This window comes from Stenotrophomonas sp. 82F1, from assembly GCF_056861525.1.
This window is the reverse complement of record NZ_JBSPUD010000007.1, coordinates 56,593-161,757: the sequence shown is the minus strand read 5'-3', so window position 1 is coordinate 161,757 and position 105,165 is coordinate 56,593. Positions and strand designations below refer to the sequence as shown.

The window sequence follows — 105,165 nt, the reverse complement described above, 5'->3', positions numbered from 1 at the left end:
GTCCAAGCGTGGCAACGCCAGCCTGCGCCAGATCCTCTACATGGCTGCCATGGGCCTGACCCGATCGAAAGGCGGCAAACCCCTTTACACGGCCATCCGCGAACGCGGCCACAGCAGTACCGCCAGCTTCAACATCCTGGCCAGAAAGCTGGCCAAGATCGCCTGGGGCGTCTTCAAGAGCGGTCGGGACTTTGATCCAGCCATGCTGAAAGTGGGTCAAGCCTGCTTCCAGCAGGCTTGACCACAAACATAGGATCTCGGCTCTACACAACCGCATCCACGCCATGCGTGGATGATTGCCTCCCGGCGCCGACGCTGGATCAGCCGCCCGAGGCGCTCACCCGTATCGCCAGCAACTCCCCGCCGCCCTGCAGTGCATGCCGCTGACGCGCGCCGGCCGCCAACCACGCGGTATCGCCGCCCTGCATCGCAGGCAATCCACTGTCCGCACCAAACGTGGCCTGCCCACCCAACAGGTGCAGGGCCCACGCCACACCCGGCTCGCAGAAGAAGAACATCGGCCCGACCAGCGGCCGGTGCAGCAGCTCGGCCTGCAGCTGCTCGCGCTTCCACATCAGGTTGAAATCGTGAGTGGTGCCGTCGACCAGTTCGCCATGCAGCGCGGCTTCGCCGGCAAAACGCACGCGCCCATGCGGTGGCAGCACCTCGGCGACGCGGCCGTCCTCGAAACGCAGGCGCACGCCATTGCCCTGCAACAACACCAGTTCGCGCTCGACACCGGGGAACGCGGAAAACGCGGCGTCCTGTTCGATTTCGGCCACTGACAGGCGCAATGCCCAGTCATCGCCCTGCGCTGGCAACCGCAGGATCTCGCGGGTCCAGCCGAAGCCGTTGCGCCAGCGTTCGCGGCGGTAGTCCAGGCTGGAAATCACCTGGCTCGGGGTCTGCAGCAGGGAGTCGATGTTCATGCGCGCATTGCATCATGCCGCGCGCCACAGCGCATCACCGCGTTGCAAGACCCGCGGACGTACCGCAATCGCCACCCAGCAGCTGCGAGTGCTTGAGCCAGTCCTGGTCGGGGTAGTACGCGAACACCATCGTGCCGCCTCGCAGCGCGTCGATCAGCGGCTTGGCCACCGACAACCGCACCGCCGGGCAGCCGAGACTGCGCCCCAACCGCCCCTGCAACTGTGCGGTGGAGGGATTCACATACGGCGCACCGTGGATGACGATGGCGCGCTCGCGTGCACGATCGTTGAAACCCGGCTCCAACCCTGCCAGGCGCAGCGAATAGCCGTTGCCGCCCATGTAGGTTTCCTGCGCGGTGAACGCGCCGAGACTGGACATGAAGCTGCCATCGCGGTTGGAAAAATGCTCGGTGCGGTTTTCGCCGCTGTTGCGGCCGTGCGCCACCCATTCCTCGAACAACAACCGCTGGCGAGCCAGGTCGAACACCCACATCCGCGGCTCGGTGGACGGCCGCGAGTAGTCGATCACGCTCAGGCGCTCACCGCTGACACCCAGTTCCGGCCGCTGCAGCGCGCAGCGCATGGCGTGGGCGGCCAACTGCAGCACCCGGCGGTCAGCCTTGGGCGCGCTGCGGGCCAGCTGCGCAGCGAGATCATCGGCGCTGATCGCGGCAACAGGCGTCTGTGCCCCGGCCGGGGCGCTGGCAGTGGTCGCCAGCAGGCCAAGGGCGGCCAGCCGGCACAGGCGGAAAGCAGACATGGGCACGTAGGGAGGGCTCAGGATCCCTTGAGGGTGGACGCTGGCGGCTCCGATTCCAAGACCGGCTGCATTCCCGATTCAGCCGCGCTTGGGCGCACCGCCGGCAGCGAGGTCACCAGCAGGGTCGTGCCCGGCACCAGCACCTGGTACAGCTGGCGGGCGAAATCGGCCGGCAGGGCCATCGGCAACGACGGCGTGGCCAGCAGGTCCGGCGTGGCCTGGGCGCGGTCCTGGCCCAGCAGCGGATAGGCCGTCCACTGGTGCAGGCGCTGCTGCGCATCAAGCGGGCTGGGGGTATCGCTGTAGCCCTGGCCCATCACGAACAGGGTGGTGCCCTGGAACGCCGGCAGCGCGTCGGCCTTCAACGGCGACTCACCGATCATCACGCCATCGCGCAGTACGTACAGGCGCTGGTCGTGCAGGCTGACCAGGATGCCGACCTGCCCGCTGGGGGCGGCCGCATCATCCCACCACGCCTTGTCCGGGGCGCCGGCCTCGCCTTCCGGCAGGGCCTGTCCGCGCGCATTCACCGGCGCCAGCACCGCCGGATAGGCCAGCGTCATCGGCGCGCTCTTGGCATCGGCCACGACCACCGTATCGCCGCGCTTGGTTTCGCTGAACAGCTTCTGCGCGAAGGCCTGCGGCAGGCGCACGCAGCCATGCGAGGCCGGGTGCCCGGGCAGGCTGCCGCCGTGAAGGGCGATGCCGTCCCAGGTCAGCCGCTGCATGTACGGCATGGGTGCGCTGTTGTAGAGGTTGGAGCGGTGGTCCTTGTCCTTCTGCAGGATGGTGAACACACCGGTCGGCGTCTCATGGCCGGTCTTGCCCGAGCTGATCGTGGTCAGGCCGATGGCGATGCCGTTGCGGTACACGTAGGCGCGTTGCTCATCCAGGCTCACCACCAGCACGATCGGCCCGGCCGGCGAAACTTCCGGATGCCACAGGTACTCGCCGGGCTTGAGGTCGGTCGGCCCGCGCACTTCGGACGTCGTCGCCGCGACCGGCTTGGAGGGTGCGGCCGCGTGCGCGGCGCAGGGCAGTGCCAGCGCGGCGGCGAGCATCAGGGTCAAACGGTGCAGGTGCATCCAGCCGATTCCATTCCATGCGAAGGCCTCACCGTACACCATACTCGCGTGGTGGCTGCGCCAAAAGAAATTGCCCGGCGACACAGCCATGTGTCGTACCGGGCAATCGTCACGTCCCTGTCGGCCTGCTGCCACCCCCTCGCATCCTGCGAAGCGGGGGCGGCGTTGCATCCTGCACGCGGCCGCGTCTGTCCTGTTTGTATCTCAGCCCCTTCCACAGGTCTGTGATGCCACCATCCTGGTGATTGGTGCCGCATCCCTGCGACGGTCGGTGGTTACGGGCATCCTGTCCGTAGCCAATGGACCTGCATCCTGCCGGTCCCGACGTTTCCTGTTGTCAGCGCCTGGGTACGGTTCGCACCGGTACCGATCCGGGTACCGGATCCGCAGGCAACATCGTGTTGCCAACGGTGATCCGCCGTCGATTCCGTTCGACGATCGATGTCCCTATCCCCTTCACCTGCGTCAGGTCCTCGACGCGGTGAAACGGGCCGTGTCTGCGCCGGTGCTCGACGATTGCCGCGGCCTTGGTGGCCCCGACCATCGTCAATCCCTGCTGCAGCGCCTGGGCATCGGCCCGGTTGATGTCGATCGGCTCGGCAGCTTGCGCCGCCGCGATCCACATTCCCAGTACCAGCGCCCTAAACACGACAAACCAAGGCACGACGTGTATCTCCTTGTGGTTCTGACCGTCCCGACCGGCAATCCCGTCGGTCGAAACAGTGTCCGTCACCACATGCACACAGCGTATCGGGTTCACGGATTTCTAAAAGCCAGCCAAATACCCGACGTGATGTAGGGAAAACCCTACCCTTGGCCGAGGCGTAGAATGGGCGGATCAGCCATGCAACCGGAGTTTCAGATGGACAGCGCCAAGCTCGGCCAATTCGTCAATGACAAGTGGGACAGCGAAATCGTCCCGCAGTTGGTCGACTACATCCGCATCCCCAACAAGTCGCCGATGTTCGACGCCAACTGGGTGCAGAACGGCTACATGGAGCAGGCGGTCACCCTGATGGAAACCTGGGCCAAGGCGCAGGAACTGCCCGGCCTGAAGGTCGAAGTGGTCCGTCTGGAAGGCCGTACCCCGCTGATTCTGCTGGAAATTCCGGCGACCGGCGCCGAAACCGGCGACGACACCATCCTGCTCTACGGCCACCTGGACAAGCAGCCGGAGATGACCGGCTGGGACGACGACCTCGGCCCGTGGACCCCGGTCCTGCGCGGCGACAAGCTGTATGGCCGTGGTGGTGCCGATGATGGTTACGCCATCTTCGGCTCGCTGGCCGCCGTGCTGGCGCTGCAGGCCCAAGGCCTGCCGCACGCCCGCTGCGTGGTGTTGATCGAAGCCTGTGAAGAATCGGGCAGCTACGACCTGCCGGCCTACGTCGACCACCTGGCAGATCGCATCGGCAAGCCGTCGCTGGTGGTCTGCCTGGATTCGGGCTGCGCCAACTACGACCAGCTGTGGTGCACCACCTCGCTGCGCGGCCTGACCGGCGGCAACTTCTCGGTGAAGGTGCTCAACGAAGGCGTGCACTCCGGTGATGCCTCCGGCGTGGTGCCGTCGAGCTTCCGCCTGCTGCGCCAGCTGCTGTCGCGCATCGAGGACCAGGACACCGGCCGCATCCTGATCGAGGGCATGAACGTGGAGATCCCGGCCGAGCGCCTGGAGCAGGCCAAGCGCGCCGCCGATGTGGTCGATACCGCGATCTTCGAGAAATTCCCGCTGGTCGACGGCCTCAAGCCGATGAACGACGACCTGACCGAGCTGGTGCTCAACCGTACCTGGCGCCCTGCCCTGTCGGTGACCGGCATCGGCGGCATGCCGCCGCTGGAATCGGCCGGCAACGTGCTGCGCCCGCATACCGCGGTGAAGCTGTCGCTGCGCCTGCCGCCGACCGCCGATGGCAAGACCTGCGGCGAACTGCTGAAGGAAGCCCTGCTGCGCGATCCGCCGAACGGCGCGCAGGTCACCCTGGACCTGGAAAAGGCCTCCACCGGCTGGAACGCGCCGGCGATGGCACCGTGGCTGACCAAGGCCATCGACGATGCCAGCCTGACCTTCTTCGGCAAGCCGGCGATGTACATGGGCGAAGGCGGCTCGATCCCGTTCATGGGCATGCTGGGCGAGAAGTTCCCGGGCGCCCAGTTCATGATCACCGGCGTGCTCGGCCCGCACTCCAACGCCCACGGCCCGAACGAGTTCCTGCACATTCCGATGGGCAAGAAGGTCACCTCGTGCGTGTCCAAGGTGATCAGCGAGCACTACGCGGCCAGCCTGCGTGGCGAGACCAGCGGTTCGCCGGTGGCCGCCGACAGTGGCACCCGCCACGGCGACCACGGCTGCTGCTGATCCAGACACACCGTGACGGACGCAGCCCGGCCTTGCTAGGCTGCGTCCACCCTTGGCGGAAATCGCGCGCATGAACGGTCTGTTTGGCAGCACCAGCTGGCTCTACATCATCCTGGTCGGCTTCTTCGTCGGCCTGCTGGGACGCTTCTTCATGCCCGGCAACAACCGCATGGGCTGCCTGCTGACCATCGTGCTGGGCATCATCGGTGCGCTGCTGGCCGGCTGGTTCGGCCAGTACATGGGCTGGTACGCGCCCGGTGAACCGGCTGGCTTCCTCGGCGCGGTCGTCGGCGCAGTTGTCGTGCTGGCGATCCTGCGCCTGTTCAGCGGCCGCCGCTGAGTCGCCACCTCCTCTTCATTCTGCCCCGACGTTGGCGCGCCCGGCGCGCCCGGATATGCCTGCATGACCGAACCCGCCTCTGATCCCCAGCGCAGCGCGCAGCGCCTGCAGTGGGCCCGTACCCAGCTCGAGGACGGCAACGCCGTGGTCGAACGCGCCTCGGTCGACGCCGGCATGCGCAGCTACTGGCGCACCACCAGCCAGCGCGGCAGCCACATCGTGATGGACGCCCCGCCAGGGCTGGAAGACCCCACGCCGTGGCTGCGCATGCGCGGCCTGCTGCACGATCACGGCCTGCGCGTACCCGCGCTGCTTGCCCAGGATCTCGACGCCGGCTTCCTGCTGCTGGAAGACCTGGGCGGCCCGACACTGGCGAAGATCCTCGACGAACGCAATGCCGACGCGTGGTTCAGCCGCTCCATCGAACAGCTGTTGCGCCTACAGGCCATCCCGGTGCCTGCCGATTTCGGTCAGTTCGGCGAAGCGCTGCTGCAGCGTGACGCCGGCCTGTTCGATGAGTGGTTCCTGCAACGTCATCTTGGCCTTGAACTGGACTGCGGCGAGATCGAAGGCCTGCAGCTGGTCCACCGCCGGCTGATGGACAACGCGCTGGGCCAGGCCCAGCTGATGACCCACCGCGACTACATGCCGCGCAACCTGATGCCGGTGGACGGCGGCCCGGCCGTGCTGGATTTCCAGGACCTGGTGCGTGGCCCGATCGCCTACGACGCGGTGAGTCTGTTCAAGGATGCCTTCCTGAGCTGGCCGCTGCAGCGCGTGGACGAATGGCTGTCGCAGTATCACCAGCGCGCGCGCGATGCCGGCCTGCCGGTGCCCGACCGTGCCACCTTCCTGCGCGATGCCGACTGGATGGGCATCCAGCGCCACGTGAAGATCCTCGGCCTGTTCTGCCGCCTGCGCTACCGCGACAACAAGGGCCACTACCTGGACGACGCGCCACGCTTCATCGCCTACCTGGATGAGGTGCTGCCGCGCTACCGCGAACTGGCACCGTTGCAGCAGCTGCTGGACTTGCGTATCAAGCCGGCACTGGCCGAGCTGGCCGCGCCGATGCGCGTGCTGCGCTGAAGGCCGCGTCGATGAAGGCACTGATTTTCGCCGCCGGCCTGGGCGAGCGCATGCGTCCACTGACCCTGCACACGCCCAAGCCGCTGCTGGCAGTGGCCGGCAAACCGCTGATCGTGTGGCACCTGGAACGGTTGGCTGCGTTCGGCATCCGCGACGTGGTGATCAACACCGCATGGCTCGCCGCGCAGTTTCCGGCCACATTGGGCGATGGCCGCCAATGGGGCCTGCGCCTGCATTTCATGCACGAAGGCGATACCCCGCTGGAAACCGGTGGCGGCATCCTCAATGCATTGCCAGCGCTGGGGGACGATCCGTTCCTGGTGGTGAACGGCGATATCTGGACCGATTTCGATTTCGCCACGCTGCCGCGTGAACCGGCCGGCGAAGCGCATCTGGTGCTGGTCGACAACCCCGCGCAGCACCCCAACGGTGACTACCGGCTGGACGCGCACGGCGTGCTGCACCACGACCGCGAAGGTCCGTGCCTGACCTATGCGGGCATCGGCGTCTATCGTCCGTCGATCGTGGCCGATTGGCGCGCGGTGATCGGCGAGGCACCTGGCAGCGAGCGCGTGCCACCGAAGTTCTCGGTGGTGCCGTTGCAGAAGCATTTCATGGCGCAGGGGCGGATCAGCGGTCAGCATCATCGCGGTCGCTGGACGGATGTCGGGACCGTTGATCGCCTGCGTGCGCTGGACGTTGAGTTGGCGGCGAACGGCTGAGCCCCTCGTGGTTGGTCGCGCACCGCAGGCCCTGGGCTTGGCCGGGCGGGTGGGCCATGCAGGGGACGCTGCAAGTACGTCCCTGTAAGCTCGATGGCGCCATCCATGGCGCCAACGCCCCTGCATGGCCCACCCGCCCGGCCTCTGACAGTTTCCGTGTGCGTCCAACCACGGAAAAAGAAAAAGAAAAGCAAAAGCGGGTCGCTTCGCTCACGAAGCGAAAAGCGCATCCACGCATGGCGTGGATCTACGTGTCGACCAAGGTCGACACCCACCGACAGCAGTGCAGAACGCCGTCCCGACAGATCGCAGGAACCTGTCGAAGGCGGGGTGGCTCAGGTTGCGGGGGCGTGAGCGCCATGGGCCCGAGGCATGCCTCGGGCGGGTTGGGCAGGACGCCCAACCCCGGTCTTGCCGTGTGCGCAGGACAGCGCACACGAGCAAGGCGCGACCGAGGCTACATGGACGTACTTGCGCCGTCCCCCGCAACCTGAGCCACCCCGCCATCCCACGGATAGCCCGCTTTTGACGTTGACGTTGACGTTGCTTCGGCTTCGGCGGGTGCAGGGCGCAGCCCTGCCGAACAACATCCCTCAGTAACGAGGACGGCCTTCTTCCAGTACCTGGCGCAGGAACGGCACGGTGATCCGCCGCTTCGCCGCCAGCGATTCGCGATCCAGCCAGTCCAGCAGCGTGATCAGTCCACCCAGCTCGCGGCCGGTGTGCGACAGCAGCCACTCGATGGCGGCCTCGTCGATCGCCAGCCCACGGCGTAGCGCGCGCTCGCGCAACACCGCCGCGCGGCCTTCCTCGTCCAGCGGCTGCAGCAGCACGCGCACGCATTGGCCCAGGCGCGAACGCAGGTCCGGCAGCACCAGGCCCAGTTCGCCGGGCGCCTTCTGCGCGGTGTACAGCACCGTCACGTCGGCAGCGCGCGCGCGGTTGTGGAAATCGAACAGCGCGATCTCGTCCTCGCGGTTGCCCGCCACCGCATCCAGGCCATCCAGCGCCACCAGCTCGCGCTGCTCCAGTCCTTCCAGCGCCACCCGCACCCGGCCAACCACACTGGCCAGCGGCACGTACGTCGGCAGGCGCCCGGCCTGCTCGGCGCTGGAACACATCGCCAGCGCCTGATGGGTCTTGCCGGTGCCGGCCGCGCCTTCCAGGTAGATCCAATCGTGGCTGGCCCCTACCGCGATGGCATGCAGCTGCGCCAGCGCGCCGTCCGGCGCACCGATGAAGCTCTCCAGGCGCTGGTCCCGCGGGTAATGCAGGGCCAGCGGAAGTTGCGGCACACCAATCACTTCAGTTCCGGACCCTTGTCATTGCCAGGCACGATGATATGGGGCTGGTCGATCACGCCATCAAGCACGATCGCGGGCTTCTCGCCGGCATACAGCTCACTCTGCCGGTAGCGCTGGTGCGCATAGCGCAACAGCACATTGCTCACCGCCGCCACCGGCAGTGCCAGCAGCATGCCGAGGAAGCCGAACAGCTGGCCACCGGCCATCACCGCGAAGATCACCGCCACCGGGTGCAGGCCGATCTTGTCGCCGACGATGCGCGGGGTCAGCACGTAGCTCTCCAGCAGCTGGCCGACGGTGAACACCACGCCGACCAGGATCAGCAGCTTCAGGTCGAACCCCTGCGCCTGTACCAGCGCAGCCACGATCGCCATCAGGATGCCGGTGGTCGCGCCCAGGTAGGGAATGAAGCTGATCAGGCCGGCGATCAGGCCGATCAACAGGCCCAGCTTGAGCCCAACCAGCGACAGGCCACCGGCGTAGATCACGCCCAGCGCCAGCATCACCAGGAACTGCCCGCGGATGAACGCACCGAGCACTTCGTTGGATTCCCGCGCCAGCGAGGTGATCGTGCCGATCTGGTTGCGCGGAATCACCGATGCCACGCGCTCGACCAGCTTGTCCCAGTCACGCAGGAAGTAGAACGCCAGGATCGGCAGCAGCAACAGGTTGACCACCCAGGTGACCACCGTGAAGCCCGAGCGCGATACGTAGCCCATGAAGGTCGTTGCGAACCCGCCGGCCTGCTGCCAGTGGCTGCGCACCCACTCGATCAGGCGGTCCGGGTCCATCCACTGCATCACTTCCAGCCCGGTCTTCTGCTCGAACCAGGGGATGCCCTTCTCCATCAACCAGGCCTGCGCCTGCGGCGCCGCTGCGATCAAGGTCGTGATCTGGCGCTCGATCATCGGCACCAACACCAGCAGCAGCGCCACGATCACCAGCACCATCGCCACGAACACCAGCACCACACCGGTCATGCGCGAGCGGCCAGTGGCCTCGATGCGGTCCACCAGCGGGTCGCCCAGCCAGGCCAGCGCCAGCGCCAGCACGAACGGGGTCAGGATCGGTGCCAGCAGCCAGACGATCCAGCCGATCAGGCCCGCCAGCAGGATGTACTTCAGCCGACGCAGGAACTGCGCGATTTCCGCTTCCGGGGACAGGATCATCGCAGGCGGTACTCGTTGCTGACCGGCGCCGGTGCCGGTGCACCGGTCGTGTCGTCGATCGGCGTCGGCAGGGCCGGCAGGGTCGCCGACGGCACCAGCACGCCGTTGTCGCCGAGCATGCGGTTGAAGCCGGCCAGGCCGGTGGTCATTTCCAGATTCAGCTCCAGATGGTCGGCGGTCGCGCGCAGCGGGGTGACGTTGCGCACCACCGCCACTTCACGCAGGCCGGCAGCCAGGCGCAGGTATTCGTCGGCGCTGTTGATGCCGGTCACCACCACGCGGTAGGTGCCCGCCTGGCCGGTGGCCGCACCGGCCTTGGCATAACGCTTGACCAGCGCGTCGGCGGCGCCATCGGCACCGGCGGCCATCGCGCGCATCGCGTTGGCGTCCTTGCTGGTCCACTTGTTCAGTTCACGGCCGTTGTCGACGAACACCCAGTCCGCCTGCCAGCCGCCATTGGCGCGGTAGAGCTTGCCGATCAGCTGCATCGGCGGCGAGTAGCGCGACGAGGCCCGGGCGACCGCGGCGCTGTCCTGGCGCCAGATGGCACCGGCCAGGGCCTGCTCGGCGGCACCACCACTGGGCAGGCCGAGCTTGTAGCCGCGCTCGATGGCCCGGCTCAGCAGCGGCCGCGCGGCATTGGCCTGCTGCACGCTGACCAGGCGCGGACCGCTGCCGTCATCGACGGCCAGCCACAGCACCGGCTTCGGTCGTGGCTGCGGCCACAGCGGCAGGCCCAGGGCCGACACCAACCCGTCCACGTCATCCTCGCGGAAGCGCGCGACCAGCAGGGTACGGAAGCTTGGCGCACCACTGGCGCCCACGCTCTGGTCCTGCTTGTAGTCGTAGCTGGCCACGTAGTCCTTGGCATTGCGCAACGCCTGGACCACGCCGGGGCGGGACATGACGCTGCGATCACCGGACAATTTGCCCAGTACCACGCTCAACGCGCGGGCAAGTGCACCGTTGCGGTCAGCCTCGGCTTGGCTGTTGACGGGCACTTCGGCCTCGTACGCACCACTGGCAGTGGCAACATCCCCCTCGGTTCGCATGCCGCTCTGGGCCATCGTGGCCACCGGCAGGCACAGCGCAAGGAGCAGGGTCAAAAACAGGCTGCGGCGCATCAGGACATCCATTGGCTCGACGTATCCGGGGGGAATTGTTGCCCGAATACGGCCTTTGCGCCAATGCGGCCTGTTAAAATCGGCGATTCAACCCCTGCCAGCGCCGACGCCCGTGACCAACAGCCCGTCTTCCGCCCCTTCTCCCCTCACCTACCGTGACGCGGGTGTCGACATCGACGCCGGCAACGAGCTGGTCGAGCGGATCAAGCCCCTGGTCAAGCGCAGCTTCCGTCCGGAGGTGATGGGCGGCCTGGGTGGCTTCGGCGCCCTGTTCGACCTGTCCAACAAGTACCGCGAGCCGGTGCTGGTGTCGGGCACCGACGGCGTGGGCACCAAGCTTAAGCTGGCCCACCAGCTGAACCGCCACGATACGATCGGCATCGACCTGGTCGCCATGTGCGTGAACGACGTGCTGGTGCAGGGCGCCGAGCCGCTGTTCTTCCTGGACTACTTCGCCACCGGCAAGCTGGACATCGATACCGCCGCCGCGGTGGTGGGCGGCATCGCCAATGGCTGCACCGAGGCCGGCTGCGCGCTGATCGGCGGCGAAACCGCCGAGATGCCCGACATGTACGCGCCGGGTGAGTACGACCTGGCCGGCTTCACCGTTGCTGCCGTCGAAAAGAGCGAGCTGAAGGACGGCGCCCATGTCGCCGAAGGCGACGTGCTGATCGGCATCGCCTCGTCCGGCCCGCACTCCAACGGCTACTCGCTGGTCCGTCGCATCTACGACCGCGCCGGCCGCCCGGCCGAGCTGGAGCTGGAAGGCGGGGTCAAGCTGGTCGATGCGCTGATGGCCCCCACCCGCCTGTACGTCAAGCCGATCCTGTCACTGCTGAAGTCGCACGGCGATGCCATCCATGGCATGGCCCACATCACCGGCGGCGGCCTGACCGAGAACATCATCCGCGTGGTGCCCGAGGGCCTCGGCCTGGACATCCAGGCCTCGTCGTGGACCCTGCCGCCGGTGTTCCAGTGGCTGCAGAAGGAAGGCGCGGTGGCCGACAGTGAAATGTGGCGCACCTTCAACTGCGGCATCGGCTTCGTGCTGATCGTCGCCCCGGACCAGCTGGAGGCCGTGTCCGCTGCGGTCAAGGCGCAGGGCCTGGAGCACTGGACGATTGGCCAGGTGGTCACCGCCCAGGGCGGCGAACGCGTCCACATCGCCTGATCCACCGGACAAAGGAACCCGCATGGACGCACCCCCTCCCTCGTCGACGCCGGTGCTGCCGCCGAACCCGGCCGTGCCGGTGTTCGGCCCGCAGGACGCCACCCAGCTGCGCCAGCTGGCGATCGGCCACTACGTGGTCGCCGGCCTGATGGCGGTGTTCTCGCTGATCTTCATCCTGCACATCGTGCTGGGCATCGCCATGCTGTCCGGCTCGCTGCCGATGAAGTCCGGCGGTGAACCGTCTTCGCCGGAAGAACAGCAGTTCGTCGGCTGGCTGTTCACCGTGATGGGCGTCTGCATCGTGCTCGGCGGGCTGACCCTGGCCGGCTTTGTCGCCTATGCCGGCCGCTGCCTGTCGCAGCAGCGCCGCTACCTGCTGTGCATGATCGTGGCCGGGCTGTCGTGCCTGTTCACCCCCATCGGCACCATCCTCGGCGTGTTCACCCTGGTCGTGCTGCTGCGCCCGCAGGTGAAGGCCGCCTTCGCTGGCCAGGCGGGTATGGCATGAACGATGGACTGAACCCACCGCCGCTGCCACGGCAGACCCTGGCGGACCTGCAGACCGCCAGCCACCTGCACAACCTGAAGATCCTGTTCTACGCACTGGCAGGCTTCCATTGGCTGGCAGCGCTGGTGTTCCTCGGTTTTGTCGGCATCGTCGCCTTCGAACGCGGCATGGATGACGGTGCCGTGCTGGCGACGGTGTACGGCGCGGTATCGCTGCTGGCCATCGGGCTGGGCGTCCTGCAGCTGCGCACCGCGCGGCTGCTTGGCCAGCGCAGCAATCTGGCCTGGTGTCGCGGCGCGGCCTGGGCCGCGGTGATGGCCGGCCCGCTGGGCATGGCGCTGACCGCCTACGCGGTGTATTTCCTGCGCAAGCCGGAGATCGCCGCACTGTTCGACCGCGGCGACCACGTCAGCGTCTGAGCTGGCAGGCGCATGTTCCATCCCTCTGCTGATCGCCCCGACATGTCCACGCCCGCTGCCCCCACGCTCGCCAGCAACCGCGCCACCCACTCCCTGTCAGGACCGAAAAAGGTCGCGCTGGCCACGGTGTTGTGCATATTCGCGGCAACCTGGATCCATCCGCTGTGGCCGCTCGAGCAGACCCTGCACAGCTCGCTGACCGTGATCGGCCTGTTCGCCCTGTGGTGGGTGGACCGGCGCTGGCAGCTGGGCAACGGTGCCTTCATCGCGATCTGCGGCTTCATCGCCATCCACTGCGTGGCCGCGCGCTGGCTGTATTCCAACGTGCCCTATGACGCCTGGCTGCAGTCGCTGCTGGGATGGTCGCCGGATGCCGCCTTTGGCTGGCAGCGCAACCACTTTGATCGCCTGATCCACTTCCTCTATGGCGTCTGCTTCACCCCGGCGTTGCTGCAGTTGGCGCGACAGTCCTGGCCTGCACTGCGGATCGGCCAGGCCTTCACCCTGGCGGTGATGGCAGTGATGTGTTCCAGCCTGGTGTATGAGTGGCTGGAATGGGGCATCGCCCTTGCCCTGTCGCCGGAAGCGGCCGAGGCCTACAACGGCCAGCAGGGCGACATGTGGGACGCGCATGCAGACATGCTGCTGGCGACCCTGGGCAGCCTGCTGCTGTGGCCGCTGGTGCGCCGGAGCGCGGGACGATGAGCATCTGCCGAATCGCCGTGCTGGCCTCCGGACGCGGCAGCAACCTGCAGGCCATTGTTGATGCCATCGCGGCAGGGCGACTGCAGGCCGAGATTGTCGGCGTGTTCTCCGACCGCCCCGATGCGACCGCACTGGAGCGGGTGCCAGCGGATCGACGCTGGGGGCATGCGCCGAAGGAGTTCAGCGATCGCGCCGCCTACGAGCAGGCGCTGGGTGATGCGCTGGCTGCATCCGCCCCGGACTGGATCGTCTGCGCCGGCTACATGCGTATCCTCGGTGCCGATTTCGTACAGCGGTTCAACGGCCGCCTGGTCAATATCCATCCCTCGCTGCTGCCGCTGCACAAGGGCCTGCACACCCATGCGCGGGCGCTTGAGGCCGGCGATAGCGAGCACGGCGCCAGCGTGCACCTGGTGGTGCCGGAACTGGATGCCGGCGCGGTGCTGGCGCAGGCCCGGGTTCCGGTGCTTGCCGGCGATGACGCGCAGACCCTGGCCGAACGCGTGCTCGCGGTGGAGCATCCGCTGCTGATCGCCACCCTGGAACTGCTGTGTGCAGGCCGCCTGGCTGAACGGGAAGGCCAGCCGACATTCGACGGTCACCCCCTGTTTAGCCCCTTGGCTCTAGATTCCGCCGGGAACCTGAACCGGTAACGCCCGTGCACACGCCCCGCTGACTGCGGGGCTGGCATCCTGCTCCCCTCCTGCGGTTCCTGTTGGCCATGAAGACCACGACCCTGCTGCGTACAACCCTGCTGCTGCCGCTTGCCGTCCTCGCCTGTGCGGGCTGGGGCCAGGCAACAGCGCCTGCTGCGCCGGCACCTGCCGAGGTGGCGCCGCCCGTGCTGCCGGCGCTGGCCTGGGAGCCGCCGCCGCTGCAGCCGTTCAGCGCGACCTACCAGGCCTTCTACAAGAGCAAGGAAGCGGGCGACGCGACCATGCAGGTCACCCACACCGGTGGCAACCAGTGGCGGGTGGACATGCAGGTGGTCGGCCGTCGCGGCTTTGCCAGCGTGCTCGGCCTGAACATCGAGCAGAGCACCGTGTTCGAGGAGCGCAATGGTGTGTACGCGCCGCTCAGCCAGAGCACGGTGCGCAAGGGCCTGTTCCTCGGCAAGAAGGCCGTCGGCACCTACAACTGGCAGGCCGGCACCGCGCAGTGGAGTGGCGACGTGGAAAAGAAGCGCGCACAGCCGATTCCACTGCAGGCCGGCGATCAGAGCGCCCTGCTGATCAACCTGGCGATCATGCGCGATGCCCGCCCTGGCGCGGCCATGCACTATCGCTACGTCGACATGGGCAAGGTGCGCCAGCACGATTACCAGGCCGCGCCACAGACCGAGAACGTCGAGGTCGGCGACCTGTCCTACAACGCGCTGCGGGTCTATCGGACCAACGGCGGCAACAACGAAACCATTCTCTGGATCGCCAACGGTGTCCCCACCCCGGTGCGCATCCTGCAACGCGAAGACGGCGAAGATCGCGTCGATCTGCGCCTGATCGAATACCAAGGAGTCTGAGCATGAACACCCTGACCCGCCCCCTGACCTGGATCGCTGCTGCCGCATTTTCGGTGGCCAGCCTGCCGGCCATGGCCCTGCAGCCGTTCAAGGCCGACTACCTGGCCAGCTACATGGGCATGCAGGCCAACGGCAGCATGACCCTGACCAGCGAAGGCAGCAACAAGTGGCGCTACAGCCTGCAGGTCAAGAACCAGCTGGCCGACCTGAGCCAGACCACCGTGTTCGAGGAGGTGCGCGGGCAGCTGCGCCCGCTCAGCAGCCAGGACCGCTCGGCGTTGCTGGTGAAGAAGCGCAATGTGCAGGCCAACTACAACTGGACCAGCAACCAGGCCACCTGGACCGGCGACATCAAGCCGGACCGCGCCGGACCGATCGCCCTGAAGGCCGGCGATATGGACGCCCTGCTGATCAACCTGGCCATTGCCCGCGACCTGGCTGCCGGCAAGCCGCTGACCTATCGCATGGTCGACGAAGGCCGGGTCAAGAACATGACCTACCGCGTGGTGGGCAAGGAATCGGTGACCGTGGGCGGCAAGAGCTACGAGGCCACCAAGGTCTCGCGCACCGACGGCAACAAGGAGCTGATCGCCTGGATCGTACCGGAGTTCCCGGTGCCGGCGCGCATGCTGCAGCGTGAAAGCGGTCGTGACGCGCTGGACCTGACCATCAAGGCGATGAACTGACCGGCGATCCGCGTCATCCACGCATGGCGTGGATCTACTTCACGTCCCAGTAGATCCACGCCATGCGTGGATGAATGTCCCAAAAAAACGCCCGCTTCCGCGGGCGTTTTTTTATTTCTTCGGCGTTTCCGCCGGCGCGAACTCGGTGCGGCAGTCCACCCGGATCTGCTCGTCCGTCGATCGGCGCACGAAGGTGCGGCAATGGCGGTTGCCGTCCTGGCTGTCGTTCACCGCCACCGCATAGAACGACTGGATGATCTCGTCACGGGTCACCGTGCCGTCGCCATTCCAGTCCATGTCCTTCTGCTCGATGCCCTTGGTGATGGCGATGTTGGCGTACCAGGCGTAGCCCAGCCACGCCAGCACGATCAGCACCAGCACCAGGAGCGCCTTGCGGCGACGGCTGAACTTGCCGCGCAGGATCATGCGGCCACGCGCCGGATGGTGGCGCCGAGCGAAGACAGCTTCTCTTCGATGTTCTCGTAGCCGCGATCAAGGTGGTAGATGCGATCGATGGTGGTATCGCCATCGGCCATCAGGCCGGCCAGGATCAGCGATGCCGATGCGCGCAGGTCGGTCGCCATCACCGGCGCACCGCTCAGGCGTTCGTGACCGCGCACGATCGCGGTGTGGCCTTCCACCTGCACGTCCGCGCCGAGGCGCAGCAGTTCGTTGACGTGCATGAAACGGTTCTCGAAGATCGTTTCGTTGATCACGCCCACGCCATCGGCCACGCAGTTGAGCGCCATGAACTGCGCCTGCATGTCGGTCGGGAACGCCGGGTACGGCGCGGTGGTCAGGTTGACCGCCTTCGGCCGCTTGCCGTGCATGTCCAGGGTGATGCTGTCTTCGCTGGTCTCGATGGTCGCGCCGGCTTCCACCAGCTTGGCCAGCACCGCGTCCATGGTGTTCGGGCGGGCGCGGTTGACGGTGACCTTGCCACCGGTCATCGCGGCGGCCACCAGGAAGGTGCCGGTTTCAATGCGGTCGGGCAGCACTTCATGGCGGCCACCGGACAGGCGCTCGACACCTTCGATGACCAGGCGGGCGGTGCCCAGGCCTTCGATCTTCGCGCCGAGTGCGATCAGGCAGTGCGCCAGATCGGTGACTTCCGGTTCCATCGCCGCGTTGTCGAGGATGGTGGTGCCTTCGGCCAGTACGGCAGCCATCAGCACGTTCTCGGTACCGGTCACGCTGACCATGTCGAAGGTGAAGTGACCCCCCTTCAGGCGCTTGGCGGTGGCCTTGATGAAGCCGTTCTCGACCACGATCTCGGCACCCAGTGCCTGCAGGCCCTTGATGTGCTGGTCGACCGGGCGCGAGCCGATCGCGCAGCCGCCGGGCAGCGACACTTCGGCCGCGCCGAAGCGGGCCAGCAGCGGGCCCAGCACCAGGATCGAGGCGCGCATGGTCCTGACCAGCTCATACGGCGCCACATGCTGGTTGACCGGACGCGGGTCGACCACGATCGCGCTGCCGCGCGACAGCGTGCCCTGGTCGATGGTCACTTTCGCGCCCAGTTCGCCCAGCAGCTTCACCGTGGTCACCACGTCATGCAGATGCGGCACGTTGGTGATCTCCACCGGCGCGTCGGCCAGCAGGGTCGCACACAGGATGGGGAGGACGGCGTTCTTGGCGCCGGAGATGCTTACTTCACCGTGCAGCGCAGCGCCGCCGGTCACAACGATCTTGGCCATGTATTGGGGATCTTCTGCGGTTCAGCCGGCTTCGGCCGGGGTCACGGTTTTCAATGCGAGCGCGTGGATCGCGCCGCCCATCAGGTCGCCCAGAGTGGCATACACCATCCGGTGGCGGGCCAGCGGCATCTTGCCGGCAAAGGCCTCGCTGACCACGGTCGCTTCGAAATGCACGCCATCGTCACCCTGCACGTCGGCGCGGGCGCCGGGCAGGCCGGTTTCGATCAGATTGCGGATGGTGTCGGCGTCCAACGGGCTTTCCTAATAAAATGTGCGTCCATTCTACTTCCGCTGCGTGGCGTCCGCATGGCCGAATCCCTGTTGCCCCCCCGTTCCGCCGACCCTGCTGCCCTGGTCGCCAGTGGCCGGCGCGTGTTCGAGATCGAACGGCAGGCGCTGGACGCCGTGGCCGACCGCCTCGGCGACGCCTTCCAGCAGGCCTGCCGGGCGATCCTGGGCAGCCGCGGCCGGGTGGTCGCCACCGGCATGGGCAAGTCCGGCCATGTCGCGCGCAAGATCGCCGCCACCCTGGCCTCCACCGGCACCCCGGCGTTCTACGTGCACCCGGGCGAGGCCGGCCACGGCGACCTGGGTATGATCACCGAGGACGACGTGGTGCTGGCCCTGTCCTATTCGGGTGAATCGGATGAGCTGCTGATGCTGCTGCCGGTGCTCAAGCGCCAGGGCAATGTGCTGATCGCCATGACCGGCCGGCCGCAGTCGAGCCTGGCCAGCGCCGCCGATTTCCACCTGGATGTGAGCGTGCCGGCCGAAGCCTGCCCGCTGGCGCTGGCGCCCACCTCCAGCACCACCGCCTCGCTGGCGATGGGCGACGCCCTGGCAGTGGCCCTGCTGGACGCGCGCGGCTTCACCGCCGACGATTTCGCCCGCTCGCACCCGGCCGGCAGCCTCGGCCGCCGATTGCTGCTGCACATCACCGACGTCATGCACACCGGCGAGGACCTGCCCAAGGTCGATGTCGGCGCCAGCCTCAGCGAGGCGCTGATGGAGATGAGCCGCAAGCGCCTGGGCATGACCGCCGTGGTCGACGACCAGGGCGTGCTGATCGGCCTGTTCACCGACGGCGACCTGCGCCGCGCGCTGGATACCGACCTGGACGTGCGCACCGCGAAGATTGCCGATGTGATGACCCGGCAACCGCGCACCATCAGCGCCGACAAGCTGGCGGTGGAGGCTGCGCGGCTGATGGAAACCCACAAGATCACCGGTCTGATCGTGGTCGACAGCCAGGGTCGCGCGGTCGGCGCCCTGAACATTCATGACCTGTTGCGGGCCCGGGTGGTTTAACCGACAGTCCGTAGACCCCATTCAGTCTGTACCAACGAGCCCGCAACCACCGAGTCCGATGCCCTGATGCCCTGGTCCCCCCTGCCCGCCTTCCCCGCCCACCTGCATGCCACTGCGGCCGGTATCCGCCTGGCCTGTTTCGACGTGGACGGCACCCTCACCGACGGTCGGCTGTACTACGACAAGGATGGCAACGAGAGCAAGGCGTACTTCGTGCAGGATGGCCTGGGCCTGAAACTGCTGCAGCAGCACGGTATCCACCCCGTGCTGATCACCGCGCGCAACAGCCAGTCCGCGCTCAAGCGCGGCGCCGACCTGGGCATCGACACCCAGATCGCCGTCGGCGACAAGCTGGCCAGCGTGCAGGCGCTGTGCGCGCAGCACGGCATCGGCCTGGAGCAGGTGGCCTTCATGGGTGACGACCTGCCGGACCTGGCGCCGCTGGGCGCGGTCGGCCTGGCCGTGGCCCCGGCCAATGCGCATCCGTGGATCGCCGAGCGCGTGCACTGGATCACCCGCGCCGACGGCGGCCGTGGTGCCGCGCGCGAGCTGTGCGATGTGCTGCTGGCCGCGCAGGGCCGCCTGGATGCCGTGCTGGCGAGGTTCGGCGCATGAATGCCCCCACCTTGAACTGGCGGATGATCCTCGGCGTGGGCCTGCTGCTGGCGGCCCTGCTGAGCAGCTGGGCCGCACTGCGCAACCGTGAAAAGGCACCTGTCGTTGAAGGCCAGGACGCCGGTGTGGACTACATCCTGCACGACTTCCAGATCGTCGCCCTGGACGAACACGGCAAGGAATCGACCACCCTGCGCGCGCCCCTGCTGGAACGCCAGCGTGGCGACCAGACGCTCAACATCACCACCCCGCTGTTCGAAATGCCCGACAAGGACGGCAAGCACTGGACGCTGCGCGCCGAGACCGGCTGGCTCAGTGCCAAGGGTGACGAGATGAAGCTGCGCGGCAACGTCGCCGGCGACAGCCCGGCCGATCCCGGCGTGGTCCCGACCACCTTCCGCACCGACCACCTGGACGTGTTCCCGAAGGACAACCGCGCCCGCACCGATGCCCTGGTGACCATGACCCGGCCGGGCATGGAGCAGTCCGGCGTCGGGTTCGAGGTGGATTCGAAGAACAACACGTATCATTTCCTCAGCCAGTCCAAGGGCCGTTACACGCCCAAGCGCTGATTCCGCCGCCCGCCCGCGACGTCTTCCCGACAGGCGCGAAGCAGGCAGCCCCCACCCGCAGCCCCCGGTCCCGCCGGAGGGCCACCACCGGTAGAACGGACCCCGATGAAGATTCCCTTTGCAGCCGTGCTCGCACTCAGTCTTCTTGTCCCCGCTGTCGCCTTTGCCAAGTCGACCGACCGCAATGAAGCGATGAACATTGATTCCGGCGCGCAGTCCGGCACCCTCACCGGTGACGGCAAGACCGTGCTGTCGGGCGGCGTGATCATCACCCAGGGCACGCTGGACCTGCGTTCGTCCGAGGCCGAGATCTACCTCAAGGGCGGCGAAGCCGTGCGTGCGGTGTTCACCGGCAAGCAGGCCAAGATGAAGCAGCAGCTCGACGATGGCAGCTGGATGGATGCGGTGGCCGACCGGATCGACTACGACATCACCACCGAGATCATCACCCTGACCGGCAACTACAAGGTCACCAGCGCGCGCGGCACCAATGCCGGCCAGCGCATGGTCTACAACACCCGCAGCGGTGAGATGAACTCCGGCGGCGACGGCAGCCGCGTGCGCACCGTGATTCCGCCGAAGAACAAGACGCCTGCGGCCGCCCCGGCTGCGGCGCCGGCGGGAGGCAAGAAGTAATGCTCGTCGCAACTGGCCTGCGCAAACGCTACAAGCAGCGCGAAGTCGTCAAGGACTTCGGGCTGACCCTGGACGCCGGCGAAGTGGTTGGCCTGCTGGGTCCCAACGGTGCCGGCAAGACCACCTGCTTCTACATGATCGTCGGCCTGGTCGGTGCCGATGCCGGCAGCATCGTGCTGGACGGCAAGGACATCACCGGCGACCCGATGTATACCCGCGCCAAGCAGGGTGTGGGTTACCTGCCGCAGGAACCGTCGGTGTTCCGCAAGCTGACCGTGGCAGACAACCTGCGCCTGGTGCTGGAACTGCGCGAGGACCTGGATTCGGCTGGCCGCGAGCGCGAACTGAACAGCCTGCTCGACGAACTGCAGCTGGGGCACGTGTCCGAACAGCTGGGCGCCAGCCTGTCCGGTGGTGAGCGCCGTCGTTGCGAGATCGCGCGTGCGCTGGCGGCGAAGCCGCGGCTGATCCTGCTCGACGAACCCTTCGCCGGTGTGGACCCGATCTCGGTCGGCGAAATCCAGCGCATCGTCACCCATCTCAAGCAGCGCGGCATCGGTGTGCTGATCACCGACCACAACGTGCGCGAGACCTTGGGAATCTGCGACCGCGCGTATATCCTCGCAGAGGGCACCGTACTGGCCCAGGGCTCGCCCGAGGCGATCCTGGACAACGCCGACGTGCGCCGCGTCTACCTTGGGGATTCCTTCAAGCTGTAACCGCGGCCGCCGGGCCCTCTCCCTTCCGTTCGGCACAGGCATGAAGACTCGGCTGCAGACATCGTTGGGACAGCAGCTGGTGCTTACGCCCCAGCTGCAGCAGGCGATCAAGCTGCTGCAGATGTCCACGACCGAGCTGGAGCTGGAAATCGCCCAGGCAGTGGAGAGCAATCCGCTGCTGGACTGGTCCGACAGCAACGACGAAGGCGCCGGTGTCGACAAGGAGGCCAGCAGCGACGACGCGGGCGCAGACAATGACGCCCCGCCCGACAATGCTGAAAGCAGTGGCGACGACTGGGCGCCCGCCGAGCTGGACTGGAGCAGTGGCGGCAGCGGCGGAAGTTTCGATGATGACGACGACAACGGCAGTGCTGCCGAACGCGTCGCCGAAACCGAAACCCTGGCCGACCACCTGCTGTGGCAGCTGCACCTGACCCACCTGTCCAACCGCGACCGCAGCATCGGCGCCGCGCTGATCGATTCGCTGGAAGACGATGGCTATCTGCGCGAGCCGCTCTCGGCCATCGCCGAAGCGCTGCTGCCGGCGATCCATGCCGGTGAAGACGAAATCCTGACCGTGCTGCACCAGATCCAGCGCTTCGACCCCGTTGGCGTGGCTGCACGCAGCCTCGGCGAATGCCTGCAGCTGCAGCTGGACGTGCTGCCTGCCGACACCCCGTGCCTGGCCCTGGCCCGGCAGGTCGCCGCAGGCCCACTGGAACAGCTGCCGCGCAGCGGCGTGACCGGCCTGGCCCAGCAGCTGAAGCAGCCGTTGGCCGAGGTCGAGACCGCCGTGGCCCTGCTGCGCTCGCTGGACCCTCGCCCCGGCACGCAGATCGCTCCGCTCGCCCAGGACACCTACGTGGTGCCGGACGTGGTCGTGTGGCGGCAGAACGGCATCTGGCGCGCCGCGCTGGCCGCCCATGCCGGCCCCAGGCTGGTGATCCACCGCGGGTACGAGCAGATGATCCGTCGCTGCGGTGACGCCGATGCCGGTTATCTGCGCGGCCAATTGCAGGAAGCGCGCTGGCTGCTGAAGGGCCTGCAGGCGCGTGGCGAGACGCTGCTGCGGGTGGTGCGCAGCCTGATCCAGCAGCAGGCGGGCTTCCTTGAATTCGGCGAACAGGCTCTGCGCCCGCTGACCCTGCGCGAGATCGCCGGCGAACTGGGCCTGCACGAATCCACCGTGTCGCGCGCGATCGCCCGCAAGCATGTGCGTACGCCACGCGGCACCCTGCCGCTGCGTGCCTTCTTCGCCTCGGGCATCGACACCGACGGCGGTGGCGAAGCGTCCAGCACCGCCATCCAGGCCATGATCCGGCGCCTGATCGATGACGAGAACCCACGCAAGCCGCTTTCTGACGCCAAGCTGGCTGACCTGCTCAAAACATCGGGAATCCCAGTAGCGCGGCGCACCGTGGCGAAGTATCGTGAGGCCATGAACATCTCCGCCTCGCACGAAAGAGTCAGAATCGTTTGACGCGCCGCCGCGCCCGGCGGAGAGGTTCATTGGCACATCCGATCAAAGGAGAAACCCGATGCGCATCGAAACGTTTGGCAAAGATGTCGAAGTCACCCCGGCCCTGCAGTCCTATGTGGAGGAGAAGCTGGCCCGGATCGGCAAACACTTCGACCAGCACTGCGAAGCGCGGGTGACCCTCAAGCTGCAGAAGACCGAGCACCACGTCGATGCCAGCCTCAATATTCCGGGTCAGACCCTGCACGCTGAAGCCAATGCGCAGACCATGTATGCCGCGATCGACCTGCTGGCGGACAAGCTTGACCGCCTGGTGATCAAGCACAAGGAGAAAAAACAGCAGCACGCACCGCTGCCGGTGGGCGACAATGGTGGCTGATCGCCACCGCTCCCCGCAGACATGCCCCTGACTGACCTCCTGGCGGCCGTGCAGACCCAGCTCTGCACGGCCACCGACCGCGACAGCGTCCTGCAGGCCGCGGCCGGATTGCTGGCCTGCCGCCAGGCCAATGCCGAACAGATCTATCTCAACCTGTGCCAGCGCGAAGCGCTGGGCAGTACCGCGATCGGTTACGGCATCGCCATCCCGCATGGTCGTGCGCCGACCATGGATCGACCCCGTGGCGCGCTGCTGCGTCTGCAGACTCCGGTCGATTTCGGTGGCGACGAGCCGGTGGACCTGGTGTTCGCCATGGCCGTTCCCGCCCACTACACCCATCAACACCTGATGCTGCTGTCCGAGCTGGCCGAGCTGTTTTCCGCGCCCTGCATCCGCCAGGCGCTGCGTGAGGCCGGTGATGCACGGGAGCTGCGCCAGGCCCTGGACCTGACCCCACCGGCGAGCGCCGCATGAATACCAGCATCACTGCCCGCGAACTGTTCGAACAGCAGCGTGAGCGGCTTGGCCTGCGTTGGGCAGCGGGAAAATCCGGTGAGAAGCGCGAGCTGGAGGCCGGCAACACGGTCTCGCGGCGCCCTTCGCTGGCCGGCTATCTCAATGCGATCTATCCCAACAAGGTGCAGATCCTCGGTACCGAGGAACTGTCCTGGCTGGACGCGCTGGAACCACGCCAGCGCTGGGAGACCATCGAAAAGATCATGCAGTCGCATCCGCTGGCGCTGGTGCTGACCCGCAACCAGCCCTGCCCGGAAGACCTGCGCGCGGCCGCCGATGAATCCGGCACGCCGCTGTGGCTCTCGCCCAAGCGCGGCCACGAGCTGCTCAACCACCTGTCCTACCACCTGGCCCGGACACTGGCGCCGCGGGTGATCCTGCACGGCGTGTTCATGGAAATCTACTCCATCGGCGTGCTGATCACCGGTGAAGCGGGATCGGGCAAGAGCGAGCTGGCCCTGGAACTGCTCAGCCGCGGTCACCGCTTGGTGGCCGACGACGCCCCCGAGTTCACCCAGATCGCCCCGGACGTGCTCGATGGCACCTGCCCGGAGCTGCTGCAGGACCTGCTGGAAGTGCGCGGCCTGGGTGTGCTCAACGTGCGCGAGATGTTCGGCGACACCGCTGTAAAGAAGAACAAGTACCTTCGGCTGATCGTCCACCTGACCAAGCCGATGACCGAACCCACCCCCCATGGTTACGAGCGCCTGACCGGCGACTCGGGTACGCGCCACGTGCTGGACCTGGACGTGCCGCTGATCACCCTGCCGGTGATGCCCGGCCGCAACCTGGCCGTTCTGACCGAGGCGGCCACCCGCCTGCACATTCTGCGTACCAAGGGTATCGACCCGGCGGCGATGTTCATCGCCCGCCACAGCAACCTGCTGGAACGGCGAACGCCCTGACCCCCTGTCCTTCGAAGAGCCCGTCCATGAGCACCGTCATTCCCACCGCCCCGACCCTGATCATCGTCAGTGGCCTGTCCGGCTCGGGTAAATCCGTCGCCCTGAAGACCTTCGAGGACCAGGACTATTACTGCACGGACAACCTGCCGATCCAGCTGCTGCCGGACTTCGTGCGCAATGTCCTGAGCCATCACGACGGTGCGGCAGTACGCCGGCTGGCGGTGGGCATCGATGTGCGCGGGCAGAGCGACCTGACCCAGCTGTCCAACTGGCGGCAGCTGGCCACCGATGCCGGGGTGGACGCCAAGGTGCTGTTTTTCGAAGCCAGCGATGAAACGGTGCTCAAGCGCTATGCCGATACCCGTCGCCGGCACCCGCTGAGTCAGCTCGGTCTGTCGCTGCCGGAAGCGATCGCCCGCGAGCGCGAGCTGATCGCGCCGCTGCGTCGCGAAGCCGATGCGGTGATCGATACCAGCGCGTTGAACGTGCATCAGCTGCGCCGCCGGATCATCACCGAATTCGCGATGGGCCATGCCACCCGCCTGTCGCTGCTGTTCGAATCGTTTGCCTACAAGCGTGGCGTGCCGGCCGAGGCCGACTTCGTGTTCGACGCGCGCGTGCTGCCCAACCCGCACTGGGATCCGGAACTGCGGGCGCTGAGCGGTCGCGAACCGGGTGTGCGCGATTACCTGGAAGCGCAGCCGGATGTGCAGCGCTACCTGGCGCAGCTGATGGATTTCCTGGATACGTGGCTGCCGAAGCTGGGGGATGGCACCCGCAGCTATGTGACGGTGGCCTTCGGTTGTACGGGGGGCAAGCACCGCTCGGTATTCCTGGCCGAACGCCTGGCGCGCCATGCGCGGGAGATGGGCTGGGAAGACGTGGCGACCTATCACCGCGAACAGGATTGAGGGGTGGATCGGCCGGGCTGCGCCCGGCCCCCGCAGAAACCACGGCAACGTCAACGGCAAGCGCCTGCATTTCGTGGGATGCGGGGCAGGTCAGCAAGCGGGGGACGCTGCAAGTACGTCCATGTAAGCTCGGTCGCCGCATCCATGCGGCTCACGCCCCCGCTTGCTGACCCGCCCCGCCTTCGACAGGTTCCCGCGATCTGTCGGGACGGCGTTCTCTGCTGCTGTTGGTGGGTGTCGACCTTGGTCGACACAGTAGATCCACGCCATGCGTGGATGAATCTCTGTCACGCACCGAAAAACGGATGCGGTCGGATCCCTTTTTCAACGAAAAAGGGCTCCGACCCGAGTAACGCTGAATACGGGACACAGTGCCCCTCTCCTGCTGCTATCGCCAATTCACCTTGACCTGTTAACGTGCAGTAATGACCTGTGGCATTCTCCTCGTAACACATCCTGGGGTCGGGATCGCCCTGCTTGAGGTGGCGACCCGGCTTCTGCGGCAGTTGCCGCTGAAAACCGAAGCTTTCGAAGTACCGTTCGACGCAGACCTGGATGCTCTGCTCCCGCTCGCCTCGGCCGCTCTGCGGCGGGTCGATGGGGGTGAGGGCGTGCTGATCCTGACCGACCTGTACGGCGCCAGCCCCGCCAACCTTGCCGGGCAGCTGGCCCGGTTGGGGACCCCGGTTCGCCGGGTGTCGGCGCTGAGCCTGCCGATGTTGCTGCGGGTGATGAATTATCCGGAACAGGGACTGGATCAACTGCCTGCCACTGCGGCGGCGGGCACCCGTAATGGAGCGATAGTCGACGATGCTTGAACGAGAACTCACTGTGAGCAACCGCCTAGGCCTGCATGCCCGGGCCACCGCCAAGCTGGTGCAGACCCTGGCGCCGTTCCGCTGCAACGTGACCATGGCCGCCAAAGGCCGTGAGATCAACGCCAAGAGCATCATGGGCGTGATGCTGCTGGCGGCTGGGCAAGGCACGCCGGTCACCATCCGCATCAACGGCGAAGACGAAGTGGCCGCGATGGACGCGGTGGTCGACCTGTTCGAGCGTCGCTTCGACGAGGACAACTGAGCGTGCCGCGCGCACGCGCCGGCCAAGCCCCCACCGGCCAACGGCCGGTACAGCTGCTGGCCGGACACGGCGCCGCCCGCGGTACGGCGATGGGCCGCGCCCGCGTGCGCCTGCCGCATGCACTGGAAGTAGCCGAACAGCGCGTCACCCCTTCCCAGGTTGAATCCGAGCTGGCACGCCTGCACCGCGCCGTGGACGCGGCGCGCACGGAAATGCACGAGCTGCGCCAGCGCCTGCATGGTGCGCTGAACCAGGAAGTGGGTGAATTCCTCGACCTGCATGCACTGCTGCTGGACGATCCCGAACTGCTGTTCGGCCTGGACGAACTGATCCGCAGTGGCCCCTACAGCGCCGGCTACGCATTGCGCCTGCAGCGCGACCGCCTGGCCAAAGTCTTCGATGGCATGGACGATGCCTATCTTAAGAGCCGCATGGATGACCTCGACCATGTGATCGGGCGCATCCATGCCTTCCTGCAGCCCGAGCGCCCGGCAGCGGTAAAGGGCCTGGCCGGTGAAATCCTGGTCTGCGACAACATCGCCCCTTCCGAGCTGGCCCAGCTGCAGTCGCACGGTGTCGTCGGCATCGTCACCAGCGCGGGCAGCGCGCTTTCGCACAGTGCGATCCTCGCCCGCAGCCTGCACCTGCCGTTGATCGTCAGCGTGCCGCAGCTGCTGAGCAAGGTGATCGACGGCGACGTGCTGATCATCGATGGCGCCGACGGCAGCATCACCGTCAACCCGCAGGCCGACAACCTGCGTGACTACCGCGCACGCCTGAAGGAGCACGCGCGCGAGCAGCGCGAGCTCGGCCGCCTGCGCAGCAAACCCAGCCGTACCCGCGACCAGGTCGACATCGCCCTGCTGGCCAATGCCGAATCGCTGGAAGATGTGACCCAGGCGCATGCGCTGGGCGCCCACGGCCTGGGCCTGTACCGCACCGAATTCCTGTTCCTGCAGCGCAACGAACTGCCGGACGAAGAAGAACAATTCCAGACCTACCGCGATGCGGCACTGGGCATGAGTGGCCGCCCGGTGACCATCCGTACCTTGGACCTGGGTGCAGACAAGGCCGACCGCACCGGCCTGACCCTGAGCAACGAGGAAAACCCGGCGCTGGGCCTGCGCGGCGTGCGCCTGTCGCTGGCCCGGCCCAAGGTGGCCGACACCCAGATGCGCGCGATCCTGCGCGCCTCGGCCTACGGCAAGCTGCGCGTACTGGTGCCCATGGTCAGCACCCGCGACGAACTGCTGGCGGTACGCCGGCGCATGCTGAAACTGGGCGAGCAGCTGCGCGCCGAGGGCCACATGGTGGCCGAGCATGTGCCACTGGGCGCGATGATCGAAGTGCCCGCCGCCGCGCTGGCGCTGGAGAGTTTCATCGACCTGGTCGACTTCCTGTCGATCGGCACCAACGATCTGGTGCAGTACCTGCTGGCCGCCGACCGCAACAACGAAGCACTGGGCGAACTGTATTCGCCACTGCACCCGGCCGTGCTGCGCCTGCTGCAGATGGTGATCGAGACCGGCGCGCGCCATCGCATTCCGGTGGCGGTATGTGGCGAGATCGCCGGCGACGCACGGATGACCCCGCTGCTGCTGGCGCTGGGCCTGACCGAGTTCAGCCTGCACCCGGGCACCTTGCTGGAAGTACGCCGGGCTGTCCGTGATGCCGACCTCGGTGCCCTGCGCGCCCGCGCACCGAAGCTGCTGGGCATGCGTGACCGCCGCGGCATCGAGCGCTGGCTGTCGTTGGTGGCGGACGCGTCCTGATTCCCGCGCTACGCGCTCGCCGGGCATGGCCCGGCGCTACCGCCGCGTGCCACCCTTGGTAGCGCCGGGCCATGCCCGGCGGAATGTGTGGGCCCCGGTGGCCGCAGGCCAGCGGGGTATGCGCTGAAACATCCCCTTGCGATAATGACGCGCTGAACACCCCTGTTGCCGCATCCTTGCCAGGATCGCGGCTTTTCTTATCCCCGCGGGAGCTGCGATGGCTGAGGCTGTACGCCACGACAAGACTGCGCGCCAGTTGCGGATGCTGTCCGACGCACTGGACAGCGGTCGGCTGGGCCCGGTACGCCGTCTGGTCAATACCCTGGCGCCGGCCGAGATCGGCAACCTGCTCGAATCGCTGCCACCGGGCAAACGCGAGATCGTCTGGGGTCTGGTCGATCCGGAAGACGACGGCGAGGTGCTGGTCCACGTCGGCGACGACGTGCGCGAGAGCCTGCTCGCGGACATGGACCCGGACGAGATCATCGCCGCGGTCGAAGACCTCGACATCGACGATCTGGCCGACCTGGTCGAAGACCTGCCGGACACGGTCATCGACGAAGTTCTCAAGTCGATGGACCGCGAGAACCGCGAGCGCCTGGAACAGGTGCTGTCCTACCCCGAGGACAGCGCCGGCCGCCTGATGAACCCGGACGTGGTGACGGTGCGCGCCGACGTCAATGTCGACGTGGTGCTGCGCTACCTGCGCCTGCGCGGCGAACTGCCCGACCATACCGATCACCTGTTCGTGGTCAGCCGCCGTCACCAGTATCTCGGCCGCGTGTCGCTGGCCTCGCTGGTGACCCATGAAGACACCACGCCGATCAACCGCCTGATCGACGATGAGCAGCCTGCCATCGATGTCGGCGAAAGCGACCAGGAAGTGGCACGGCAGTTCTCCGACCATGACTGGATCTCCGCGCCGGTAGTGGATGACAACAACATCCTGATCGGCCGCATCACCATCGATGACGTGGTCGACATCATCCGGGGCCAGGCCGAGCACCAGGCGCTGGGCGCCGCCGGCCTGGACGAGGACGAGGATCTGTTCAGCCCGGTCTGGCGCGCGATGCGGCGCCGCCTGATGTGGCTGTCGGTGAACCTGTGCACCGCGTTCCTGGCCTCCAGCGTGGTCGGCCACTTTGAAGGCACCATCGACAAGCTGGTCGCGCTGGCCGTGCTGATGCCGATCGTCGCCGGGCTCGGCGGCAATGCCGGCACCCAGGTGCTGGCGCTGATGGTGCGCGGCCTGGCGCTGGGCCAGGTCGGCAGTTCCAACGCACGCACGCTGCTGTGGAAGGAAGTGCGGGTCGCCCTGCTCAATGGCGTGGTGCTCGGCTCGGTACTGGGCCTGATCGTGCTCGCCTGGTTCCACTCGCCCGGACTCTCGGCGGTGATCGCCATCGCGCTGACCTGCAACCTGTTGTTCGCGGCACTGGCCGGCGTGCTGGTGCCCCTGGGCCTGAAGCGCTTCGGCTTCGATCCGGCTTTGGCCAGCGGCATCTTCCTGACCGCGGTGACCGATTCGATGGGCTTCTTCACCTTCCTCGGCCTGGCCACCATGGTCCTGCTGCACTGACTGGAACTGCCATGGCAACGACGATCGAAAACTATTTTGCGCCGGGTTGGCGCGACCAGCTGCATACCTGTGCGGCCTGCGAATGGAAAGGCAGTTCGCGGGCAATGGTGATGGAGCTGGACGAGGACGCCACCGAGTACGTGTGCCCGGTGTGCGAGAACCCGCTGCTGGTGGTGCTGCATCCGGACATGGCGCAGGTGCAGGCCGCAGCCGCAGGCGGCAATGCCGAGGCGCAGGAGCAGCTGCAGATCATCGCCAGCTTCCCGCGCCCGCAGTGATGCGGCGCACGATGCCGGGCTGGCCGCAGCGCACTACCATCGAAGCGACCTCGCCCTCATGGGAATCGCCATGCTTCGATCGTTCTCGCGCTGGCTGCCACTGCTGGCCCTGCTGATGATGACCGGGTGTGCCAGTACGCCGCCCGGTGCGCGCGGCCACTTCGAGGCACGCGCGGTGAAGGTGGACGGCGAGACTGCCTACTACCAGGTGTTCATTCCAGCCGAAACCGCGCGCGCGTCTGGGCCGCTGCCGGTGGTGCTGTTCCTGCACGGTTCCGGCGAGCGCGGCGGCGATGGCGTGAAGCAGACCCACGCAGGCCTGGGCCCGTACCTGCGTCGGCACGCCGCCGATTTCCCCGCACTGGCGGTGTTTCCGCAGGCACCCGGCCGAGAAGAATGGAGCGGCCGCAACAACCGTGTGGCGATCGCGGCACTGGACGCCACGATTGCAGAATTCGGCGCCGATCCGGCACGGCAGTACCTGACCGGGATGTCGATGGGCGGCTACGGCAGCTGGAACATCGCCCTGGACGATCCGCAGCGCTTTGCCGCGATCGTGCCGGTCTGCGGCGCGGTGCTGGCGCCGCGCGCGGTCCGCCCCACCCTGTTCGTCGAACAGGTGGCGCGTGAGACCGATCCCTACACGGTGATCGCCCAGCGCCTGCAGCGCACCCCGATCTGGATCTTCCACGGCGCGCTGGATGATGTGGTGCCGCCGGAGGATGATCGCCGGCTGCATGCCGCCTTCCAGACCGCAGGCGCGCGTGATGTGCGCTATACCGAGTACCCGGACGGCAACCACAACGCCTGGGATGCCACCTACGCCGATGCGGCGATGTGGGCGTGGTTGTTCCAGCAGAAGCGCTGAACTACAGCTCCTGCTTGAAAACCTCCGCGGTGGGTGCCGACCGTTGGTCGGCACTATCTCTCCGATCCCATATGTTCAATTGACTGGAACCTCCCTTCAACTTCCCATCGACACCACGCATGGGGATATTCACCAAGCTGCGCGGTCAGCCCTGCCCTGATCGGATTTCCCAACACGTACATTGCATGACGGAACAGAGATTCATCGGAGCGGATCGCGTGATCGTGATAGCTCGATTGCCAGAATCGTCCTGACCGGCCGGACATGCGGTTGATCCGCAATGCACTGCTCGATTTGAAGCGTTGCATGATGTAGTCCAGCGAGAACGCGCGGAGCTCCAAAAGCCAATGGATGTGGTCCGGCATGACCACATAGGCAAGTGAGTGCGTCAGACCTTCAGCATCAATGCGGCGGACCACGTCCATCACCACCTGCGCCGCAGTGGCATCGTCGAAGTAGCGTCGACGCCCTTGAGTGACGGTGGTCAGGATGTAGGATTGCCCGATCCGGGAATGGCGGCCAAGGCATAGGCGTGCACGGTTCATGGGCCCAAGCGTGTGCCTACCGGCAGTCCCCTTCTATCGGGCAACCCCTCCGATGCAGGTAGGGCTGTGGCCAATCAATGGTTGCGCCCAGCACCACGGGACTGATTGCTCTGCGCCGACCAACGGTCGGCCCTCACCGAGGCAGTTCAAGGTGCCCCCCCTTTGTGCCGACCAACGGTCGGCACCCACCCAATCGGGACGCGGGGGCTCAACCCAGCAGGGTTTCCAGCACGGCCATGCGTACGGCGACGCCGTTGGCGACCTGGCGCAGCACCCACGACTGCGGGCCGTCGGCCACGTCGTCGGTCACTTCCACGCCGCGGTTGATCGGGCCCGGATGCAGCACGGCTGCGTCCTTGCCGGCGCGGGCCAGGCGTGCGGTGTTCAGCCCGTACTGTGCGTGATACTGCTCCAGCGACGGCACCAGCCCTTCTTCCATGCGCTCACGCTGCAGGCGCAGCATCATCAGCGCGTCGACGCCTTCCAGCATCGCGTCGAAATCATCACCGACCACGCAGCCCTTCAGGGTGTCGTCGTCCGGCAGCAGCGACTGCGGGCCACACACGCGGATCTCGCCCACGCCCAGCGTACGCAGCGCATGCAGGTCGGTGCGGGCCACGCGCGAGTGCTTGACGTCGCCGACGATCACCACCTTCATCTTCGAGAAGTCCGGGCCCTTGGCCTGGCGCAGGGTCAGCATGTCCAGCAGGCCCTGGGTCGGGTGCGAGCTGCGGCCGTCGCCGGCATTGATCAGCGCGGTGCCCTCGCCCGCCACAGCGGCCAGCGCGGCCACGGCGCCGTCATCCGGGTGGCGTACGACGAAACCACGCACGCCCATCGCTTCCAGGTTCTTCAGCGTGTCGCACGCGGTTTCGCCCTTGCGCGTGGACGAGGTGGAGGCGTCGAAGTTGAGCACGTCCGCACCCAACCGCTGCGCCGCCAGATGGAACGAACTGCGGGTACGGGTGGAGGGTTCGAAGAACAAGGTGCACACCGCCGATCCGCCCAGCACGTGGCGCTTGTTGCCGACACGGCCGACCGCGGCATCGCGGATCTGGCCGGCGCGGTCGAGCAGTTGCACCAGGGTGTCGCGGGGCAGACCTTCAAGCGTCAACAGGTGGCGCAGGCGGCCGGAGTCATCGAGTTGCTGGGCGGTCATGGCGGGGTTCGTATCGTCAGGGAATGGGAATGGCGTCGTCCGGCGACGACAACCAGCGGTCGATGATCACCGCCGCAGCCACGGCATCGAGGGCGGCCGCATCGCGGCGGCGCTTGCGCCCTTCGGCGCGCTCGACGGCGAAGCGGCGGGCGGCCTCGACCGAGCTGGAACGCTCGTCGATCATCACCACCGGCAGTTTGAAACGTTCCCGCAGCTGGCGGGCAAAGCCCTGCGCGCGCTTGCGGTTGGGCTGGTCCTGGCCGTCCAGGGTCAGCGGATCGCCAACCACCAGGCCATCGGGCTTCCATTCCTTGAGCAGGCGTTCGATCGCCGCCCAGTCGGGACCATTGCCGTGCACATCGACCACGGCCACCGCGCGCGCATGCGCGGCGAACGCACTGCCGATCGCCACACCGATCCGGCGCGAGCCGACATCGAAGCCGAGCACGGTGCCATCGCGGCGGATGAGGGCCGGCTCAGACATGGCCGCTGTAATCGGTCAGCCGGAACAGATCGACGCCAATGCGCGAAGCGGCACCCTGCCAGCGCTGTTCCAGCGGCAGCTGGAACACCAGCTCGGCGTCGGCCGGCACGGTCAGCCAGCTGTTTTCGGACAGTTCGCTTTCCAGCTGGCCGGCACTCCAGCCCGCGCAGCCCAGGGTGACCACGGCATTGGCCGGGCCTTCGCCGCGCGCCATCGCCTCGAGGATGTCACGCGAGGTGGTCAGGTACAGGCCGTCACCGACGACGAGGCTGGAATCCCACGCGCGCGCATCGTCATGGATGACGAAGCCACGTTCGGGATGCACCGGCCCGCCATTGAGCACCGGACGCGCCTGCAGGACGCCATCGACGGTGGCGATGTCCATCTGCGCCAGCACTTCGCCCAGGGTGTACTCGGACGGCTGGTTGACCAGCACCCCCATTGCCCCGTTCTCGTCGTGCTGGCAGATCAGCGCAACGGTGCGGGCGAAGGTGGCGTCGATCAGCGACGGCAGCGCCACGAGCAGGTGATTGGCGAGGGAAGTCGGCGTTACTGGCATGGGCGTCATTCTAACCGCTGCGGCCGGATGCGGGCGCGAAGGGATGGGCTAGGATGGTGCTCTTGCAAGGAGGACGACCCGATGCAGCAGGACGCAACGCTGTCATGGCCCACCCGCAGCATGATCGTGTTGATCGCATTGCTGCAGGGGCTGATGCTTTTCGCCGCCCAGGAACTGGCCGATCAATGGCCGTTCCGGGACATTGGCTGGCGCTACTGCTGGTATGCCTGGGTATTGACCGTGCCCACCGCGGTGGCCTTGACGCTGGTTGATATGAAGACCTGGCGCCTGTGGCTGCACGCCGGCCTGGCCTCGGTGCTCGTCCTCGCGCTGGCCGCCTGGGCCGCCTGGAACCTGAGCGGAGAAACCGCGCTGTATGCCGCCGTGCTGCAGGTTCCGCTCTCGGTCTGCCTGGCCGTTGCCACGTTCATTGCGCTGCCGTGGTGGCAGTTCCGCCTGCATGCCGGACATTGGCGGGCCGACTACGGCGCACTGTTCGAACGTGCCTGGCAGAACGGACTCACGCTGGTGCTGGCGGCGGTGTTCACCGGCTTGACCTGGCTGCTGCTGTGGTTGTGGGCAGCGCTGTTCCGGATGGTCAAGGTCGACTTCTTCCACGAGCTGTTCGGCAGCGATGCCTTCATCGCCTTGGCCACCGGCATGCTGGCGGGCTTCGGCGTGCTGATCGGGCGCACCCAGCATCGCGCGATGCAGATCACCCGTCAGGTGCTGTTCGCCATCTGCCGCGGCCTGCTGCCGTTGCTGTCGTTCATCGCGGTGCTGTTCGTGCTGTCGCTGCCGTTCACCGGGCTGGCGCCGCTGTGGGCCACGCGCTCGGCCGCCAGCCTGCTGCTGGTACTGGCGGTGCTGCTGATCAGCCTCGCCAATGCGGTCTACCAGCACGACGACGGCACCCCGCCCTACCCGGCATGGCTGCGCCGGCTGGTCGAGGCCAGCCTGCTGGCATTGCCGATCTACGCCGGCCTGGCGCTGTACGCAATGACGCTGCGGGTCAGCCAGTACGGCTGGACCCTCTCGCGCTTCTGGGGCTTTGCGGTTGCGGTGCTGATCGCCGGCTATGCCATCGGCTACGCCTTCGCCGCGCTGCGCCGGCAGGGGCGTTGGCTGCATCGGCTTGAGCCGGTCAACCGCTGGATGTGCTGGACCGTGCTGGCCACGGCACTGCTGGCCATCTCGCCGGTGATCGACCCGGTGCGCATCACCCTGGCCAGCCAGATGAAGCGCCTGCGCGCCGATCCGGCATTGATGACCGCAGACGCGGCAAACCAGCTGCGTTTCGAGTTGGGCCGCCGTGGTGTGCAGGCGCTGCGCACGCTCCAGAAGGCACCGTCCTTGGCGGCCGACACCCGCGCCTCCAGCATCATCGTGCAGGCACTGGCCCGGCAGAAGCGCGAGTCGCGCTGGGACAACGACATCGACGATGGCGTGCGCGACTTGGCCGGCCTGAAGGCACGGATCGTGCAGGCCAAGGGCACCGCATCGCCAGCCGATGACTGGTGGCAGGCAGTACTGGACCGCCGCCTGAACGCGGGCGATTGCCTGGACGACGACAAGACCGGCAACAACCGCTGCGTCACCCTTCGCCGTGACCTGGACGGCGATGGCCAAGACGACGTGCTGCTGTGCATGACCAGTCTGTACAGCGGTCCGCGCTGCCAGCTGCACGTGCGTGAATCGGCTGGCTGGAGAAAGGAGGGTGATGTTTCCTTCCAGGACGTTGACCAGCGCACTTCGGACGAGGCCCCACAGGCCCTGCGCGATGGCCGCCTGACCGTGCAGCCGCCACGCTGGCCGACGCTGCTGCTTGACGGCGCGGCGGGCCAGCTGGAGATTGATCGCAGCAACGACCGCGCGGAGGCGGCCACACCATGAGCGGATACTGCCGCATCGCCCCGGGCCACCCGGTGCACGAGTACTACCACGCCAACGAATATGGTTTCCCGCAGCGCGATGAGCGCGAGCTGTTCGAGCGCCTGCTGCTGGAGATCAATCAGGCTGGCCTGAGCTGGGAAACCATCCTGAAGAAGCGCGAGGGGTTCCGCGCGGCCTATGACGCCTTCGACGTCGATCGCGTCGCCGCCTATGCCGAGCAGGACATCGAGCGCCTGCTGTCGGACCCCGGCATCATCCGCAACCGCTTGAAGGTGCTGGCGGCGATCCACAACGCGCAGGTGATCCAGCAGCTGCGCCAGAGCCACGGCAGCTTCGCCGCGTGGCTGGACGCGCATCACCCTCGCAGCAAGGCCGACTGGGTGAAGCTGTTCAAGAAGACGTTCCGCTTCACCGGCGGCGAGATCACCGGCGAGTTCCTGATGAGCCTGGGCTACCTGCCGGGCGCGCATGCCGAGGACTGCCCGGTGCATGCCACGCTGCTGAAGCTGGCGCCACCGTGGGTGCAGTCATCGCCCCGCTAATGCCGGCGACTGGCCGGCATTGCCCTTGAGCCGTCAGACGCCCATGTAGCGGCCCGGGCGGTGGTTGAACATCAGCACCAGGCTGAGCACCACCGCACCGATGGCCGAGTACATCACCTTCGACGGCGACAGCACGAAGAATGCGGCCACCATCAGGCATGCATCGAAGGACATCTGCACCTTGCCGGCACTCCAGCCGCGGGTGCGCTGCAGGTACACCGCCAGGATGCCGATGCCGCCGAGGCTGGCGCGATGGCGGATGAAGAACAGGATGCCCAGGCCGGACAGCGCGCCACCGACCAGCGCCGAGTACAACGGCGCGATATGCGAGAAGTCGGCCCAGCGCGGCAGGATGTCGGTCAGCAGGCCGCAGGCGGTGACCGCCGCGAACGTCTTCAGGGTGAATTCCCATCCCATGCGGCGCACGGCCACCCAGTAGAACGGCAGGTTGACCAGCACGAACACCAGGCCGAAGTTCCAGCCCATGGCGTAGTGCAGCAGGAAGGCCATGCCGGCCATGCCGCCGATCATCAGCCCGCCCTTGGCGAAGATGGCCAGGCCCAGCGAGGCCACCAGCATCGCCAGCACCATGCCCTGCACGTCCTCGGCGACCGAGTGGCGCAGTGCCTTCTCGTCGGCGGGGGTGCCGGCAACATCGGGCGGCGGGGTCAGCGGACCAGCGGTGACCAGGTGGCCGTCAGCGTCGTCGCACGGCGCCGGGCCATGGGATTGGAGGGACATACAGGTGGGGGCACTACGGGTGGGGAGCGGTATTAGACACGATCTGCATGACAGTTGCAGATGAAATCGTTCAGTTGGGAGTTCCGGCGAACGGCGCAGCCCCTCGTGGCTGGGCGGCATACTGCCTCCAAATCTGGCAGTGGGCCGGGCGGGTGGGCTGTGCAGGGGGCGCTGCAAGTACGTCCATGTAAGCTCGGTCGCCGCATCCATGCGGCTCACGCCCCTGCACAGCCCACCCGCCCGGCCTTGGACAATTTCCGTGCGCGTCCAGCCACGTAATGAGAAAAGAAGAGCAGAAGCGCGTCGCTGCGCTCGGTGGAGCGGTTGTCTCAGCGCTGGGTGGCCAGGTGGTGGGCGACCAGGGCATTTGCGTGGCCATGGCCCAGCCCATGCTCGGATTTCAGGAAGCTGACCAGCTCCATGTGCCTCAGCCCTGGCCGTTTGGCCAGCAGCCCCAGCCAAAGCGCCACCGGCTGCCCGTAGGTCTTCTCGATGGAAGGAAAGTAGGACGCCGGGCCCTTGGGTTTGCTGTCGCTGCTCATGTGCTGCTCCCTGTTGTTTGGAAAGTACCCATTCGACGAACCACGGAACCACAAATCGACATGGCGGATTTACAAACCAGTACCGGCACAACCCGGCACCTATCCACGCATGGCGTGGATCTACGTGTCGACCAAGGTCGACACCTACCAACCGCCTCGGGAACCTGTCGACGGCGGGCGCCGGGCGCAGCCCGGCCGTATCATCCCCCTCATGCCGCGTGAAAACCTCAACGACCTGCAAGCCTTCGTCCACGTCGCCCGCGAAGGCAGCTTCACCAAGGCCGCCGCCCAGTTGGGCGTGTCCCAGTCCGCCCTCAGCCATGCCATGCGTGGGCTGGAAGAACGGCTGGGCGTGCGCCTGCTGACCCGCACCACCCGCAGCGTCGCCACCACCGAGGCCGGTGCCCGTCTGCTGGAGACCCTGGCCCCGCGCCTGGCCGAGATCGAAGACGAACTGGCCGCACTGGCCGAATACCGCGAGCGACCCGCAGGTACCATCCGCATCAATGCCACCGGCCACGCCGCCGAATACCTGGCCTGGCCAAGGCTGCAGCCGCTGCTGCAGCAGTACCCGGACCTGAAGGTCGAGCTGACCACCGATTACGGCCTGGCCGACATCGTCGCCGAGCGCTATGACATCGGCATCCGTCTCGGTGAGCGCCTGGCACGCGACATGGTGGCGCTGCCGATCAGCCCGCCGCTGCGCATGCGCGTGGTGGGCGCGCCGTCGTACTTCCGCCAGCACGTGGCGCCGGTGCATCCGCACGATCTGGCCGGGCACAACTGCATCACCCTGCGCCTGCCCACCCATGGCGGCCTGATGCCGTGGGATTTCGGCCAGGACGGCAACGAGCTGAGCATCCGCGTCTCTGGCCAGTGGACCTTCAACACCATGGGCATGACGCGGGCAGCAGCGCTGGCTGGCAGTGGCCTGGCCTGGCTGCCCGAGGACCAGGTGCAGGTGGCCCTGCAGGAGGGCCAGCTGCAATCAACACTGGATGACTGGTGCCCGCACTTCGACGGCTACTACGCGTACTACCCGTCGCGCCGGCATGTCACCGTGGCGATGCGCACGGTGCTTGATGCGCTGCGTGGGCCGATGATGGATTGAGGAGTGCGGACCAACGGTCCGCACCCACCACAGGCCGAGAGTCCGCACCCACCACAGAACGCACCCACTGCGATCAGCCCTTGGCCTGTGCCGCACGCTGCGCGTTATAGCGCTCGCCAACGATGGCGATCTCCTGCAGCGTCTGCGCGATGCGCTCCAGCTCGGCCGGCGACAGCTGCAGTTCGGCGGCGGCCAGGTTCTCTTCCAGCCGATGGATCTTGGTCGTACCCGGAATCGGCACGATCCACGGTGCCTGCGCCAGCAGCCAGGCCAGCGCGACCTGTGCCGGGGTGGCACCCCGCGCCGCCGCGATCGTGGTGATGCGATCAACCAGCGCTTGATTGGCGCGGCGTGCTTCCACTTCGAAGCGGGGCACGGTGTTGCGGAAATCGTTGTCGGCGAAAGTGGTGTCGGCGTTGATCGCGCCGGTCAGGAAGCCGCGACCCAGCGGACTGAACGGGACGAAGCCGATGCCCAGTTCCTGCAGCGCCGGCAGCAGTTCGCGTTCCGGCTCACGCCACCACAGCGAGTACTCGCTCTGCACTGCAGCCACCGGCTGCACGGCATGGGCGCGACGCACCGTGGCGGCACTGGCTTCGGACAAACCGAAGTGGCGCACTTTGCCCTCGGCGATCAGGTCACGCACGGTACCGGCGACGTCCTCGATCGGCACGTTCGGATCAACGCGGTGCTGGTAGAACAGGTCGATATGGTCCGTGCGCAGACGCTTGAGGCTGGCTTCGGCCACTGCGCGGATGTTCTCCGGGCGACTGTCCAGGCCGGTGTCGACCTGTGCGTCCTTGAAGCCGAACTTGGTGGCGATCACCAGCTTGTCGCGGTGCGGTGCCAGCGCTTTGCCGAGCAGATCTTCGTTGGTATACGGCCCATAGACTTCGGCCGTGTCGAAGAAGGTCACCCCGCGTTCGACCGCCGCATGCAGCAGGGCGATGCCCTGGCTCTGCTCGACGGCGGGACCATAGCCGTGGCTCAGGCCCATGCAGCCCAGGCCCAGGGCGGAGACTTTCAGGCCGCTGCGGCCGAGTTCACGTGTCTGCATCGTCGTGCTCCAGTAGGGGAGCGATGACGATACGCCTGCAGGGCCGGCGGATTGAACGACATGGATGGCAGTCGGTCATGACTGGATTTCATGAATGCCGTCGTGCCACACACAATCCGGCATCCGCTGGTCGAGGTACCTACGCGACCTTGGACGGCAGCTGATAACGCACTTTGGTGCCCTCCAGCGTGATCCATTTCTTCTGCTGGAGTTGCTGAATGAGCGCAGTGACATCCTTTGCCGGCAGTGCTTTCTGAAACAGGCTGTGGATCGCACAGGTGAGCGACTTCATTGAAGCCGGCCGCGCCTTGCCCTGCTTCACCAACACCGCATGTACGCGCTGCAGACGCGCATCGACGCCCAGTGCTGGCGGCTTGGGCTTCGATACGATCGGCGCCGGAGCCTTGGCCGGAGCCCGCTGCGTGCCACGGAGCATCGGCAGATCGGCCACGGAAGCGCACCGCAAGACGTTGAGATGACGCGATTGCAGGTGCGCAACCAGCGGATCGAAGCCGGTGTCCCTCGAAACGATCTGGAAGAAGGCGCTGGGATCGGCTGCCGCCATTTCGCCAATGTAGAAGGCTATATGGAAATCCAGCGCGTTGGACCCGCTCCCATTGCAACGCACATAGCGGCCGTTGCTGCCCAATGCCTGGACTGCCTCGGCGACATCCATGCTGATCCGCGACTGCGATGCGCCAACAAAAATCAGCACGGTGAAACCAGGGGCAACCAACTCCCTGAGAGACGGAGGCTGCACATTCTCGTAATCGATGAGGACAACATTGCGAGCAAGCGGCATATCCATATGCACCCCATTTACGAGAGTCAACCAGCGGCAGCGGCCCCTCACCGGACCTCTGAAATCTCCACCCCATCCAGCCCCTGCGACAGGGTACGGGCATCGCCGCCCTGGCTGAGCTTGATGCGCAGGCGCACTTCGTTCTGCGAATCGGCGTAGCGCAGTGCGTCCTCGTAGCTGATCTCACCGGCCTGGTACAGCTCGAACAGGCTCTGGTCGAAGGTCTTCATGCCGAGCTGGACCGAATCTTTCATCAGCTCCTTCAACTTGTGGATCTCGCCGTCGCGGATGTAATCCTGCACCAGCGGCGTGCCCAGCAGGATCTCCATCGCGACCTTGCGCGAGCGGCCATCCGGCGACGGAATCAACTGCTGCGCGACCACGCCCTTGAGGTTCAGCGACAGATCCATCAGCAGCTGGTTGCGGCGATCTTCCGGGAAGAAGTTGACGATGCGGTCCATCGCCTGGTTGGCGTTGTTGGCGTGCAGTGTGCACAGCACCAGGTGGCCGGTTTCGGCGAAGGCGATGGCGTGGTCCATGCCCTCGCGGGTACGCACCTCGCCGATCATGATCACGTCCGGGGCCTGGCGCAGGGTGTTCTTCAGCGCGGCTTCCCAGCTGTCGGTATCGATGCCGACTTCGCGCTGGGTGATGATGCAGCCCTCGTGCTTGTGCACGAATTCGATCGGGTCTTCGATGGTGATGATGTGCCCGGTCGAATTCTGGTTGCGGTAGCCGATCATCGCGGCCAGCGACGTGGATTTACCGGTACCGGTAGCGCCGACGAACAGGATGATGCCGCGCTTGGTCATCGCCAGCGTCTTGATGATCGGCGGCAGACTCAGCTCTTCCACGGTCGGGATGCGCGTCTCGATGCGACGCAGCACCATGCCGACCTGGTTGCGCTGGTAGAAGCAGCTCACACGGAAGCGGCCGACACCGGACAGGCCGATGGCGAAGTTGCATTCGTGGGTCTTTTCGAATTCCTCGCGCTGCGCCGGCGTCATCACGTTCAGCACCAGGTCGCGGCTCTGCTGCGGGGTCAGCGGAGTCTGGGTGATCGGCGAGATCTTGCCGTTGACCTTGATCGCCGGCGGCATGCCAGCGGTGATGAACAGGTCCGAGGCGCGCTGGTGCGCCATCAGCTTGAGGAACGAGGTGAAATCGATGGTGGTCGCGGTGGTGTTCACGGCGGGCTCCCAATGGGGCATGTACCAGGAATCGGTCGGTGGAGGAAACAGCGCGGGGCCGATGGCGTAGTGCTGCGCCCTGCCCCGCCATTGCCTCGCCTTACTCGAACAGACGCTTGTCCTTGGCGTATTCGCGGGCCTGGTTGCGGGTGATCAGGCTGCGCTTGACCAGGTCCTGCAGGTGCTGGTCAAGGGTCATCATGCCGTACTGCTGACCGGTCTGGATGGCCGAATACATCTGCGCTACCTTGTCTTCGCGGATCAGGTTGCGGATGGCCGGGGTGCCGACCATGATTTCCCACGCGGCGGTACGACCGCCACCGACCTTCTTCAGCAGCGCCTGCGAAATGACCGCGCGCAGTGATTCGGACAGCATCGAGCGCACCATCGGCTTTTCGCCGGCCGGGAACACGTCGATGATGCGGTCGATGGTCTTGGCCGCCGAACTGGTGTGCAGGGTGCCGAACACCAGGTGGCCGGTTTCCGCCGCGGTGAGCGCCAGGCGGATGGTTTCCAGGTCGCGCAGTTCGCCGACCAGGATGATGTCCGGGTCTTCGCGCAGTGCCGAGCGCAGCGCCTCGTTGAAGCCGTGCGTATCGCGATGCACTTCGCGCTGGTTGATCAGGCACTTCTGCGAGGTGTGCACGAATTCGATCGGATCCTCGACAGTGAGGATGTGGCCGTATTCGTTCTTGTTGATGTAGTCGATCATCGCCGCCAGCGTGGTCGACTTGCCCGAACCGGTCGGGCCGGTCACCAGGATCAGACCCTGCGGCTGCTGGATCACCTCGCGGAACAGCGGCGGGCAGGCCAGGTCTTCCAAGGTCAGCACTTCGGACGGAATGGTACGGAACACCGCACCGGCGCCACGGTTCTGGTTGAACGCATTGACACGGAAGCGCGCCAGCGACGGGATCTCGAAGGAGAAGTCGACTTCGAGGAATTCCTCGTAATCGCGGCGCTGCTTGTCGGACATGATGTCGTACACCAGCGCATGGACCTGCTTGTGGTCCAGGGCTGGAATGTTGATCCGGCGAACATCGCCGTCCACGCGGATCATCGGCGGCAGGCCTGCAGACAGATGCAGGTCGGACGCTTTGTTCTTTACGGAAAACGCCAACAGCTCGGCGATATCCATGAGCGGCTACTCCCCAATAACGGCTTCGACTGGAAGGATCTTTCCCCGGGCGGCAGTATAGCCTCCTGATTGAACGGAACGCGTTACGTGGCCACTCCCCTGCCCCAGATCCTGAGCAACCTGCACAACGCCGCCGATGCCGCCGGGCGGCCACCGCCGCGCCTGGTGGCGGTGTCCAAGACCCAGCCGGCCGAGGCTGTCGCGGCCCTTGCCGCGCAGGGCCAGACCGCCTTCGGCGAGAACTACGTGCAGGAAGCGCTGGCCAAGATGCAGGAACTGCAGCAGCTGGGCCTGGAATGGCATCTGATCGGCCACCTGCAGTCGAACAAGGCCGAGCCGGTGGCCACGCACTTCGACTGGGTGCAGAGCGTGGACCGGCCCAAGCTGGTCACCGCCCTGGCCCGCTACCGCCCCGCTGAACGTGGCCCGCTGAACGTGCTCATCCAGGTCAACATCGATGACGAATCGAGCAAGCACGGCTGCGTGCCGGAGGACGTGGAGGCACTGGCCGCAGCCATCGCCGCCGAACCCAAGCTGCGCTTGCGTGGCCTGATGGCGATTCCTGCGCCGTGGCCCGAAGCCGAGCGCCGACGCGATGCGTTCGTGCGCATGCGCACACTTTTCGAGGCGCTGGCGGCCCGTCATCCGCAGGTGGACACCCTGTCGATGGGCATGAGCAGCGACTACGCTGACGCCATTGCCGAAGGTGCCACCCTGGTGCGCATCGGCACCGCCCTGTTCGGCGCGCGTCCGCGCCCGGCCTGATTCCAAGGAGATTCCCATGGCAGCTGATTCCATCACCTTCATCGGCGGCGGCAACATGGCCCGCAGCCTGATCGCTGGCCTGATCCGGCAGGGCGTGCCGGCCACGCACATCCACGTGGCCGAACCGGTGGCCGGACTGCGGGAAGCACTGGCTGCCGACTTCGGCGTGCAGACCCATGACAACGCGGCCGACGCGGCGGCACACGGCGACACCTGGCTGCTGGCAGTGAAACCGCAGGTGCTGCGCGATGTCTGCCAGTCACTGCAGGGGCTGGCGCAGGCGAAGAAGCCCTTGCTGATCTCGATCGCCGCCGGCATCACCAGCGCGCAGCTGCAGCGCTGGTTGGGAGGCTCGCTGCCGGTGGTGCGCGCGATGCCCAACACCCCCGCCCTGCTCGGTGCCGGTGTCACCGGCCTGTATGCAACGTCGTCGGTGGATGCGCAGCAGCACGCGCAGGCCGAACGTGTGCTGGCCAGCGCGGGACGCACGGTGTGGATCGACGACGAAGCGCAGATGGATTCGGTCACCGCCGTATCCGGTAGTGGCCCGGCCTATGTGTTCCTGCTGGCCGAAGCGATGGAAGCGGCGGGGATCGCACAGGGCCTGCCTGCAGAGGCGGCGCGCACGCTGGTGGTGCAGACGCTGCTGGGCGCCTCGCGCATGCTGGACGAAGCGGGTGAAAGCCCGGCCGAACTGCGTCGCCGGGTGACCTCGCCCAATGGCACCACGCAGGCGGCAATCGAGAGCTTCCAGGCAGGCGGGTTTGAAGCGCTGGTGGAAAAGGCACTGCGTGCGGCGCAGGTGCGCGGGCAGGAACTGTCAGCGGCCAATGATTGAAACAGGTGTGCCGAGCAACGGTCGGCACCCACCGCCATCCACGCATGGCGTGGATCTACTGACACCTGTCGCCGCTGGAATGCATGGTGCTCTTCAGTAGATCCACGCCATGCGTGGATGCTCATTGCCCCAATGTGGCCATGACGAAATCGACGAAACACTGCAACCGCGGTCGAGGTCGACGATCGGGCAGATAGATCAGGTGCATCGGCCGTGGCTCGGGCAGATGATCGCGCAATAGTGGCTTCAATCGTCCTGCCGCGATTTCACCGGCAAGCAGCGCGGTCGGCTGCAGCACCAGGCCCGCACCCGCCACGGCTGCTTCACGCAGCGCGTAACCGTCATTGCTGGTCAGCCGCGCTTCCCAGTCCACCTGTTCGCCGTTGGCCAACTGCCAACCGTGACCACCGCGCCAGGCCAGGTGGCTCAGGCAATCATGTCCTTCAAGATCGGCAGGCGTGCGCGGCGTGCCGCGGCGGCGCAGGTACGACGGTGATGCGCACAGGCTCATCGCGTACGGCGGCAGCGGCCGCGCCACCAGTTCCTGCGACGGCAGTGGACCGACGCGGATCGCTGCATCGAAGCCATCCTCGATCAGGTCGATGCGGCGATTGCTCAGGTCCAGTTCGAGGTTCAGCAGCGGCTGTGCCCGCAGCAGTTCGGCCAGCAGCGGTGCGAGTACACAGCTGCCCCAGGTGGTCGGCGCACTGACCCGCAACAGTCCGCGTGGCTGCACCTGCAGCCCGGCCACGTCCGCCTCGGCCTGCTGCACCTGTTCCAGCACCTGCCGGCACCCGGCCAGATAGGCGTTGCCGGCCTCGGTCAGGCGTTGGCGCCGGGTGTTCCGCTGCAGCAGCGCGGTGCCCAGGTGCGTTTCCAGCTGCTGGATGTACTTGCCGACCATCACCGCCGAGACCTGCAGCTGGCTGGCGGCGGCGGAAAAACTGCCGTGTTCGGCCACGGCGACGAAGGCCTGCATGCAGCGCAAGGTATCCATTGCAAACCCATGGTTAGGAATATGCGAATCATACGCCCCTTACCAAACTACCCAGTGACGGCGCAGACTGCGTCCATTCCCTCTCGCAAGGAGCTGTCATGAAGATTCTTCTCGTCGGTGCCAGCGGCACCCTCGGCCAGGCCGTTGCCCGCCACCTGGGCCAGCAGCACGACATCCTCGCTGCCGGCCGCCGCAGCGGCAGCCTGCGCGTGGACCTCACCGACGACGCCAGCGTGCGCGAGCTGTTCGCGCAGACCGGCCCGGTCGATGCAGTGATCTCCACCACCGGCAAGCTGCATTTCGGCCCGCTGCAGCAGATGACACCCGAACAGTTCAACGTCGGCCTGCAGGACAAACTGCTCGGTCAGGTGCGCCTTGCACTGGCCGCGCAGCACCATCTCAACGTGGGCGGTTCGATCACCCTGACCAGTGGCATCGTCAGCGCGCAGCCGATCCGCGATGGTGCCAACGCCACCGCCGTCAACCATGCGCTGGAAGGTTTCGTGCGCGCGGCGGCGCTGGAACTACTGCCGCGCGGGCTGCGCATCAACGTGGTCAGCCCGAACGTGCTGGTGGAATCGATGGAAGCCTACGCTCCGTACTTCCCCGGCTTTGAAGCAGTCACCGCACAGCGCGCGGCGCTGGCCTTCCAGCGCGCGGTGGAAGGCATCCAGAGCGGCGAAACGATCACGGTCTGGTGACGGGCGTGCCGACCAGGGTCGGCACCCACCAGCACGGTCAGCCCCAGCGCATCGGGCCGTCGCCGCGCTCGCCGAGCACATCATCCGGGTTGGCCAGGCGGCAACGCTTCAGTGACAGGCAGCCGCAGCCGATGCAGCCGGTCAGCTCGTCGCGCAGCAGCTGCAGCGTGTGGATGCGTTCCTCCAGTTCCACCTGCCAACGTGCCGACAGCTTGGCCCAGTCGGCCTTGGTCGGCGCCCGTCCCTGCGGCAGGCTCTCGAACGCACGCGCCACCGCTTCCAGCGGCATGCCCACGCGTTGCGCCACGCGGATCACCGCCAGCCGCCGCAGCACGTCGCGGGCGTAGCGGCGCTGGTTGCCCGATGTGCGCAGGCTGCTGATCAACCCCTTGCGCTCGTAGAAATGCAGCGCAGAGACCGCCACGCCACTGCGGCGGGCGACATCGCCGACGCTCATGTCCTGTGCCAGCATCGATTGACCTCAACTTTGGTTGAGGTGGCATGCTGCTACCATCGCCGCCAGATGACAAGCGCGGCCCGTCCGCCACCCGCAGGAACCCGATGCCCTCCCCCGCTGCCACGGCCCATCCGGTCGACTCCTCCATCCTGTCCGCGCGCTACCGCGCCACCACCGCGGGCATGGTCGCCCTGGTCTGCCTGCATGCCTTCGAGGCGCTGGCGGTAGCCGCCGCGATGCCCACCGTGGCCGAGGCACTGGACGGCCTGCGCCTGTATGCGCTTGCCTTCGGTGGCACCTTGGCCACCAGCGTGATCGGCATGACCCTGGCCGGCCGCTGGGCCGACCGCCACGGGCCGGCACGGCCGCTGTGGTGGGGCCTGGCCTGCTTCGTGCTGGGCCTGCTGCTGGCCGGCTTCGCGATGCGCATGGGCATGCTGGTGGCCGGCCGTCTGCTGCAGGGCCTCGGCGCCGGTGCCATCTCGGTCTCGCTGTATGTGATGGTCGGCCGCACCTATCCCGAGCATCTGCGGCCGAAGGTATTCGCCGCGTTCTCTGCCGGTTGGGTGGTGCCCTCGATGATCGGCCCAGCACTGAGCGGGGTAATCGTGCAGCACCTGGGCTGGCGCTGGGTGTTTCTGGCGGTGCCGCTGCTGGCGATACCGGCCGGTCTGCTGCTGCGACCGGCGCTGGCGCGCATGCAGGCTGCAGCGACCGGTGTTGCCGATGATGGCCGCGGCAGCATCGTGCGCTGGGCCACCGGCGCGTCCCTTGCTGCCCTGCTGCTGTATCTGGGTGGGCAGCAACAGGGCGTGCCGGCGCTGCTGTGCATCGGCGTGGCGATGCTGGCGCTGTTGTTCTGCGTACATCGCCTGTTGCCCGCCGGCACCCTGCGCCTGCGCCGCGGCCTGCCCAGCGTGATCGCATTGCGCGGTGTGGCCGCTGCTGCATTCTTCGCCTGCGAGGCCTACCTGCCCCTGCTGCTGCAGCGCGAGCGCGGGCTGTCGCCCAGCTGGGCCGGTGCGGTGCTGAGCCTGGGTGCACTGGGCTGGTTCACCGGCTCGTGGCTGCAGGGTCACCAACAGCGCGGCTGGTCGCGCCAGCAACTGCTGCGCGTGGGCACGCCGCTGATGACCGTGGGCATCGCCGCGACGCTGGCGGTGCTGTTCACTGCGGTGCCACTGCCGGTCGCCCTGGTCGGCTGGACGCTGACCGGTTTCGGCATGGGCATGATCTACGCCAGCCTGTCGGTGCTTACGTTGTCACTGTCACCGCCGCACGAACAGGGCGCGAATACCTCGGCCCTGCAGTTGAGCGAAGCGCTGTCGGTGACCACCGCACTGGCGGTATCCGGCGCGCTGTTCGCCTTGTTCGTGGAACGCGCTCCGCATACCGGTTACATCCTGTGCCTGGCCATCACCCTGGGCCTGGCCGCGTTCGCCACGGTGATCGCCAGGCGGGTGTAGGCGCCGCGGAGAGCATCCCGTTATGGCCGCGCCACCGTGCCCACTTCATCGATGTCCTGGTGCAGGATGCGGCGTACTTCCAGCACCGCCTGCGGGGTTTCCTGCACGCTGTGGCCGGAGATGATCACCTTCTCCGACAGCGCGCCGGGCAGGTGCGAACTCCAGTACGGCACCAGCCCATCGTCGGACTTCTCCACCGGCAGTTCCGGTTTGCGCTGGGCGATGATCGAGTGGTACTTCAGGCCCGGCGTGATCGGCAGCTGTGCAGCGGCTTTCACGAACGGGTCGCTGGCCTTGAGGTTGTCGATGCTGTTGGGGATCTTCGGCTTGGCCGTGCCGTCCACCTGCTGCTCGGCCTGCGCCAGCGCCAGGAACACATCCTCGAACTTGCCGAGAATGGTCAGCGGCAGGCGAACGAGGCGGCCGATCAGGCGGCCGACCTTGTTGCCGGCGATGTCCGTGCCCTGGTGCGGGGCAGCGATGAAGATCGCACGCTCCACGTTCGGTTCGGCCTTGAAGTGCAGCAGCGGCCCCAGCTTGGACTGCACCCGCTTCAGGCGTTCGCCCTTCAGGTTGTAGTTGGCCAGCAGATCGTTCCACAGCACGTCGCCGGAGTCGCTGACCAGCAGCCGCGCCAGCACGCCGCCCATGCTGTGGCCGATGTAGACCATGTCCCTGGAGGCACGCGTGCTGCCGTTCGGGTCGAAATGCTTCAGCGTGTCGTTGAATGCGTTGGCGATCTCATAGCGGTTCAGCGCGATCGGCGCATTGGTCGGGTAGTACACCTGCCACACCTGGAACTGCTGGCGCAGTTCGGGGTCACCCATGATCTCGTTGGCCAGGTTCACCCACGCTTCCGGGCTGCTGCCCAGGCCATGCAGCATGAAGATGATGCGGCGGTTCGGATCCCACGGCTGCATGAGGTAGATGTGCGGCTCTCCGATGCCCTCGCTCATGCCGAACAGGGTACGCAGCGACTGCGTGGCGAACCCGCTCTGCGCCAGCCACAGGCCGTAGGCGGCAGTGAAGTTGCCCGCCAGCGGCACCTCTTCGCCATGCAGGCTGATGCGCTCGGTCGCCTCAGGCGAATAGCCATCCAGCAGCACCTGGCGGGTGCGCATCACGTCTTCCAGCGTGTTGCCTTCAAAACGCAGCAATGCGGTGACGTTGATCGAGGACATCTCGCTGTACTCGGGCACCGAATCGTCGTGCTGGTGGCGGCGTCCGCGACGGACGCCCTCCTCCTGCTCGTCCTTGATGGCCTGCGCCTGTGCCGTTTCGGCCTTGGCCCCCTCCGCGGCGACTGCCGGCACCACCAGTTTCGGCGGGTCCATCACCATCACCAGCTCGGCACCGAAACCATCGCGGCGATAGGTGCTGCGCATGCCGACGAAGCTGACGGTACCGGCCGGCACCAGCTGCTTGGGAATGCTCTTCAGCGACAGCCGCTGGAAATCGGACGCCAGCGTCCAGCTGCCTGCCGACACCGGCTTGGTGTAGTCCTCGCCGGCCAATGCGGCGGCGCGGGCGCGCGCGAACAGCACCACGGCGGCCTTCTCCGCAGCGTAGTTGTAGTAATCGCGCACCTGCGTCTGCCGGTCCTCGAACGCGCGATCGGAGGGCGAGCGTCCGCTGTAGAACAGATAGGCGTAGCCATAGCGCGCCGCCTCCAGCCACGCATCCAGCGCCGCATCGCTCATCGGTGGTTCGTTGGCTGCCTGCTTCTTCGGCGTCAGTGCCAGCGCCGCCTTCACCCACAGCTCGGACAACGTCGACAAGCGCTGCTCGACGTTGAGGTCATCGGTCATCAACAGCGTGCTGCGGCAGACCAGGAAGTCCTTCTCGCACTGCGATTCGTCCAGCCCGGCCGCACTCAGCGTCTCGCGCGAGGCGGGGCTGAGCTTGCCGGTGTTGAGCACGTCGGCACGCTTGTTGACCAGGTAATCGCTGGACGCCACCTGCTTGACGGTGACCATCGCGCAGCCGCTGCCACCCAGCAGCAGGAAGGCAGCAAACAGCGCCGGCAGCACGCGCTGCCAGCGGAACAGGATCATCGGGGTCATTGCTGCGGGTCCTGCTCGGTGCCCGGGATGCCCTGGCGGATCACGGTGGAGAAATCATCGTCGGATGCCATCTTCAGCGCGCGCTCAGTGATGCGGCCCTTGGCATGCAGTTCGGCGTACGCCACGCCAGGCGTGAGCGCGCCCACCTCCTGCGCGTACTCGGCCAGGTAGCCCGAAGCCAGCAACCGGTAGTCCAGCGGCAGGCGCGGAGCGATATGCCGTGCCAGATCGAAGACGATCGTGGTGCAGTTGCTGGTCAGCGTGTTGTAGAAACCGGGCGCGGCATCGAGCTGCCGCGCCTGGTCGATGTAGGCAGCGAACAGGGTCTTGAGCTGGTTGCGGTCCATGCCGTGCAGGCGGTACAGGTAGACATCCTCGCCGCGCGCGTTGGTGCGGGTGCGGATGATGTCGGTTTCTTCAGAGGCGACCAGCGTCATCTCGAACTTGCGGAAGAAGCCGCCCAGCGCCGAGAACGATTCACCGCGCTCCTTGCGGATTTCCAGCGAGAACACCAGGTGGCGCCCGTCCTCGAATCCGAACGAGACCAGGGTGTGGGCGATCGCCGGCCCCATCCAGTACGACAGCACCAGATCGGCCGAACGCAGCTGGTCCAGGTCGTAGCTGCGGCGCACCCAGCGCGCGTCGTAGTCGGTCTCGGTGCGCCAGGTGAAATCGCGCACGTTGTCCAGCACCACGTGGCGGCCATCGAAGGATTGCACGTGCAGGCGCTGCGCCACGTCATCGGCCCAGTCGCGGTCCTGGCGCGGGGTCAGCAGCAGCCACCACAGCCCCGCCAGCGCCAGAGCGCCGGCAAAGGCCGCCCACAGCCGGCGCGTGCCACGGCCGCGCGCCACCTGCCAGGCCGCCCAACCGGCCCCCAGCAACCACAGCAACGCCACAGCACCGCCCAGCCAGCCCGGCCCGGGCATCTGGTAGGTCAACAGACCGGCCACCCACAGCGCCAGCAGCACCATCACACATCCTGTCATCCATCGTCCTGCGGCTTTCACTGGCGTCCTGTCGGGGTCCCGGGGCGGCATAGTTAGCCACAAGCCGCCTCACGGCGACATCTACAATCGGTTCAGGCTGGCGCCGCCGGGGGCATACTGGCACCCACCAAGGGCGCGCAGGGAGCAGAGATGGGCATCACCACCGTGGCCGGCGTCGCCGTGCAGGCGCAGCATCGGGCCAGCTGTCATTGCGGCACGGTCGAGCTGCTGCTGGACCTGCCCGAGGGCATCGTCGACCCGCGCCGCTGCGATTGTTCGATGTGCCGGCGCCGCGGCGCCATCGCCGCCAGCGTGGCGCGGCACGGGCTGCAGATCGTGCGCGGGCAGGACCATCTGCGCCTGTACCAGTTCAACACCCACGTCGCCGAGCACTACTTCTGCGGGATCTGTGGCATCTACACGCACCACCGCCGCCGCTCCAACCCGGACCAGTACGGCTACAACGTGGCCTGCCTGGAAGGCATCGATCCGTTCGCGCTGGGAACGATTCCGGTCAATGACGGAGTGAACCACCCCGCCGACCGTACCGGTTAGTGCCGGCTGCGCCGGGGCGGCGGCGCGATCTTCTGCCACGGCGCCATGCTGGCCCGGCCGACGCGCAACGGGCGCTTCAGCGGCGTTCGACGCAAGGGCGCGTCCGCCGCAGGCGGCAGCGTCTCAGCAGGCAGCGCAGGGCGCGAGGGCCAGAGTCGGTCGAGCAACCACATGGCAGGTCTCCGTGGGGGACGGGGACGCTCTACCCTACCGACGCCCAGGCCAAGACCGGGTGACGGCGCTGCGGCAGGCAGGTGACCGCCAGACACATTGTCCATGTGGCGGCCGCGCACCTCACCGTCACTGCGGCTTTCACGCGCAACGAAGCTGAAGTCAGCGCAGCAACATTGGAAGTGGGCGAACACCTGAATGACGAGCTGCCACACCTTGCCGCGCCTTCGGCGATTGTTTCGCCGGCTCCCCCCGTGCGGTCACCGCCACCATCAGCTACCGGCTCCTGGCACGGCAACGGCCGTTGAGCGCCGCAGCAGCACATGCAGCAGCAGGGCGCTGCCGGCGGTCAGCGCTGACAGCATGTGCAGCAGTTGCGCCAGCGCCTCGCCGCTGGCGCGCTGCAACTGCAGGGCCGTTGCTCCGGGCAGCAGCGGTTGGGCCGAATGCAACGCACCGGTAGCCAGATAGGCCGCCGCCCTGCCCAGTGCTGGAGCAGATGTGCCCTGCAGGCGGTGGCCGATGAGCGTCGCCAGCACTGCGGTCACTGCCGCCAGTGCGATGCCCTCGCCCGCTACCCGCACCGTGCCGAAGATCCCCGCTGCCATGCCCGCGCGTTGCACCGGCACCACACTGACCGACAACCCGTCCATCAGCCCCCAGGGCAATGCGGTGCCTGCACCGATCAGCAGCAGCGGCGGTATCCATTGCGCAGGCAGCGGATGTACCGCCTGCCGCGACAGCAGATACAGCCCCAACGCGCAGAGCAGCAACCCAGCCACGCACAGGCGCGTGCTTCCCATCCGGCCGGCCCAGCGCGCGGCCAGCAGTGGCAGCACCAGCATCGGCGCGGACAGCGCCAGCATCTGCACGCCGACGGTGGCGACGCCCTGGCCATGCACGCCCAGCAGCTGCAGCGGCAGCAGCACCAGCAGCACCACGTAGCCGAAGCAGGTTGCCACCGGCAGCAGCTGCACACCGACGAATGCCCGCTGCGCGAACAGCGAAAGATCCAGCAACGGCGCCGGCTGCCTGCGCTCGATCAGTACGAACGATGCCGCCAGCAGCACGGTCGCCAGCGACGCCCACCGTACCCGCGCTGCGGGCAGGCCGAATTCGCCCAACCACAACAGCGCCAGGGTCAGCATGCTCAGCATCAGGCTGAAAGCCAGCATGCCCGGCACGTCCAGCCGCCCGGCCTGCCCGCGGCTCTCTGGCAGCACGCGCACTGCCAGCATGCATGCCAGCAGAGCCAGCACACCACCGGCGGCAAACACGCTTCGCCAACCCATCGCCTCAAGCAGCGCGCCCGCAAGCAGCGGCCCCAGCGCCAGGCCGGCGCCAAAGGTGGTGCCCAGCAGGGCAAACACACGCATACGGGCCTGGCCGTGCCACGCCTGAGCCAGCGCCGCGCTGCCCGATGCCAATGCCGCGGCAGCGCCCACGCCTTGCAGACCGCGCGCCAGGTCCAGCCAGAACAGATCCGGCGCCATGCAGACGAAGAACGTCGCCAACGCGAAACCGCCGCTGCCCAGCAGGAACAGCCGGCGTCGCCCATAGCGGTCCGCCAGTCCCCCTGCCGCCAGCAGCAGGCTGCCGAAGCTGAGCATGAAGGCGTTGGTCACCCAGGCCAACGAAGCGGGCGAGCTGGCCAACTGGATGGCCAGCACCGGCACCGCTACCGCGCCGGCCGAGAACGACAACGGCAACGCGAGCGCCGCCAGGCACACCGACACCAGGGCCCAACGCCCTTGCACGGGCTGGGAATCCATCAAGAAACGGGCCATCGTGGACTCCTGCAATCGGGGCATTGATGATGAACAGGCCGCGATCGGGTAAAAACCGGCTCACATGCGTTTGATTACGGCCAGATGTTCCGCAATCATCCCGCCATGGATTCCATTTCCGCACTACTGGCTTTCGTCCGCACCGCCGAGGCCGGCAGCATTGTCGGCGCCGCGCGCGTGCTGGGCCTGTCCGCTTCGGCGGTGGGCAAGCGGATCGCCCGCCTGGAACAGGACCTGGGTACGCGACTGTTCCACCGCACCACGCGCCGCATGCACCTCACCGACGAAGGCGACCTGCTGCTGCAGCGCTGCCGCCGTGCATTGGATGAACTGTCCGAGGCCCAGGCCGACCTTGCGCAGCGTCAACTCGCTCCCCGCGGGCTGCTGCGGATTGGCCTGCCCACCATCGGCTACCGTTTTCTGCTGCCGGTGCTGCCCGGCTTCCAGCAGCGCTATCCGCAGGTGCAGTTGGAACTTGATTTCAATGACCGCCTGGTCGATGTCGTCAGCGAAGGACTGGATGCGGTGATACGCAGCGGTGAACTGGCCGATTCCAGCCTGATGTCGCGGCGCCTCGGCAGCTTCCACTTCGTGCTGTGCGCAGCGCCGGTGTACCTGCGAACACACGGCTGGCCACAGTCGCTGCCGGAACTGCGTACGCTGCAGGCGGTGCGTTTCCGCTTCCCGACCACCGGCATGCTGCAACCCTGGAGCCTGCCCGGCGTCGATGGCGACGCCGGCGCCGCTCTGGCTACAGCAATGACCTGCAACAACATGGAAGCGCTGCTGGCCGCTGCAATCGGCGCCATGGGCGTCGCCTGGATGCCCGACTTCCTGGCGGCCGAAGCACTGGCCGATGGCCGGTTGCAGCAGATGTTGCCGATGATGGAGCAGCAGCGCGGGCAATTCTCACTGCTCTGGCCCGGCAATCGTCATCCCAGCGCGCGCCTGCGGGTGTTCATCGATTACATGGCCGACCATCTGTTCGCCCGTCCTTGTTGAGCACACAGATGCACCGCCCGCCGCCGCTCCCCATGCACGACGCGCATTGCCACCCCCGAGGCAAGCGCGATCAACGCATTCGTGGCTGACCACGCACAGGCGGCGGGCGATGCGGGTTGGCGTACCGGACAACTCTGGGACTGACCGGCGGATCATGGTGATCCCCACACATCGCCAACCACGGACAGCGGATCACGTGATCCGAAAGCGCCATCCGTGCGCCTACCGATCACGTGCCAGAGTTGATTGTGGGACGCCAATCCCAGCCGACCGATGATGGCCGACGGGACATGCTGGTCGTTGCCGCCGAGGCGATATGTAGGGCTTCCCCGCGCCTGTGCCTCAGGCTTGCTGCAGGCGCGATTCCCCAGCACTGAACTGCGAGCCGAATCACATTCCAGAGGCGCGCACGACGCGGGCCAACTCCCTTCCCGCGCCTGCAGCACGGATACTCAACCGGCAATCACGACACTGCCGGTTGTGCAGCCATCGCCAGGAAATTCTGCAGCACCGGCGTAGGCGATTCCGGGCGCATGCAGAACTGCAGTTCGAACGCCGCATTGCCGCCGTCCAATGGCCGATAGACGATTTCTTCGGGACGGAACCCGCTCATGCTGGCCGGCACGATTGCCACGCCCGCTTCCACGGCCACCAGCGACAACACCGCGTGCATGCCCTGCGCTTCCTGCACGACCCGTGGCGTGAAGCCGGCGGCCGTACACAGGCCCAGTACCTGCGCATGGAAGCCGACACCTTCCGCCGATGGCCATGAAACGAAGGGCTCGTCCATCAGGTCTGCGACGTCCAGCCGTTGCCATGCGACCAGCCGATGCGCGCGTGGCAGGGCAATGGCCAGTCGATCATGGTCGAACGCCTGCAGATGCAGTTCTGCGGAAATGATCGGTGGAATCAGGATGCCCAGGTCGATGCGCCCCTCGCGCAGCCACTGTTGCTGCTGCCGCGAGGTGGCTTCGTGCAGATGCAGCTGCACCTGCGCAAACGCATGGCGGAACTGGCGGATCAGTGCCGGCAGCCGCCCATACAGTGCGCTGCCGACGTAGCCTACGCGCAGGCTGCCGGTCTGCCCTGCCGCCGATTCGCGCGTGCGCTGCAGCGCCTGCTCGGCCTGCTGCAGCGTCGCGCGCGCCTCCACCAGCAGCGTCTGCCCCGCCGCGGTCAGGCCCAGCGTACGGTTGCCACGCACGATCAAGCCCGTGCCCACTTCGTCTTCCAGGCGCCGCATCGCCGCCGTCAATGGCGGCTGCGACATGTGCAGGCGCGCAGCGGCGCGATGGAAGTGCAGTTCTTCGGCCACCGCCACGAACTGGCGGAGCAGGCGCAGATCGATCATTTCATCGCAGGCAGGTGGAGACCCGCCTAGGGTACGCGCTCAGCCGCGCGCGTCGACACTCGGCCGTGCAATGACCGGCCACTGCAGGGCCACCGATTCGATGCTGTCGGCGGCCACGGCGCGCAGGTCGCGTGGATAGTCCACGTTCTCTGCTTCCTGCAGCCGCAGTGCATGGAACTGGCCATTGCTGGCGCGCAGAATCCATCCCCCCTGCCGGCAGCGCGTGGAAACCAGGAAAGCCACCCCGGTAGCCACGGCATCGGGATGCAGTTCATCCGGCTCTCCGTCGATGCCCCACATGCGGGTCTTGGCCACCGGCGATACCGCGTTGACCACGATGCCGTGCTCGGCGCCTTCCAACGCCAGCACATTGACCAGCCCCTGCGCGGCCAGCTTGGCCATCGCGTAGCCGCACAGGCCGCGCTGCGCATACTGCGGGTACAGCGCGCGATCGGAGGTGGTCAGCACGATGCGGCCGCCGCCGGCAGCACGCATCGCCGGCCATGCCGCCTGTGCCAGCCACAGCGGTGTCTTCGCGGCCAGGCACAACATCTGCTCCAGCGCATCATCCTCCACCGCTTCGATAGCGGCGTAGGCCACCCAGCCGGCGTTGTGGATGATGAAGTCCAGGCGACCATGGCGCTGCAGGATGTCCTGCACGAGCGCATGGCAACCGCGGCGCTGGTTGATGGGGCCGCTGGCGGCCTCGACCGGCAGGCTCTGGGCACGCAGTGCCGCCACCGCCGTGGCGATGCGCTGCGGATCGGCGCCCGTGCCATCCGTTGCAGCGCCCACGTCATGCATCACTACATGCGCGCCACGCTGGGCCAGCAGGCGGCTGTAGGCCAGGCCCAGGCCACCGGCGGCACCGGTCACCAGGCCCACCTGGCCTTCGAACGAGATACTGGAATTGGGTTTCATCCGGCCAGCATCGGCGAGCGCCATCGTCCTCGGCCAATACTGTTTGCACACCCGCGTGATACGCCAACGGTATCGCGCGGCGATGGCCCTGCGCGGTCAGCGGCTGAAGCGACGGGCTCCGGCCACGCAGATCACCGCCGCCACGGTCACCAGCAGCATGCCCGCGCTGACGGTCTCGTGCAGCAGCATCGCCGCCAGTGCCAGGCCGAAGAACGGTTGCAGCAACTGCAGCTGGCCGACCGCGGCAATGCCGCCCTGGGCCAGGCCGCGATACCAGAACAGGAACCCGATCAGCATGCTGAACACCGCTACATACCCCAGCGCCCACCATGCGGAAGCAGCGACCGCCGTGAACGAGACCGGGCGCATCGCCACCATCAGCGGCAGCATCAGCGGCAAGGCCAGCAGCAATGCCCAGCTGATCACCTGCCAGCCACCCAGGTGCCGGGCCAGGCGGCCGCCTTCGGCGTAGCCGAGCCCGCACACCACGATTGCCGCCAGCATCAGCAGGTCGGCCTGCAGGGAAGCCTCGATGCCGTTGCGTGCGGCGTAGCCGACCACACAGGCGCTGCCCAGCAGCGAGAACACCCAGAATGCCGGCCGTGGCCGGTCGCCGCCGCGCAGGACGCCGAACACCGCCGTGCTCAGCGGCAGCAGGCCGAGGAACACGATGGTGTGTGCCGACGAGGCGTGGCGCAGGGCGAGCGCGGTCAGCAACGGAAAGCCCACCACCACACCCAGGCTGACCAGCGCCAGGCCTGGCAGATCGCTTCTGACCGGGCGCGGCTGGCGCAATGCCAGCAGCAGCACCAGCCCCAGCAACGCGGCGATGCTGGCGCGTGCGGCGGTCACGAAGCTGGCGTCCAGCTCCATCACCGCCAGACGGGTGGCCGGCAATGAGCCGGCGAAGATCACCACACCGATGAAGCCATTGATCCACCCGCTTGCCGACCGTTCCACACCCTGCTCCAGAAGTGCCGGGCGATGGCCGGCTATGCCCGTCATTGGGCCATCGGGCATCGGCGATACACAGCTACAATCCAGTACAGTCACAAGTAACTGTACTGCCCACAATCCCCTTACAGTCACGCGCATGTCCCGACCGCCCAGCCGCATCGACAGCGTCATCCACGCCGTCCGCACCCGCATCAGCTCGCGCCTTGATGGCCCGGGCAGCCGCCTGCCTTCGGTGCGCGCGCAGGCGGCGGCGATGGGCGTTTCCGTGTCCACCGTGGTCGAGGCCTACGAACGTCTGGCGGCAGAAGGCGTGATCGCCGCGCGCGCCGGCTCCGGCTTCTACGTGGCTGGTCCGGCAGCGCCGCTGGCACTGGCCGAGATGGAGCCGCGCCTTGATCGCGCGGTGGACCCGCTGTGGGTGTCGCGACAATCGCTGGAAACCCCGTCCGGCCACCTCAAGCCGGGCTGCGGCTGGATGCCCAGCGACTGGCTGTACCACGATGGCCTGCGCCGTGGCCTGCGCCGCATGGCGCGCGCCGACGCCGCGCACCTGGTCGACTACGCGGGGCCGCTCGGCCTGCCGGCATTGCGACAGACGCTGCAGCGACGCGCGGCCACGCTGGGCATCGAAGCATCGATGGAGCAGTTGCTGCTGGCCGAATCGGGGACGCACGCGATCGACCTGATCTGCCGCTTCCTGCTGAAGCCCGGCGACTGCGTGCTGGTCGACGACCCCAGCTATTTCAATTACCACGCGATGTTGAAGGCCCATCAGGTGCAGGCCATCGGCATACCGTACACACATACCGGGCCGGATCTGCAGGTGTTTGCCAGCGCGCTGCAGGAATACGCGCCGCGCCTGTACATCACCAACGCCGGGCTGCACAACCCGACGGGCGCGGTGCTGTCGGCGACCACCGCACATCGCCTGCTGGGCCTGGCCGACCGCAGCGAGCTGATCATCATCGAGGATGACATCTTCGCCGACTTCGAGCTGCGCCCGGCGCCGCGGCTGGCGGCGCTGGATGGACTGTCTCGGGTGATCCATGTCGGCAGTTTCTCCAAGGCCATCTCGGCGGCATCGCGCTGCGGCTACATCGCCGCACGCCCTGACTGGATCGAGGCACTGACCGATCTGAAGCTGGCCACCAGCTTCGGCGGTGGGCACCTGGCCGCGCACCTCATGCAGATCGCACTGACCGACAGCGGCTACCGACGGCACATGCAGGCGGTGCGCACGCGCCTGGCCGATGCGCGCAAGCACACGCTGCGGCAGGTGCAGAAGCTGGGCATCACGCCATGGCTGCAACCGGAAGCAGGACTGTTCCTGTGGTGCCAGCTGCCCGATGGCCGCGATGCATCGGCAGTGGCACGGCAGTGCCTGCGCGAGGGCATGGTGCTGGCGCCCGGCAATGCCTTCAGCCAGTCGCAGCGGGCTGCCGACTACGTGCGCTTCAATGTGTCGCAGTGCCAGGACCCGAAGATCTGGCAGGTACTGGGGAAGGCGCTGCAATAGAACAGCTGGAGCATTACAGTGCGTTATCCTGCCGGCCATCCAAGCAAGGAGCGCCCGCATGCGTCGATGGATCGTCATCGCCTTGGCCTGCAGCCTGACCGGTGGCTGCATCACGTTCGGGCCCCGCGACGGCTCGCTGCAGGTCATTGGCTATGCACCCACGGACGGGAACTGCCAACTGCAGATCACCGCGCCGGGGGCATCCAACGCGGATGCCGCGCCGGTGCAGGGGTATTTTCAACGGCAGCTGATGGTTCATTCCAGCAGGCCCGGTCGCGTCGCGCTGCTGTGCAATGGCAGGCTGCAGGCCGAACGCAACTTCCGTTACGGCCGCGACGTGAGGTTCGGCGAGGTTCTACCGCTCCTTGTTTTCGAGCGCAGCGCGCTCGATCTGGGCGGCAGCACACCGGTGGCACGCATACGTGCTTTCCAGTCCGATTTTCTGGACTGGAACAATGCCTCGCTTGCAGAGGTGACAGAACACGGCTCGTCACACGGACTGGCGTTGGCCAGTGCGACGTACGCAACGCTGGTGGAGCACTACGCCTTGCCTGGCACCCCGCGCAACGTCATGCAACGGCCCAGCGTTGAGTCACCGCATGATCCGGCACTGGAACAGGTAATGGCCGTGCAGATCCTCGGCGACGCAGCGTCGATACGTACCGCACAACAGCGCCGCTCCAGCGTCCTCATCCATGAGTACCGGCTGCAACGCGTGCAGGATGACTGGCGATTGACCGGCCTGTATCGACTGGAAGCAGACGGAATGAAGCCGGCGCTCTGAATACCTCGGACTCAATCGGCGAGGTAGGTCTCTGCGGGAATGTCCAGCAGCTCCGGACCTGAAAGCGTCGCGCCCTGCAGATCGGCGCCGGCGTTCAAGACATTGTCGATCGCATTGAGCAGCGAACTCCGCTGGCAGATCGCCTTGAACGCAGCGCGCGGGCCTTCGTGGTACATGGCCAGGGCGCGCTTCAGGCCATCGACGAATACCGGTTCGCGCTCGAGCGGCAGTTCATGCCGCTCACCCTGCGCGTCAGAGGCGGTGAATGTACGCGGCAGCAGCACGTCCAGTTCCATGTGCCCGATCAGGGCCATGGCGAATGCTTCAGGCAGCCACACCAACAGGCGGCGCATCTGCCCGTGTTCGCTGCCAAGCGCGAGCAGTGCCTGCTCGGCGTGCTCCTCATCCACGTCCTCGCGTCCAAGCAATGTCAGCGCCAGTTCGAAGGCTTCCGCCGATGACATCGGGGGCGTGCGAGGGTTCATTCGCGATCTCTGGAATACAGGCAGGCGCAGACCTTAATCAAAGGCGGGCATCCCTGCAATCGACACTTGCGCAGCGCGGTAAAGTGGATGCTCGCCATTGCTGCAGGAATGCTTCCGATGTCCTTCTCCGATCCCCACGCCGTCGCCCGCTACGCCGACGGCCCGCTGCGGCAGGTACCGGGTTTCCTCGGACTGCAGCAGATGACCCACCTGCTGCTGGCCGAACATGTGCCCGACGATGGCCAGGTGCTGGTGCTCGGCGCAGGTGGCGGCCTGGAGCTCAAGGCCTTCGCCGAAGCGCACCCGCACTGGCGGATGCTCGGTATCGACCCGGCCGCACCCATGCTCGCGCTGGCCGAACAGACCCTGGGGCCATTGATGGCACAGGTCACGCTGCTGGAAGGCTACATCGACGATGCCCCGCACACCGTCTTCGACGGCGCCACCTGCCTGCTGACCCTGCATTTCCTCACCGTTGAACAGCGCCTGCACACCCTGCGCGAACTGCGGCAACGGCTGCGGCCGGGTGCGCCGCTGGTGGTGGCCCACCACAGCGTGCCGCAGGACGCGGCCGGCAAGCATCGCTGGCTGCAACGCTACGCCGCATTCGGGGAGGCCTCCGGCATTCCACGTGCCGATGCGCAGCGCGCGGTCGCCGCCGTCACCGAGCGCCTGCCGCTGCTGTCGCCCGAACAGGAAGTGGCGTTGCTGCAGGCGGCCGGCTTCGACAACGTGGAATTGTTCTATGCCGGCTTCAGCTTCAAGGGATGGGTAGCCTACGCGCCGGCGACGCCGGTATAGGCCCGCGACGCACGCTCATGGCACCACGGTGATGCCGATCCGCTGCATCAGCAGCGCGACCTGCTGCACATCGAGCGTGGCGCCACGCAGGTTGGTGCTGCGCACATCCAGCTCGCCCAGTTCGGAGTTGGTCAGGTCGCAATCGGTGAAGTTGGCCGTGTTCCAGTCGATGCCATCGAACTGGCCGCCGGACAGGTCCGATCCTGCGAAACTGGCGCCGCTGATGTTGGCCCCGTCCCAACGGTTTTCCCACAGCTCGCACTTCTCCAGCGTCACCCGCGAGAAGTTGGCATAGCGCAGGTTGGATTTCTTGATGAAGGCGCTGCAGAACCAGCTGCGCGTGGTGATCTGGTTCATGAAACTGGCGTTGCTGAAATCGGCGCCCTGCGCGCGGCACTCGCTGATTTCCAGCCCCAGCGCCTTGATGAAGTTGAAGTTGCACATGCTGATGTCGCACTGGCGGAAGCTGGCTTCCTTCAACGTGGCGCCACTGAAACGGCACCCGGTGCGGGTGTCGGCGTCGTAGAAGCCGCAGTTCACGAACTCGGTGGCGGTGAGGTCCGCGCCGGAGAAATCGCACTCGTAGAACTGCTGGTCGACCACCTTCTGGCCGGTGAACTGATCGACGCCAATGCGCAGCTTGTGGTGAACGGTGGAGGACATGCGGGGTTCCGTGCCGGGTGCCTCGCCATGATGCCGCGTCCGGCCGAGCGGCGGTAGAGCGTGGCCATCGCGGTTCATGGCTGCTGCAGTCGGGATGTGTACAGCGCCAAGGCGGGCTCTCCAGCGGTCCGGCCCGATCGGCAACTGCACGCCTTCATGCACCCGAGCGCGGCTGACGTCCTTGTCATGCCATGGACGGCGCGGGCGTACGCCATCAGAGGCGAGGCAGATCCCTGCGACTGCGCTCAGAGAACGGAGCATGCCGATGACGCTTGCGCCGGAGTGTCATCCGCAAGCGCCGATAGCCGATGACGGTCGCCGTCGCGCACAGCGCGGTACCCGCCAGGCTGAGCAACAGCAGCACGACCAGGCGGCTGTTCGGCTGCCGCAGCAGCGCGGGCAGATCCCAGCTGTGCAGGAAGGAAAACAGCCAGCGCCCAACCCGCTCGCGCCTGCCCATCGTCAACAGCGGATCGCCGGTAGCCAGGTCGACATAGACGCGGGTAGCCTCAGCATCATCGAAGTCGGCCACCGCCACCGGAAAGCGACGTACCGCGGCGCCATTCATCGCCTCCGCAGCGCGCGGGTAGAAGTAGGCATCGGGCGCCTGCAGAATGGTGAATCTGCGCAGGCGTGCGTCGGACATCGCCTCTACCCTGCCCTGCAACCAGTCTGCACCGAATGCAGTGGACACCTGCAGTGCGCCGTCACGCTCCGTGACCACGCGTGAATTGGCATTGCCATCCAGTGCTACCGCGAACAAGTCACCGCCGATCCGTCGCCACTGGATCTCCACCGGCACGAACTGCGGCGTGTGCACGGCAGCCAGTACCGCCGCCGGTTGCGCGATGGCGCCTGCATCCGCCGGAACCTCACCCTGATAGCGCGCAACGTCGAGCGAGGCGCGTGCGCTGCTGAACACCCCCAAGGGGTTCATCGACATCAATCCACTGAAGATCCAGGTGAACACGAATGCGCTCGCCATCAACCCGATCAGGTGATGCCAGCGCATCCACGGTTCCTGATACGGCGTCTTCGACCCTGATCGGTACTTCCCGCGAAACCGCCAGCGCCAGATGCCGACCACGATCCCGCTGATCGCGGCCAGCGTGCACAGCGCCGACAGCACGATCACCGTCCAGGTCCACACCGGGTCCACCGACTGCATGCGCAGGAAGTACAGCCAGTGCAGCCACGCACCCACATAGTTCCAGCGCTGCTGCAGGCGCGGTGCATCCAGCACCACTTCGCCGGTACGCGAGGACACGTAGACATCACCGGGCTGTGCACCACCGACGCCGACACGGTACAGCGGCCGATGCGGATCAAGGCCGCGCGAATGCGTCCAGCGATCCTCGTCCAGCGGGATGGCACCAACGAAAGCCGGCCCACCGGCGAACTGCGCGGCGGAGACTTCGGCCAGCTGCGCCGATACTGGCGGCAAAGCCTGACCGGTAAGCGTCGACCACGCGCCCATGTTCGCCCCGGAGCGCACCACGTAGGCGGGCTCGCCACGCAGCGTCGTCAGCACGACCCGCTCAGGCTCCTGTCGCACGGCGTCCGGCAGCACGGAAAGCCCCTGCCAGCCGCGCGTATCGGCCAAAGCGGGCAGCGCAGCCAAGCGTTCTCCCGGCGTCAGCTTCGGGTACCCGATGAACAGCATCACCATGCCGCTGACGAACCACAGCACCATCAGCAGGCACCCACCGATGCCCAGCCAACGGTGCACCAGGTAGGTCCAGCGCTTGGCAGTGGATCGCAGCGACATGGCGGCCTTCCTCAGAAGCGATGGTCGAAGGTGAATTCGACGCGCCGGTCGGCGCCCAGCAGCCACTGCGTACTGGTGTAGTACGCCGTGGCGTAGTACGCCTTGTCGAACACGTTGAACATGCGTGCGGTCACCCGTGTACGCGGCGCGGCCTGCCAGGTCAGTGCCAGATCGCTGGTGGTGTAGCCCGGCAGCTGCAGCGTGTTGGCGTTGTCGGCATAGCGCTTGCCCACGTAGCGCACGCCGCTGGCCACGCTCCAGTCGGGCAGGAACTGCCAGCTCAACCAGACGTTGGCCAGGCGCTCGGCCACGTTCGGCGGCACGTTGCCATCACGCGAGACGATCACCGCCGGCGTGCCGGTGGCTTCCAGGAAGTCCTCGAACTCGGCCTTGAGCACGGTCGCGTTGGCATCCAGCGACCACTGCGGCGCGAAGGCCCAGTTCAACGAGGCTTCGATTCCCTTCGAGGCCTGTGCACCCACCTGCACGCGACGGTCCGGTTGCATCGGGTCACGGCTGAGCAGACCGGTCTTGCGGATGCGATAGGCCGCCAGCGTCCACTCACCCCCATCGAAGGCCTGCTTCATGCCGACCTCGATCTGCTTGCCCTTGGCCAGATCGAACACGCCGTTGGCCGGGCTGATCATCAACAGACCGCTGACCGGGTCCGCCGCCTGCGAGTACTGCGCATAGAGGGTCATCGACGGTTGTATCGCGAACACTGTGCCCGCGCGCCAGCCGGTGCTGTTGTAGGTCTTCGAGAACGCCCGCTGGCCGCTGACCAGGTCGTTGCGGTCGATCGTGGCGCGATCGTGGCGCAGGCCAGCAAGCACCGACCAGCGCTCGCTCAGTTCCAGCCGGTCCTCCACGAACAGCGCGACCTGCTCGGCGCTGTTGCGGTAGCGCGGCAGGTTGGGTGCATCGCTGACGAACCCGCCGGGCACCGGGTTGAAGGGATCCACAGGCCCCGAGCTTCCCGCATAGGTGTTGTTGGTGTGCTTGAAATGCGCACGGTTGGCATCGAGGCCGACGGCGAAACTGTTGGGCAGACCACCCGCATTTCCCAGCAGGCGCAGCGTGGAAGTGAGGCCGGTCTGGTCCTGGTTGTGGGTGATCTGGGTGTTGCCGGAGCGGTCGATCAGGCCGGTGCGCTCGTTGTAGACATAGGCCTCGGCGTTGCGCCAGTCGCGCTGGCTGTCGATCTGGTAGACGCGCGTGCGCCATTCCACGTTCTCGCTAGGCGTCCACAGCGCATCAAGCTGGGTCCAACGGTCGCGGAAACGGATCACGCTGTCGGCCACGTTGTAGTTCTCGTGCCGCAGTGCATCCAGCTGCCGCCCATCGATCAACGGCGTACCGAAGTAGCGCATCGGCTTCTGGTAGCCCTGCGCATGGGTCAGCGTGAACTGCAGATCCGCCCCTAGCTGCCACAGCAACGCACCGGAAAACGTGGCATCGCCGTTGTGGCCGCGGTCGACCCACCCGCTGCTGTAGTTGCCGCTGACGTCCACGCGGTAGGCCAGCGCCGGCGTGAGCGCACCGCCACTACCGAATCCGAGTCGCGCAGTGTCTTCGCTACCCAGGGTGACGCTTACCTCGTTCTCGATGGCACCGCGCGAAGGCTTCTTCGGCACGATGTTGACCACGCCGCCGATGGCGCCATCACCATGGATGACCGAGGCCGGCCCGCGCAGCACTTCGATGCGCTCGATCGACCAGGTATCGAACGGAAAGGTGACGCCCACGCCGCCGTACTGGCGCAGGCCATCGTACAGGCGCATCACCGAGGCGCCATCGGTGAAGCCACGGCTGGACAGCGCACTCAGGCCGTTGCCCGGATGGGGAAGTGCACTGATCGCACCGGCGCGGGTGATCGCGTCGTTGAGAGTGGAATCACCGCGCTGCTCCAGTTGCGCGCGCGAAATCACGGTCAGGCTTGCCGGGGTCTGCAGCACGCTCAGGCCGAGGGCCGAGCCGGTGCTCGCAGTGGAGGACAGCGAACCGCTGCGGGTATCCACCACGCGGACGGTATCCAGGGTGGTCGGTGGTGCCGCGTCGGCAGCAAGGGCAGAAGCAGAGTGCAGCAGCAGCGCACAAGCGACAGACAGCGCCGCCCGGCGCTGGCGCGCGGAGTTGGGGATTGTTTTCATTGTTTCACGGCATGCAAGGCCACCCCGCAGTAGCAGGGAAGCTCAAGGAGTTCGGGAAACGCGCACGCAGTAGTGCCAGGCCATGCCTGGCAGCTCGGGAGAATCAATCCAAGGGCGCACGCGCAGGGCTCAAGCAGCCAGCAGCACCGGTGGCCCGCGCGCTCCCAACGTGCCGCTGATCCGTTGCGGCAAGGTCTGCACCGCACCACGCAGCGCGCGGCATACCGGTGCCAGCGGCATCATCAACAGCAGCGCCGCCACCAGCAGGGTGATCAGCCGTGCGGCAATCAGGCAGTAGTCGCAGTCCACGCCCATCTCGTGGTCGGCGTGTGGATCGGCCGGCGGCTTCGGGGCCGCTTCGCCATGCTGCATTGCCATCGTGTGATGGTCGTGGTGCCCTTCCATCGCGTGCTGCGCGTGCAGGGTGTGGTCCATGACCGCCACCGGTGCAGCAACAGCAACGTGCGCATGCGCCAGCCAGCGGCTCACCAGCGGGGCAAGCAGCACCAGCAGCATGGCAAGCCATGCCAGGGTCTGGAACCGGCGGTGGAGAACGGAGCGACGCACCCGGCCATTCTACGAGGGTGCGGCCAACCTTGGACCACGTTCAGGGTTGCTGGTGCGGACCTGCGACATCGTGACGCAGGGGCTGGCCCCCTGCAGATCCACACCATGCGCGGATATCCGCCGGAGGGGACGGAGGAGCGACCGATGTGACAGCCCCCTTCCGTCCCTGGCGGCAACGTTAGAATCGCGCCGGTTGCTGCACAGCGCGTTCCAAGAACATGACGCCCGCCTGCAGGCTGTTGCGGGCGTTCTCCAACCAGCGCTCCGGATCGGCTACCGCGAATCGCTCCTGTGCATCCACATCCCCGGAGTCAGCCAGGTCGGCCAGCTGCAGATGGATGTGATGCTCCACCAGGCTCATCAATACAGCGAGCTCGGCCGATACCACGGCGATGCGTTCGGTGAAGCCAGCGTCGTTGCTGTTCAGAGACATGTCCCCTGTTCCTATGCGTTGCGGTGTTGATGGATGGCTTCGAAACGCTCGGCGCAGGCAGGCCCACAGAACAGCCTGGCCGGATCGTTTTCGAAGTCTTCGCTGCAGTCCGGGTTGTGGCACTCCCCAGTGGGTGTGAGAGGGGCAACGTTGCTGGCCCGCACTGCGTGCTGGGCCAAGGCGCGTTGCAGGTGGCGCGCTTGCAGTTCCTGCGCTTCGTCGATGGTGTCCGTCATGCCAGTCGTATTTTATCGGGAGGTGGTCGCACCGATTGAGAACGTCGCGACGATCATGCGCGGCATGCGCGCGGCGTCGGACAGGCGTATTTCATCGGGTTCGTTTTCAGGCATGCGGACTCCTTGTGCATGGCGCCCGGGGCGGGCAATGAGAGAGAGCGAAGGGCCGTGTCGAACGGCACCGCCATCATCGGAAAATGCGTTCTCGCTGGCTGCGACGCATCGTCGCAATGACCGCGATCTGCGACTGACATCGCAGATCCCTCGCGGACAAACAGACGCTGCAAGGCCAGGGATGCAAGGTGTCAAAAGGTGTTGCAAAAGCAAGTTCATTCCGACACCATGACGGCGTCACCACCTTCCATCACCCACTGACCACGTTGCGTCGGGCAGCCGCCGCATGTCCCGCGTACTGCGGGCAGCAGACAGCACCATGGCCGCAACCGGCCGCGGTGAACCGAACCATGCTTCAAGGGGGCCCCGCCGAATGCAGACACCGCACCCAGTGCAGGACATCGTTCCGGCATTCCTGCAGGCCATGCACGCACACGGCATCGTGCCGGATGCGCGTGGCCGCGATGCACTCAATGCGGACGGCACGCTGGTGCGCTTCCACGTCGAGGGGGATCGGCGCGGCACCCGCAATGGCTGGGCCGTGCTGTTCGGCGACGACGTGCCGGCCGGCGAGTTCGGCAGCTGGCGTACCGGCCTGCGCCATGGGTGGTGCGCGAAGTCGCCAACCTCGTTGACCGCCGCCGAGCAGCGTGCGATCCGGCAGCGCCAGGAAGCGGCCCGCGCCGACCGGGAAAGACTGCAGCGCGAGCGCGAGGACGCGGCAGCCAAGGCGGCCAATGTCCTATGGAGCCGTGCCGTGCCTGCCGATGCCAGCCATCCGTATCTTGTGCGCAAGGGCATCCAGCCGCACGGACTGCGCGTGGCGGCGTGGCCGGTGCGCAACGGCGATGGCCTGGTGTTCCGGCACATCGACAACGCACTGCTGGTGCCGGTGATGAATGCCACAGGCCGCATCGTCTCGCTGCAGGCGATCTTTCCACGCATGGATCTGGCGCTTGGTCGCGACAAGGACTTCCTGGCTGGCGGCCGCAAACAGGGCTGCTTCCATGTGCTCGGCAAGCCGCTGTCCAGCGAGCCCATCGCCATCGCCGAGGGCTATGCCACCGCGGAGTCCATCCATCAGGCGACCGGCTGGTGCGTGGTGGTGGCCTGGGACGCCGGCAACCTGGCATCGGTCGCGCGGGCATGGCGAACCGCCATGCCCGAGGCAAGCTTCGTGATCTGTGCCGACAACGACCAATGGACCCGGCAGCCGCTGGACAATCCCGGCGTCACCCACGCCACGCATGCCGCTGCGGAGATCGACGCACGCGTGGTATGGCCCGAGTTCGCCATTCTGCACGACGAGGAGGACCGCCCCACCGACTTCAACGATCTGCATCTGCGCGAGGGACTGGAAGTTCTGCGTGCGCAGTTGATGCCCGCTGCTGCCGCCACCGGGGATGAAGCCGCCACAGAGGATGACGCACCGGCAACGGCCGCCGCGCGCTATCTGGTGCCTGGCAATCTCTCCGCCTTTGACACCTTTACCCCGTTCCCCGACTGCAGCGCGCGTGGCCGACCATTGCCGACTGCACGCAATCTGGCCGAACTGTGCCGACGCACCGGCGTGACCGTGCGCTACAACGTCATCCGCAAGGATCTGGAAATCCTCGTCCCCGGCCTGCAGACCACGGTGGACAACGCCAAGGAGGTCGCCGCCGGCGAGGTGATGGACTGCATGCATCGCGCCGGCATGGCCATCGCCAGCTTCGAGACCAACCTGTGCCAGGTGGCCGAAGCCAATCCGTACAACCCGGTCGCCAGCTGGATCGGCTCGCGGCCATGGGATGGGCAATCACGCCTGCAGGCGTTCTTCGATACGGTGCAGGAAGCCCAGCCCACTCGCATGGCCGACGGCCGCATCCTGAAGGAGATCCTGATGCGACGCTGGTTGATCTCCGGCGTTGCCGCCGCATTCGAGCCCGATGGCGTGGTCGCCCGCGGCGTACTGACCTTCGTGTCGAAGCAGAACCTGGGCAAGACGCGCTGGGCGCGGCAGCTGGCGCCGGCCGAGCTGCAGCTGATCGCCGATGGCGTGGTGCTCGATCCCGCCAACAAGGACAGCGTCAAGCAGGTCATCTCCAAATGGATCGTCGAGCTGGGCGAGGTCGATGCCACGTTCCGCCGCACCGATATCGCCGCGTTGAAATCGTTCATCTCCCGCAGCCATGATGAGATCCGGCGCCCCTATGCGCGCACCGAATCACGCTACGCGCGGCGCACGATCCTGTTTGCCAGTGTCAACGACGAACGCTTCCTGCGCGATGCCACCGGCAATACACGCTGGTGGACCGTGCACGCGGTGGCGCTGGGCGAACCGGCACGGATCGACATGCAGCAGGTCTGGGCCGAGGCCCATGCGCTGTATTGCAGCGGCGAAACCTGGCATCTGGCCAGCGATGAGCTGGACGCGCTGAACGCCACCAACAGCGAACATGAACCGATCTCGCCGATTGCCGAGCTGATCGACCGTCACTTCGACTGGTCGCTGCCTGCCGAGCAGCGCAGCGTGCCTTATCGCGCCACCGAGATCGCCATTGCCGTGGGCATCGACAAGCCTAATCGGCGTGACGTCAACGAGGCGGCGGCCTACGTGGTCAAGCGCCATGAGGTGCGCACCAGGCTGATCGGCAAGGAACGGGCGAAGGTGTGGCTGATGCCACCGCGCAGCCGCAGCATCGCCGAGCACGCCGCCGGACCGTTCTGATGCCGCGAACCCACGACGGACGTGATGTCTGCAGCGGCAGTGTCGAGTGGCGTTTGGACTGCGAGGCACGGCATTTGCTGGGGCTGGACGGCTACCACTGCATCGATGCGCGCGGACGCAGGATCAGGATCGGTCCGCGCCGACACCGCCAGCAGTACCTCCAGCGCGTGCAGGTGGCACGCGGCCATGCCGAGCGCGATCGGCTGGCAGCGGCGGCGCTGCGGCTATGGGACGCAACAGCCCCGCGCGTCGAAGATTGGATGCAAGTAGATGAAAGGTGTTGACTGAAGAGGCAGGCAAAGGCAAGATACCGGCAACGGCCACGCCACCTCCCAGGAGCCCAGCCATGCCTCGCGCCCGCCTGCACGCCTTTGAAGGCGAACAGTTGACCGTGCAGCAGATCCATCAACGCGTACCCGTTCTGTCGCAACGGACCATCCGCGACCACCTCGCCGCCGGCCGCCGCACGTCCACGGCGATGCTGTGCTTCGACCCCATCGCCGCCGCAGCACGCGGTGGCCGCATCACCCAGCGCATCCTGCGCGCCCGCAGCAGCACCGGCAGCGACTGTTGACTGCCGCCGCACCTGTGCATTCCCCCAGGAGTAGACACCGCATGATCCCCGCCTCGCTCGACAGCAGCCAGCGCATGATCGCCGACACACTGGCCGCATTCCGCTGCGGATCCGCCTTTGCCAGCGTGCCGCTGCACTCGGTGCCGTTGACGCGGCCACCGCTCTACATCGGCATCGCCGGTGGCAAGGGCGTTGGCAAGGACACCCTCGCCAACGGGCTGGCCTCTGCGCTGGCACTGCCCTGTGACACATTCGCTTCCCGGCTACGGCAAAGCAACGGCGCCGAAAGGGGCCGGGAACACGTTCATCCGGAGCTGTGGGTACGCTCACTGTTCTCGCGCCTGCCCGCAGGTGGCCTGGTTCCCGATGTCCATTTCGATGACGAGGCACGCGCCATCCGTCGCCAGGGCGGCGTTGTCATCCGCATCACCCGCCCCGGCCACGACAGCGTGGACCTGCATGCCGGCGGCCAGCCGCTGCCCGCCGCGCTGATCGATATCGAGCTGCACAACGACCGCAGCGCGGCCGATCTGGTGCGCACGGCACTGGACCAGTTGATGTGCCGTGGCGTGATCTGAACGGCCTGCCGGAACCGCCGCCGCGCGACGGGCCGGTCCGTTGCTTTTTTCATCCATAACGCAGGTTCCGGCCCATCATCGGCGAAAATGATGTAAGGTCGTTCCCCATCAATGACGGCACCTGCCGTCACCCTGCATCCCCAACCGCTTTCGCAGAGAGGAAATGTCATGGAGGTCGAACAGTTCACGTCGACACGCCAGAAGGCCATCGCATTGTTCAAGTCGCAGCCCAAGGGTGGCAAGGACATCGTGAGTCTGGATGCGATCTTCATTTCGCTGTGCTCGCTGGCCGGCGCCCAGCCCGAGGCCGCTGCCGCCAAACAGGCGCGTACCGCCGCCCGCCCCGGCAACCAGCAGCCCCCCGCACCGTGGTTCATCGAGACGCTGGCCGCGCTCAAGGGCAAGGGCGAGTCGATCACCGTGGCACGCTTCCTGATGTTCGCCAACCGTTTCCCGGTCAAGCGCATGGACCAGGTCAATGCAGCCCGCTGGCTGCGAGATGCCGGCTATATCCCGCGCAAGACCGGCGGCAACCTGGTGTTTGACCTTTGACCCAGCGCCACCTGCAGTCCTGAAGCCCCGGCATCGTCCGGGGCTTTTTCGTTTCAGAGCCCGGCGCGCCCGGCACGAGGATCTACCCTGTGGCCGTCCTCACCCTGTACCTGCCACCTTCCCTTGTCCTGCGTCTGTTTCCAGCACATGAGGACAAGGAGTACTACAGAACCAGCAAAAAGGGCGGGCAAGGCTGGACGGCAAAGCATGGCGACTCGCAAACCTGCGCATGCAGGTCCTCGCCGATCCTCGCGCACGCATCTGAAGGCCTTCAGTCGACAGATCCAGAAGTAGATGAAAGGTGTTGACGTGATCGACGGGATGGCAACAGTGGATACCAATGCCACTGACCAACCTCGCCATGAACGCCCTGCCCGACAGCATCCAGACCCTTGCCGAGGTCATCGGCGAATCCGCAGCCCTCACGCTGGTGCATGCGTGGCCGCCGACCACCTCCAGCACCACCGGACGCCACCGCGTCATCGTCTACGTCCCCTCAACCCTGCCCGATCAGCATCGACTGATCGACATTCTTGGCCTAGAGATGGCCCAGCGGCTGGTCGCCCACTTCGGCGGTGAACTGCTGTTCCTGGCGTCCTGCTTCGCCGCCAGCGCACATGAGCGTCGCGAGCAGATCGCGCGCGCGGTGGCCAGCGGCATGCCCCGCGAGCACGTGGCGCAGGAATTCGGCGTATCGCAGACCACCATCAAGCGCGCACTCCGCGGTGCGCGCTCTGCCCCGGCCCCTGCCGTCCATCCGGCCCTGCTGAAGGGGTACGCACGCGCATGAACGAGAGCGACCTGCTGGCCGGTGTGCCGGACTGGGCCAAGTACCTGGGCGGCACCTCCGGGGTACTGATCGCAGTGTCGTTGTGGCTGCGGCAATGGCTGTCGTCCGCCAAGGTCGACCGCACCGCCGATGAAGCCACCAGCAACACCCTGCGCACCCTGCAGGAACAGCTGGCCGCCGAACGCACACGCGCCGATGGACTGATGCACGAACGCGAGGCCATGGCCCAGGAGATTGGCCAGCTACGCGGTGAAGTCAGCGCCCTGCGCGCGCAGATTGCCCAGCAGAGCGTGCAGATCGATGCGCTGCTGGACCTGGTGCGCAAGCGTTCGGGAGCGACTGCATGACCGCCGCCGCAGCCAGCGCCCTCGGTGGCGCCAACGTGGCCGCGTTCCTGGACATGCTGGCCGTATCCGAAGGCACCGATATTCCCGGCCAGCGCTCCCGCAATCGCGGCTACGACGTGATCGTCGGCGGCCAGCTTTTCAACGATTCCCGCGACCATCCGCGCGTACTGGTGTCGCTGCCACGCTACGGCATCACGTCCAGTGCCGCCGGCCGCTACCAGTTCCTGCGCAGCACCTGGGACGACCTGCGCGCGCGCCTGGACCTGCCGGACTTCGGCCCGGTCTCGCAGGACCGCGCGGCGGTGGCGCTGCTCAAACAATGCGGTGCCTACGATCTGATCCGCCTGGGCCGCTTCGATGCCGCGGTCGCCGCCGCCCGCCGCATCTGGGCGTCGCTGCCGGGCGCCGGCTACGGGCAGAAGGAGCATGCACTGGAAACGCTGCGCACCGCCTATCGCGCTGCTGGGGGGCTTCTGCAGTGATGCCGATTCCCGTGAGGCTTCGCATCGCCTTGCTGGGCCTGGTTGCCAGCCACGTGGGCTGCGCCTGGCTGGCCTGGGAGCTGCGTGACCGCAGCGCGGATCTCGCTGCCGCCAGCGCACAGGTCGCGCAGCAGACCAGACGTGCCGACACCGCACTCGTCGCGCGCCAGCAGGACCACACCAACGCACAGGCTGGTGCACAGGCCGAATCACAGCGCCTGGCCATGCAGTCCGCGCGCACCCGGCAGTTCGTCACGCTGCAACAGGACATCGACACCCATGCCAAGACTCCTGGCCGCGACCGCGGCGATGCTGATGCTGAGTTCGTGCGCATCTGGCGCGAAGCCAATGCCGGCCGCCCTCGTCATCCCTGACATCAGTATTGCACCGGCACAACTGCGCGCGCCGCAGGAACTGCCCGATCTGCAGGCCGCCGATGACGATGCGCTGCTGCGCAACCACGTTGCCGTGGCGCGCCAGTACCACGAACTGGCCGACCAGATGCGCGCGCTGCTGTGCAGCCTCGGCAGCCAGCAAGGTTTCACCGTCAATGGTGCACCACCACCGAGGCCTGCGGGCTGCATCGCTGATGACAGTGCCAGCGCTCACGGACCGCGCCGGCCCTGATCGAGCCAGTCACGGCCACGCGTGCAATGCCCCGCGCCCCTGCCAATGGCAACACTGCATGCAGAAAGCGCGTGCCGCGGCCCGCCGCGTTCTTCCTTCCATTCATCGCATGAGCTGACATGGCAACCGACACCCCCTCCTCCACCCTGGACGCGCTGCACGCCGCCATCGAAGCGGCGATCCGAGCACGCTTCGCCGACTTCGCGACCGTCGAGTTCTATCGCGACGCTGACAGCGGCAGTCTGGCCACACCCGCGTGCCTGCTGGCGATGACCCGCTGTGACCGTGGCAAGGACAGCGATGATGGCAGCGGCCAACTGCAGGCCGTGCTGCGCTTTGAAGCACGCATCTCCGTGCAGTCCGCAGTAGCCGGCTCTGCCCTGCAGCTGCGCAGGGCCGCCGTGACCCTGGCCACCTGGCTGCATCAGCTCGGCCGTTTTCCCGGCGTACCCAGTGGCGCGATCGAGGTGATCGCCGCGCTACCCGAGGATGCCGCAGCCGCGCAGCCAGATCTGCGCACCTGGATCGTCGAATGGTCACTGCCCATCGCGCTGGGCGGCAATGCCTGGGAGGACGCCGATGGCGTGGTGCCGCAGGCGTCCTACAGCTTCGCACCAGAGATCGGCCGGGCCCATGAGTCGCGCTACCAACCGCTCGCGGATGACGCACCATGAGCGCTGAACATGCCCGGTTGATCGGCAATCTGTTGATGATCGGCGTGGTGCGCGAGCTCGATGAAGCCGGCAGCCGCGTGCGCGTGGATGCCGACGGCATGCTCACCGACTGGATCCCCTGGCTGGAACGCCGTGCCGGACCGGGCATTCGCAGCTGGTGCGCACCGGAGCCCGGCGAACAGGTGGTGCTGGCGTGTCCGTATGGCGACCCCGGCCAGGCGCTGGTGCTCGGCAGCCTTTACCAGGATCGCTTTCCCGCACCGGCCGACACACGCCAGCTGCAGCGCACGCAGTACGCCGACGGCAGTCTCGTCGAGTACGACCGCCAAACCACCACGCTGACGATCACCGTCGGAGCCGGCAAGGTCATCGTCAACTGCGCCAATGCAGAAGTGCATGCCAGCGAATCGGTACTGCTCGACACGCCGGCGATCAAGGCCACCGGCAACCTGGACGTCGCGGGTGCGATCACCGCGGGCAAGGACATCAGTACGTCGGCAGACGTCAAGGCCGGTGCCATCAGCCTGAAGTCACACAAACACACCGCCCAGGGCCCGACGGCTCCCACCACGCCGGCACAGGCGTGATGGGCCATCGCTGCAATGCCCTGGAAACCCGTACTCCACGACGATAGAGACCATGCGAGGAATCGACGCCAACACCGGCAAATCACTGGATGGGCTGGCCCATCTGCACCAGTCCGTGCGTGACGTTCTCACCACGCCCCTTGGCTCCCGGGCCCTGCGTCGCGAGTACGGCTCGCGCATCTTCGAACTGATCGATGCGCCAACCAACCGCTCGCTGCGCATGGACCTGATCGCGGCCACCGTCGACGCACTCGCGCGATGGGAACCGCGACTGCACGTCGAGAACGTCGACGTCTCCCTCCCCGCCCCCGGCGTGATGATCCTGGCAGTGACCGGGATCCACCTGCCGGACGGCGAGGCCATCACCATCGAAGGAATCGAGGTTCGCTAACCGTGGCATCCGGCTCGTTCACCAGTGTCAATCTCTCCCAGCTGCCGGCCCCGGCGGTCATCGAAGTGCTCGATTTCGAAGCCATGTTCGATGAGTCGCTGACTGCATTGCAGGCGCTGGACCCCACGTTCGACGCGCTGCTGCCGTCGGATCCCGCCTTCAAGATCCTCGAAGTCTGCACCTACCTGCGCCTGCTCGACCGACAGCGCGTCAACGATGCCGCGCGCGGCGTCATGCTGGCCTACGCCGTGGGCAGCGATCTGGATCAGCTGGCGGCGATCTTTGGCATCGCACGCCTGGTACTCGATCCCGGCAAGCCACAGGAGGGCATCCTTCCTCGCTATGAAAACGACGAGGACTTCCGTCGCCGCATCCAGCTGGGACCGGAAGGCTTCAGCGTGGCGGGGCCGGAGGGCGCCTACGTCTTCCATGCACTGAGCGCGGATCCGCGCGTGCTGGATGCCAGCGCCACCAGCAGCACGCCCGGTGAGGTCGTGGTGTCGGTGCTGTCGCGTGAAGCCGACGGCACCGCCACCCAGGGCCTGCTTGACGTGGTCGAGGCGAAGCTGAGCGCAGATGACGTTCGCCCGTTGACCGATCACGTGCTGGTGAAAGCGGCCAGCATCATCAACTACGCCGTCGCCGCCACGCTGTACACCTTCGCCGGTCCCGACTCGCAGGTCGTGTTGGCTGAAGCACGCACGCGCCTGGATCGCTACATCGTCGAATCGCATCGCCTCGGCCGCGACGTGACCCGCTCCGGGCTGTTCGCTGCATTGCATGCCGAGGGCGTACAACGCGTGGTGATCGAAAGCCCCGCCGCGGACGTAGTGGTGGACCGTACCCAGGCCACGTACTGCACCGCCGTGACGCTGGCCCACGGTGGCAACGATGAGTGACCTCGCGACGCGGCTTGTCAATGCGCGTCTGCGTGGCGCGGTTGATGGGAAGAACCAGGTGTTCCGCCATCCCGGCGGCATGCTGGCAACGGTGGAGGCGGTGTATCGCACGGATGGGCAGGGACGCCGACGCCTGAACGATGTGTCCATCAACGGTGGCGTGGTCACCCTCGCAGCCGCGCCTGTGCCCGGCGTGACCATCGACGCCGACGCACAGGTCCGGGTGCCGTCGTCAGCCAACCTGCTGCCGCCCAATGCCACCCAGGCCGAGCGCGCACTGTCGCAGGCGATCGTTGCCCGCCCGCTGCCGGTGGACATCACTGCCCTGTGGGACGCCGATCGCTGTCCGGCCGCGTTGCTGCCCTGGCTGGCATGGGCGCTCTCGGTGGACGAATGGAAGGCGTACTGGCCCGAACCGGTGAAACGCGCGCGGGTACGCGCAGCGATCGCCATCCAGCGGCGCAAGGGCACGGCCGGCAGCGTGCGCGACGTGGTCGCTGCATTCGGGGGTTCGGTACTGATCCGCGAATGGTGGCAGCTGCAGCCGAAGGGACCGCCGCACACCTTTGAAGCCGTGATGACAATTGCCAACCAGGGCGGCACCGCGGCAACCGCCATGTTCGTCGACGACGTCATCGGAGAGATCACTCGCACCAAGCCGGTGCGCTCGCATTTCACCTTCACCCAGGGCATGCAGGCCGACGCAGCAATCGGCGCGCTTGCAGCCGCACACGCCACGGCCTTCCGCCGCATCCAACTGATCGGAGAGTAAACCCCGCATGCGCTTGAAAATCACCGACGCCGGCTTCGCCAAGCTGGTCAATCCGCCGAATACCGGCACCAATGCCGTTCTGGTTACCCAGATCGGCCTGACGTCCACTGCGTTCACGCCTTCGGCCGGCCTGACCGCGCTGCCAGGCGAGATCAAACGCGTCGCCACCTTCGGCGGCCAGGCCGTGGGCGATGACACGCTGCACGTGACCATCCGCGATGACAGCACGACCGCCTATTCGCTGCGCGGCTTCGGCCTGTACCTGGCCGATGGCACGCTGTTCGCCACTTACGGCCAGACCGATCCGATCATGGAAAAGACGGCGGCCTCGATGCTGTTGCTGGCCACGGATGCACGCTTCACCGACGTGGACATCACCCAGATCCAGTTCGGCAACGCCGAATTTGTCTACCCGCCGGCAACCACCGAGGTGCTGGGCGTGGTCGAGCTGGCCACCAACACCGAGGCGGAAGACGCGGCCGACACCCAGCGCGCGGTGACTCCGCGCGGCCTGCGTGCATTCACCGACAAGCGCTTTGGCGCGGCCGCACCGACGGCACTGGCCAGGACCCTGCTGTCTGCCGCAACCACGGCCGCCGCACGCACCGCGTTGGAGCTGAAGGGGGCCGCGCTGAAGGACACCGGCCATGGCAATGGCCTGGATGCCGATACCTTGGATGGCAAGCACGCATCCGCGTTCGCCCTGGCGGGTGACTTCGCTACGGTCGGCCACAAGCATGTCATCGCAGATGTGACCGGGCTGCAGACTGCCTTGGACGGCAAGGCATCCAAAGGCACGAACAGCTTCACCGACCAGCAGTTTGTCGGCGGAACGTATCCGCTGGTGGGCTTTGGCGCCCAGGGGGCAGAGCAGTCGTTCATCGGCGGCTGGGCCAACGCGGGCCTGTGGCGGGTATGGAGCAATGATCGCGCGGCCAGCAGTGAGATCACCATCAAGCACGGCGACACCCCACGCTGGAACGGCTCGGCGATGTGGCATGCCGGCAACTTTGCGCCGGAGTCGAAGATGGATGTAGCGGGCGGTACGTTCACCGGCGCGGTCTCCGTCAAGAACAATTCCCTGCGCGTTTCAGGGTGGGGGAGCATTGCAACCGACGGCGTTGTCTACTTTGGCTCGGGTGACAGCTATCTATTCAAGAGCGGACCAGCATTCAGCTTCCGCAACAGCGAAGGAGCCTTCGTCGCCAACCTGAACTCGGGAGGCTCGATCTGGACCAGTGATAGTTTCAATCCGAGCTCAAAGGTCTCCAAAGCCGGGGACACCATGTCCGGCACGCTCAGCATCTACACCGGAGCGGTAAACACCCAGAACGTTCCACTGCGATTTGGCTGGAACAACAATATCCAGCGCTTTGCCTTCGCGATGGAATCCAGTGCATCGCTGTCTCTTTACGGGTACGACGCAAACGGCGGCACTCCAACACGCAAGGCAAACATCAGCAACGACCCATATCGCACACTCGCGGTAGATGGCGGCATTTGCTCCACAGGCGGGGCTTCTGCACTGGTGGTGCAAGATCGTCTAAATAACGGCATCGAATATCACCTCTACTGCGCCGGGAACGCATTCCGCGTTTGGTCGTCAACCGCTCAGGGGGTCGATCGTTTGACGCTGACCGACAGCGGAGTCCTCATAACGAGCGGTGGCTACGACTTCGGCTCCTCGCGCAAACTGAAGGCTATCGATGGCCCCGTGCCCTATGGCCTGGCCGCCGTCGAGCGCATGGAACTGGCTACGGGCCATTACAAACCGGAGTACAACAGCGACGGCCGTCGCCGCCTGTTCTTCGTCGCCGAGCAGCTCGCGGAGCTGGTACCCGAAGCTGTCGACCTGGAAGGCGTCGAGTTCAACGGCGAACGCGTTGCCTCGATCAAGCTGGACCAACTGCTGCCGGTCATGGCCAAAGCCATCCAGGAACTGGCCGCTGAAGTGCGCGCACTGAAGGCGGAGCGCTGACATGGCCAGCGGATATCGCTCGGCAGGCGTCGACTTCGACGACCTGTTCGATCCCTACGTGGAGGGCCCCGTCGCGCAGGATTGCGGCCTGCGCGTGGGCGGCACTGACCTCAGCCGTCGCTACGCCCACATCCAGTACGGCAGCAAGCGTGCCGACGTCGGCTATCGCGTCGGTGGCATGGACGTATCGAACCTGTGGGCTGCGCGTGGCAGCGCCAGCTATCGCCTGCCGTTCCATGGCCAGGGCTACTCGGCAAGCAACGGTGCCAAGACCAACTCGACCGGATCGGCATCGGCATCGGTCTCGATCGACATGCTGTCCGATGGCAACTACAGCATCCGTCGAAGTGTCACCGGCGGTGGCAACAACAGCAACACGGTCGTTGCCTCCGGTCGTTGGCTTCCGGCAGGCGCGAATGCCTCCGAGTACGACGTGCAGTTCAGTGTAAGCAACCAGGGAGCGGCGTACTTCAGTAACAGTGCACCGTCGTTCGCCTCGCTGGCGTCTTCGCAATCGGCAGGCGTCTCCATCAGCGTGCCCGCCAGGTCCACCAGTTTTGAAAGCGCCTCCACCAGCATCAACGTCCACCTGCGTCGTGCCGGCGGCAACGCGCAGGTCTCCAGCTTCAGCGCAAGCGTCAGCGCCTCCGGCTGGGTCTGATCGATCACCGGGCCACGGCTGCAATTATCGCCGCCGTCGCCCTTCCCGAAGATATACACGTCGCCTGCATCTGCAGGCACACCACCACACCGAGGAACCTCTCCGAATGACCGAATTTCTCCATGGCGTACAGGTCGTCAACATCGACACCGGTGCCCGCTCGATCGCCGTCGCCTCCACCAGCGTGATCGGCATCGTCGGCACCGCACCGCTGGCTGACGCCGATGCATTCCCCATCAACACTCCCGTCCTGGTGACCTCGCCATCGCAGGCGGCCAAGCTGTCGGCCAAGACCGGCACCGAAGCCGGCACCCTGCCGGGCGCACTGGACGCGATCTTCGACCAGTCGTCGGCCGTCGTGGTCGTGATCCGTGTCGAGAGCGGCGCCTCCGACAGTGCCACCCTGGCCAACGTCCTGGGCGGCGTGAACGCACAGACCGGCGCTTACTCTGGCGTGCACGCACTGCTCGCCGCCAAGTCCATCGTCGGTGTGAAGCCGCGCATCCTGGTAGCACCGGGCTTCACCCACGTGCACCCGGCCGACCCGGCCAGTCCGGACACCGTGCTGGCCAACCCGGTCATCGCCGAGCTGCTCGGCATCGCCGACAAGCTGCGCGCGATCATCATCAAGGACGGCCCGAACAGCAACGACGACGCGGCCAAGACCACCACCGCACTGACCGGTTCCAAGCGTGTCTACGTGGTTGACCCGGCCGTGCTGGTGCAGCAGGGTGAAGCGATCGTCAGCCGCTATGCCTCCGGTGCCGTGGCCGGTGCCATCGCCCGCAGCGACAACGAACGCGGCTGGTGGGCGTCGCCGTCCAACCAGGAGCTGTACGGCATCGTCGGCACTGCGCGTGCGATCGATTTCGGCCTGTCCGATGCGACCAGCCGCGCCAACCTGCTGAACCAGGCCAACGTGGCGACCATCATCCGCGAAGGCGGTTTCCGCCTGTGGGGCAACCGCACCGCCAGCATCGATCCCAAGTGGCAGTTCCTGTGCGTGGTGCGCACCGCCGACATCATCGCCGACAGCCTGGAGGCTGCCCACCTGTGGGCCGTCGACCGCGGCATCAGCAAGACCTACGTCGATGACGTGCGCGAGGGCGTCAATGCCTTCCTGCGTGGCCTGAAGACGCAGGGCGCGATCCTCGGCGGCAACTGCTGGATCGACCCCGAACTGAACGCAGCGGACAGCGTGGCCCAGGGCCGCTTCTACTGGGACTTCGACTTCACCCCGACCTACCCGGGTGAACAGCTGACCTTCCGCATGCACATGAACAACAACTACGTCTCGGAGATCTTCTAAGCATGGCGCGCAAGATCCGCAAGAACTTCAACTTCTACGTCGACGGCAAGGGTTTTGCCGGCAGCGTGATGTCCTTCACCGCCCCCAAGCTGTCGCTGAAGACCGAGGACTTCCAGGCCGGCGGCATGCTTGCCCCGACGGAGATCGTGCTGGGCCACGACAAGCTCACCGCCGAGGTCACCTTCGCCTCCGATGACGCGGAGATCATGTCCAAGTTCCACGTCATCGAGAGCAAGGAGTACGGCTTCACCGCCCGCGAGGCGCTGGAAGCCGACGATGGCTCGGTCACTTCGGTCGTGCACAACATGCGCGGCAAGGTGAAGACCCTCGACCGCGGCGAGACCAAGGTCGGCGAAAAGGGCACGGTCAAGGTCTCCCTGGCACTGAGCTACTACAAGCTGACCCATGGCGTGCAGGTCGTGCAGGAGATCGACGTGACCAACATGATCGCCCGCCAGGGCGGCGTGGACGCACTGGCCGGCATCCGCGGCGCACTGGGTATCTGATTCCCGGCACCGCCTCGACGTACACGGGGGCGCACAGCGCCCCCGGATCCACCGCATCTCCATCGACATCCGGGAATACATCCATGTCCAGCAAGACCAAGACCAGCGCCGACACCGTCATCGAACGCGACGGCTACGCCGAAATCACCCTTTCCCGCCCGCGCCAGGTCAACGGCGTGGACACTGCCGTGCTGCGCATGCGCGAACCGACCGTGGAAGACATGGAGCGCTACCAGGACGACAAGGGCACCGACGCCCAGCGCGAAGTACGCATGATTGCCAACCTGTGCGAGATCGCACCGGATGACGTGCGCAAGATGCCGCTGCGCGACTACGCCCGCCTGCAGGCCGGCGTCGCGCTTTTTACCACCTGACCCTGCCGCAGATCAGGCAGGGAGCGCTCGCCCTGGCCGGCCATACCGGCTGGGGCCTGCGCGAGATCATGACGCTGCGGGTGTCGAAGTTCATCTGGTGGATACAGGGATTGCCGGTACATGGCGAGTAACGTTCAAACGACAACGATCACGATCGGCGGCTCGGTTTCCCGGTCGTTGCAGGACGCACTGTCCTTCAGCAACGATGGCCTGAAACGCCTCGGAGAGGAAGCCGACAAGCTCGAGCGCAAGCTCAATTTCATGGGCAGATCGAGCAACCAGTTCGTCCGCATGCGTGCCGAGGCCGATGCGCTGCGCGCTTCGCAGGAAGCGCTGCAGCGGATCGAAGACAAGCGCACCGCGAATCTGGAGAAGCGCGAGAAGCTGGGTTCGGCGTTCGGCGATGCACGCGGCATGCTCGGCAGCGCCATCACCACGCTGGCCAAACCGGTGGAGAACGCCGCCGGCTTCGCGCGCGAGAACCAGGCCATCGGCAACGCCGCCAACCTGACCCGCGCGCAGGTCGCGGCGCTGGGCCAGACCATCCTTGCCGAATCCGGCCGCACCCACCAGGGCGCGGGCGAACTGCAGCGTGCGGTCAGCCAGCTGGTCGCTGCCGGTCTCGATGCACAGACCGCGCAATCCAGCCTCGGCGCAATCGGCCGCACCACCACCGCTACCGGCCAGAGCATCGACGACGTCACGCTGGCGGCGTCGGGCCTGCAGCAGGCATTGAAGATCAATCCGGCCGGCCTGCAGTCGGCGCTGGATGTGCTGGTCGTAGCGGGCAAGGACGGCGGCCTGGGCCTGAAGGACATGGCCGCTGCACTCCCCGTGCTCGGCGGCGCATTCCAGTCGCTGCAGATGCACGGCAACGCGGCCGCGGCCACCATGGGCGCAGCCCTGGATGTCGCCCGGCAAGGGGCCGGCGGTGCGGACGAAGCGGCCGGCAACATGCAGCGCTTCATGGCCAGCATCCTCTCGCCCGACCTGCAGGCCCGCGCCAAGAAGGGCTTCAAGCTGGATCTGCGCAGGATCATCAACGAAGCGCAGAGCAGCGGCGGCAATCCCTTCGACGCGGCGATGCAGGCAATCATCCAGGCCACCGCCGGCGACCAGACGAAGATCGGCAAACTGTTCGGCGATGCACAGGCGCAGAACTTCGTGCGCCCGATGATCCAGAACTGGGATGAGTACATCCGCATCCGCGACAAGGCGCTGAACTCATCTGCAGGCACCACCGACAGTGGCTTTGCGGCCAAGCTGCAGACCGACCCGGAGAAGATCGAAGGCGCGAAGATCGCCGTGGACAACCTGTCCAAGGCCTTCGGGACCGCGCTGCTGCCAGCCGTTGGCGAAGCAGCAATGAAGCTGACCGAACTGCTGAACGGTGTTGCATCGTTCGTGCAGGAAAACCCGAAGCTGATCGCCAATACCACCCAGGTTGTGGTCGGCCTGATGGGCATGCGTACCGCCGTGCTCGGCGTGCGCTACGCCTGGACGTTCCTGCAGGGCCCGATCCTGGCGGTGCAGAAGGCCTTCGAGCTGTTCCGCGGCGGCAGCCTGCTTGCGCAGATGGGGCAGTTCGGCCCCACCGCCATGCGCCTGGCATCGGGCTTCCGCGTGGTCGCGACTGCCGTGGGCGCGATTGGTGGCGGTCCCATCGCCATCGCGGTCGCCGCCATCACCGCCGGCGCACTGCTGGTGCGCAAGTACTGGGAGCCGATCAAGGCTTTCCTCGGTGGCGTCTGGGATGGCCTCAGCGGCGCCGGAAGCGCCGCCATGGGCGAACTGATGCGCGCCGTCGAGCCGCTGCGCCCCGCCTGGGAGGTCATGGCCGGGCTGATCGGCCAGGCCTGGGACTGGCTGTCGAAGATGCTGGAACCGGCGCAGTACACCGGCAATGAACTGTCACGCGTCGCCGAGATCGGCTCGCTGGTTGGCGAAGCGTTGCTGACCAACTTCCGCATGGTCATCCAGGTCATCGGTGGCGTCGTGCAGACCGTGGTCTGGCTGGGTGAAATGCTCGGCATCGCCGCCGGCTGGATCACCGTCACGTTGGGCGGGGCCTGGGACGCGATCATGGCATCAGCAGGAACGGCCATCGACTGGATCATGGGCAAGCTGCAGCCGTTGCTCGATGGCATCGGCTGGGTGTCGGAGAAGGTGGGCGGTGGTCTGGGCTTCCTCAAGGACAAGGCGGTCGAAGGCGCCGGCATCGCCATGGACCGGGCAAACATGGGCAAGGCGGTCTACGGCTCCATGGCAGCCAACGGCGGTGGTGGCATCGGTGACATGGCGCGCGTGGCATACGCGGTCGGCACCAATGACAACGACGGTCTCAAGCGCCGCATGACAGACCTGGGAGGCGCGCAGCAAGGTCGCCCGGCACCGCCGATGCCCTCCTCTGCCACCGCACGCGCACCCACCACCGTGCAACAGCAACAGACCAACAACATCACCATCCACCAGCAACCCGGTGAATCCAGCGAGGCGCTGGCACGGCGGACCGCCAACGCGCTGCAGCACCAGCAGGCCGTGCAGGCCCGCGCCACTCTGGGAGACAGGAACTAAGCATGAAGCGCGAGTTCGTAACCGGCGCAGTGGACAAGCTGCTGTCGCAATTCAAGAGCAACGATTCCGGAAACGCACCGGTACTGCTGATGCTGGGTGGATTCAAGTTCAGCCTCAACACGGCTGTATTCCAGCAGATCCAGCAGTCCAACGATTTCCGCTGGCAGGCACAGGATCGCGTCGGGCAGATGGCTGCACTGCAGTACACCGGCCCGGGCTCGGCCACCATGACACTGCCAGGCATTGTCTACCCGCTGTTCCGTGGCGCCGGCAACGAGATGTCGCAACTGCGCAAGCTGGCCAGCCAGGGAAAACCGCAGCGTCTGCTGACCGGCAAGGGCGGCAACCTGGGTCTGTGGGTCATCGAGAAAATCGACGTTACCTCCAGCGAATTCACCGTCGACAGCCAGATCCAGAAGCAGGACTTCACACTCACTCTGCGGAAATACAGCGATGGCACGAACGTATAACACCCGCGACGGCGACGTCGTCGACCGTATTGCCTACGCGCATTATGGCGAACAGTCACCGGCGATCCTGCGCGCGGTGTTCGATGCAAACCCCGGCCTGGCCGCGCGCGGCCCGGTGCTCACTGCAGGCGTGGCGATTGTCCTGCCGGACGTGCAGCGTCCCGCCAATGAACGCAAGGGAGTATCACTGTGGGATTGAACATCGCACCCGCGTTCCGCGTGGTGGCCAACAGCCAGGACATCACCGACAAGATCATGTCGCGCTTCAAGTCGCTGCGCATCACCGACGAGACCGGCAACAGCGCCGACACGCTGGAACTGCAGCTGGCCGACCATGATCCGAGCGATCCGATCCAGCTGCCGCCGGTGGGCGCGGAGCTGGAGGCCTTCATCGGCTACGACGGCGAAGTGCGGCGCATGGGCCTGTACATCTGCGATGAGGTGGAGATTTCCGGCTATCCCGGCAGCATGACCCTGCGCGCCCGCGCCGCGCCGTTCGAAACCAGCAAAGGCGGCAAGAACGATCTGCAGACGCAGAAAACGCGCAGCTGGAAGAAGGGAACGACGATCGGCGACATGGTCCAGCGGATGGCGGCCGAGCACGGACTGACCGCGGCGGTGAGTGCGTCGCTGGCATCCATCGTGCTGCCGCTGACCGTGCAGTCGCAGGAGTCGGACATGAACCTGCTGCTGCGCCTGGCCAAGCAGCACGATGCCATCGCCAAACCGGGCGGCGGCCGGCTGGTGCTGGTCAAGCGTGGTGAATCGACCACCGCCAGCGGCGAACGCATTCCGGACGTGACCCTCACCCCGGCCGATGGCAGCAGCTACCGCGTCACCATCGCTGCCCGCGACGATGCCGGCACCACCATCGCCTACTACCGCGATGTGCGTGGCGCGCAGCGCCAGGAAGTGAAGGTTGGCAGCGGCGAGCCGATCGTGCGCCTGCGCATGGCCTATGCCGACCGCGAAACCGCCGAAGCCGCCGCGCGCGCCAAGCATCGCGAGCAGGCGCGGCAGACGCGCACGCTGAGCTACAGCCTTCCAGGGCGCGAGTCGCTGATGGCCGAAGCCACGGTGGTGATGCAGGGCTTCCGCGATGGCGTGGACGGCGAGTGGCTGGTCAAGCGCGCCGAGCACAGCATCGGCAGCGACGGTTACCGCACCAGCATCGAGTGCGAACAGCCCAACAGCGCCGAATCAGTGAAGGCCGCCAGCAGCGCAGCGGTGAAGCAGACCCCGCAGGTGGGCAGCGAAGTGTAGATCCACGCCACGCCTGGATTGGCCTCTTAGCCCCTGCCGGGCTCCCAGTAGATCCACGCCACGCGTGGATGCGCTTCGCGCATCAACTCACGTACTGCGCCTGGCCATTACCGAACGACCAGTTCTCCTTCTTCACTTCCACCAGATTGATGAACACATCCTCGCGGCGGATACCCACTGCCGCATGCAGGCCATCGGCAATGCCCAGATACAACGCCTTTTTCTGCTCCAGCGTGCGCCCCTCATTCCAGGTGATCTGGATGCAGATGAAGTCATCGCTGCGGGCGATGCCCAGGTAACCCGGGTCGAACACGAGCGTGCCGGCGTCGTGCTCTTGGAAGATCTGGAAGCGATCGTTCTCCGGCACGCCGACCGCGCGCATGGCCTGATAGATCGCCTCGCCGACGCGCTGGCGATACTCGACGGATTTACCTTTGCGAAGATCGATGCGGGCGAGCGGCATGGTGGCACTCCAGAGTGGATGGGCAGGGCGACGCGCTGAGACTACGCCTGCCCCGGCCGGTAAGACAGCGCATGGATGGAACCCTCTGCCTCCATCCGTGACATGTTCCCACCAGAACTGCGCGAGGTGACGCGATCGCCGTGGCGACGCTCCTGCGGAGTCGTCATTTGCACGCCCGGCAGGGGTGGCGATTTGCGCCATCAGTGATGGGCTGCACAGCGGGCGGGTGCTCGACGGCACAGAACAGAGCACGCTTGGCCTGCTTAGGGGTAGTTGAGAACTTTCCTTACAGACCGACGTGATTGTTCGACTTGATGATCGCCACGCCGAGGCAGATTGCCTGGGCCGGGATTGGCGTCTCGAAAAAGCAAACCTGACGGATTGGTTGCGCAGCAGTGCGTAACCGCAAGAATGCACCGACTGCCCTCAATGGCGGGCGGTGCGTGGGGATCACTCGATCCGCCGGGTGATTTCTCACTCCGTTGTGTTTGCCCCGGCACGCCAACCCGCACCGTCCGCCACCTTCACTACGGAAGGTGGCCCTACGCCAGTGAGGGTTCCGCCATGACCGACCGCACCGCCATCCATCCCCGTCTGCACGCCCTGATCGGCGACATCGCCACCGATGTTCCCGAAGACCTTGCACGCGAGATCGAGTGCGCGCTCAAGGAGCAGCAGCTCCCGCCCTCACAGCCGATGTTCTTCACCTTCCTTCATGCGATACGCAAGGGAGATGGCGAAGACGGCCAGCCCTGCACCACGCAGATCCTCACCCCGCACACCCTCGCCTCCCTCGGCCGTTCACTGTCCGCACTGAATGCCGTGCTCGATCTTCTGCACGCGGCAGAGCGCACGCGCGTGGACGGAGGTGCCGACGAGCAGATTGGCGACTTCCATCGAAACGGGCTGCTGCTGGCCGCACGCCAGATCGCGCATGCCGCACACACAGGACTTGGCGATGCGATCACAGCCGGGGGAAAGGAGCCCGGTTGAATCACGGGCAACAAAAAAGCCCCCATTGCTGGAGGCTTCTTTCGTTCTGCAACATGGTGGGCGGTACAGGGATCGAACCTGTGACCCTTGCCGTGTGAAGGCAATGCTCTACCGCTGAGCTAACCGCCCGGTGTGTTGCTGAGCCGCTCATTATAGGGCGGTTTTTCAGGGCGTCAACACCTTTTCACATCGTGTTTCCCGGCCCATTTCCCCTAATCAGCCAGGCATGGCCTGGCTCTACCGGGAGGGGCAATCCGGCCACATCACATCGTATGCGTCGGCTTGTCCGAACCGGTCAGGCCGGCCAGGATCGTCTCGATCTTGTGCCGCACGGTCTCACCCTCCTGCCCGTCTGCCAGCTGCACGCCGATGCCGGCCGCGCGGTTGCCCTGCGCGCCAGCGGGCGTCACCCAGATCACCTTGCCGGCCACCGGCAGGCGCTCGCTGGAATCGGGCAAGGTCAGCAGCAGGAACACCTCGTCGCCCAGGAAATAACGCTTGGGCGTGGGCACGAAGATGCCGCCATTCTTCACGAACGGCATGTACGCGCTGTACAGCGCGGCCTTGTCCTTCACAGCCAGGGACAGGATGCCCTGGCGGGCGTTGCTGGCACTCATCGATTTCCCCTTGCGGCAGGCCGCTCGTTCACCTTGTTCCAGGCCAGCAGCAACTCGACCACCGCAAGGTCTGCGCGCACCGTGGTGCGCAGCAGGTCGCGGGTGCGGTTGGCCGCATCGAACCAGGCTGCAAGCTTGTGCAATCGCTCCGGCGTGGTCAAGGCATCGGTGCTGGCCTGGGCCAGCGCCAGGTCGGCGGCGAAGCGCAGGCGCAGCGCCGCGTTGTCGTCGGCGCACCACTTCTGCGCCAGCTCCACCGCGCCGGTCTTGCCAGCGGCCAGTTGTTCCAGCTCGCGGCCGACGTCGCGACGCAGGCTCAGGCCATCTTCGCGCAGCCAGTTGTCGGCCTGCCCGGGATGGCCGCGTGCTGCCTCCAGCGCCTCGCGCGCGGCGGCCTCGCTGTGGCCCTGCTGCTGCAGCCAGGCCAGCGCTTCCTCGCGCGGCGGCAGCTTGAATTCCAGGCGCTGGCAGCGGCTGCGTACGGTCTGCGGCAGGCGCGCCGGGTCACTGCTGATCAACCACAGGTAGCGCCCGGGTTGCGGTTCTTCCAGGGTCTTCAGCAGCGCATTGGCGGCCGAACGGTTGATGGCATCGGCCGGGTCGACGATCACCACCTGCGCCACGCCGTACTGCGGGGTCAGCGCCAGCTTGTTGGTGATCTCGCGCACCTGCTCGATGACGATCTCGGTGCGCAGCTTGTCGCCGCTCTTGTTCGGAATGAAGCTGATCAGCTGCAGGTCGGGATGGGTGCCGGCGGCAATCAGCTGCCGCGTGCGGGTGGCGTGCGCGGCATCGCCGCGTGCCAGCACATGGTCGGCCAGCGCGAGCGCCACCTCACGCTTGCCCAGTCCGGCCGGGCCACAGATCAGCAGGCCGTGGCCCAACCGATCCGCATCCAACGCGGCCACGGTCTGGTCGAACGCGCGCTGCTGCCAGGGCGAGAACGTACTCATGCGCCCTCCCCTTGCTGCAGCCAGCGTTCGACACGCGCGACCACATCGGCAGCCACGTGTTCCTGCACCTGGCCGGCATCGACCAGCGCGAAGCGCTGCGGGTCCTGCTGTGCGCGACTGCGGAACACCTCGCGCACGCGCTGGAAGAAATCGTCCTGCTCGCTTTCGATGCGGTCCGGCCACAGATCGCGGCCATTGGCACGCGCGCGGCCAACGGCCACGTCCACGTCCAGCAGCAGGGTCAAACCGGGCAGCAGGCCAACGGCGCGGCGTTCCAGGTCTGCAATCCACTGCGGGTCGAGGCCGCGGCCACCGCCCTGGTAGGCGTAGCTGGAATCGGTGAAGCGATCGCTGAGCACGTAGGCGCCGCGCTGCAGCGCCGGCTGGATCACTTGGCGCACATGCTGCGCACGTGCGGCGAACACCAGCAGCAGTTCGGCCTCGGCACTGAGCGGTTCGGCAGCGATCTCGGCATCGGGCTTCAGCACCAGGCCGCGGATGCGTTCGGCCAGCGGCGTACCACCGGGTTCGCGGGTCAGTACGACCTCATGGCCGTGGCGGCGCAGGCACTCGCGGATGGCGTTGATGGCCGTGGTCTTGCCCGCGCCCTCGCCGCCTTCCAGGCTGACGAAACGGGGATGGCGAAGCAGCGCGGAACTCATTGCGCCGGGGTCTCCTTGGTGCGTTGCTGGCGCAGCTGCTGCAGGTAGCGGGCCACGGCGGCGTTGTGTTTGTCCAGGCTGGGCGAGAACACGTGTGCGCCACTGCCATCGCCGACGGCGACGAAGTACAGCGCATCGCCCGGTGCCGGTTGCGCGGCAGCCATCAGCGCGTCACGGCTGGGCATGGCGATCGGAGTCGGGGTCAGGCCAGACCGGGTGTAGGTGTTGTAGGGCGTATCGGTGGTCAGGTCACGGCGGCGGATGTTGCCGTCGTACGCCGCACCGATGCCGTAGATCACGGTCGGATCGGTCTGCAGGCGCATGCCGATCTTCAGGCGGCGCATGAACACGCCGGCAATCTGCGGCCGCTCGCTGGCCAGCGCGGTTTCCTTTTCGATGATCGACGCCATCGTCAGCAGCTCGTAGGGCGTATTGATCGGCAGATCCGGGGCGCGGCTTTCCCAGGCTTCGTCCAGCGCCTTCTCCATCGCGCCGTGGGCACGCTTGAGCACGTCCAGGTCGCTGTCACCGCGCTGGTAGACATAGGTCTCCGGCAGGAAGCGGCCTTCCGGATGCTGGCCGGCGAAACCGAGGCGGTCCATCAGCGCGGCGTCATCAAGGGTGTCGGTGGTGTGCAGCAGCGGATCGGCACGCTTGAGCGCGGCGCGCAGCTGGCGGATGTTCCAGCCTTCGATGATGGTGACGCGGTGCTGCAGCACCTTGCCCGCGCGCATGCGCAGCAGCAGCTCGCGCGGGGTGAGGTCCGTGCTCAGCGCGTACTCGCCCACCTTCAGCTTGCCGGCGGCATCGAGCTGGCGGGCAAGCAGCTGCCACTGGGTGTCCTGGCCCTCGTCCACGCCGGCCTCGCGCAGCTTGCGCAGCACGCTGTTCATGCCATCGCCGCTGGCGATGACCACGCTGTCCGCACTGGGGGTCAACGGTACGTCGGCAAACTGGCTCTGCTTGTAGAAGAACCACGCGCCCGCACCGGCCACGATGGCGGCCAGCACCAGCAGCAGTGTTACCACCCACAGACACCCGCGCTTGGCTCCCGCCATGGACTACCTCTGAACTCGATTCCGTCGTGCAGGATACCGTGCCGCCGGTGTGGGGTCATGACCGGGGCCACACACCCGTGCCGACCAACGGTCGGCACCCACCAAGAGCGATACCCCGTAGATCCACGCCATGCGTGGATGAACGACCATGGAAGCATCCATGCCGACCGACGGTCCGCTCCCACCAGGCCCGGTAGCGCCGGGCCATGCCCGGCGGCGGCAATCGATCAACCCTGCTGCCCAAGCGCCCGCAGCAGGCCACGCGCCTTGGCCCGGGTTTCGTCCAGCTCCTTGTCCGGGTCCGAGTCGACCACGATGCCGGCACCGGTACGGAAGCTGACCTCGTTGCCATCCACTTCGGCGGTACGGATCAGGATGTTCAGGTCCAGGTCGCCATCGCGGTTCAGCCAGCCGAACGCACCGGTGTACGCGCCGCGCGGCACCTGCTCCAGCTCGCTGATGATCTGCATGCAGCGCACCTTTGGACAGCCGGTGATGGTGCCCCCAGGGAAGGTGGCAGCGATCACTTCGCCCGGGGTCACGTCCGCGCGCAGATGGCCGCTGACGTTGCTGACGATGTGGTGCACGTGCGCGTAGCTTTCCACGGTCATCAGCTCGTCCACGACGACCGTGCCGGGCAGGCAGATGCGGCCCAGGTCGTTGCGCTCCAGGTCGATCAGCATCACGTGCTCGGCGCGCTCCTTGGGATGGCCGACCAGCTCCTGGATGCGTGCGGCATCGTCGTCGCCCTCGAAGCGCGGGCGGGTGCCGGCGATCGGGCGGGTCTGCGCGTGGCCGCCGTGCACCGAGACCAGCCGTTCCGGCGACGAGCTGACCACATGCCGGCCATGCGCACTGAACAGGCCGGCAAACGGCGCCGGATTGGCGCGTCGCAGCTGCGCGTACAGCGCCTGCGGACTGACCGCCGTGGCGAACTGCGCGCTCCAGCGCCGCGACAGGTTCACCTGGAACACATCGCCGGCGCGCAGGTACTCGATCACCCGGCGCACGCCATCGGTGAAGCGCTGCGGCTCGTCTTCGCTGACCGATTGCGGCGGTTGCCAGCCCTGCCCGGCCTGCGGCAGTTCGCCGGCCACCAAGGCGACCAGCGTGTCCAGCAGCGCCTGCTCGCCCGCTTCGGCAATGAGGAAGCTGGTGTCGGTCTGGTGGTCATGCAGCACGGCGGCCGGGCAGCGCAGGGCGAGCGCGGTCGGGTGACCGTCATCGCGCGCGCGCGCCGGCAGCACCGGTTCGACCTGGCTGGCCACTTCGTAGTCCAGCATCAGCGCCCAGCCACCCCGGAACGGCAGCGCGTGGCCGCCGTCGTGCGGCAGCCGCTGCGCCTGCCATGCGCGGTCCAGCGCTTGCAGGAAACTGCCGGGCTGCACCGCACCGTGCTGGTCGCGCACCTGGCCATCGGCGTCCAGCTGCAGGGTGTCACCCTGCGCGGCCAGCAGCAGGCTCCAGCGGCCCTGGGCGGTACCCGAGGCGGTGGACTCCATCAGCAGCGGGAAACGCGCCGGGTCGCGCTGCTGCAGGGCCAGCAGGTCGATCGGGTGTGGCAGCGGATGGATCAGCGGGGCGTGGGTCATGGCGGCCAGTTCGGGAGACGGATACACGGAAGCCGCCTTGCGGCGGCCTCGTGGTTGGCGGAGTCGAGCCTGGCTCGACGCTGCCGGTGCGATCAGACGCGCTTGAAGATCAGCGTGCCGTTGGTGCCGCCGAAGCCGAAGCCATTGGACATCACCACGTCGACCTTGGCCTGGCGTGCTTCGTTGGGCACGTAGTCCAGATCGCAGCCTTCGCCCGGCTGCTGCAGGTTGATGGTCGGCGGAATCACGTTGTCGCGCATTGCCAGCACCGAGAAGATCGCTTCCACGCCGCCGGCAGCGCCGAGCAGGTGGCCGGTCATCGACTTGGTGGAGCTGACCATCATCTTGTAGGCGTGGTCGCCGAAGGCGGTCTTCATCGCCATGGTCTCGCCGAGGTCGCCCAGCGGGGTCGAGGTGCCATGTGCGTTGAGGTAGCCGACCTGCTCCGGGGTGACACCCGCATCCTTCATGGCCATGGCCATGCAGCGCGCAGCGCCTTCGCCGTTCTCGCTCGGCGCGGTCATGTGGTACGCGTCGGAGCTGGCGCCGAAACCGGCCAGCTCGCAGTAGATCTTCGCGCCACGGGCCTTGGCGTGCTCGTACTCTTCCAGGATCAGGATGCCGGCGCCGTCGCCCAGCACGAAGCCGTCACGGTCCTTGTCCCACGGGCGCGAGGCCTGTTCCGGGGCGTCGTTGCGGGTGCTCATCGCCTTCATCGCGCAGAAGCCGCCCAGCGCCGTCGGCGAGGAACCGCGTTCGGCACCGCCGGCCACCATCACGTCCGCATCGCCGTACTGGATCATGCGCATGGCGGTGCCGATGGAATGGTTGGAGGTGGCGCACGCCGAGACCGCCGAGAACGACGGGCCCTTCAGGCCGCTGATGATGCTCAGCTGGCCCGGCAGCATGTTGATGATGGTCTTGGGCACGTAGAAGGGAGAGATCTTCTTCCCCTCGTGGAACTCGATGGTCTGCTCTTCGATGCCGAGCAGGCCGCCGATGCCGGCGCCAACGATGGCGCCAATGCGGTCGGCGTTGGCGTCGGTGATCTCCAGGCCCGAATCATGCAGGGCCATGAAGGCGGCACCGAGGCCGTAATGGATGAACGGGTCCATCTTCTTGGCATCCTTGCCGCTGACCCGGTACTTGCCGAACAGTTCGTTGTCGGCGGTGATGTCAAAGCCTTTGACCTCACCTGCGATCTTGGTGGTAAACCGTTCCAGGTAGGCATCAGAAACGTTGGTCAGCGGACCGATGCCCGAACGACCGTGGGTGATGCCTTCCCAGCTGCTGGCCAGATCATTGCCCAACGGCGAGACCATACCCAGGCCGGTTACGACGACGCGACGCTTCATTGCTGATTCTCCTGACCCGAACGTTCTTTGCGGGTAACGCGGTTTACTTCGGTGTGGTACGCAAACACACGGGGCCGCAAACAGCGGCCCCGTGGGGTGTCGTGCGCGGCGAGCTCGACGCCCGCGCGCGCACTGACGTCCTGCATCAGGCCTTGACGTGGGCCGTGATGTAGGTGATCGCAGCCTGCACGGTGCTGATCTTCTCGGCTTCTTCGTCCGGGATCTCGCACTCGAATTCTTCTTCCAGCGCCATCACCAGCTCGACGGTGTCCAGCGAGTCAGCGCCCAGGTCATCGACGAACGATGCGCTGTTGGTGACTTCTTCTTCCTTGACGCCAAGCTGTTCGATGACGATTTTCTTGACGCGTTCTTCGATGGTGCTCATGGGATATCGCTCCAGATGGAGTAGTGGTTCAAAAGTGGTCGCCATCAAAGGCGATGGCCGTGGGATAGTGTAGTGGAAACCGGCGTGACCTTGCATTGCAGCAAAAATCCTCGCAGATCAACCACTTGCGGCGCGATCCCTGCGCCCCTTGCTTACGGCATGTACATGCCGCCGTTCACATGGAGAGTTTCGCCGGTGATGTAGCCGGCAGCCGGGCTGGCCAGGAAGGCCACCGCGTGGGCGATGTCCTCCGGCGAACCCAGGCGTTCGAGGGCGATGTCGCCGATCAACGCGGTACGCGCCTCTTCCGGCAGCGCCTTGGTCATGTCGGTGTCGATGAAGCCCGGCGCGACCACATTGACGGTGACGCCGCGCGAGCCGATTTCCTTGGCCAGCGACTTGGAGAAACCGATGATGCCGGCCTTGGCGGCGGCGTAGTTGGCCTGGCCGGCGTTGCCGGTCACGCCCACCACCGAGGCGATGTTGATGATGCGCCCCTTGCGCGCCTTCATCATGCCGCGCATGACGGCCTTGCTGGTGCGGAACACGCTGGTCAGGTTGGTGTCGATGATCGACGCCCAATCGTCTTCCTTCATGCGCATCAGCAGGTTGTCGCGGGTGATGCCGGCGTTGTTGACCAGGATCGAGATCGGGCCGAATTCCTTGGCGATGCCGTCAAGCACGGCGTCGAGCGCGGCAGCGTCGGTGACGTTCAGCGCACGGCCGTGACCGCCGTGGGCGGCCAGGCGCTCGCCGATCGCGGCGGCGCCGGAATCGGTGGTGGCGGTGCCGATGACGGTGGCGCCCTGGGCGGCCAGCAGATCGGCGATGGCGGCACCAATGCCACGGCTGGCACCGGTAACCAGTGCGATTTCACCCTGCAGGGGCTTGCTCATGATGTTTTCCTCAGGCTGGGGCGGCCGCCGCACACGTGCCGCTTGCAGCGGCCACCGGCGCGGTCGGCAGGAACAGGGGCAATCAGGCCGACCACGTCTCGCGGGCGGTTTCGAAGTCGCCCGGGGTGGCCAGGGAACGGCCGTCGATGGCCTTGTCGATGCGCTTGACCAGGCCGGTCAGCACCTTGCCCGGACCGCACTCGGCGATCTGGGTGACGCCACGGGCGGCCAGGGCCTGCACGCAGCCGGTCCACTGCACGGGCTGGTACAGCTGCTGCACCAGCGCGGCGCGGATCGCGTCCACGCCGTCGTGCACCTTGGCGTCGACGTTCTGCACCACCGGCAGCTGCGGCAGCTGCCAGGACAGGCCGGCCATCACTTCGGCCAGGCGGTTGGCGGCTTCGCGCATCAGCGGGGTGTGCGAGGGCACGCTGACGGCCAGCTTGACCGCCTTGCGCACGCCCTTCTCGGCCAGCAGCGCCAGCGCACGGTCGACCGCGGCAGCGTCGCCGCCGATCACGATCTGGCCCGGCGAGTTGAAGTTGGCCGGAACCACCACCTGGCTGCCGGCGGCTTCCGCGCAGACGTCCAGCACCAGCTGGTCTTCGGCGCCGAGCACGGCGGCCATGGCACCAACACCGGCCGGCGCGGCGTCCTGCATCAGCTGGCCGCGCAGGCGCACCAGGTGCGCACCGTCGTGCAGGCTGAGGGCGCCAGCGGCGACCAGGGCGGTGTACTCGCCCAGGCTGTGGCCAGCCAGAACCGACGGACGCGGACCGCCCACGGCGTTCCAGGCGCGCCACGCGCCGATGCTGGCGGCCAGCAGGGCCGGCTGGGTGTATTCGGTACGGTTGAGCATTTCCTCCGGGCCACCCTGGGACAACGCCCACAGGTCGACGCCGGCACCATCGGATGCCTCGGTGAAGGCCTCACGCACCTGCGGGTGCAGTTCGGCCAGCTCGGCCAGCATGCCCACAGACTGCGAGCCCTGACCGGGGAAGACAAAAGCGAGGGTGGATAGGGTCACGCGGTCATCCGCTTGTTGCAATCGAAGCGGGCCATGATAAGGGGGAACATGCCGTGTCGTCTGTACGTGCGCGTATGCACGGCGTATGGATCATGGGCGGGGTCGGATCCCTTTCCCTGCGGAAAAGGGCTCTGACCCCTGTCCGCAATCAGCAGAGCAGCTGCAGGATGTCCAGCTCGCCGTCGGCAAACCAGTCCATGCACAGGCCGACCACCATCAGCAGGCCCAGCGTGGTGGCGCCGTGGGTGATGAAAATGGAGTGGGCCAGCGCACGCGCCGAGCGCCCCAGCTTCATGCACACCCGCGCCAGGCGCTGCAGGCGGCCACTGACGGCATGCACGTGCGCACGCACCGGTGCCTGCACCCCGTTCATCGCCTCGGCCATCATCGCCTGCAGGCTTTCGGGGCGGTCGGCGTAGTACTTGGCCACGCCGTAACCGAACATCAGCCAGTCACGCGCCTGTGCCTCGGCCAGGTCCATGACTTCCAGCGGATCTTCTTCGAAGTCGATGAAACCGACGTTCTGGCCATCCCAGGTGAGGTTGCGCGGCAGCGGCTGGCCGAAATAGGCGCCACGCGCGTGCGCTTCGGCAATGGCCTGCATCGCTGCAGCCACGAGGCGATCGCGGCCGGCATCGTCGGCCTCGCGCAGGCAGGTATTGAACGAGCTGCCGTTGTCGCCGATCACCAGCGCGGCATGGCCGCTGCCGATCACCGCGGGAACATTCACCCCCTGCGCCTGCAGTTCGGCCAGCCGGCGGGCCTCGGTTTCGCGCGCGGCGTCGCCACCGCGGTGCGGCGGCGGGCGCAGGGCATCGAGATGGAACCGGCGGGCAACAAAATTGAGCAGGCCCAGGGCCACTGCTCGGCTTCCTTCGCCGTACTGCTTCAGCCAGGCGCGTTGCCCTTCGATGACGATGGGCTCAACCATGACAGTCTCCTTTAACGCATTACGGCCCCAGAGGGGCCGTAACGACGGTTTCACGTTGTCGTAACTCGCACTATCAATAGCGCAGCAGTGCCGAACCCCACGTGAAGCCACCACCGAATGCTTCCAGCAGCAGCAGCTGGCCGCGCTCGACCCTGCCGGAACGCACAGCCGCATCCAGCGCCAGCGGCACCGAGGCGGACGAGGTATTGCCGTGCTTGTCGACAGTGACCACGACCTGGTCCATCGACATCTCCAGCCGCTTGGCGGTGGCCTCGATGATGCGCAGGTTGGCCTGGTGCGGGATCAGCCAGTCCAGGTCGGACTTGGTCAGACCGTTGGCGTCCAGGGTTTCGTCCACGACCGAGTCCAGCGCCTTGACGGCGTACTTGAACACGTCGTTGCCCTTCATGTTGATGGTGCCGCCACCGTTGTTGCCTTCACCGAAACCGACCGAGACGCCGACCGGGTTCCACAGCAGCTCTTTCTTGCTGCCATCCGAATGCAGGTGGGTGCTGAGGATGCCGGTTTCTTCGTCGGCCTTGAGCACGACGGCGCCCGCGCCATCACCGAACAGCACGCAGGTGGTGCGGTCTTCCCAGTCGACGATGCGGGTCAGGGTTTCCGCGCCGATCACCAGCACATGGCGGGCATCACCGGAACGGATGAATTTGTCAGCCACGCTGAGCGCGAACACGAACCCCGAGCAGGCCGCGTTGACGTCGAAAGCGGGGCAGCCGCTCACACCGAGCTTGGCCTGGATCAGGCACGCGGTGGAGGGAAAGATCAGATCAGGAGTGGTCGTGCCGACCACGATCATGTCGAGCTGCGAGGCGTCGATACCGGCCGCTTCGATCGCACGCAGCGCGGCCTGGTAGCCGAGATCGCTGGTGGTTTCGCCTTCGGCAGCGATGTGCCGTTCACGGATACCGGTGCGCGTCTGGATCCACTCGTCCGAGGTCTCGACCATTTTTTCCAGGTCGGCGTTGGTCAGGACTTTTTCCGGCAAATAGCTGCCGGTGCCCGCGATCCTCGAGTAGATCCGCTTGCTCATCATGTTTCCTGTTGCACGAGCCGCCGTTCACCGGCGTGCCCGGGAAAGAAGGCGAAGGCCGCTGCCCAGCGGGCAGCGACCTTCCGGCACATCAGTCTTCCTGGACAGCGGAAGACTTGGTCTGGATGACCTTCTTGCCGCGGTAGAAACCGTCAGCAGTGATGTGGTGACGCAGATGCACTTCGCCGGTGGTCGGGTCGGTCGACAGCTGCTTGGCGCTCAGGGCGTCATGCGAACGACGCTGGCCACGACGGGACGGGGTAACACGGGATTTCTGGACAGCCATGGGATTGCTCCAAACTCGGTTCGTTTTGCTTCGTCGTTTCGTCGCACAGGACGCCAGCGTCCAGCACACTTTTCACTTTCGCCGCAGCCGCCGACGACAACCGGCTGCTATTGTTTCTTCAATGCCGCCAACGCCGCAAACGGGTTGGCCTTTTCAATTTCTTCTTCGGTCGGTGCCCAGTCCTTGTCGACTGCCTCACCATCCGGCGACAGGGGTACCACCGGTACCGCCAGCACCAGTTCGTCCTCGACCAGGTCCAACGGACGCAGCTGGCCATCTTCCGGCACGAGCAACGCCTCGTATTCCTCCGGCAAGGACGATTCCTCGTCTTCGTCGCGGATCAGGCCAAGCCTCTGGGTCATCTTCACCGGCAGCAGGAAGCGCTGCATGCTGCGCTGACAGGTCAGCGGCAACGCGGTATCGATGCTGAGTTCCACATAGGATACCCGCAAGATCTCGTCGCGACCGAATTCGAGCGAGTAATTACACTCGCCTTCGGTATCTGCGACAAGCCCCTGCAGGCGAGTCAATTCAGCCAGGGAGACCTGACCGTCGAAGCGCCTTCGCGCCACGACCATCCGCCAGGCATCCAGCGTTTCGGGTACGTTCGCGGACATAAGCCGCCGAATATTAAGGATCGGCAGGTCGCGTGTCAAATGACTGCCATGCAAGGCTTGCTGTGCCTGGCTGTACCGGGCCAGACTGCCGCGCCCCGCTCCCGGAATTCCCGCATGCCTGCCCTGGTCCTGGCCTCCACCTCCCGCTACCGCAGCGACCTGCTGGAACGGCTGGGGTTGCCCTTCGACTGCGCACGCCCGCAGGTGGATGAGACCCCGCAAGCCAATGAGGCCCCGCTGGCGCTGGCGGCACGCCTGGCCAGCGCCAAGGCGGCCGAGGTGGCCGTCCGCCATCCCGGCAGCTGGGTGATCGGCTCGGACCAGGTGGCGGACCTGAACGGTCAGCCGCTGGGCAAGCCGGGCAGGGTCGAGGCGGCGTGCGCGCAGCTGGCGGCCATGTCCGGGCAGACGGTGCGCTTCCACACGGCCATCAGTCTCACCCGCGACGGAGAATCCTTCACGGCAATGGACTTGACCCAGGTGCGCTTCCGCGCGCTGCAGGCGCCGGAGATCGCCCGCTACGTGGCCATCGAGCAGCCGCTGGACTGCGCCGGCAGCTTCAAGTGCGAAGGCCTGGGCATCAGCCTGTTCGAGGCCATCGACAACCGCGACCCGACGGCGCTGATCGGGCTGCCATTGATCGCATTGTGCGGATTGCTGCGCCAGGCCGGATTCTCGGTGCCGTAACCCCGGCCCGTGACACGGGGCACGCTGCCTCAGCGTTTTTCCACCACGAACGGCTGCTCCTGCCACGGCTCCACACTGCCGTCGCGACCATGCAGGCGCAGGCCCAGCCAGTGCTTTCCCGGCGCCAGCGTCGTGGTATCGAGCGTTGCATCGAAGCCGACAGCCGGATGTTGCGGATCGGTGCTGTGCGGCCAGGCATGGCGGATATCGAACACCCGCCCGTAGGTGGCATCGCCGATCGAGCGACCATCCACCAGCACTTCCACCCGCGACAGGCCGACACCTTCCTTGAACGCCCAGCCCTTGATCGCCAGCGTGCCGCTCACCACGTCGCCATTGGAAGGGGCGTCCAGCCAGGCCAGTGCGGGTGCCACGCATGGACCCTGCGCGCGCTGCACCGGCAGGCGGAACAACAGGAAACGCTGGAATCCGTGGTCGTTGCTGACCACGCGCGGTGGCGGCAGCGGCCCGACCTGTTCGCAGATCGCGTGATAGCGGGTGAGCAGATCGCGGAAACGCTGATCACTGGGCGACAGCACCAGCAGCATCGGCACGTCGCGCTCGCCCTCGTGCACCAGGTTCCATTGCGCCAGCTGCGCGGTACGGCCGTGCTTGTCGTTGAGCGGATGCGGCAGCACGTCGATGTCACCGCGGCCCAGCTGGAAGCCCAGTTCGGCGCCCACCTTGAAGTTGCCGGCCAGCACGCGGCTGCCTTCAGGCATCTGCTGCAGTTCTTCGCGGACCGCAGCTGCCAGCGGCTGCCAGCCGGCGAAGTTGCGCGGGTAGTACTTGTCGCCGGCCAACTGCTCGCGCAGCGATGACGAGGACGCCATCAGGTAATAGCCGAAGGCCAGCACCATGCCCAGCCCGGCCAGCCACCAGCCGGTACGCCGCAACCAGCGCGGCCAGCCGTTGAGGATCACCGGCACCGCCACCAGCAGGGCCAGGTAGCCCGGCAGCGGCCAATGGAAGCTGATGCGTTCGACGTCGGTGAAGAAGCCCAGTGCGAAGATGCCCAGCGTCGACACACCACCGACCAGGCCGAAATAGCGCCACTGCACGCGCGCACCGCCGCCACTGCGGGTACCGGCCAGCGCCACCTTCCACATCGCGATGCACAGGATGGGCGTGACCAGCATCGGCTGGATCACCAGGAACCACAGGCCGCGCCACTCGAACGCCCACGGATGACGCTCGACCACCTGGAACTTCAGGCCGGCATCGTGATTGTCGGCATTCCAGGCCAGCAGCGGCAGCCATGCCAGTACGCCAACAGCCAGGGCCACCCAGACGCGCGGATCGGTCAGCATGCGCCGGCCCTGCGGCAGCGCCAGCAGGGCAATGAAGCCGACGCCGATCACACCGATGAAGCGATAGTGGCTGAGCGCGCCGATCAGCAGACCCAACGCCAGTTTCACCGCCGAAGACGCGTCGACGTTGCGCAGCAGGCGTGCGCCAGCATCCAGGCACAGCACGGCTGCCAGCGCCATCGGCACATCAGGTACGGCCAGCAGGCCCAGCGTTGCCGACAACGGCATCAGCAGCGTCAAGCTGCCGGCCTGCCACCCCGCAACATTGCCGAACCAGCGCGCCGCAATGCGCGATACCAGCAGCGGCAGCACTGCGCCAATGGCCAGGAACGGCAGGCGCAGCGCAAGCACATGCTGGCCGCCAAGCTCCACACCCAACCGGGTCAACCAGGCCGTCAGCCCCGGCAGATCCGAATAGGCTGCAGCCAGATGCTGGCCTTCCTGCCAGTAGAACGCCTCATCGACGAACAACGGCAGGCGTGCGGCCACGACCAGCTTGGCCGCTGTGACGAGCGTCCATAACCAGAGAAAAATCGTACGTGCGCGCTGTTCGCCCTGCATTGCTCTATGGATAGAATCGACCGGTTACCGAACTTGAGACGACCATGACAGCTTCGTCCCCCATGCCCAGCATGCTAACCGATCAACTGCGTCAGTCCCTGCGCAATGCGCAGGACCAGGTCAATGCACTGGTGCTGGGCAAGGTGCAGGAGGTTCGACTGGCGTTTGTGGCCCTGCTGTCTGGCGGTCACCTGCTGATCGAAGACCTGCCCGGCCTCGGCAAGACCACGCTGGCCCATGCCCTGGCCAGCAGCCTGGGGCTGAGCTTCCAGCGCGTGCAGTTCACCTCCGACCTGCTGCCGGCCGACGTACTCGGCGTATCGGTGTATGACGCCGGCAGCCGCCAGTTCCAGTTCCATCCGGGGCCGGTCTTCACCCACGTGCTGCTGGCCGACGAGATCAACCGGGCGCCGCCGCGCACGCAGAGCGCGCTGCTGGAAGCGATGGCCGAGCAGCAGGTCACCCTCGACGGTCAGACCCATGTCCTGCCTGATCCGTTCTTCGTGATCGCCACGCAGAACCCGGTGGATCTGTCGGGCACGTTCCCACTGCCCGATTCGCAGCTGGATCGTTTCCTGCTGCGGCTGGCGATGGGCTATCCCAGCGCACAGGCGGAACGTGAGCTGCTGCGCGGCAGCGATCGCCGCGACCTGATCGCCCGCGCGCTGCCGCAGCTGGATGACACCCAGGTACGTGCACTGCGTGAGGCGGTCGGCCAGGTGCATGTCAGCGATGCGCTGGTGGACTACGTGCAGGCACTGTTGACCCGCAGCCGCCAGCATGCGGGTGTACGCGTGGGATTGTCGCCGCGCGCCGGCCTGGCCCTGCTGCGCGCAGCCAAGGCACATGCGCTGCTGCTCGGCCGCGGCCATGTGGTGCCGGAAGACGTGCAGACCCTGTTCGTCGCGGTGGCTGGCCATCGCCTGGTGGGTGAAGCCGAGTCGAGCTCGGGGCCGACGCTGGCACACGCGATCCTGCAGACCGTCGCGGTCGATTGAAGATGGCATCGCATGTCCGGCGACTGTTGCAGCTGGCACGCCCGCGCATGCCGGAGTCGTTGCCGCAACGGCTGGACCGCAGGCGCATCTACGTGCTGCCCACCCGCTTCGGTCTGTTTGTGGCCTGCCTGCTGGTGGCGATGTTGCTGGGTGCGCTGAACTACAACAACAACCCTGCGCTGTTGCTGGCGCTGCTGTTGGCAGCGGCCGCGATCGCCAGCGCCATCGCCGCGCACCTGCAGCTGTCGGGCGTGCAGATCGACGCGATCTCCGCCGAACCGCTGCCGGCCGGGCAACCGCTGCGCCTGCGCGTGGACCTGTCGCTGCGCGACCCGCGAGCGCGCCATGGGCTGCACCTGCAACTGGGCGACAGCGAGGCGTGGCTCGACCTGGCCGCACACGGCCGCGGTGAAGCCGAGCTGGAAGTGCCCAGCGAACGCCGTGGCTGGCTGGAACTGCCGCGCATCCGCCTGTCCACCACCCAACCGCTGGGCCTGGTCAGGGCGTGGTCATGGGTGTGGCCGGAAGAACCCCTGCTGGTCTACCCGCTGGCCGAAGCGAAGGCGCCGCCGTTGCCGCAGCAGGGCAGCGATCCCCTGCACACCCGCGCCCATGCCAATGGCGAGGAACTGCATCAGCTGCGTCCGTATCGCGCGGGAGATCCACCGCGCAGCATTGCCTGGAAACACTCCGCGCGCCGCGACACGCTGCTGGTACGCGAATACGAGAAGCCGATAGGCATCGAAGTGGTGCTGGACTGGCGCGCGCTGGCCCCCTTGGGCCAGGAGGCCCGCATCGCGCGGCTGGCACGCTGGGTGGACAGCGCCGAGCGCGAAGGCCGTCGCTACACGCTGCTGCTGCCGATGCAGCCGCCGATCGGCCCCGGCCAGGGCGCCAGCCACCACCATCTGTGCCTGCGCGCGCTGGCGTTGCTTCCCCATGACTGAGCCTGCCCTGCTGCTGGACCGCAACACCCGCACGTGGACGCTGGCCAGCGCCGCACTGGCCCTGTTGCCACTGCTGCTGCAGCTGCCCACCATATTGGCCGCGTTGATCGCCGTGGCAGCGGTCGGCACTGCAGCACTGTCGCAGCGCGGCGTGCTGCCGATGCCGGTGCGCGTGCTGCTGGTGCTGGGCATGCTGGCCGCCATCGTCTGGCAGATGGGAGCGGTGCGCCCGGGCCGGGATACCGGCTGCGCGTTGTTGGCGGCGATGCTGGCGATCAAGTCCAGCGAGCTGCGCACCCTGCGCGATGCACGCAGCCTGCTCGGCTTTGCCCTGTTTTCACCGTTTGCGGCCTTCCTGCTCGACCAGGGGCCGCTGACCACCGTGCTCGCCATGCTCGCCGGCGTCAGCGCCCTGATTGCGCTGCAGCGGCTGGCGCAGGGTGAAGGCCGCAGTACGCCACCGCCGCTGTCCGCGCAGTTGCGTGGCGTCGGTCGCCTGCTGCTGATCGGCCTGCCGCTGGCGTTGGCCAGCTTCTGGCTGTTCCCACGATTGGCCACGCCGCTGTGGGGCATACCCGAACGCGCCGTCGGTACGCCGGGGCTGTCGGACACTATGCAGCCGGACCAGTGGCTGGATCTGATGGCCGACGACACCCCGGCTCTGCGGGCGCAGTTCTTCGGCGCGGTTCCAGCGCCGGCGCAGCGCTACTGGCGCGGGCCGGTACTGACGCAGTTCGACGGGCATGTCTGGCGACGCGACCGCCGTACCGACCGTTTGCCACCTGCCGTCGTGGAACACGGCACGGAGGGCTGGAACTACCAGATCGATTACGAGCCCACCGACCGTCGCCAGCTGGTCGCGCTGGATCTGCCCAGCGCCGCACCGGAAGGCAGCCGGCTTGATGCCGACCTGAGCCTGAGCAGCGACCGCCCGTTGTCCGCGTTGAGCCGCTGGCGCCTGCACTCGGCCCCACCGCAGCGCTTCGATGCCACGCTGTCGACGTACCAGCGCCGCGCTGCGCTGCAGCTGCCGGAAGGCTTCAACCCGCGCACGGCAACCCTGGCCCGCCAGTGGCGGCAGGACGCGGGAAGCGATGATGCAGCAGTGGTCCGTCGCGCCCTGGCGTGGATCACCGCGGATTTTTCGTACACGCTGGCGA

118 protein-coding genes, 1 tRNA gene and 1 pseudogene (1 of these 120 only partly in view) are annotated in these 105,165 nt (G+C 66.7%); 69 read left to right on the top strand and 51 right to left on the bottom strand.

The genetic code is table 11. From position 1 onward, the window contains the following. A pseudogene (locus AC13GI_RS10345) lies at positions 1-241 on the top strand (IS110 family transposase); the annotation flags it as partial. A 79-nt stretch (positions 242-320) separates the two neighbouring features. On the opposite strand, the gene AC13GI_RS10340 reads toward AC13GI_RS10345, so the two are convergent. The 4 genes from AC13GI_RS10340 to AC13GI_RS10325 form a co-directional block, all read right to left on the bottom strand. Continuing rightward, positions 321-929 carry a HutD/Ves family protein gene (locus tag AC13GI_RS10340; protein WP_482996207.1) on the bottom strand — a complete coding sequence of 203 codons (609 nt, stop codon included), beginning with the start codon at positions 927-929 and terminating at the stop codon, positions 321-323. 34 nt (positions 930-963) lie between these two features. Beyond that, positions 964-1,689 (bottom strand): murein L,D-transpeptidase catalytic domain family protein, encoded by a 726-nt coding sequence (locus tag AC13GI_RS10335; protein ID WP_380651256.1) that lies wholly within the window; start codon positions 1,687-1,689, stop codon positions 964-966. Between the two features lie 17 nt (positions 1,690-1,706). After that, complete coding sequence (locus tag AC13GI_RS10330) at positions 1,707-2,774, bottom strand: L,D-transpeptidase (protein WP_100463589.1); 1,068 nt, start codon at positions 2,772-2,774, stop codon at positions 1,707-1,709. Positions 2,775-3,111: 337 nt separating this feature from the next. Continuing rightward, positions 3,112-3,438, bottom strand: a complete 327-nt coding sequence (locus AC13GI_RS10325) for a ComEA family DNA-binding protein (RefSeq protein ID WP_243379945.1) — start codon at positions 3,436-3,438, stop codon at positions 3,112-3,114. A 198-nt stretch (positions 3,439-3,636) separates the two neighbouring features. On the opposite strand from AC13GI_RS10325, the gene AC13GI_RS10320 reads away from it, so the two are divergent. The 4 genes from AC13GI_RS10320 to murU all read left to right on the top strand — a co-directional run bounded on the left by AC13GI_RS10320 (position 3,637) and on the right by murU (position 7,281). Then, complete coding sequence (locus AC13GI_RS10320; RefSeq protein ID WP_482996206.1) at positions 3,637-5,130, top strand: M20 family metallopeptidase; 1,494 nt, start codon at positions 3,637-3,639, stop codon at positions 5,128-5,130. Positions 5,131-5,200: 70 nt separating this feature from the next. Further along, positions 5,201-5,470 (top strand): GlsB/YeaQ/YmgE family stress response membrane protein, encoded by a 270-nt coding sequence (locus AC13GI_RS10315; protein WP_089239335.1) that lies wholly within the window; start codon positions 5,201-5,203, stop codon positions 5,468-5,470. 63 nt (positions 5,471-5,533) lie between these two features. Beyond that, a complete protein-coding gene (locus AC13GI_RS10310; RefSeq protein WP_099819276.1) occupies positions 5,534-6,559 on the top strand; it encodes an aminoglycoside phosphotransferase family protein in 1,026 nt (341 codons plus the stop codon). Between the two features lie 11 nt (positions 6,560-6,570). Continuing rightward, entirely contained in the window at positions 6,571-7,281 is a 711-nt protein-coding gene (murU, locus tag AC13GI_RS10305; protein WP_482996205.1) for an N-acetylmuramate alpha-1-phosphate uridylyltransferase MurU, read from the top strand. Between the two features lie 593 nt (positions 7,282-7,874). Here the strand turns inward: murU and hda are convergent. The 3 genes from hda to AC13GI_RS10290 are packed head-to-tail and all read right to left on the bottom strand — an operon-like array spanning position 7,875 to position 10,878. Next, positions 7,875-8,582 (bottom strand): DnaA regulatory inactivator Hda, encoded by a 708-nt coding sequence (gene hda, locus AC13GI_RS10300; RefSeq protein WP_380652292.1) that lies wholly within the window; start codon positions 8,580-8,582, stop codon positions 7,875-7,877. Beyond that, the gene (locus AC13GI_RS10295; RefSeq protein ID WP_099819274.1) at positions 8,582-9,754 is read right to left on the bottom strand and encodes an AI-2E family transporter; all 1,173 of its coding nucleotides are present in this window, start codon (positions 9,752-9,754) and stop codon (positions 8,582-8,584) included. Before AC13GI_RS10295 ends, hda begins: the two co-directional genes overlap by 1 nt. Further along, complete coding sequence (locus AC13GI_RS10290) at positions 9,751-10,878, bottom strand: DUF2066 domain-containing protein (RefSeq protein WP_243379943.1); 1,128 nt, start codon at positions 10,876-10,878, stop codon at positions 9,751-9,753. Before AC13GI_RS10290 ends, AC13GI_RS10295 begins: the two co-directional genes overlap by 4 nt. A gap of 112 nt (positions 10,879-10,990) precedes the next feature. Here AC13GI_RS10290 and purM point away from each other — a divergent pair, with 112 nt between their 5' ends. The 7 genes from purM (at position 10,991) to AC13GI_RS10255 (ending at position 15,886) form a co-directional block, all read left to right on the top strand. Further along, complete coding sequence (purM, locus tag AC13GI_RS10285) at positions 10,991-12,049, top strand: phosphoribosylformylglycinamidine cyclo-ligase (RefSeq protein ID WP_100551742.1); 1,059 nt, start codon at positions 10,991-10,993, stop codon at positions 12,047-12,049. A gap of 22 nt (positions 12,050-12,071) precedes the next feature. Further along, entirely contained in the window at positions 12,072-12,557 is a 486-nt protein-coding gene (locus AC13GI_RS10280) for a hypothetical protein (RefSeq protein ID WP_482996204.1), read from the top strand. Continuing rightward, positions 12,554-12,976 carry a hypothetical protein gene (locus AC13GI_RS10275; protein ID WP_099819271.1) on the top strand — a complete coding sequence of 141 codons (423 nt, stop codon included), beginning with the start codon at positions 12,554-12,556 and terminating at the stop codon, positions 12,974-12,976. Before AC13GI_RS10280 ends, AC13GI_RS10275 begins: the two co-directional genes overlap by 4 nt. A gap of 93 nt (positions 12,977-13,069) precedes the next feature. Beyond that, positions 13,070-13,681 (top strand): DUF2238 domain-containing protein, encoded by a 612-nt coding sequence (locus AC13GI_RS10270; protein ID WP_482996209.1) that lies wholly within the window; start codon positions 13,070-13,072, stop codon positions 13,679-13,681. After that, positions 13,678-14,334, top strand: coding sequence for a phosphoribosylglycinamide formyltransferase (purN, locus tag AC13GI_RS10265; protein WP_482996203.1), 657 nt, complete (start codon positions 13,678-13,680; stop codon positions 14,332-14,334). Before AC13GI_RS10270 ends, purN begins: the two co-directional genes overlap by 4 nt. A 68-nt stretch (positions 14,335-14,402) precedes the next feature. Then, positions 14,403-15,200 carry a DUF3108 domain-containing protein gene (locus tag AC13GI_RS10260; RefSeq protein WP_482996202.1) on the top strand — a complete coding sequence of 266 codons (798 nt, stop codon included), beginning with the start codon at positions 14,403-14,405 and terminating at the stop codon, positions 15,198-15,200. Between the two features lie 2 nt (positions 15,201-15,202). Then, positions 15,203-15,886 (top strand): DUF3108 domain-containing protein, encoded by a 684-nt coding sequence (locus tag AC13GI_RS10255; RefSeq protein WP_099819267.1) that lies wholly within the window; start codon positions 15,203-15,205, stop codon positions 15,884-15,886. Positions 15,887-15,997: 111 nt separating this feature from the next. Here the strand turns inward: AC13GI_RS10255 and AC13GI_RS10250 are convergent, their stop codons facing one another. Genes AC13GI_RS10250 through AC13GI_RS10240 form a run of 3 tightly spaced genes read right to left on the bottom strand, consistent with a single transcriptional unit; the run spans position 15,998 to position 17,835 of the window. Continuing rightward, a complete protein-coding gene (locus tag AC13GI_RS10250) occupies positions 15,998-16,312 on the bottom strand; it encodes an EF-hand domain-containing protein (RefSeq protein WP_482996201.1) in 315 nt (104 codons plus the stop codon). Continuing rightward, positions 16,309-17,583, bottom strand: coding sequence for a UDP-N-acetylglucosamine 1-carboxyvinyltransferase (gene murA / locus AC13GI_RS10245; RefSeq protein ID WP_099819265.1), 1,275 nt, complete (start codon positions 17,581-17,583; stop codon positions 16,309-16,311). Before murA ends, AC13GI_RS10250 begins: the two co-directional genes overlap by 4 nt. Before the next feature lie 21 nt (positions 17,584-17,604). Continuing rightward, positions 17,605-17,835 carry a BolA family protein gene (locus AC13GI_RS10240; protein WP_089239309.1) on the bottom strand — a complete coding sequence of 77 codons (231 nt, stop codon included), beginning with the start codon at positions 17,833-17,835 and terminating at the stop codon, positions 17,605-17,607. Between the two features lie 54 nt (positions 17,836-17,889). Here AC13GI_RS10240 and AC13GI_RS10235 point away from each other — a divergent pair, with 54 nt between their 5' ends. The 16 genes from AC13GI_RS10235 (at position 17,890) to AC13GI_RS10160 (ending at position 31,198) form a co-directional block, all read left to right on the top strand. Further along, complete coding sequence (locus tag AC13GI_RS10235) at positions 17,890-18,891, top strand: KpsF/GutQ family sugar-phosphate isomerase (RefSeq protein WP_093817547.1); 1,002 nt, start codon at positions 17,890-17,892, stop codon at positions 18,889-18,891. Positions 18,892-18,957: 66 nt separating this feature from the next. Beyond that, positions 18,958-19,506, top strand: a complete 549-nt coding sequence (locus AC13GI_RS10230; protein WP_099819264.1) for a KdsC family phosphatase — start codon at positions 18,958-18,960, stop codon at positions 19,504-19,506. Beyond that, the gene (gene lptC / locus AC13GI_RS10225) at positions 19,503-20,078 is read left to right on the top strand and encodes an LPS export ABC transporter periplasmic protein LptC (protein WP_089239303.1); all 576 of its coding nucleotides are present in this window, start codon (positions 19,503-19,505) and stop codon (positions 20,076-20,078) included. The genes AC13GI_RS10230 and lptC overlap by 4 nt, the downstream gene beginning before the upstream one ends. Positions 20,079-20,183: 105 nt before the next feature. Further along, entirely contained in the window at positions 20,184-20,714 is a 531-nt protein-coding gene (gene lptA, locus AC13GI_RS10220) for a lipopolysaccharide transport periplasmic protein LptA (protein WP_099819263.1), read from the top strand. Then, the gene (gene lptB / locus AC13GI_RS10215) at positions 20,714-21,433 is read left to right on the top strand and encodes an LPS export ABC transporter ATP-binding protein (RefSeq protein ID WP_025874019.1); all 720 of its coding nucleotides are present in this window, start codon (positions 20,714-20,716) and stop codon (positions 21,431-21,433) included. Before lptA ends, lptB begins: the two co-directional genes overlap by 1 nt. A gap of 40 nt (positions 21,434-21,473) precedes the next feature. Beyond that, positions 21,474-22,913, top strand: coding sequence for an RNA polymerase factor sigma-54 (locus tag AC13GI_RS10210; protein ID WP_099819262.1), 1,440 nt, complete (start codon positions 21,474-21,476; stop codon positions 22,911-22,913). 58 nt (positions 22,914-22,971) lie between these two features. Then, on the top strand, positions 22,972-23,289 hold the full coding sequence (gene hpf / locus AC13GI_RS10205) for a ribosome hibernation-promoting factor, HPF/YfiA family (RefSeq protein WP_004147311.1): 318 nt from the start codon (positions 22,972-22,974) through the stop codon (positions 23,287-23,289). Positions 23,290-23,310: 21 nt separating this feature from the next. Continuing rightward, positions 23,311-23,763, top strand: coding sequence for a PTS sugar transporter subunit IIA (locus tag AC13GI_RS10200; RefSeq protein WP_482996200.1), 453 nt, complete (start codon positions 23,311-23,313; stop codon positions 23,761-23,763). Further along, complete coding sequence (gene hprK, locus AC13GI_RS10195) at positions 23,760-24,710, top strand: HPr(Ser) kinase/phosphatase (protein ID WP_004147299.1); 951 nt, start codon at positions 23,760-23,762, stop codon at positions 24,708-24,710. Before AC13GI_RS10200 ends, hprK begins: the two co-directional genes overlap by 4 nt. Positions 24,711-24,736: 26 nt before the next feature. Continuing rightward, the gene (gene rapZ / locus AC13GI_RS10190) at positions 24,737-25,621 is read left to right on the top strand and encodes an RNase adapter RapZ (RefSeq protein WP_482996199.1); all 885 of its coding nucleotides are present in this window, start codon (positions 24,737-24,739) and stop codon (positions 25,619-25,621) included. 425 nt (positions 25,622-26,046) lie between these two features. Next, positions 26,047-26,439 carry a PTS sugar transporter subunit IIA gene (locus tag AC13GI_RS10185; protein ID WP_099819261.1) on the top strand — a complete coding sequence of 131 codons (393 nt, stop codon included), beginning with the start codon at positions 26,047-26,049 and terminating at the stop codon, positions 26,437-26,439. Further along, the gene (locus AC13GI_RS10180) at positions 26,432-26,701 is read left to right on the top strand and encodes an HPr family phosphocarrier protein (RefSeq protein WP_025874024.1); all 270 of its coding nucleotides are present in this window, start codon (positions 26,432-26,434) and stop codon (positions 26,699-26,701) included. Before AC13GI_RS10185 ends, AC13GI_RS10180 begins: the two co-directional genes overlap by 8 nt. A gap of 2 nt (positions 26,702-26,703) precedes the next feature. Continuing rightward, a complete protein-coding gene (gene ptsP / locus AC13GI_RS10175; protein ID WP_482996198.1) occupies positions 26,704-28,473 on the top strand; it encodes a phosphoenolpyruvate--protein phosphotransferase in 1,770 nt (589 codons plus the stop codon). Positions 28,474-28,690: 217 nt separating this feature from the next. After that, positions 28,691-30,052 carry a magnesium transporter gene (gene mgtE / locus AC13GI_RS10170; RefSeq protein WP_025874026.1) on the top strand — a complete coding sequence of 454 codons (1,362 nt, stop codon included), beginning with the start codon at positions 28,691-28,693 and terminating at the stop codon, positions 30,050-30,052. Between the two features lie 11 nt (positions 30,053-30,063). Next, positions 30,064-30,330, top strand: a complete 267-nt coding sequence (locus tag AC13GI_RS10165) for a hypothetical protein (protein WP_049470046.1) — start codon at positions 30,064-30,066, stop codon at positions 30,328-30,330. 70 nt (positions 30,331-30,400) lie between these two features. Further along, on the top strand, positions 30,401-31,198 hold the full coding sequence (locus AC13GI_RS10160) for a carboxylesterase family protein (protein WP_482996197.1): 798 nt from the start codon (positions 30,401-30,403) through the stop codon (positions 31,196-31,198). 53 nt (positions 31,199-31,251) lie between these two features. On the opposite strand, the gene AC13GI_RS10155 is transcribed toward AC13GI_RS10160, so the two are convergent. From AC13GI_RS10155 to AC13GI_RS10140, 4 genes are all read right to left on the bottom strand, one after another. Then, positions 31,252-31,743, bottom strand: a complete 492-nt coding sequence (locus AC13GI_RS10155) for an REP-associated tyrosine transposase (protein WP_482996196.1) — start codon at positions 31,741-31,743, stop codon at positions 31,252-31,254. 208 nt (positions 31,744-31,951) lie between these two features. After that, positions 31,952-32,902: an aspartate carbamoyltransferase catalytic subunit gene (locus AC13GI_RS10150; RefSeq protein ID WP_100463517.1), complete on the bottom strand. Its 951-nt coding sequence runs from the start codon at positions 32,900-32,902 to the stop codon at positions 31,952-31,954. A gap of 16 nt (positions 32,903-32,918) precedes the next feature. Continuing rightward, positions 32,919-33,386 carry a Holliday junction resolvase RuvX gene (gene ruvX / locus AC13GI_RS10145; protein WP_025874031.1) on the bottom strand — a complete coding sequence of 156 codons (468 nt, stop codon included), beginning with the start codon at positions 33,384-33,386 and terminating at the stop codon, positions 32,919-32,921. Beyond that, on the bottom strand, positions 33,379-33,945 hold the full coding sequence (locus tag AC13GI_RS10140; RefSeq protein ID WP_165376445.1) for a YqgE/AlgH family protein: 567 nt from the start codon (positions 33,943-33,945) through the stop codon (positions 33,379-33,381). The genes ruvX and AC13GI_RS10140 overlap by 8 nt, the downstream gene beginning before the upstream one ends. Positions 33,946-34,026: 81 nt before the next feature. Here AC13GI_RS10140 and AC13GI_RS10135 point away from each other — a divergent pair, with 81 nt between their 5' ends. Continuing rightward, positions 34,027-35,838, top strand: a complete 1,812-nt coding sequence (locus AC13GI_RS10135) for a DUF4153 domain-containing protein (RefSeq protein WP_482996195.1) — start codon at positions 34,027-34,029, stop codon at positions 35,836-35,838. Continuing rightward, positions 35,835-36,380 carry a DNA-3-methyladenine glycosylase I gene (locus AC13GI_RS10130; RefSeq protein WP_099819253.1) on the top strand — a complete coding sequence of 182 codons (546 nt, stop codon included), beginning with the start codon at positions 35,835-35,837 and terminating at the stop codon, positions 36,378-36,380. The genes AC13GI_RS10135 and AC13GI_RS10130 overlap by 4 nt, the downstream gene beginning before the upstream one ends. Before the next feature lie 33 nt (positions 36,381-36,413). On the opposite strand, the gene AC13GI_RS10125 is transcribed toward AC13GI_RS10130, so the two are convergent. Continuing rightward, positions 36,414-37,121 (bottom strand): YitT family protein, encoded by a 708-nt coding sequence (locus AC13GI_RS10125; protein WP_099819252.1) that lies wholly within the window; start codon positions 37,119-37,121, stop codon positions 36,414-36,416. Between the two features lie 329 nt (positions 37,122-37,450). After that, a complete protein-coding gene (locus AC13GI_RS10120) occupies positions 37,451-37,663 on the bottom strand; it encodes a DUF4287 domain-containing protein (RefSeq protein WP_482996194.1) in 213 nt (70 codons plus the stop codon). 211 nt (positions 37,664-37,874) lie between these two features. Between AC13GI_RS10120 and AC13GI_RS10115 the strand changes: the two genes are divergently transcribed. Then, positions 37,875-38,774: a LysR family transcriptional regulator gene (locus AC13GI_RS10115; RefSeq protein WP_482996193.1), complete on the top strand. Its 900-nt coding sequence runs from the start codon at positions 37,875-37,877 to the stop codon at positions 38,772-38,774. Positions 38,775-38,847: 73 nt separating this feature from the next. On the opposite strand, the gene AC13GI_RS10110 is transcribed toward AC13GI_RS10115, so the two are convergent. The 4 genes from AC13GI_RS10110 to AC13GI_RS10095 form a co-directional block, all read right to left on the bottom strand. Then, positions 38,848-39,831: an aldo/keto reductase gene (locus AC13GI_RS10110; protein ID WP_236513086.1), complete on the bottom strand. Its 984-nt coding sequence runs from the start codon at positions 39,829-39,831 to the stop codon at positions 38,848-38,850. 139 nt (positions 39,832-39,970) lie between these two features. Continuing rightward, positions 39,971-40,639, bottom strand: coding sequence for a PIN domain-containing protein (locus AC13GI_RS10105; protein WP_380652686.1), 669 nt, complete (start codon positions 40,637-40,639; stop codon positions 39,971-39,973). A gap of 41 nt (positions 40,640-40,680) precedes the next feature. Continuing rightward, positions 40,681-41,844 (bottom strand): PilT/PilU family type 4a pilus ATPase, encoded by a 1,164-nt coding sequence (locus AC13GI_RS10100; protein WP_099819249.1) that lies wholly within the window; start codon positions 41,842-41,844, stop codon positions 40,681-40,683. 79 nt (positions 41,845-41,923) lie between these two features. Next, on the bottom strand, positions 41,924-42,961 hold the full coding sequence (locus AC13GI_RS10095) for a type IV pilus twitching motility protein PilT (RefSeq protein ID WP_004147099.1): 1,038 nt from the start codon (positions 42,959-42,961) through the stop codon (positions 41,924-41,926). Between the two features lie 87 nt (positions 42,962-43,048). Between AC13GI_RS10095 and AC13GI_RS10090 the strand changes: the two genes are divergently transcribed. Continuing rightward, positions 43,049-43,726, top strand: a complete 678-nt coding sequence (locus AC13GI_RS10090; protein ID WP_482996192.1) for a YggS family pyridoxal phosphate-dependent enzyme — start codon at positions 43,049-43,051, stop codon at positions 43,724-43,726. Between the two features lie 16 nt (positions 43,727-43,742). Then, positions 43,743-44,564: a pyrroline-5-carboxylate reductase gene (gene proC, locus AC13GI_RS10085; RefSeq protein ID WP_482996191.1), complete on the top strand. Its 822-nt coding sequence runs from the start codon at positions 43,743-43,745 to the stop codon at positions 44,562-44,564. 121 nt (positions 44,565-44,685) lie between these two features. Here proC and AC13GI_RS10080 read toward each other — a convergent pair whose 3' ends face one another. After that, on the bottom strand, positions 44,686-45,561 hold the full coding sequence (locus AC13GI_RS10080) for a LysR family transcriptional regulator (protein ID WP_482996190.1): 876 nt from the start codon (positions 45,559-45,561) through the stop codon (positions 44,686-44,688). Positions 45,562-45,659: 98 nt separating this feature from the next. On the opposite strand from AC13GI_RS10080, the gene AC13GI_RS10075 reads away from it, so the two are divergent. Continuing rightward, positions 45,660-46,262 (top strand): short chain dehydrogenase, encoded by a 603-nt coding sequence (locus AC13GI_RS10075; RefSeq protein WP_482996189.1) that lies wholly within the window; start codon positions 45,660-45,662, stop codon positions 46,260-46,262. A 37-nt stretch (positions 46,263-46,299) separates the two neighbouring features. Here AC13GI_RS10075 and soxR read toward each other — a convergent pair whose 3' ends face one another. Next, on the bottom strand, positions 46,300-46,734 hold the full coding sequence (gene soxR, locus AC13GI_RS10070; RefSeq protein ID WP_482996188.1) for a redox-sensitive transcriptional activator SoxR: 435 nt from the start codon (positions 46,732-46,734) through the stop codon (positions 46,300-46,302). 29 nt (positions 46,735-46,763) lie between these two features. On the opposite strand from soxR, the gene AC13GI_RS10065 reads away from it, so the two are divergent. Continuing rightward, positions 46,764-48,185: an MFS transporter gene (locus AC13GI_RS10065; protein WP_482996187.1), complete on the top strand. Its 1,422-nt coding sequence runs from the start codon at positions 46,764-46,766 to the stop codon at positions 48,183-48,185. A gap of 20 nt (positions 48,186-48,205) precedes the next feature. Here the strand turns inward: AC13GI_RS10065 and AC13GI_RS10060 are convergent, their stop codons facing one another. After that, complete coding sequence (locus AC13GI_RS10060) at positions 48,206-50,248, bottom strand: esterase/lipase family protein (protein ID WP_099819244.1); 2,043 nt, start codon at positions 50,246-50,248, stop codon at positions 48,206-48,208. Continuing rightward, complete coding sequence (locus AC13GI_RS10055; RefSeq protein ID WP_380652875.1) at positions 50,245-51,222, bottom strand: Lnb N-terminal periplasmic domain-containing protein; 978 nt, start codon at positions 51,220-51,222, stop codon at positions 50,245-50,247. The genes AC13GI_RS10060 and AC13GI_RS10055 overlap by 4 nt, the downstream gene beginning before the upstream one ends. Positions 51,223-51,387: 165 nt before the next feature. On the opposite strand from AC13GI_RS10055, the gene AC13GI_RS10050 reads away from it, so the two are divergent. After that, the gene (locus AC13GI_RS10050; protein WP_099819242.1) at positions 51,388-51,792 is read left to right on the top strand and encodes a GFA family protein; all 405 of its coding nucleotides are present in this window, start codon (positions 51,388-51,390) and stop codon (positions 51,790-51,792) included. Between the two features lie 443 nt (positions 51,793-52,235). Here the strand turns inward: AC13GI_RS10050 and AC13GI_RS10045 are convergent, their stop codons facing one another. After that, positions 52,236-53,750 carry an MFS transporter gene (locus tag AC13GI_RS10045; RefSeq protein ID WP_482996186.1) on the bottom strand — a complete coding sequence of 505 codons (1,515 nt, stop codon included), beginning with the start codon at positions 53,748-53,750 and terminating at the stop codon, positions 52,236-52,238. 105 nt (positions 53,751-53,855) lie between these two features. Here AC13GI_RS10045 and AC13GI_RS10040 point away from each other — a divergent pair, with 105 nt between their 5' ends. Continuing rightward, on the top strand, positions 53,856-54,752 hold the full coding sequence (locus AC13GI_RS10040) for a LysR substrate-binding domain-containing protein (RefSeq protein WP_482996185.1): 897 nt from the start codon (positions 53,856-53,858) through the stop codon (positions 54,750-54,752). Between the two features lie 463 nt (positions 54,753-55,215). Here the strand turns inward: AC13GI_RS10040 and AC13GI_RS10035 are convergent, their stop codons facing one another. From AC13GI_RS10035 to AC13GI_RS10025, 3 genes are all read right to left on the bottom strand, one after another. Further along, a complete protein-coding gene (locus AC13GI_RS10035) occupies positions 55,216-56,103 on the bottom strand; it encodes a LysR family transcriptional regulator (RefSeq protein WP_482996184.1) in 888 nt (295 codons plus the stop codon). A 39-nt stretch (positions 56,104-56,142) separates the two neighbouring features. Then, positions 56,143-57,024, bottom strand: coding sequence for an SDR family NAD(P)-dependent oxidoreductase (locus AC13GI_RS10030; RefSeq protein ID WP_482996183.1), 882 nt, complete (start codon positions 57,022-57,024; stop codon positions 56,143-56,145). Positions 57,025-57,120: 96 nt separating this feature from the next. Beyond that, positions 57,121-57,984: a DMT family transporter gene (locus AC13GI_RS10025; RefSeq protein WP_380652722.1), complete on the bottom strand. Its 864-nt coding sequence runs from the start codon at positions 57,982-57,984 to the stop codon at positions 57,121-57,123. A gap of 133 nt (positions 57,985-58,117) precedes the next feature. On the opposite strand from AC13GI_RS10025, the gene AC13GI_RS10020 reads away from it, so the two are divergent. Then, positions 58,118-59,497 (top strand): aminotransferase-like domain-containing protein, encoded by a 1,380-nt coding sequence (locus AC13GI_RS10020; RefSeq protein ID WP_482996182.1) that lies wholly within the window; start codon positions 58,118-58,120, stop codon positions 59,495-59,497. 58 nt (positions 59,498-59,555) lie between these two features. Continuing rightward, entirely contained in the window at positions 59,556-60,281 is a 726-nt protein-coding gene (locus AC13GI_RS10015) for a hypothetical protein (RefSeq protein ID WP_482996181.1), read from the top strand. A gap of 11 nt (positions 60,282-60,292) precedes the next feature. Here AC13GI_RS10015 and AC13GI_RS10010 read toward each other — a convergent pair whose 3' ends face one another. Further along, positions 60,293-60,766: a hypothetical protein gene (locus AC13GI_RS10010; protein ID WP_482996180.1), complete on the bottom strand. Its 474-nt coding sequence runs from the start codon at positions 60,764-60,766 to the stop codon at positions 60,293-60,295. Positions 60,767-60,883: 117 nt separating this feature from the next. Here AC13GI_RS10010 and AC13GI_RS10005 point away from each other — a divergent pair, with 117 nt between their 5' ends. After that, positions 60,884-61,567 (top strand): class I SAM-dependent methyltransferase, encoded by a 684-nt coding sequence (locus tag AC13GI_RS10005; protein ID WP_482996179.1) that lies wholly within the window; start codon positions 60,884-60,886, stop codon positions 61,565-61,567. A gap of 15 nt (positions 61,568-61,582) precedes the next feature. Here AC13GI_RS10005 and smqnr read toward each other — a convergent pair whose 3' ends face one another. From smqnr to AC13GI_RS09975, 6 genes are all read right to left on the bottom strand, one after another. Next, entirely contained in the window at positions 61,583-62,230 is a 648-nt protein-coding gene (gene smqnr / locus AC13GI_RS10000) for a SmQnr family pentapeptide repeat protein (RefSeq protein WP_482996178.1), read from the bottom strand. A gap of 214 nt (positions 62,231-62,444) precedes the next feature. Next, positions 62,445-63,998 (bottom strand): PepSY domain-containing protein, encoded by a 1,554-nt coding sequence (locus AC13GI_RS09995; protein WP_482996177.1) that lies wholly within the window; start codon positions 63,996-63,998, stop codon positions 62,445-62,447. 11 nt (positions 63,999-64,009) lie between these two features. Then, the gene (locus AC13GI_RS09990) at positions 64,010-66,148 is read right to left on the bottom strand and encodes a TonB-dependent receptor (protein ID WP_482996176.1); all 2,139 of its coding nucleotides are present in this window, start codon (positions 66,146-66,148) and stop codon (positions 64,010-64,012) included. Positions 66,149-66,277: 129 nt separating this feature from the next. Then, entirely contained in the window at positions 66,278-66,664 is a 387-nt protein-coding gene (locus AC13GI_RS09985) for a DUF2946 family protein (protein WP_482996175.1), read from the bottom strand. Positions 66,665-66,893: 229 nt separating this feature from the next. Continuing rightward, on the bottom strand, positions 66,894-67,148 hold the full coding sequence (locus AC13GI_RS09980) for a hypothetical protein (RefSeq protein WP_099819229.1): 255 nt from the start codon (positions 67,146-67,148) through the stop codon (positions 66,894-66,896). A gap of 11 nt (positions 67,149-67,159) precedes the next feature. Then, a complete protein-coding gene (locus AC13GI_RS09975) occupies positions 67,160-67,384 on the bottom strand; it encodes a hypothetical protein (protein WP_482996174.1) in 225 nt (74 codons plus the stop codon). A gap of 487 nt (positions 67,385-67,871) precedes the next feature. Between AC13GI_RS09975 and AC13GI_RS09970 the strand changes: the two genes are divergently transcribed. The 24 genes from AC13GI_RS09970 to AC13GI_RS09855 all read left to right on the top strand — a co-directional run bounded on the left by AC13GI_RS09970 (position 67,872) and on the right by AC13GI_RS09855 (position 86,616). After that, a complete protein-coding gene (locus tag AC13GI_RS09970; RefSeq protein ID WP_482996173.1) occupies positions 67,872-70,208 on the top strand; it encodes a VapE domain-containing protein in 2,337 nt (778 codons plus the stop codon). Continuing rightward, the gene (locus tag AC13GI_RS09965) at positions 70,208-70,492 is read left to right on the top strand and encodes a DUF7696 family protein (RefSeq protein ID WP_099819387.1); all 285 of its coding nucleotides are present in this window, start codon (positions 70,208-70,210) and stop codon (positions 70,490-70,492) included. Before AC13GI_RS09970 ends, AC13GI_RS09965 begins: the two co-directional genes overlap by 1 nt. 62 nt (positions 70,493-70,554) lie before the next feature. Then, complete coding sequence (locus tag AC13GI_RS09960) at positions 70,555-70,782, top strand: hypothetical protein (protein WP_099819227.1); 228 nt, start codon at positions 70,555-70,557, stop codon at positions 70,780-70,782. A 41-nt stretch (positions 70,783-70,823) separates the two neighbouring features. Beyond that, positions 70,824-71,360, top strand: a complete 537-nt coding sequence (locus tag AC13GI_RS09955) for a hypothetical protein (protein ID WP_482996172.1) — start codon at positions 70,824-70,826, stop codon at positions 71,358-71,360. A 168-nt stretch (positions 71,361-71,528) separates the two neighbouring features. Further along, positions 71,529-71,912 (top strand): hypothetical protein, encoded by a 384-nt coding sequence (locus tag AC13GI_RS09950; protein WP_099819225.1) that lies wholly within the window; start codon positions 71,529-71,531, stop codon positions 71,910-71,912. A 361-nt stretch (positions 71,913-72,273) separates the two neighbouring features. Then, entirely contained in the window at positions 72,274-72,702 is a 429-nt protein-coding gene (locus tag AC13GI_RS09945) for a Mor transcription activator family protein (RefSeq protein WP_482996171.1), read from the top strand. Next, positions 72,699-73,049, top strand: coding sequence for a hypothetical protein (locus AC13GI_RS09940; RefSeq protein WP_099819223.1), 351 nt, complete (start codon positions 72,699-72,701; stop codon positions 73,047-73,049). The genes AC13GI_RS09945 and AC13GI_RS09940 overlap by 4 nt, the downstream gene beginning before the upstream one ends. Further along, entirely contained in the window at positions 73,046-73,531 is a 486-nt protein-coding gene (locus AC13GI_RS09935; RefSeq protein ID WP_099819222.1) for a glycoside hydrolase family 24 protein, read from the top strand. The genes AC13GI_RS09940 and AC13GI_RS09935 overlap by 4 nt, the downstream gene beginning before the upstream one ends. Positions 73,532-73,542: 11 nt before the next feature. After that, positions 73,543-73,905: a hypothetical protein gene (locus AC13GI_RS09930; protein ID WP_482996170.1), complete on the top strand. Its 363-nt coding sequence runs from the start codon at positions 73,543-73,545 to the stop codon at positions 73,903-73,905. Next, on the top strand, positions 73,880-74,158 hold the full coding sequence (locus AC13GI_RS09925; protein WP_380652762.1) for a hypothetical protein: 279 nt from the start codon (positions 73,880-73,882) through the stop codon (positions 74,156-74,158). Before AC13GI_RS09930 ends, AC13GI_RS09925 begins: the two co-directional genes overlap by 26 nt. A 119-nt stretch (positions 74,159-74,277) precedes the next feature. Further along, the gene (locus AC13GI_RS09920; protein ID WP_482996169.1) at positions 74,278-74,832 is read left to right on the top strand and encodes a hypothetical protein; all 555 of its coding nucleotides are present in this window, start codon (positions 74,278-74,280) and stop codon (positions 74,830-74,832) included. Beyond that, complete coding sequence (locus tag AC13GI_RS09915) at positions 74,829-75,419, top strand: phage baseplate assembly protein V (RefSeq protein ID WP_482996168.1); 591 nt, start codon at positions 74,829-74,831, stop codon at positions 75,417-75,419. The genes AC13GI_RS09920 and AC13GI_RS09915 overlap by 4 nt, the downstream gene beginning before the upstream one ends. Before the next feature lie 52 nt (positions 75,420-75,471). After that, positions 75,472-75,810, top strand: coding sequence for a GPW/gp25 family protein (locus AC13GI_RS09910; RefSeq protein WP_482996167.1), 339 nt, complete (start codon positions 75,472-75,474; stop codon positions 75,808-75,810). A gap of 2 nt (positions 75,811-75,812) precedes the next feature. Continuing rightward, positions 75,813-76,709, top strand: a complete 897-nt coding sequence (locus AC13GI_RS09905) for a baseplate assembly protein (RefSeq protein ID WP_482996166.1) — start codon at positions 75,813-75,815, stop codon at positions 76,707-76,709. Then, on the top strand, positions 76,702-77,481 hold the full coding sequence (locus AC13GI_RS09900; protein WP_482996165.1) for a phage tail protein I: 780 nt from the start codon (positions 76,702-76,704) through the stop codon (positions 77,479-77,481). Before AC13GI_RS09905 ends, AC13GI_RS09900 begins: the two co-directional genes overlap by 8 nt. A gap of 7 nt (positions 77,482-77,488) precedes the next feature. After that, positions 77,489-79,459: a tail fiber domain-containing protein gene (locus tag AC13GI_RS09895; protein WP_482996164.1), complete on the top strand. Its 1,971-nt coding sequence runs from the start codon at positions 77,489-77,491 to the stop codon at positions 79,457-79,459. Position 79,460: 1 nt separating this feature from the next. Beyond that, positions 79,461-80,120, top strand: a complete 660-nt coding sequence (locus AC13GI_RS09890) for a hypothetical protein (RefSeq protein ID WP_482996163.1) — start codon at positions 79,461-79,463, stop codon at positions 80,118-80,120. A 106-nt stretch (positions 80,121-80,226) separates the two neighbouring features. Further along, entirely contained in the window at positions 80,227-81,429 is a 1,203-nt protein-coding gene (locus AC13GI_RS09885; RefSeq protein WP_099819213.1) for a phage tail sheath C-terminal domain-containing protein, read from the top strand. Between the two features lie 2 nt (positions 81,430-81,431). Beyond that, positions 81,432-81,935, top strand: a complete 504-nt coding sequence (locus AC13GI_RS09880) for a phage major tail tube protein (protein WP_093817501.1) — start codon at positions 81,432-81,434, stop codon at positions 81,933-81,935. Between the two features lie 83 nt (positions 81,936-82,018). After that, positions 82,019-82,309 (top strand): phage tail assembly protein, encoded by a 291-nt coding sequence (locus AC13GI_RS09875; RefSeq protein ID WP_089239186.1) that lies wholly within the window; start codon positions 82,019-82,021, stop codon positions 82,307-82,309. A 120-nt stretch (positions 82,310-82,429) separates the two neighbouring features. Continuing rightward, positions 82,430-84,883, top strand: a complete 2,454-nt coding sequence (locus tag AC13GI_RS09870) for a phage tail tape measure protein (protein WP_482996162.1) — start codon at positions 82,430-82,432, stop codon at positions 84,881-84,883. A 2-nt stretch (positions 84,884-84,885) separates the two neighbouring features. After that, positions 84,886-85,353 (top strand): phage tail protein, encoded by a 468-nt coding sequence (locus tag AC13GI_RS09865; RefSeq protein ID WP_482996161.1) that lies wholly within the window; start codon positions 84,886-84,888, stop codon positions 85,351-85,353. Continuing rightward, positions 85,337-85,552 (top strand): tail protein X, encoded by a 216-nt coding sequence (locus tag AC13GI_RS09860; protein WP_089239180.1) that lies wholly within the window; start codon positions 85,337-85,339, stop codon positions 85,550-85,552. The genes AC13GI_RS09865 and AC13GI_RS09860 overlap by 17 nt, the downstream gene beginning before the upstream one ends. Next, the gene (locus AC13GI_RS09855; RefSeq protein ID WP_482996160.1) at positions 85,543-86,616 is read left to right on the top strand and encodes a phage late control D family protein; all 1,074 of its coding nucleotides are present in this window, start codon (positions 85,543-85,545) and stop codon (positions 86,614-86,616) included. Before AC13GI_RS09860 ends, AC13GI_RS09855 begins: the two co-directional genes overlap by 10 nt. Before the next feature lie 82 nt (positions 86,617-86,698). Here AC13GI_RS09855 and AC13GI_RS09850 read toward each other — a convergent pair whose 3' ends face one another. Further along, entirely contained in the window at positions 86,699-87,079 is a 381-nt protein-coding gene (locus AC13GI_RS09850; RefSeq protein ID WP_482996159.1) for a tautomerase family protein, read from the bottom strand. A gap of 564 nt (positions 87,080-87,643) precedes the next feature. On the opposite strand from AC13GI_RS09850, the gene AC13GI_RS09845 reads away from it, so the two are divergent. Next, positions 87,644-88,072, top strand: a complete 429-nt coding sequence (locus AC13GI_RS09845; protein ID WP_482996158.1) for a hypothetical protein — start codon at positions 87,644-87,646, stop codon at positions 88,070-88,072. A gap of 54 nt (positions 88,073-88,126) precedes the next feature. On the opposite strand, the gene AC13GI_RS09840 is transcribed toward AC13GI_RS09845, so the two are convergent. From AC13GI_RS09840 to AC13GI_RS09775, 14 genes are all read right to left on the bottom strand, one after another. Next, positions 88,127-88,201: transfer RNA gene (locus AC13GI_RS09840), tRNA-Val, on the bottom strand. A gap of 134 nt (positions 88,202-88,335) precedes the next feature. Then, positions 88,336-88,689: a PilZ domain-containing protein gene (locus AC13GI_RS09835; RefSeq protein ID WP_099819207.1), complete on the bottom strand. Its 354-nt coding sequence runs from the start codon at positions 88,687-88,689 to the stop codon at positions 88,336-88,338. Continuing rightward, positions 88,686-89,642, bottom strand: a complete 957-nt coding sequence (locus tag AC13GI_RS09830; RefSeq protein WP_375067864.1) for a DNA polymerase III subunit delta' — start codon at positions 89,640-89,642, stop codon at positions 88,686-88,688. The genes AC13GI_RS09835 and AC13GI_RS09830 overlap by 4 nt, the downstream gene beginning before the upstream one ends. After that, a complete protein-coding gene (gene tmk / locus AC13GI_RS09825; RefSeq protein WP_482996157.1) occupies positions 89,639-90,304 on the bottom strand; it encodes a dTMP kinase in 666 nt (221 codons plus the stop codon). The genes AC13GI_RS09830 and tmk overlap by 4 nt, the downstream gene beginning before the upstream one ends. Next, on the bottom strand, positions 90,301-91,362 hold the full coding sequence (gene mltG / locus AC13GI_RS09820; RefSeq protein WP_482996156.1) for an endolytic transglycosylase MltG: 1,062 nt from the start codon (positions 91,360-91,362) through the stop codon (positions 90,301-90,303). Before mltG ends, tmk begins: the two co-directional genes overlap by 4 nt. A gap of 227 nt (positions 91,363-91,589) precedes the next feature. After that, complete coding sequence (locus AC13GI_RS09815; RefSeq protein WP_099819203.1) at positions 91,590-92,954, bottom strand: aminodeoxychorismate synthase component I; 1,365 nt, start codon at positions 92,952-92,954, stop codon at positions 91,590-91,592. A gap of 92 nt (positions 92,955-93,046) precedes the next feature. After that, complete coding sequence (fabF, locus tag AC13GI_RS09810) at positions 93,047-94,309, bottom strand: beta-ketoacyl-ACP synthase II (protein ID WP_099819202.1); 1,263 nt, start codon at positions 94,307-94,309, stop codon at positions 93,047-93,049. 145 nt (positions 94,310-94,454) lie between these two features. Next, the gene (gene acpP, locus AC13GI_RS09805) at positions 94,455-94,694 is read right to left on the bottom strand and encodes an acyl carrier protein (protein ID WP_025874077.1); all 240 of its coding nucleotides are present in this window, start codon (positions 94,692-94,694) and stop codon (positions 94,455-94,457) included. Positions 94,695-94,846: 152 nt separating this feature from the next. Next, on the bottom strand, positions 94,847-95,590 hold the full coding sequence (gene fabG / locus AC13GI_RS09800; RefSeq protein WP_025874078.1) for a 3-oxoacyl-ACP reductase FabG: 744 nt from the start codon (positions 95,588-95,590) through the stop codon (positions 94,847-94,849). 82 nt (positions 95,591-95,672) lie between these two features. Continuing rightward, a complete protein-coding gene (gene fabD, locus AC13GI_RS09795) occupies positions 95,673-96,617 on the bottom strand; it encodes an ACP S-malonyltransferase (protein WP_099819201.1) in 945 nt (314 codons plus the stop codon). Between the two features lie 148 nt (positions 96,618-96,765). Further along, positions 96,766-97,548 carry a BUD32 family EKC/KEOPS complex subunit gene (locus tag AC13GI_RS09790; RefSeq protein WP_032977357.1) on the bottom strand — a complete coding sequence of 261 codons (783 nt, stop codon included), beginning with the start codon at positions 97,546-97,548 and terminating at the stop codon, positions 96,766-96,768. 73 nt (positions 97,549-97,621) lie between these two features. Beyond that, positions 97,622-98,599, bottom strand: a complete 978-nt coding sequence (locus tag AC13GI_RS09785) for a beta-ketoacyl-ACP synthase III (RefSeq protein ID WP_099819200.1) — start codon at positions 98,597-98,599, stop codon at positions 97,622-97,624. 91 nt (positions 98,600-98,690) lie between these two features. Next, a complete protein-coding gene (rpmF, locus tag AC13GI_RS09780) occupies positions 98,691-98,885 on the bottom strand; it encodes a 50S ribosomal protein L32 (protein WP_025879386.1) in 195 nt (64 codons plus the stop codon). A gap of 107 nt (positions 98,886-98,992) precedes the next feature. Next, positions 98,993-99,502, bottom strand: coding sequence for a YceD family protein (locus AC13GI_RS09775; RefSeq protein WP_099819199.1), 510 nt, complete (start codon positions 99,500-99,502; stop codon positions 98,993-98,995). Positions 99,503-99,616: 114 nt separating this feature from the next. Here AC13GI_RS09775 and AC13GI_RS09770 point away from each other — a divergent pair, with 114 nt between their 5' ends. Next, a complete protein-coding gene (locus AC13GI_RS09770) occupies positions 99,617-100,189 on the top strand; it encodes a Maf family protein (RefSeq protein ID WP_482996155.1) in 573 nt (190 codons plus the stop codon). Between the two features lie 29 nt (positions 100,190-100,218). Here AC13GI_RS09770 and AC13GI_RS09765 read toward each other — a convergent pair whose 3' ends face one another. Then, the gene (locus tag AC13GI_RS09765) at positions 100,219-102,060 is read right to left on the bottom strand and encodes a glycosyltransferase family 39 protein (RefSeq protein WP_099819198.1); all 1,842 of its coding nucleotides are present in this window, start codon (positions 102,058-102,060) and stop codon (positions 100,219-100,221) included. 44 nt (positions 102,061-102,104) lie between these two features. Between AC13GI_RS09765 and AC13GI_RS09760 the strand changes: the two genes are divergently transcribed. The 3 genes in view from AC13GI_RS09760 to AC13GI_RS09750 are tightly spaced (at most 2 nt apart) and all read left to right on the top strand, a layout consistent with a single transcriptional unit that may run on beyond the window. Continuing rightward, positions 102,105-103,058 (top strand): AAA family ATPase, encoded by a 954-nt coding sequence (locus AC13GI_RS09760; protein ID WP_482996154.1) that lies wholly within the window; start codon positions 102,105-102,107, stop codon positions 103,056-103,058. A 2-nt stretch (positions 103,059-103,060) separates the two neighbouring features. Continuing rightward, positions 103,061-104,005 carry a DUF58 domain-containing protein gene (locus AC13GI_RS09755; protein ID WP_099819196.1) on the top strand — a complete coding sequence of 315 codons (945 nt, stop codon included), beginning with the start codon at positions 103,061-103,063 and terminating at the stop codon, positions 104,003-104,005. Next, positions 103,998-105,165 carry the 5' portion of a transglutaminase TgpA family protein gene (locus tag AC13GI_RS09750; RefSeq protein WP_482996153.1) on the top strand. Its footprint extends 782 nt past the window's final position, so only the first 1,168 of its 1,950 coding nucleotides appear in the window; the start codon lies at positions 103,998-104,000; its stop codon lies beyond the right edge, outside the window. Before AC13GI_RS09755 ends, AC13GI_RS09750 begins: the two co-directional genes overlap by 8 nt.

Bases quoted from the DNA above. Each gene is read 5' to 3' on its own strand.
- AC13GI_RS10040 (WP_482996185.1), top strand. From the start codon at position 53,856: ATGGATTCCATTTCCGCACTACTGGCTTTCGTCCGCACCGCCGAGGCC.
- AC13GI_RS10185 (WP_099819261.1), top strand. From the start codon at position 26,047: ATGACCTGTGGCATTCTCCTCGTAACACATCCTGGGGTCGGGATCGCC.
- AC13GI_RS10230 (WP_099819264.1), top strand. From the start codon at position 18,958: ATGCCCTGGTCCCCCCTGCCCGCCTTCCCCGCCCACCTGCATGCCACT.
- AC13GI_RS09875 (WP_089239186.1), top strand. From the start codon at position 82,019: ATGTCCAGCAAGACCAAGACCAGCGCCGACACCGTCATCGAACGCGAC.
- acpP (WP_025874077.1), bottom strand. From the start codon at position 94,694: ATGAGCACCATCGAAGAACGCGTCAAGAAAATCGTCATCGAACAGCTT.
- AC13GI_RS09785 (WP_099819200.1), bottom strand. From the start codon at position 98,599: ATGAGCAAGCGGATCTACTCGAGGATCGCGGGCACCGGCAGCTATTTG.
- AC13GI_RS09960 (WP_099819227.1), top strand. From the start codon at position 70,555: ATGCCTCGCGCCCGCCTGCACGCCTTTGAAGGCGAACAGTTGACCGTG.
- AC13GI_RS09910 (WP_482996167.1), top strand. From the start codon at position 75,472: ATGCGAGGAATCGACGCCAACACCGGCAAATCACTGGATGGGCTGGCC.
- AC13GI_RS10260 (WP_482996202.1), top strand. From the start codon at position 14,403: ATGAAGACCACGACCCTGCTGCGTACAACCCTGCTGCTGCCGCTTGCC.
- AC13GI_RS09865 (WP_482996161.1), top strand. From the start codon at position 84,886: ATGAAGCGCGAGTTCGTAACCGGCGCAGTGGACAAGCTGCTGTCGCAA.
- AC13GI_RS09760 (WP_482996154.1), top strand. From the start codon at position 102,105: ATGACAGCTTCGTCCCCCATGCCCAGCATGCTAACCGATCAACTGCGT.
- AC13GI_RS10340 (WP_482996207.1), bottom strand. From the start codon at position 929: ATGAACATCGACTCCCTGCTGCAGACCCCGAGCCAGGTGATTTCCAGC.
- AC13GI_RS10125 (WP_099819252.1), bottom strand. From the start codon at position 37,121: ATGTCCCTCCAATCCCATGGCCCGGCGCCGTGCGACGACGCTGACGGC.
- AC13GI_RS10150 (WP_100463517.1), bottom strand. From the start codon at position 32,902: ATGACCGCCCAGCAACTCGATGACTCCGGCCGCCTGCGCCACCTGTTG.
- AC13GI_RS10210 (WP_099819262.1), top strand. From the start codon at position 21,474: ATGAAGACTCGGCTGCAGACATCGTTGGGACAGCAGCTGGTGCTTACG.
- AC13GI_RS09850 (WP_482996159.1), bottom strand. From the start codon at position 87,079: ATGCCGCTCGCCCGCATCGATCTTCGCAAAGGTAAATCCGTCGAGTAT.
- AC13GI_RS09895 (WP_482996164.1), top strand. From the start codon at position 77,489: ATGCGCTTGAAAATCACCGACGCCGGCTTCGCCAAGCTGGTCAATCCG.
- AC13GI_RS10310 (WP_099819276.1), top strand. From the start codon at position 5,534: ATGACCGAACCCGCCTCTGATCCCCAGCGCAGCGCGCAGCGCCTGCAG.
- lptB (WP_025874019.1), top strand. From the start codon at position 20,714: ATGCTCGTCGCAACTGGCCTGCGCAAACGCTACAAGCAGCGCGAAGTC.
- AC13GI_RS10255 (WP_099819267.1), top strand. From the start codon at position 15,203: ATGAACACCCTGACCCGCCCCCTGACCTGGATCGCTGCTGCCGCATTT.
- AC13GI_RS10005 (WP_482996179.1), top strand. From the start codon at position 60,884: ATGTCCTTCTCCGATCCCCACGCCGTCGCCCGCTACGCCGACGGCCCG.
- AC13GI_RS09970 (WP_482996173.1), top strand. From the start codon at position 67,872: ATGCAGACACCGCACCCAGTGCAGGACATCGTTCCGGCATTCCTGCAG.
- AC13GI_RS09880 (WP_093817501.1), top strand. From the start codon at position 81,432: ATGGCGCGCAAGATCCGCAAGAACTTCAACTTCTACGTCGACGGCAAG.
- AC13GI_RS10130 (WP_099819253.1), top strand. From the start codon at position 35,835: ATGAGCGGATACTGCCGCATCGCCCCGGGCCACCCGGTGCACGAGTAC.
- AC13GI_RS10140 (WP_165376445.1), bottom strand. From the start codon at position 33,945: ATGCCAGTAACGCCGACTTCCCTCGCCAATCACCTGCTCGTGGCGCTG.
- soxR (WP_482996188.1), bottom strand. From the start codon at position 46,734: ATGCTGGCACAGGACATGAGCGTCGGCGATGTCGCCCGCCGCAGTGGC.
- AC13GI_RS09935 (WP_099819222.1), top strand. From the start codon at position 73,046: ATGACCGCCGCCGCAGCCAGCGCCCTCGGTGGCGCCAACGTGGCCGCG.
- fabF (WP_099819202.1), bottom strand. From the start codon at position 94,309: ATGAAGCGTCGCGTCGTCGTAACCGGCCTGGGTATGGTCTCGCCGTTG.
- rapZ (WP_482996199.1), top strand. From the start codon at position 24,737: ATGAGCACCGTCATTCCCACCGCCCCGACCCTGATCATCGTCAGTGGC.
- AC13GI_RS09765 (WP_099819198.1), bottom strand. From the start codon at position 102,060: ATGCAGGGCGAACAGCGCGCACGTACGATTTTTCTCTGGTTATGGACG.
- AC13GI_RS10155 (WP_482996196.1), bottom strand. From the start codon at position 31,743: ATGAACCGTGCACGCCTATGCCTTGGCCGCCATTCCCGGATCGGGCAA.
- AC13GI_RS10105 (WP_380652686.1), bottom strand. From the start codon at position 40,639: ATGGATATGCCGCTTGCTCGCAATGTTGTCCTCATCGATTACGAGAAT.
- AC13GI_RS10050 (WP_099819242.1), top strand. From the start codon at position 51,388: ATGGGCATCACCACCGTGGCCGGCGTCGCCGTGCAGGCGCAGCATCGG.
- AC13GI_RS10080 (WP_482996190.1), bottom strand. From the start codon at position 45,561: ATGGATACCTTGCGCTGCATGCAGGCCTTCGTCGCCGTGGCCGAACAC.
- AC13GI_RS10095 (WP_004147099.1), bottom strand. From the start codon at position 42,961: ATGGATATCGCCGAGCTGTTGGCGTTTTCCGTAAAGAACAAAGCGTCC.
- murU (WP_482996205.1), top strand. From the start codon at position 6,571: ATGAAGGCACTGATTTTCGCCGCCGGCCTGGGCGAGCGCATGCGTCCA.
- AC13GI_RS09835 (WP_099819207.1), bottom strand. From the start codon at position 88,689: ATGAGTGCCAGCAACGCCCGCCAGGGCATCCTGTCCCTGGCTGTGAAG.
- AC13GI_RS10335 (WP_380651256.1), bottom strand. From the start codon at position 1,689: ATGTCTGCTTTCCGCCTGTGCCGGCTGGCCGCCCTTGGCCTGCTGGCG.
- AC13GI_RS09925 (WP_380652762.1), top strand. From the start codon at position 73,880: ATGCCGGCCGCCCTCGTCATCCCTGACATCAGTATTGCACCGGCACAA.
- rpmF (WP_025879386.1), bottom strand. From the start codon at position 98,885: ATGGCTGTCCAGAAATCCCGTGTTACCCCGTCCCGTCGTGGCCAGCGT.
- mltG (WP_482996156.1), bottom strand. From the start codon at position 91,362: ATGGCGGGAGCCAAGCGCGGGTGTCTGTGGGTGGTAACACTGCTGCTG.
- AC13GI_RS09950 (WP_099819225.1), top strand. From the start codon at position 71,529: ATGGAGGTCGAACAGTTCACGTCGACACGCCAGAAGGCCATCGCATTG.
- AC13GI_RS10120 (WP_482996194.1), bottom strand. From the start codon at position 37,663: ATGAGCAGCGACAGCAAACCCAAGGGCCCGGCGTCCTACTTTCCTTCC.
- AC13GI_RS10200 (WP_482996200.1), top strand. From the start codon at position 23,311: ATGCCCCTGACTGACCTCCTGGCGGCCGTGCAGACCCAGCTCTGCACG.
- AC13GI_RS09945 (WP_482996171.1), top strand. From the start codon at position 72,274: ATGAACGCCCTGCCCGACAGCATCCAGACCCTTGCCGAGGTCATCGGC.
- AC13GI_RS10075 (WP_482996189.1), top strand. From the start codon at position 45,660: ATGAAGATTCTTCTCGTCGGTGCCAGCGGCACCCTCGGCCAGGCCGTT.
- AC13GI_RS10165 (WP_049470046.1), top strand. From the start codon at position 30,064: ATGGCAACGACGATCGAAAACTATTTTGCGCCGGGTTGGCGCGACCAG.
- AC13GI_RS10235 (WP_093817547.1), top strand. From the start codon at position 17,890: ATGGCCGAATCCCTGTTGCCCCCCCGTTCCGCCGACCCTGCTGCCCTG.
- AC13GI_RS09890 (WP_482996163.1), top strand. From the start codon at position 79,461: ATGGCCAGCGGATATCGCTCGGCAGGCGTCGACTTCGACGACCTGTTC.
- AC13GI_RS09940 (WP_099819223.1), top strand. From the start codon at position 72,699: ATGAACGAGAGCGACCTGCTGGCCGGTGTGCCGGACTGGGCCAAGTAC.
- purN (WP_482996203.1), top strand. From the start codon at position 13,678: ATGAGCATCTGCCGAATCGCCGTGCTGGCCTCCGGACGCGGCAGCAAC.
- lptA (WP_099819263.1), top strand. From the start codon at position 20,184: ATGAAGATTCCCTTTGCAGCCGTGCTCGCACTCAGTCTTCTTGTCCCC.
- AC13GI_RS10060 (WP_099819244.1), bottom strand. From the start codon at position 50,248: ATGACCCCGATGATCCTGTTCCGCTGGCAGCGCGTGCTGCCGGCGCTG.
- AC13GI_RS09985 (WP_482996175.1), bottom strand. From the start codon at position 66,664: ATGCTGCTGGTGCTGCTTGCCCCGCTGGTGAGCCGCTGGCTGGCGCAT.
- AC13GI_RS09900 (WP_482996165.1), top strand. From the start codon at position 76,702: ATGAGTGACCTCGCGACGCGGCTTGTCAATGCGCGTCTGCGTGGCGCG.
- AC13GI_RS09920 (WP_482996169.1), top strand. From the start codon at position 74,278: ATGGCAACCGACACCCCCTCCTCCACCCTGGACGCGCTGCACGCCGCC.
- tmk (WP_482996157.1), bottom strand. From the start codon at position 90,304: ATGAGTTCCGCGCTGCTTCGCCATCCCCGTTTCGTCAGCCTGGAAGGC.
- AC13GI_RS09870 (WP_482996162.1), top strand. From the start codon at position 82,430: ATGGCGAGTAACGTTCAAACGACAACGATCACGATCGGCGGCTCGGTT.
- AC13GI_RS10100 (WP_099819249.1), bottom strand. From the start codon at position 41,844: ATGCCCCATTGGGAGCCCGCCGTGAACACCACCGCGACCACCATCGAT.
- AC13GI_RS10035 (WP_482996184.1), bottom strand. From the start codon at position 56,103: ATGATCGATCTGCGCCTGCTCCGCCAGTTCGTGGCGGTGGCCGAAGAA.
- AC13GI_RS10030 (WP_482996183.1), bottom strand. From the start codon at position 57,024: ATGAAACCCAATTCCAGTATCTCGTTCGAAGGCCAGGTGGGCCTGGTG.
- AC13GI_RS09885 (WP_099819213.1), top strand. From the start codon at position 80,227: ATGACCGAATTTCTCCATGGCGTACAGGTCGTCAACATCGACACCGGT.
- AC13GI_RS10180 (WP_025874024.1), top strand. From the start codon at position 26,432: ATGCTTGAACGAGAACTCACTGTGAGCAACCGCCTAGGCCTGCATGCC.
- AC13GI_RS09860 (WP_089239180.1), top strand. From the start codon at position 85,337: ATGGCACGAACGTATAACACCCGCGACGGCGACGTCGTCGACCGTATT.
- mgtE (WP_025874026.1), top strand. From the start codon at position 28,691: ATGGCTGAGGCTGTACGCCACGACAAGACTGCGCGCCAGTTGCGGATG.
- AC13GI_RS10250 (WP_482996201.1), bottom strand. From the start codon at position 16,312: ATGATCCTGCGCGGCAAGTTCAGCCGTCGCCGCAAGGCGCTCCTGGTG.
- AC13GI_RS09845 (WP_482996158.1), top strand. From the start codon at position 87,644: ATGACCGACCGCACCGCCATCCATCCCCGTCTGCACGCCCTGATCGGC.
- AC13GI_RS10020 (WP_482996182.1), top strand. From the start codon at position 58,118: ATGTCCCGACCGCCCAGCCGCATCGACAGCGTCATCCACGCCGTCCGC.
- AC13GI_RS09975 (WP_482996174.1), bottom strand. From the start codon at position 67,384: ATGACGGACACCATCGACGAAGCGCAGGAACTGCAAGCGCGCCACCTG.
- AC13GI_RS09775 (WP_099819199.1), bottom strand. From the start codon at position 99,502: ATGTCCGCGAACGTACCCGAAACGCTGGATGCCTGGCGGATGGTCGTG.
- AC13GI_RS09755 (WP_099819196.1), top strand. From the start codon at position 103,061: ATGGCATCGCATGTCCGGCGACTGTTGCAGCTGGCACGCCCGCGCATG.
- hpf (WP_004147311.1), top strand. From the start codon at position 22,972: ATGCGCATCGAAACGTTTGGCAAAGATGTCGAAGTCACCCCGGCCCTG.
- AC13GI_RS10015 (WP_482996181.1), top strand. From the start codon at position 59,556: ATGCGTCGATGGATCGTCATCGCCTTGGCCTGCAGCCTGACCGGTGGC.
- AC13GI_RS10065 (WP_482996187.1), top strand. From the start codon at position 46,764: ATGCTGCTACCATCGCCGCCAGATGACAAGCGCGGCCCGTCCGCCACC.
- AC13GI_RS09770 (WP_482996155.1), top strand. From the start codon at position 99,617: ATGCCTGCCCTGGTCCTGGCCTCCACCTCCCGCTACCGCAGCGACCTG.
- AC13GI_RS09815 (WP_099819203.1), bottom strand. From the start codon at position 92,954: ATGACCCACGCCCCGCTGATCCATCCGCTGCCACACCCGATCGACCTG.
- AC13GI_RS09915 (WP_482996168.1), top strand. From the start codon at position 74,829: ATGAGCGCTGAACATGCCCGGTTGATCGGCAATCTGTTGATGATCGGC.
- proC (WP_482996191.1), top strand. From the start codon at position 43,743: ATGGCAGCTGATTCCATCACCTTCATCGGCGGCGGCAACATGGCCCGC.
- AC13GI_RS09980 (WP_099819229.1), bottom strand. From the start codon at position 67,148: ATGTCTCTGAACAGCAACGACGCTGGCTTCACCGAACGCATCGCCGTG.
- AC13GI_RS10110 (WP_236513086.1), bottom strand. From the start codon at position 39,831: ATGCAGACACGTGAACTCGGCCGCAGCGGCCTGAAAGTCTCCGCCCTG.
- AC13GI_RS09995 (WP_482996177.1), bottom strand. From the start codon at position 63,998: ATGTCGCTGCGATCCACTGCCAAGCGCTGGACCTACCTGGTGCACCGT.
- AC13GI_RS10160 (WP_482996197.1), top strand. From the start codon at position 30,401: ATGCTTCGATCGTTCTCGCGCTGGCTGCCACTGCTGGCCCTGCTGATG.
- smqnr (WP_482996178.1), bottom strand. From the start codon at position 62,230: ATGTCCTCCACCGTTCACCACAAGCTGCGCATTGGCGTCGATCAGTTC.
- ruvX (WP_025874031.1), bottom strand. From the start codon at position 33,386: ATGTCTGAGCCGGCCCTCATCCGCCGCGATGGCACCGTGCTCGGCTTC.
- AC13GI_RS10055 (WP_380652875.1), bottom strand. From the start codon at position 51,222: ATGGTGCTGCTGGCGCTGTGGGTGGCCGGTCTGTTGACCTACCAGATG.
- AC13GI_RS09955 (WP_482996172.1), top strand. From the start codon at position 70,824: ATGATCCCCGCCTCGCTCGACAGCAGCCAGCGCATGATCGCCGACACA.
- AC13GI_RS10275 (WP_099819271.1), top strand. From the start codon at position 12,554: ATGAACGATGGACTGAACCCACCGCCGCTGCCACGGCAGACCCTGGCG.
- hprK (WP_004147299.1), top strand. From the start codon at position 23,760: ATGAATACCAGCATCACTGCCCGCGAACTGTTCGAACAGCAGCGTGAG.
- AC13GI_RS09990 (WP_482996176.1), bottom strand. From the start codon at position 66,148: ATGAAAACAATCCCCAACTCCGCGCGCCAGCGCCGGGCGGCGCTGTCT.
- AC13GI_RS10320 (WP_482996206.1), top strand. From the start codon at position 3,637: ATGGACAGCGCCAAGCTCGGCCAATTCGTCAATGACAAGTGGGACAGC.
- AC13GI_RS10330 (WP_100463589.1), bottom strand. From the start codon at position 2,774: ATGCACCTGCACCGTTTGACCCTGATGCTCGCCGCCGCGCTGGCACTG.
- AC13GI_RS10315 (WP_089239335.1), top strand. From the start codon at position 5,201: ATGAACGGTCTGTTTGGCAGCACCAGCTGGCTCTACATCATCCTGGTC.
- AC13GI_RS10135 (WP_482996195.1), top strand. From the start codon at position 34,027: ATGCAGCAGGACGCAACGCTGTCATGGCCCACCCGCAGCATGATCGTG.
- AC13GI_RS09790 (WP_032977357.1), bottom strand. From the start codon at position 97,548: ATGGTTGAGCCCATCGTCATCGAAGGGCAACGCGCCTGGCTGAAGCAG.
- fabG (WP_025874078.1), bottom strand. From the start codon at position 95,590: ATGAGCAAGCCCCTGCAGGGTGAAATCGCACTGGTTACCGGTGCCAGC.
- AC13GI_RS10045 (WP_482996186.1), bottom strand. From the start codon at position 53,750: ATGGCCCGTTTCTTGATGGATTCCCAGCCCGTGCAAGGGCGTTGGGCC.
- AC13GI_RS10295 (WP_099819274.1), bottom strand. From the start codon at position 9,754: ATGATCCTGTCCCCGGAAGCGGAAATCGCGCAGTTCCTGCGTCGGCTG.
- AC13GI_RS10280 (WP_482996204.1), top strand. From the start codon at position 12,072: ATGGACGCACCCCCTCCCTCGTCGACGCCGGTGCTGCCGCCGAACCCG.
- AC13GI_RS10115 (WP_482996193.1), top strand. From the start codon at position 37,875: ATGCCGCGTGAAAACCTCAACGACCTGCAAGCCTTCGTCCACGTCGCC.
- lptC (WP_089239303.1), top strand. From the start codon at position 19,503: ATGAATGCCCCCACCTTGAACTGGCGGATGATCCTCGGCGTGGGCCTG.
- AC13GI_RS09965 (WP_099819387.1), top strand. From the start codon at position 70,208: ATGCCGCGAACCCACGACGGACGTGATGTCTGCAGCGGCAGTGTCGAG.
- murA (WP_099819265.1), bottom strand. From the start codon at position 17,583: ATGGCCAAGATCGTTGTGACCGGCGGCGCTGCGCTGCACGGTGAAGTA.
- AC13GI_RS09830 (WP_375067864.1), bottom strand. From the start codon at position 89,642: ATGAGTACGTTCTCGCCCTGGCAGCAGCGCGCGTTCGACCAGACCGTG.
- AC13GI_RS10010 (WP_482996180.1), bottom strand. From the start codon at position 60,766: ATGAACCCTCGCACGCCCCCGATGTCATCGGCGGAAGCCTTCGAACTG.
- AC13GI_RS10290 (WP_243379943.1), bottom strand. From the start codon at position 10,878: ATGCGCCGCAGCCTGTTTTTGACCCTGCTCCTTGCGCTGTGCCTGCCG.